Below are 92344 nucleotides of genomic sequence, written 5' to 3' on the forward strand. Positions count from 1 at the left end.
GCTTCATTTAGATGTAGGGAGAGCGAAATCAGTACGAGCTTTAGAGCAAGTGATGGTAGAAGACCAAGAAATTATTCTTGCAAGCCAAGTGGACTTATCTGTAGATGAACCGGCGAAAGAAGACCTTTATGAAGTCGGAACGCTCGCATATGTTAAACAAATGGTAAAGATGCCGAACGGGACGACGAGAATTCTCGTCGAAGGCTTAAAGCGAGCGACAATTGAACAATTTAATGAAAACGATGAGTACTATGATGTTTCAATCACAATTCCTGAACAATCTTCAGATGTTGACGATGAGAAAGCAACAGCTTTAATGAGAACGGTACTTAAACAGTTTGAAAACTATACAAAACTGTCGACGAAAGTATCTAAAGACACGTTAAAGTCCGTGCAAGACATTGATGACCCAGGATATTTTGCTGACTTGGTCGCTTCTCATTTGCCACTTCAAATTAAGCGCAAGCAGTCATTGCTTGAAGCGTTTAGTGTTGAAGCACGTCTTGAGAAGTTGCTTGAGATTCTTGAGAACGAGCGAGAAGTACTCGGTCTTGAAAAGAAAATCGGCCAACGTGTAAAAAAAGTCGATGGAGAAAACGCAAAAAGAATACTATTTGCGTGAGCAAATGAAAGCCATCCAAAAGGAGCTCGGCGACAAAGACGGCAAAGGTGGGGAAGTTGAAGAGCTTCGCTCAAAAATCGAATCCCTTAACATGCCAGAAAATGTTGAAGAAAAAGCGTTAAAAGAACTCGCTCGCTATGAACGCGTGCCAGCAAGTTCTGCCGAGAGTTCGGTGATTCGCAATTATATTGATTGGTTAACATCCATTCCTTGGTCTGAGAAAACAGAAGACCGCCTTGATCTTGCTCATGCGGAGAAGTTTTAAATGAAGATCATTTTGGTTTGGAGAAAGTAAAGGAACGTGTTCTTGAACATTTAGCGGTTCAACAACTTACGAATTCTTTACGAGGACCTATTCTTTGTTTATCTGGACCTCCAGGCGTTGGTAAGACATCACTCGCGAAATCCGTTGCGCGCTCCATTGAACGTGAGTTCGTAAGAATATCTCTTGGTGGCGTTCGAGATGAGGCTGAGATTCGCGGTCACCGTAGAACGTATGTCGGTGCGATGCCAGGGAAGATGATTCAAGGAATGAAAAAAGCAGGAGTCATGAACCCGGTATTTTTACTCGATGAAATTGATAAAATGGCGAATGACTTTAGAGGAGACCCATCTTCTGCAATGCTCGAAGTGTTAGACCCCGAGCAAAACAACCAATTTGGTGATCATTACCTCGAAGAAACGTACGATCTCTCAAATGTCATGTTTATTACGACAGCAAATCAAATCGCAAAAATCCCTGCGCCATTACGAGACAGAATGGAAATGATTCACATTGCTGGGTATACAGAGCTTGAGAAACAAGCGATTGCAACGGATCATTTACTTCCTAAGCAAATCGAAGCTCACGGTTTAACGAAGCAAGACATTCAAATTCGTGAAGCTGCACTTTTGAAAGTCATTCGTTACTACACGCGTGAGGCGGGGGTACGTAACTTAGAGCGTCAAATTGCAACACTTTGCCGTAAAGCAGCAAAAATGATCGTTGCGAAAGAAAAGAAGCGTGTCATCGTAACGGAAGGTCTTGTTACGGAGCTATTAGGGAAGCCGAAGTATCGTTATGGGAAAGCGGAAGAAGAGGACCAAGTTGGTACTGCAACTGGACTTGCTTATACAACGGCAGGTGGCGACACGCTTGCGATCGAGGTATCGCTTGCCAATGGCAAAGGTGGTCTAACGCTAACAGGGAAACTAGGCGACGTTATGAAAGAGTCCGCTCGTGCTGCATTTAGCTATATTCGCTCGAAAGCCGAGGAGTTTGGCATTGATGAGCGTTTTCACGAAAAATATGACGTTCATATTCACGTTCCTGAAGGTGCAACCCCGAAGGATGGGCCTTCTGCAGGAATTACGATGGCAACTGCACTATTGTCTGCGCTAAGTAATCGTCCTGTATTAAAAGAAGTCGGTATGACGGGTGAGATGACACTTCGAGGCCGAGTATTACCGATTGGTGGTTTAAAGGAGAAATCAATGAGTGCTCATCGCGCAGGTCTTACGAAAATCATTTTCCCGAAGGATAATGAAAAAGACTTAGATGATGTTCCTGAAAGTATCCGAGAAACGGTAGAATTTGTACCGGTCACTCATTTCGATGAAGTGATTGCTCATGCATTAGGTGGTGTAATAGATGAACGTCAGTAAAGCAGAATTAAAGATAAGTGCAGTTGGTCCCGATCAGTACCCAGAAGAGAATTGGCCAGAACTTGCTTTTGCTGGTCGTTCGAATGTCGGTAAGTCATCGTTTATTAATACGATCACGCAACGCAAAAAACTTGCTTATACGTCGCAACAACCAGGTAAAACGAAAACCTTAAACTTCTTTAATATTAATGACCTCTGTTATTTTGTAGATATTCCTGGATATGGATATGCAAAAGTCTCGAAGAAAGAAAGAGCAGCTTGGGGACGAATGATTGAGGAATATATAACATCAAGAGAACAATTAAAGGGTGTCGTCTTATTGATTGATGCAAGACATGACCCTTCTGAAGACGATTTAAAAATGTATGATTGGCTAAAGCATTTTGAAATACCAATTATGCTCGTTCTAACAAAGATTGATAAAATCAATAAAACGAAGCGTACGAAACATATTAAAAATATCATTGAAATTATAGATATTGATGAAGATGATGTGTATGTGCCGTTCTCGTCAGAAACTGGTGACGGAAAAGACGAGGCGTGGAAACAAATTCGTAAACTTCTTAACGTGTAATAACAAAAAGAAAAACGCAAAGGTTATCTGATGATAATGTTTGCGTTTTTCTTTTGTACATGTTTTCTTTCAGATTCGGTACACTAATAAAAAATGTAACAACCGAGCACGTTATTTGCAGTTCAGTGCGTTGTATGTTGTAATGGAAAAGATAAAATATCAGGTGTTGTGTCAGAGCTTGTTCACATTTTGAGTGAACCGAGCGTTTTTGATGCGTGTTATAATAGATTGTAGATATTCTTAGTACGGAAATGAGCGTAGACTAAGCAGAGCGATTGGAAAAGTGGGGTGGAGACGGATATGCATATAATCGTTGCTAGCATCGACTACAAAAGGGCCCCTGTCGATTTGCGAGAACAATTTGCATTTGATGAAGAAGAATTACCAAAAGCGTTGAGTATGTTACGAGATATGAAGAGCATTTTAGAGTGCACGATTATTTCAACGTGTAACCGTACGGAAATTTATGCTGTCGTCGACCAACTTCATACAGGTAGACATTTTACAAAGAAATTTATCTCACAGTGGTTTGATGTACAGCCCGAACAATTTCAATCCGTATTAGACATTCGTGAAAATGATGAAGCAATTGAGCATTTACTCAAAGTTTCTACAGGTTTAGAATCGATGATTCTAGGCGAAACTCAGATTCTTGGACAAGTGAAAAGTAGCTTCTCGATTGCTCAAGAGAATGATGCTACAGGAACTGTGTTTAATCAGCTATTTAAACAAGCGATTACATTCGCAAAGCGAGCACATCGTGAGACGTCAATTAACGATAATCCGGCTTCAATTAGCTATGCTGCGGTTGAGTTAGCGAAACAAATCTTTGGTGATTTTACGAATAAACACATTTTAATTCTCGGCGCAGGGAAAATGAGTGAACTTACAGCAAAGCACCTAGAAGCAAACGGTGCAGCGAGCATTACCGTGATGAATCGGACATTCGAACGAGCAGAATCACTTGCAGCGACAATGAAAGCAGAAGCCAAGCCGATTGAAGAACTTCATACGTACCTTGAAGAAGTGGATATTCTCATTTCTTCGACGAGTGCAGATCAATATGTTCTCACACAAGAGATGGTAGCACCAATCATGGAACGACGTTCTACGAAGCCTCTCTTTATGGTTGATATTGCCGTTCCAAGAGACTTAGATCCTGAACTTGGCAAGCTTGAACCAATTTATCTTTATGATATTGATGATTTAGAAGGCATCGTTGCGGCTAATATGGAAGATCGTAAAGAAGCTGCCATCCAAATTGAGGCGATGATGACGCTTGAGATTGAAACGTTCAAGAATTGGATTGATCAGCTCGGAGTAGTTCCTGTCATCTCAGCTCTACGTGATAAAGCCTTAATGATTCAAGCAGAAACAATGGAAAGCATCGAACGCAAAATGCCGAATTTAACAGATCGTGAACGTAAAGTTCTTTCAAAGCATACGAAGAGCATCGTCAATCAGCTTCTGAAGGAGCCGATTACGAGAGCGAAGGAAATGGCTGGAGAAGACGATCGAGAGCAATCATTGTCACTATTTATTGAGATTTTTGGTCTTTCCGATGAAGTCGCAGAAGCAAAGGTTGAGCGATTACAAAGCAACCAATCTTCATCTTTTGCGAATGGAAATGCGTTTATGTCTGACGGTGAAACGAGAGTGTTGCAAGAACTCTTGCAGTATCGTTATGCCAAAGACATGTCTGTATAGATCTTTTTTTTGATACAACCGGAAGGCTCTTTGCTTTCTGGTTGCTTTCATGTTGAACCACGGGCTATGGTCCGTACTTAGGAGGATTCAAACGATGAGAAAGATTGTAATCGGTACAAGAAAGAGTAATTTAGCAGTGAATCAAGCGGAGTGGGTACTAAGTAAGCTGGAATCGCTAGGTTTACCCTATGAGTTTGAACTTAAGAAAATCGTGACAAAAGGCGATCGCATCTTAGACGTAACACTTTCTAAAGTAGGCGGTAAAGCGTTGTTTGTGAAAGAGATTGAGCAAGCGTTACGTGACGGTGAAGTCGATTTAGCCGTGCATAGTATGAAAGATGTCCCTTCTGTATTGCCAGAAGATTTCACGCTAGCTGCCATTAGTGATCGTGAAGACCCTCGTGATGCACTCATCTCAACGAGTGGTAAAACGCTTAACGAACTTCCTGAGGGTTCAATTATTGGAACGAGTAGCTTGCGTCGTCAATCACAAATCCTCGCATTACGACCAGATTTACACGTAAAATGGATTCGTGGGAACATTGAAACGAGACTACGAAAATTAAAAGAAGAGAACTTCGACGCCATCATTTTAGCAGCTGCTGGATTATCACGGATGGGATGGAGCGAAGAGATCGTTACGGAATTTCTTGATCCAACCCTTAGCATACCAGCCGTAGGGCAAGGGGCTCTTGGTCTTGAGTGCCGGGTTGATGATGATGAAGTAAAAGAAGTTCTTCGTCATTTACACAACGAAGAAGTGGCAAAAACGGTATCAGCAGAGCGTTCATTCCTACGAAACGTTGAAGGAAGCTGTACGGTCCCAGTGGCAGCTCATGCAACCTTACTTGATAACGATCAAGTGTCACTAACGGCATTGATTGCTTCAACGGACGGCAAAACGTTACTAAAAGATGAAGTCACAGGTAGTGATCCAGATCAAATCGGTAAAATCGCTGCGGCTAACCTTTTTGAACGTGGTGGGAAAGAAATTCTAGCTCAAGTTAGAGCGGAGCAAGAAGATTCTTGAAGTCGACGGTGATCGTCACAAGGTCACAAGGAGACGTAGAACCTGATCCATTAATGCGTGTACTGCATCAGAAGGGAATTGACGCAGTACACATTCCCCTCGTTCAGCAACGAGCGATTCACGTCGATGTGACATCCATAGAATTGGAACGCTATGACTGGATTATTTTTACGAGTGCGAATGCCGTAAAGTATTTTCATGACCATTACAAAGCTACACATTTCCCGTCTTCAGTGAAGGTTGCAACAGTCGGTAAGAAGACGGCAGATGTAGCAAAGCACTATGACTATCCCGTTTTGATTAACCCTGAGCAAAGGTTCACTGCAGAAAGCTTGTACGAGGAGTTAGAGCCACGTGTTAAGAAGGGCGACCGGGTTCTAATTCCAAACAGCAAACAATCTCGCGATCTTCTAGAAACCAAGCTGACTGGATTAGGTGCACGTGTAGACGTACACGCGTTTTATGAAACCATACCAAGTACGAATTTAACTCGAGATCAGCTTAGTATGCTGAATAACCCAATCTACCCATGGTGTTTACGAGTCCGAGTGCGGTGAAGGCTTATCATAGCTTTGCAAGGGAAAAAAACGAACAGTAAGCGCCAAGCTTTTGTCATCGGACCGATTACAAAACGAGAAGCCAGGCATTGTGAGTTTAAACAACTCATTGCTCCGAGTGAATATACATTTCAACATTTAGCAGAAGCCATTGATCAATACTTATAACGAGGTGAAGCGCAATGTCTCAACAAGCATTTAACCGCCACCGAAGACTTCGTGGCAGTCACAGTATGCGTAACTTAGTACGAGAAACAAAGCTTTCGAAAGAAGACTTGATCTATCCACTTTTTGTCGTGGAAGGTCAGAATTATAAAAAAGAAGTACCTTCAATGCCAGGTGTGTTTCACTATTCATTAGACTTATTAGATGATGAGATTGACCAGATCGTCAGTCTTGGCATTGAGTCGATCATTTTGTTCGGTGTGCCAAAGCATAAAGACGACGTTGGTACACAAGCTTATGCAGAAGAAGGGATTGTGCAGCAAGCGATTCGCCAAGTGAAAGCCAATCACCCGCAACTCGTCGTTATTGCCGACACATGTTTATGTCAGTACACAGATCACGGTCATTGTGGTGTGATCCAAGACGGAACGATCGAGAACGATCAATCCCTTTCTCTTCTCGTTAAAACGGCGGTTTCTCAGGCGCGAGCAGGCGCAGATGTGATTGCTCCTTCGAACATGATGGACGCTTTGTTGCTTCAATTCGACACGGCTTAGATGAAGCTGGATTTAGCAACACGCCGATTATGTCTTACGCTGTAAAATATGCGTCAGCATTTTACGGTCCGTTCCGTGATGCAGCTCATAGTACACCTCAATTTGGTGATCGTAAAACGTATCAAATGGATCCTGCAAACCGAATGGAGGCGCTTCGTGAAGCCCGTTCAGACATTCAAGAAGGTGCAGACTTTTTAATTGTTAAACCAGCGCTCTCTTACCTAGATATTATGCGAGACGTTAAAAACGAAAGTTTACTTCCAGTGGTTGCCTACAACGTATCTGGTGAATATTCGATGATTAAAGCAGCCTCCGCAAATGGATGGGTTGACGAAAAAGAAACGGTTCAAGAGAAGTTAACGAGCATGAAGCGTGCAGGAGCAGATTTAATCATTACGTACTTTGCCAAAGATGTAGCAAACTGGATCAATGAAGATGCAGAAAGGGGACGTCACTAATGCGTACGTTTGACCAATCACAATCATTATTTCAACAAGCAAAGCCACTCATGCCAGGAGGTGTAAGTAGCCCTGTTCGTGCGTATAGCTCTGTAGGGATGGATCACGGTCTATACATGAAGAAAGGCTCAGGTGCTTACATTACAGACCAAGATGATAACACGTACATTGATTACGTATTGTCATGGGGACCGCTCATTTTAGGTCATGCAGATGAACAAGTCGTAGAACGTTTAAAAGAAACAACTGAACTTGGGACAAGCTTTGGTGCGTCCCACGAAATGGAAATCAAACTAGCGAACCTCGTCATTGACCGCGTGCCGTCTGTTGAATGGTACGTTTCGTAAACTCTGGTACAGAAGCAACGATGAGTGCATTGCGTCTTGCTAGAGGTTTTACTGGACGTAGTAAGATCGTCAAAATGGAAGGCAATTACCACGGTCACGGCGATTCATTGTTAATTAAAGCTGGTTCAGGTGTGGCTACACTCGGTTTACCAGATAGTCCTGGTGTTCCAGAAGGAACGGCATCAAACACATTAACGGTTCCTTATAATGATCTAGATAGCTTAAAGCTTGTTTTTGAAAAATACGGTGATGATATTGCAGCCGTTATTTTGGAGCCAGTTGCTGGGAATATGGGTGTTGTTCTTCCAGAAGACGGCTTTTTACAAGGTGTTCGTGACATAACAACTGAGTATAGTAGTCTGTTGATCTTTGATGAAGTTATGTCAGGTTTTCGTACCGGTTACAACTGTGCACAAGGAAAGTTCGGTGTGACACCTGACCTTACAACGCTCGGAAAAGTCATCGGTGGTGGCTTACCAGTAGGTGCCTTTGGTGGACGTAAAGATGTGATGGAGCAAATCGCACCGAGCGGTCCGATTTACCAAGCAGGAACATTATCAGGCAATCCGCTTGCAATGACTGCAGGGTATGAAACACTATCACAAGTAACAGAAGCTGATTATGAGACGTTTGAACGCCAAGGAAAGCGTCTTGAAGAAGGAATCTCAGAAGCAGCCAAAATGTATGACATCCCACATACATTCAACCGTGCAGGCTCGATGGTCGGCTTGTTCTTTACAAACGAACACGTAAGAGATTTCCCATCTGCTAAAACAGCAGACCTTGATCTGTTCGCCGCATACTTTAGAGAAATGATGCAAGAAGGAATTTCAATTGCACCTTCACAATTTGAAGGGATGTTCCTAAGTACGAAACACACAGATGAGATGATTGAAGAAACGATCGAAGCCGCAAAACGCGTCTTTGCGCGTATTAAAGGATAATAAACGTAACCCGCCATGAGTCTACTCAGATGGCGGGTTTTTTTGATGAATGAGGGGTGTAAACGGTGTGGTTGAATAAGAGTAGATCTATTGATGAAAATCACATTTGATTTATAGCAAGTGAGTTTAGAAAATGGTTGGTTCGTATGAAAGAAGCCATTGAAAAACTTCTGTTTTGCTTCTAAGAAAACAAAAGTAAATAAAAAAAACGGATGTGAGATTACTGAAAAGAATGAATTTCGCTTCCGTTTTATAAGGTTGCCGTGTGATTTTGTATGCGGCATCGCCCCCTTATAACGAATATCCCAGATTGGAACGGAAGGCGGTGACGCCTGCGGAAGAAGGGGCGAGTCGAGACCCCGCAAGGCGAAGCCTGAGGAGGCTCGAACGCTCCTCCGCGGCATAGAAAACACAGTGACTGTGTAACAGTCACTGATGTTGCACTTGTGCCAAGGGTGCAAGCGTCCGCCTGCAGTGGAATCATGGCACTAGTATAGATTATTAAAAAAGAAACGGACTCCTGATTTAATTCGACCTTTCGTTCGTTATTCTTGAATGGGATCGTATGAAGTGAGAGTCTTTTGCATAGACATTATTGTAGAGTAACTCGAATACTTTGCTGTTTGGATTCATACGTTGATAGCGTACGCAAAAAAATCTGCACGTAAGCATCGTGGATAGTCTTCTATGGTTGTAGGTTTTTCAAACAACTCTATGATAAAGGGGGAACGGTCTGTGACCCAAGAACAGCCTTCTGCGCTAACATTTAATCTAGAGGAATCAGTCTGGCTTGATCAAGGAGAGAGGATTCAGACGATTTTGGGTCTGGAACTGGAGCCAGAGCTTCTCATCGAGGAAGATGAGCATCAGGTGAGCATTAAAGGTGGTTTGCATTTATTTGGGCAATATGTTCCGTTTGAGCAAGAAGAAGTGTTTCAAGATTATGATGGTGGCGGAAAGCCTCATCGAATTGATAGCGTCCGAACGACAGAAAATGGCGAACGGGAGTTAAAACATTTCTTCCCGATTGAAGTGTCAATTCCACTTAATCGTATTCAAAGTGTGGATGAGATTTATGTTCAAGTGGATAGCTTTGATTATGATTTGCCTGAGCCTAGTTGTATCCAACTGGCGGCAGACGTGACGATTAGTGGCATGAAAGATTTGCAAGAAACGCATCAAGCGGAGAAAACGATTGCCGATCCACCTGAACCATTTCCAACCTTTAGTCACGAAGTTAAAATTCCGGATACCGAAACTGAAGCAACACGTGAAGCGGATGAAGAGGTAGAGGAAGAAGAGTATGAATTTGAAGAAGAGACTGAGGCCGAAGAAACGTATCGAGCTTATGAAGAGGAGTCGTATGATGATGACTCTGAATTAGAAACAGCGGCCGACGTTGATGAAGAGCTTGAAGATGATCATATCGTTTCTGAAGAGGAACATGAAGATACGTATGTTCATCAAGTCGAGCAAGAAGTAGACTCAGACACGTCGTTTCCAGTGCGCTTGCATCAACGAGAGGAAGAAACGGATGATGCAACTTATGCGTTAAGTGAAGCGTATGAAGAAGCATTGGAAGATGAAAATGTTCATCTGACAGACGATGAAGACAGAGATGAAGTTGAAGAAGAGCACGAAGCTCCCAAAGCTGAAAAGCCAGTAAAAGAAAAGAAGCGAGAAAACGCACTGTATTTGACAGAGATGTTAGACAAAGGTGATCGGGAAACGTTCACGAAAATGAAAATGTGCATCATTCAAGAAAATGAGTCGCTTGACACGATTGCTGAACGCTACGGGTTGTCAGTACAACAACTTCTCCGTTGGAATAACATGGATTTAAATCATGTAGAAGCAGGAGAAATCATATACATCCCGGTGCAAGTGAAACATGATTGAGCCGAATTGGTCTGAAGCGGTTCGTGCGATTGCCAATGATAAGAGTGATTGGTCTTGGGTGAGTGAACGTGTAATTAAAGTCGACCATCCTGAAGGACCGATGGCAATGAAACGTTGGCAACGCACCGTTTCAGAACGTGATACGTTTTTGCATCATTTACGGTACGGAGAACGTGCTGGTATTCAAGGAATTATCCCCCTCATGACGGGCACGAGAGGGGATTTTCCGATTTTTGAACATGAAGGTGCCGACTATTATCTTGAACCGTGGGTTGAGGAGCAAGTGCTAACATCTCCCCCGTCTAAAGAGTTGCGATTGCTCGCGATTTTAGCGGCAAATCACAAGCTCTCCGAAAATGAGCAAGCTATTGAAGAAGAAGCGATGACTGAATACGCACAAGAAGTCGATCTGCTTTGGAATCAACAGCGCTTAACGATGGAACAGATGGCAGATCAAATGGAACAAGTACGCTTTCTCTCCCCGTTTACGATGACTTTTCTCCATGCAGGTCCTTTTTTAGAGCGAATGTTTCAAGCGGGTAGAACTGGATTTCAGCAATGGGTACGTCACGTGAAAGACCAAGGCAGTTATCGCTTCGTATTCTGTCACGGTCAGCCTTCACTCGACCATGGTATTATTGCAGCAGATGGAAATGCGTGGTGGACAAATTGGGAAGAAAGCGGTCCGAATCATATGGCTTATGACTTGGCTTACTTTTACCAAGACATTGCAAGGAACCAACCATTTCATGCGTTAGACCAGCAAGCTATTTTCGGAACGTATGAAGCGTATGGTCCTGTTTGGCGAGAGGCAGATACGTCTTTGTTGAAAGCGTTAATGTTAACGCCAACCCCGGTCATTGAGTTTGTTGAGTTGTATCGAACGAATCCAAATCGCTATGCAGAACACCAGTGGACAGCGATGTTGGAAGTGAAGTTAAATACACTTCGCTATTTATCTGAGATGGTACGTTTTAAAGAAGACCAAGAAGCAGCCATGAGGCAAAGTTCAACCTAAGCCTCGTGGCTGCTTTTTTGTCGTGTATGAACGATGTTACTTTTGGAAATACCAGAACATACAGATCAAGATAATGAGAATGAATACATCGAAGAATGTAGGAAAAAACAACAAACGTAACAGTTGAAAGCAGATGATCGGTAATAAGATTTGTAAAGCGGCCGCTCGCCATTTGTATACCCAATGGGGACGCTTCTTTTTCCCATATGGATAGTGGGGCGGAGGATCGTAATAACGTGGCAAAATAAACACCCCTTTTCGTTCTTACGGTCAGTATTGACGGATGTTAGAGCAGTCGGTACAATAACAGAAGATATTCTATTACATGCAAAGATTGGGAGTAGTATGCAGGAATCCTCATCCAGAGAGAGAACCCTTGGCTGAAAGGTTCTTTGACTAGGAGACGTGCAGAAGTCGCCCATGAGCATTCTTCTCTGAACAAGAGTAGGAGAAGACGTTAACTTACGTTATAGTTCTTAATGAGTGTATGAGTGATTTATCGTTCATAAACAAAGGTGGTACCGCGAACACTTCGTCCTTTGCCTAAGGAGAAGTGTTTTTTTATTGAATTTAATAAGGAGGAAATACAATGGCGAACAATTTAGACACGAAATATGATCCGAAACAAACCGAATCGAAATGGTATCCGTATTGGATTAACAACGGCTACTTTGAAGCATCAAAAGAAGGAGAACATAAGGGTGAGCCTCACTCAATCGTGATTCCGCCGCCAAACGTAACGGGGCGGTTGCACCTTGGACATGCTTGGGACGTTACGCTTCAAGACATTATCGCTAGACAAAAGCGAATGGAAGGTCGCGACATGTTATGGTTGCCAGGCATGGACCATGCAGGGATCGCAACGCAAGCAAAAGTCGAAGCGAAATTAAAAGAAGAAGGGCGTTCTAGACGAGAATTAGGGCGTGAGAAGTTCCTAGATGTGTCTTGGCAATGGAAAGATGAGTATGCGGAGTTTATTCGTGAACAGTGGGCGACGCTCGGTCTGTCTCTTGATTACACGAAAGAGCGCTTCACACTTGATGATGGCTTGTCTGACGCGGTCAAAGAAGTATTTGTTCGTCTTTACGAAAAAGGCTTGATCTATCGCGGGAAATACATTATTAACTGGGACCCAGCTGCACAAACGGCTTTGTCTGACATTGAAGTAGAATACAAAGAAGTCGAAGGCGCGTTTTATCATATGCGTTACCCGTTAAAAGACGAAGACGGGCATATTGAAGTAGCCACTACACGTCCTGAGACGATGCTCGGTGATACAGCGGTTGCGGTTCACCCGAAAGATGAGCGTTATCAACATCTTATCGGAAAGACGGTCATTCTCCCGATTGTTGGACGTGAGATTCCAATTGTGGCTGATGAGTATGTTGATCGTGAATTTGGTTCAGGTGCTGTTAAGATTACACCAGCGCATGATCCGAATGACTTTGAAATCGGTAACCGTCATGAACTTCCACGAGTACTCGTCATGGATGAGGCAGGAAAGATGAACGAAAACGCTGGCGAATATCAAGGACTTGATCGCTTTGAGTGTCGTAAGAAAATCGTTGCTGATTTACAAGAATCTGGGGTGCTTTTTGACATTGAACGCACGTTCACTCAGTTGGACATTCTGAGCGTAGTGGTGCAGTTGTGGAGCCGTATTTATCGACGCAATGGTTTGTTGATATGAAACCACTTGCGAAAGAAGCCATTGCGCTTCAATCAAAAGAAGATAAAGTAACATTCGTTCCTGAACGTTTTGAGCGTACGTATTTGCAGTGGCTCGATAACATTCGTGACTGGTGTATCTCTCGTCAATTGTGGTGGGGGCACCAAATTCCTGCTTGGTATCACAATGAAACAGGAGAATTGTACGTAGGGAAGGAAGCGCCGAAAGACCTTGAAAACTGGACACAAGATGAAGACGTATTAGACACGTGTTCAGTTCAGCATTGTGGCCATTTTCAACAATGGGTTGGCCTAATGCAGAAGCAGATGACTTTAAGCGTTTTTACCCGACAAACGTTCTTGTTACAGGGTATGACATCATCTTCTTCTGGGTATCTCGAATGATTTTCCAAGGCATTGAATTTACAGGTGAGCGTCCATTTAAAGACGTGTTAATTCACGGACTTGTGCGTGATTCAGAAGGTCGTAAGATGAGTAAATCACTAGGCAATGGTGTCGATCCGATGGATGTTGTTGAGAAGTACGGTGCTGATGCGCTTCGCTTCACACTTGCAACGGGAACAACGCCTGGTAACGACTTGAAATTCCAATGGGACAAAGTTACAGCAAACTGGAACTTCGGAAATAAGATTTGGAATGCATCTCGTTTTGCCCTTATGAATATGGAAGGGTTCAAAAAAGAAGATATTGATTTGAGCACTGTTACAGCGGCTCATGATCGTTGGATTTTAGCGAAACTCCAAAAAACAATTTCGTCAGTTACGAGATTAATGGATCGCTATGAATTTGGTGAAGCTGGTAAACTTCTTTACAACTTTATTTGGGATGATGTGTGCGATTGGTATATTGAGATGGCGAAATTACCTCTTTACGGTGAAGATGAACAAGAGCAAAACACGACAAAGTCTGTTCTTGCACACGTTCTAGACCAAACGTTGCGCCTCTTACACCCATTTATGCCGTTCATTACAGAAGAGATTTGGCAACACTTACCGCATGAAGGCGAGTCAATTACGATCGCAGCGTGGCCACAAGTGGAAGAGAAGTGGCAAGATGAGCAGGCGTTTTCAGATATGGAAATGTACCAAGCTGTCATCCGTACCATCCGTAACACTCGTCAAGAAATGGATGTTGCACCGAGAAAGCCAATTCCACTTCACATGAAGCCTACGACAACAGAAGCGAGTGAGCAACTTCTTCGTGGGAAACATTATCTTGAGCATTTCTGTAGTCCGGAAACGCTTGTAATCGATGAACATTTAAGTGAACCAGACCAAGCTGTATCACACGTGTTAACAGGGGTTGAGATCTACATTCCTCTTGCAGGCTTGATTGATGTAGAAGCAGAACTTGATCGATTAAAAGGCGAAAAGAAGAAGTTAGACGGAGAAGTTAAACGCTTAGAAGGCAAGTTATCGAATGAGAAATTCGTAAGCAACGCTCCTGATTCGATTGTTGAAGCAGAAAAAGAGAAGCTCACTGACTATCAAATGAAACGTGAAAAAGTAGACGAGCGACTAGAAGAAATCGCGAAACTCAAGTAATTAAAGGAGTCAACGTGTTCATGAACAATTTTTCAGAGGCCATGGCATGGCTCTTGAGTCATCGCAATTACGGAATAAAACCAGGTCTTGAACGAATTGAAGCAGTGCTTGAACATCTCGGGCATCCCGAACGTGCCATCAATAGCATTCATATTGGAGGAACGAACGGGAAAGGTTCGACTGTTACGTATGTGCGCCAAATCATGCAACAAGCTGGATACAACGTGGGGACATTTACGTCCCCTTACGTTGTCCAATTTGAAGAGCGGATTAGCATAAACGGAACCCCAATTTCTGAAGAAGAGTTTAAAGTTGCTGCGACTTCAGTAAGAGAAGCACTTGAGCGAGTGAATCATCCTTACGGTCCGGCAACGGAATTTGAGATTTTGACGCTCATTGCGATGGTTCATTTTGCGAATGGTAAGGAGCTTGATCTTGTGATCTTTGAAGTTGGACTTGGGGGGCGACTTGATTCAACGAACGTCATTCATCCGCTCGTCTCAGCCATCACAAATGTCGGACAAGATCATATGCACATTTTAGGCAATACGATTGAGGATATTGCGTTTGAGAAGGCTGGCATTATTAAACAAAACGTTCCAATCGTAACGACCGTTGCCAACGATGAAGCACTTCGTGTTATTCGAAGAATTGCTCAAGAAAAAAAAGGCACCGATCACTATTGTTCACGATGAGTTGAATGTACACATTGTAAAGCTAGATGAAGAAGGATCAACATTTAGCGTCATCACGAAGCAGTCGACGTATTCGGATCTTACCATTCGTATGCGCGGGGCTCATCAAGTCGATAATGCACTTCTTGCAATTCGAATTGTAGAAGAGCTCTCATCATTCAAGTATCTCGTAAATGAAGATGAGGTTCGTAAAGGATTAGAACTTGCGTTTTGGCCAGGTCGCTTAGAATTAGTCCGTTCAAATCCTAGAGTATTGCTAGACGGTGCGCACAATCCAGAAGGGATTGAACGCTTGTCGTCGTATTTACAAACGATCGTTCAAGGTCGTAAGCTCCATTTGATCGTAGCTATGACCATAGAGAAAGACATTCAACAAATGCTGGAGCCACTAATTGCGTTACAGCCTGCATCGGTGACGTTTACGTCTTTTGATCATGTGAGGGCAATGGATCCCAAAGTGATCATTGAACAAGTGTCGTTTGATGCCTGTGCGGAAATGAATAACCATAAAGCTGTTCAAGAAATGTTACGAGAAGCAGATGATCAAGATGTGATCGTTGTTGTCGGTTCGTTGTTTTTAATTTCTGAAGTTCGAGCTTTTTTTCTGAAATTCGCCGTCGAATGAGAAGGGATTTTTTTTCTTCGACGGCGAATTTTTATTTATAAGTGGTGTATGCTTAGGTTGTTTACAGAAAGAAAGGTTAGAAGCTTTGGTCGTTGTCTTCGTTTTATTCGTAGTTGGATTAGTATTTGGTTCATTCTTTACAGTTGTTGCAACAAGGGTTCCAAACGACGAATCGATCATCACCCCAAGATCACATTGTCGCCATTGTTTACACACACTTCGGTGGAATGAGTTAATTCCGCTAGGTTCCTATGTATGGCAACGTGGGAAATGTACACAATGCAAAGCGATCATTTCAATCCGCTATCCCCTCATTGAATGCACGACCGCGATTTTGTTTGTCCTTGCGTTTGTTCTCCAACAATCACTTCCTCACTTTATGTTTCTCTTACTTCTCTTCTCACTTTGTATTCTTGTTACCGTAACAGATCTTTACAAAATGATGATACCTAATCAGATTTTATTCCTATTCTTCTGTTATTTTCTTTTACATCGAAGCTTCTTGGACCCATTTCCGTTTTTCGGAGATCCATTCATATTAGCCTTCTTCGTATTTGTTGGTTTGTGGGTAATCATGGTTCTTTCTAATGGAGGAATCGGTGGTGGGGATGTGAAGTTGTTTACGGTGCTTGCAATTGCGCTCGGTAGTACCCATTTTCTATTCATGTTCATGCTGGCAACGTTGTTCGGTTCGGTATACGGGTTGCTCGTCATTAAAAAGCGGAAAACACCCTTTCCTTTTGCACCTTGGATTGCACTAGCAACTTTATTTACAGTTTCAATTCAAGGGTTGTTTTTAGGTTATTAACGCTAATCATGTCGACAAAACAATCAAAGTGACTGACAGGAATCATCAACGTTTGATTTTCACCTATGATACGGTAAGCCTATTCTATTACCGACATGGGGGAATGTCACTTGGAACGAGAAAACAATCGCATGACATTCAAATTTCCACAAAATAATGACGATCAACGAACTTCAAAAGAGCAAGAACACAGTCAAGAAGAAACAAATGAAGTAGAAAAAGAACAACAAAAAGACGTGCAGGAACATCAAGAAGGCTATGAAGAAGCAACAGAAGCAGACAATGAAGGAACATTAGAAACAGACAGTAAAGAAGCAAATAAAACGGACGATCTAAACAAAGAAGCAGATGTAGTAGAAGATCAAAGTGCCTTGCACAACGAGACGATTAACGTTCAAGAGAAGAGAAAAGAATGGGAACAACTCGAAGGGAATCATTACGACACGGTGTCGATGAAAAAGGCACCAGGATTACCGTTTCATAAAAAAAAGGAAGTTCAATTTCCCGAAGAAAAGGAACAAAATGACGATTCCTTTTCAACATATTAAGATGACAGGGTTGATCGTATTAGCGCTCGCCATCGGTTCTCTGTTTGGGTTGCCGCTGTTGCAAGTTGTGACAACTTCTTCGCCAACAGATTCTGCAGAGCAATGGATGTTAAGTAACGAAGAAGAGTCAGCTCCTGTACAAGCAACGGAGCAATCAGTCAGTGATCAAGACGTTCAACTATCGGTTGATGTCGTACAAGCTGGTGCGTTTTCAACAGCTGAAGCGGGACAAAGTTCACAACAACAACTTGAAAGTGAAGGCTATTCAAGTGTGCTACATGCCCCAGCATCAAGTGAACATGTGTTTTTATATGTAGCGGTCGCGGCTTCTGGACAAGCGGCAGATGAATATTTACCAGCGTTTGAAGCTGACGGACTTGATGTTTTTGTAAAGTCGCTCGATCTTCAAAGCACAAATGCGGAAGAAGAACAACAACAAGCGGCAGAAGAAGTAAAGCAAATTATTGAACAAGCATTAACAAGTTCAGAGATTAATTCTTCAATGACAGAACAATCACAATCCGTACTCCAATCCAGTGAAGAAGGCACCGCGCTTTACGAATCGTTATCAGGCGCACTTGAGAATGCGGAGCAAGAAGATGCTTGGATGCAAACGGTCGTGAATTTCGATGGATGGCTTTCAAGTCTTTAAGCTGAGATAATAGAAAGAAAAAGGAGTACAAGATGAAGTTAATTCTTGCCTCGAAGTCACCAAGAAGAATTCAATTGCTTGAAGAAATGGGCTACGAATTTGAGATCCGTACGCGTAGTGTAAAAGAATGTTTTGATGATACATCTTCTTCAAACGAAAAAGCGGTTCGGTTAGCGAAAGAAAAAGCGGTTGCCCAGCGAGATGCGTTAAAAGAAAACGAAGTGATTCTGACTGCTGATACGATTGTTGACGGTGGCAAAATGCTCGGGAAACCAAAAACGAAAGAAGAAGCAAAACAAATGTTACGCACATTGTCAGGCAGTACACACCGTGTTGTGACAGGTGTATACATTGGAAGCTTCTTAACACATGTGCAATTTAGTGTGGAGACGATTGTGCATTTCAAACTATTAACAGAAGTAGAAGTAAACCATTACACGAATACGAAAGAACCTTACGATAAAGCTGGGGCCTATGGAATCAATGGATATGCCGCGTTGTTCATTGATCGAATTGAAGGCGATTATTATAACGTAGTAGGACTCCCGCTTTCACGTGTATACAAGGAACTACAAACGTTTGGCGTTGTACCAACGTGGGCACAAGACGAGTAAAAAAAGAGGTGTTGTGTTGCATCTTCCAATCATGAACATGCCGAATGACGAGCGCCCTCGTGAGCGCTTACTACTAGAAGGTGCTGATAAGCTTTCGAATGTAGAGTTGTTAGCAATCCTCCTTAGAACAGGTAGTCGACAAGAGTCAGTAATAGAACTTAGTCAACGAATTTTAACGGCATTTGGTGGATTGTTACCATTGAAGGAAGCGACTTTGGAAGAGTTACAAGCGATCAAAGGGATCGGTCGGGTAAAAGCGATTGAAATCCGTGCAGTATTGGAACTTGGTAAACGAATTCATACGACAAGTGACAAAAGTCGTGTGATTATTAGTAGTCCAAATGACGCTGTAGATCTTGTGATGGAAGATTTGCGGTTCTTAAAGCAAGAGCATTTCGTGGCAATCTACTTAAATACGAAAAATCAAGTCATTCACAAACAGACGTTGTTCATTGGCTCTCTCAACAGTTCCATCGTTCACCCTAGAGAAGTGTTTAAAGAGGCGATTCGTCGCTCTGCTGCATCGGTCATTGCCCTACACAATCATCCTTCAGGCGACCCTGAGCCGAGTGAAGAAGATAAAGCTGTCACAAGGCGACTGTTTGAATGTGGCCAATTATTAGGAATTGAATTGCTTGATCACATCGTCATTGGTGATCATAAATACGTAAGTTTACGTGAATTGGAAGTTATCTAATATAACCCGCCCTTTTTGCTATCGAAAAGGGCGGGTTATTTGTTACGATAGATAAAGTATTCGCAAACAAAGTTGCAAAAGTCCTGTAAATGACCTTGCATAATGACAATGTTTGTGACGAATTGAGGAAATTTGCGAAAGCAATTTTTTTCAACTATGTTTTTAGAGTAAAGTTGCGTATAATAAGTAAGGGAAATTTAGATAGTTTAATTGCTTTGCTTCGCGTTGAAGTGCTTTTTTTTAGTGAAAATGTAACGAACTGAAAATAAAAAACGATTAAGTATAGTGAAGGTAATGAAGGGAGATACATAGATGTTTGGTGGTTTTTCAAAGGATTTAGGCATTGACTTAGGAACTGCAAATACACTCGTATACGTAAAAGGAAAAGGGGTTGTCGTCCGAGAACCTTCGGTTGTGGCAACAAGATCGGACAATCAACAAATTGAAGCGGTAGGAAACGACGCAAAGAATATGATCGGTCGTACGCCTGGGAATATTGTCGCAATTCGCCCGATGAAAGACGGTGTAATTGCTGATTTTGATACAACAGCAACGATGATGAAATACTTCATTCGACAAGCACAAAAGAATCGTTCAATCTTCACTCGTAAACCAAATGTCATGGTATGTGTGCCATCTGGAATTACAGCGGTTGAAAAGCGTGCCGTTGAGGATGCGACAAAACAAGCAGGTGCTCGTGAAGCTTATACAATTGAAGAGCCGTTTGCAGCAGCAATTGGTGCGGACTTACCTGTTTGGGAACCAACAGGTAGTATGGTTGTAGACATCGGTGGAGGTACGACTGAAGTTGCCATTATTTCTTTAGGCGGTATTGTTACGAGCCAATCAATCCGTGTTGCAGGTGATGAGATGGATGAGTCGATCATCCAATACATTAAGAAGTCATACAACCTGATGATTGGAGAGCGTACGTCTGAAGCACTTAAGATGGAAATCGGTTCTGCTGAGAAGCAAGAAGAGATGGAATCAATGGATATTCGCGGTCGTGACCTTGTTACTGGACTTCCAAAAACGATCTCAATCGATGCAGATGAAGTAGCACAAGCATTAGAAGATACAATTACAACCATTATTGAGACGGTTAAATCAACACTAGAACGTACGCCACCTGAACTTGCGGCAGACATTATGGACCGTGGAATTGTACTCACAGGAGGCGGGGCGCTTTTAGAAGGCCTAGATAAGCGTCTTGGTGAAGAGACGAACATGCCAGTCCTAGTGGCAGAAGAACCGTTGGATTGCGTAGCACTTGGAACAGGTCGAGCACTTGAGAATTTGCACTTGTTCAGATCAAGAGCAGGAATCACAGCTCGTTCTAACCGTAAATAAAACGAGTAACGCAATTGGTAATGCATTTCTAAGACTGAGACATTCGTCACATCGACGGATGTCTACGTCTATTCAGGATTGATTGAAACAGTTACTATAGTGAACGGAGCATGGGTTTGCTCTAGTTGCGAGAGTAGAAGGTGTCTTGCATGCCCCATTTTTTTTCTAACAAACGATTAATTTTACTTATGGTCGGCATCATTATTCTCGTTATTTTAGTTGGTCTTACGATGAGAGAACGTGAGCAGGCGACCATTCCTGAACAAATCATGCGTGATTCTGTTGGTGTTGTACAATCTGTGTTTCAACGTCCGGCTTATTTTGTTCGGGATATTTATGATGATTTTGTTAATATCTTAAACGTTCATGAAGAAAACGAACGACTAAAAGGTCAATTGAATGACTATGCGATGTTACGTTCTGAAGTAGATGGATTACGCGAAGAGAACGATAGTTTAACAAGCCTTTATGAAGGCATGGAAAGTTTGAGTTCATTTGATACGATTCCAGCACTTGTCATTGATCGTCAGCCAGATCGATGGACAGAAACGATTGGTATTAACCGAGGAACGCAACACGGTGTCGAAACGGACATGGCGGTCATCACCGAAGAAGGTTTAATTGGTAGGGTTCAATATACGAGTGCGTTCACATCACAAGTTCAACTATTGAGTGATGGAGAACGAACAAATCGGGTGTCTGCTAAAGTGAGCTCGGAAGAAGGCGACCCGGCTGTCGGTTTTATTGAAGGTTGGGACGTGGACCAAGATCTTCTTGTTTTACAAAAAGTAGACTCAGAAAATGAATTAGAGCCAGGACAGTTTGTTAGTACTTCTGGACTTGGGGGTCTCTTTCCTGCTGACTTACCGATTGGTGAGATTGTAGACGTACAAGTCGATGAATACGGGTTAACACAAAATGCGTACATCGAGCCGTCTGCGGACTTTTTCCACTTGAATCATGTCCTAGTGATTGAACGTAATGTTGATAATATTGAAGGGATTCAAGAAGAGTTTCTACAACAAGAAGAGGAAGAAGATGAAAGCGAAGGGAGTGACGATTAATGCGTTACTTGCTTCCTGCTTTTGTCGCATTCTTCTTCATCATTGAAGGAACTTGGTTTCAAGTCTTCTTCCCGCCGTCTACGGAACAAGATTTACATTGGGTGCCACGATTTGCGTTCGTCACGGTCATTTTAATCTCGATCTATCGTGGCTCACGTTCGGGGATCTTTTATGGAATGGGTCTTGGACTGTTTCAAGATGTCGTTTATTCAACGGTCATTGGTATTTACACGTTTTCGTATGCACTCGTTGGGTACATGGCAGGGTTTAATTTTCGTGCAGTCCAATCAAGGCCATTTGTCGTATTGCTCATTGTTGTTGTGGCTGTGGCGTCGTTAGAATCATTAATCTATCTAATGTACACGTGGACTGGAATTGCTCAAGTGACATTCGAAGAGTTTGCTGCAACCCGTTTACTGCCCTCGGTTGTTTTAAATGGGGCGTTTGGGATATTACTCATACTCCCACTTCGTAAATTCTTCTTAATGCTCGAAGATCGCGATCGTCAGCAGGAGAACGTATAATAAATGTTGAATTAGTTACGGATGAACTCTGTAGTCTAATGGAAACTAGGTCGGGGTGAGACGGTGAAAACAAGCGTTCAAAAGCAAAACGTAACGATAAAAGGAACGAAGGACGGAATCATCATACACCTGAATGATCAATGCGGTTATGATGCGATGATTACTGAACTCAAATCGAAATTGACGGAGAACCATTCCGCTTTCGATCCGAATAAAGATGTATCGGTGCGTGTTCATTTAGGTAAGCGATACTTAGAACAAGAGCAGCAGCGTGAAATTCAACAAATCATTGAAGAGTCCGGAGCGATTGTTGTTGATGAGCTAATTAGCGAAGTGATGACGAAAAAAAGAAGCTAAAAAGCAACAAGAACAACAAGAATTAACGACATTTACTCGACTCGTACGCTCTGGACAAGTACTTAGGGTGAAAGGTGACTTGCTAATTCTTGGAGATGTGAATCCTGGTGGAGCTGTAGAAGCTGCAGGAGACGTTTACGTTTTAGGTGCATTAAAAGGAATTGCAAGAGCGGGTATTGATGGCAATGAAAACGCGATCGTAGCGGCATCTGTGATGGTGCCGTCTCAAATTACGATTGCCGATCGGTTGTATCTTACCGAAGCCACACGTGCAGAGCGTTCAATAGAAATGAAGAAAACTGAACCGAAGTACGCGTGTATCGAACATCAAGAAGAAGACATTGTTTTTCACGCAATGAGCGGACTTGCTGCTTTTAGACGTGATCGCAAAAATGAAATGGATTAGGAGGATATGCTGTGGGAGAAGCAATTGTTATAACATCCGGGAAAGGCGGCGTTGGCAAAACAACAACGTCAGCAAATATTGGAACAGCATTGGCACTACAAGGAAAACAAGTGTGCCTCCTCGACACAGATATTGGACTACGTAATTTAGATGTTGTGATGGGGCTTGAGAATCGTATTATTTATGACCTTGTGGATGTGCTTGAAGGGAAATGTGAAGTACGACAAGCGTTAATTCGTGATAAGCGGTTTAATTGCTTGCATTTGTTGCCAGCTGCACAAACGAAGGACAAATCATCGGTCACACCAGAGCAAATGAAACAAGTCGTAGATGAATTAAAGCCAGATTACGATTATTTAATTATTGATTGCCCTGCAGGGATCGAACAAGGGTTTCGCAATGCCATTGCCGGTGCAGATCGAGCGATCGTTGTCACAACACCAGATATTCCTTCTGTTCGAGATGCAGACCGAGTCACTGGCCTAGTTGAACAAGAATTAGATAAGCCAATGCTTATCGTCAACCGGGTTCGTAAAGCTTCTAAAACAAGTGAAAGTGAAGATCTACTCGATGTTGATGATGTTGTAGATACACTCTCATTGGATTTATTAGGTGTTGTTTTTGAGGATGAGAATGTTTTAAAGGCTTCTCATCGTGGTGAACCTGTAGCTACCACTCCAAATACCTCTGCTTCACTTGCGTACCGAAACATCGCAAGAAGAATTCTTGGAGAGTCTGTGCCTTTGTTGTCACAACAACAAAAGTTAGGCTTCTTTGCAAAATTAAAATCACTGTTTGGCTTACGAGCGAACTCATAAATTTTGTCTGCTGGGAACTATTCTCAGCAGATTTTTTTATGGTTGTTTTCAACTAGAGTCATTAAATCTAAGGATTTGCTCCATCAGTTAACATATCTAGCTTCCATCCTTCATACGTTTAATTAAATGTACAAGCGTTAGGAATGGAGGTAAGACATGGGTGATCAATTAGATCGAATTCGAAAAGAGGCAGAAAAGAAAAGAAAAAGAGAAACAACGGTTCAAAAAGCACAAGAACCTAAAAAAAATAATGAAAAAGAGTTACCGCTTTATTCGTATTATCCGAGTCGTGAGGAGATGAATGAGCACGAGCCTGAGTTTTATATGTGGCGCAATGAAGAAATTTCAGAAGCGAAACAGAAGAAAAAAGAGAAGGTAAAGCAACGTTTTTTTATTCAATGGGTAGCAGCACTCGGGTTGTTTTTAATTACTGCGATTGTTGTTCAAGCCGACCACCCTTCACTTAACGAAACGAAACAAACGGCTTTATCACTCTATCAAGATGAGTTTCAATTTGCAGCAGTATCTTCATGGTATGAAGAACAATTTGGTCACCCGCTCGCACTACTTCCTGCAAACCCGAACGTAACAAACGAAGACCCTTCATTCGATGGATATGCGATGCCAGCGGCAGGTGAAATTCAAGTGACGGAAAGCTTTTCTGAAAATGGGCAAGCCATTGTTGTTGAAACGATGGAAAATGCAGCGGTCACAGCGGTGAGACCTGGTGTTGTTATACGGGCAGGTGAGAATGAAGGGTTCGGCCAAACGATTGTCATCCAACATGAAGACGGTACAGAAGCGATGTACGGGTCTTTACAGACGATTGATGTCCACGTTTATGATCACGTTGCGGTTGGAGACTCCATCGGAACCGTATCAAGCGATAACGGTGGTGGCCAGTTTATGTTCGGGTTACGTAGTGATGATGAGTTTATTGACCCGAGTGAAGTGATGACATTTGATTGATGTTTTCAAACGGATTCGCATACACCCACTGTTTTGGGTCGTCATTGGTCTTGGGGTGGCTACGGGTTATTTTCGTGAGTTAATCATGCTCTTTAGCATTATTTTCTGTCATGAACTCGGTCATGCGCTTGCAGCAAAGTATTTTGGATGGCGGATTGTTAAAGTGGAATTGCTACCGTTTGGGGGCGTATTAGAAACTGAAGAATATGGCAATCGGCCTTTCCGTGAAGAGTTTATTGTCACGCTTTCTGGACCAGTGCAGCATTTACATCTAATGCTGCTTTCTTACTTTGCCTACTCTTATTTACCGTTTTGGTCCTATGCGGATCATTCGCTTTTTATTTTGCACAACCTTACGATTTTGTTGTTCAATTTATTGCCGATTTTACCTCTGGATGGTGGACGCATGATGCAATTAGCGCTTGCGAAATTTTCACCGTATCGACTCGCTTTGAAACAGTCGCTTTACTTGTCTTTAAGTTTTTTTAGTCGTATGTGCTAGCGTCACAGTGATTTATTTTCCGATGCATTTACAGTTGTGGTTCGTACTTAGCTTCTTGCTACTTGCAAACGTGTTAGAGTGGAAGCAACAACCGTTTGGTTATCAACGTTTTCTGTTGGAACGAGTACGGAAACAACGTTCACCAAAAGGTCAAATCGTTCGTTACGTCTCTCAAAGCATGCCGATTCAAGAAGCGTTAAAACGGCTCTATAAAGAAAAGCAAACGATTTACATGATCAAAGAAAAAGGGATACAAATTGAAGAGCACGATCTGTTGCGCTATTGGTACAATGATTATCGGAGTGAAATGTCGATTGGAGAAGGGATTATTACCCTTATGATGATTGACAGTAGCGCATCGGTATGGTAACATTTTTATGTTGTTTGGAACCCCCAAACTACAACCGCACAGAAGGGGTACGAAGTTCACATTTGTTGAACACCTTGGATGGCGAGTCTTAGAAATCGGGAGGTGCAGTACATGTACGCAATTATTGAAACAGGCGGAAAGCAAATCAAGGTAGAAGAAGGTCAAACGATCTTCATCGAGAAGCTTATTGAAGACGCTGGTGAAACAGTATCGTTTGACCGTGTTATTTTGTAGGTGGAGACGATACGAAAGTAGGAGCTCCTTACGTTGAAGGCGCGAAAGTAACTGGAACTGTTGAGAAGCAAGGTAAAAACAAGAAGGTTATGATCTACAAGTTTAAGCGTCGTAAAGGATATCGTCGTAAGCAAGGACACCGTCAACCTTACACGAAAGTTAAGATTGACAGCATCACTGTCTAAGTAGAACGATGATTGAATTAACGATTCATCGAAATCATAAAGATCGTACAGTAGTCTCGTTTGAATTAAGTGGTCATGCGAACGCAGCCGAATACGGTGAAGATATCGTTTGTGCTGGTGTCTCTGCTGTAGCAATTGGAGCCGTTAATTCCATTGCAACGCTATGTGACACCCCATTGGACGTTAAGACGGCAGGTGATGAAGGTGGCTACATTTATGCAGCTATTCCATCGACTTGGTCAGGACGAACGTTTGAAGATGGACAACTTCTTCTTGAAGGCATGGTCATTGCGCTTAAAGATATCGAAGCTGCGTACGGGGACTTTATAAATGTTACGGAAATCGTGGGAGGTGCAGACAAATGCTAAACATGAACCTACAATTTTTCGCTCAGAAAAAGGGGTAGGGAGCACGAAGAACGGTCGTGATTCCATTTCAAAACGCCTTGGTACAAAGCGTGGCGATGGCCAACACGTATCAGGCGGCTCAATCCTTGTCCGTCAACGCGGAACAAAGATCTACCCAGGAACGAACGTTGGTAAAGGTGGAGACGATACTCTCTTCGCTAAAATCGACGGCGTTGTTAGATTCGAGCGTCTTGGTAAAAAGAAAAAGCAAGTAAGTGTTTATCCTAAAGAAGCATAAGCACTTAAAAAGAACTCCTTAATGGGGTTCTTTTTTTTGTTTAATAGAGAAGTTTAATATGACGGTTTGCTATATTTCTAAATTCTTGACCTTGCTTTGATCTAGAATTTTGTTATTGATTAACAATTAAAGTGTTGCTACATAGAGGAAAGAACGATAAATCGCCTGAAACCCCGGAATAACCTTTACAAAGCTTTAATGTTTTTTTACATATCATCCATTTCTCCTCAACATCCAATCGCTATAGTAAGGCTGTAAAGATCAATAAGCCTTGTAGGGGGAAGAGAAACGATGAAAAAGAAAGCTCTATTTGCATTCTCAGGACTTATGCTAACATTTGCACTTGTCGCATGTAACGGTGACGAAGAAAGTAATGAAACGGTTGATGAAGCAGCAAGCGGAGGTAGCGACACTGATGCAGAGACAGATACAGAAGCAAGTGCAGCTACTAGCGGTACAGTAACACTTGCAGGATCAAGCGCAATGCAACCACTTATTGGAGCAGCTGCAGAGATTTACATGGAAGAAGTAAATACAGAAGCTGATATCCAAGTACAAGCGGGTGGCTCTGGAGCAGGGCTAAGTCAAGTTTCTCAAGGACAAGTTGATATTGGAAATTCGGATTTATTTGCTGAAGAAGAAGACAACATCCCACATGAAGACCTTGTTGATCACCGAGTAGCAGTCGTTGGTATGGGAGCTGTTGCGAACCCAGGAGTGGGTGTTGACGATTTAACGCAAGATGAACTGATTGATGTATGGACTGGCGAAGTAACAAACTGGTCTGAAGTTGGTGGAGAAGACGTTGATATTACACTCGTAAACCGCCCAGATTCATCAGGTACGAGAGCTACGTTCGTTGATTATGCATTAGAAGGTGCTGAACCTGCTGAAGGAATCACGGAAGACTCTTCAAACACCGTTCGTCAAATCGTAGCAGATACTGAAGGTGCAATTGGTTATCTTGCCTTCTCTCACATTGACGACAGTGTCGCAGCATTAAGTATTGATGGTGTAGAGCCAAATGCAGAAAATGTTCAAGCTGGGGAGTTCCCAATTTGGGCGTACCAACACTCGTATACAAATGGTGAGCCAGACGGTCTCGTTAAGGAATTTTTAGATTACCTTCTTTCAGAAGAGATTCAAAGCACGTTAATCCCTGAGCAAGGTTACATTTCTGTAACTGAAATGCAAGTTGAACGGGATGCTGAAGGCAACGAAACGCCTGTAGAGTAAAGATCAAGCAATGGGGTTAAGGTAGAAATTCTGATTAGAACAGGTGGTATATCGTATGGATCAGGGGCGAGCAAGTGAGCGATTACTCACCCAGCGAAAAGGGCAAAAGCGTCAATCAGAACGTAAAGGTAAAATTATCGTTTATACAGCAGCAACGATAACGATTGTTGCAACCCTCGCGGTTACATTCTTTCTAACTCAGCGCGGGTTGCAATCGTTCTTTGTAAGTGGCATCAATCCTTTAGAATTTTTCACATCAGCAAACTGGAATCCTTCAGGCGCTGACCCGAGTTATGGAGCATTAGCATTTATCTTCGGTTCCCTTGCGGTAACCTTATTGTCTGCCATTATCGTTGCACCTCTTGGAATTGGTACGGCAATATTTATGACAGAAATTGCTCCACGTTGGGGTAAGCGTATTTTACAACCGGTGATTGAAATACTCGTAGGAATTCCATCGGTCGTGTACGGCTATATTGGTTTGACCGTACTCGTTCCGTGGATTCGTGATACGTTTGGCGGCTCAGGCTATAGTTTAATCGCAGGGGTTGTTGTTGTATCGGTCATGATTCTTCCGACGGTTACAACGTTATCTGCAGATAGCCTTAAAAGCTTACCAGATGGTCTTAGAGATTCCTCTTACGCTCTTGGAGCTACGAGATGGCAAACAATTCGTCGTGTCCTACTACCAGCGGCGATCCCAGGATTACTCACCGCGGTCATTCTAGGAATGGCTCGTGCCATCGGTGAAGCACTGGCGATTCAGATGGTAATCGGAAACACACGAATTATACCTGACTCACTATTAGATCCAGCAGCTACGATGACGACGATTATCACGCTGAACATGGGCCATACAACGTTTGGAAGTGCAGAGAACAATGTGCTTTGGACGCTCGGACTATTGCTCATGGTGATGTCTTATATCCTCGTCTTAACTGTTCGGTATCTGGCTTCAAGGAGGAAAGTGTAATGCAGCGTAGAAAGCTAGCAGACAAAACTGCGACCGTTGTACTGACAATGTTTGCTGCCATCATCGTCATTATTTTAACCGCGTTACTTGGTTACGTTTTATCACTTGGAATTCAACAAGTAAACTGGGACTTTTTAACGTCAAAATCAAGTTCATTTAGAGCAGGCGGGGGAATCCAAGATCAACTGTTCAATTCCTTCTACATCTTGCTTTGGACGATGATTTTCACAATTCCACTCGGTTTAGCTGGTGGGATTTATATGGCCGAATATGCAAAAGACAATCGCATTACGGCATTTATTCGTATCTGTATTGAAACATTAGCATCGTTACCGTCGATCGTACTTGGAATGTTTGGTTTACTCATCTTCGTTAATGCGACGGGAATGGGGTATAGCATTCTAGCAGGTGCGTTAACATTAACCATTTTCAACTTACCAATTATGATTCGTACGTGTGAAAATGCTTTGAGAGCCGTTCCCCTTGAATTAAAAGAAGGTGGGTTAGCGCTAGGCTATACTCATTGGCGTACGATTACTACAGTACTTTTACCGAGTGCATTTCCGTCAATTTTAACAGGTATTATCCTATCATGCGGTCTTGTATTCGGAGAAGCTGCAGCACTCTTATACAGTGCGGGGATGACAACACCGAAGCTCGATTTTGGAAACTGGAACCCATTTGCTTCAGATTCACCACTTAACATTATGCGACCAGCTGAAACGTTATCGGTTCACATTTGGAAAGTAAACTCAGAAGGAATTATTCCAGACTTAAGAGATGTTGCTGATGGTGGTGCGGCAGTTCTAGTAACCGTCATTCTCATCTTTAACATTAGTGCTCGGGTATTTGGAAGCTGGCTTCATAAGAAGTTAACGGCAAAATAAGCCTTTAAAGGAGGAAAAGTCATGCAAGCGGTATTAGAACGCGAGTTAGTTGAACAGCAGTGGCCAAAAGAGCAACAAGAGGTGGATCTCTGTCTAGATGTTACGGACCTTTCGATTTTCTACGGCCCGAAACAAGCGGTTATGAATGTATCCATGCCGATTAAACGCCATAGCATTACCGCATTAATCGGTCCTTCTGGTTGTGGGAAGTCAACGTTTCTTCGTTCAATCAACCGAATGAATGACGGCATTAAAGGCTTTAAAGCTGAAGGAAATATTCTTTATGATGATGTAAATTTATTAGATGCCAATGTTGATCCGGTCGCCCTGCGTAAAGAAATTGGAATGGTGTTTCAGCGTCCGAATCCTTTTCCAAATTCAATCTTAAAGAACCTTACGCTTCCGTTAAAAGAACATGGGCTTAAGTCGAAGGCGAAACGAGAAGAATACGCAGAAACATATTTAAAGCAAGTCGGTTTATGGGATGAAGTGAAAGACCGTCTACATGAATCTGCTCTAAGTTTGTCTGGTGGTCAGCAGCAACGACTTTGTATTGCTCGTACACTAGCGATTCAACCATCCGTTCTTCTGCTTGATGAGCCAGCGTCAGCATTGGACCCCATTGCAACGGCAAAGATTGAAGAACTTCTCTTAAAGCTAAAAGAAAAGTACACGATTGTGCTAGTGACACACAACTTGCAACAAGCGGCACGAGTCGCTGACGATACGGCATTCTTTTATCAAGGAGAAATTGTCGAGTTTACTGATACGAAGACATTTTTCCAAAGCCCGAAAGAAAAGCGTAGTGAAGATTATATTTCTGGTCGTTTTGGCTAAAATCCAGGGGGAATCGCAATGACAACAGGAACGTTACAAGGCTTCGCTTATCGAATTGAAGATTTACGTATTTCATATGGAGATCATCAAGTCATTCACGGGATTGATTTAACGATTGAGAAGAACGAAGTAACTGCGTTAATTGGTCCTTCTGGTTGCGGGAAGTCGACATTTTTGAAAGCCTTGAACGGGATGGTACGCACAACATCAAATGCTACGTGGAGCGGCACGATTGAATGGAACGGGAAGAATATGATTCAAGAAAATGTCGATCCACTAGAGTTGCGTCAAAAGGTTGGCATGGTGTTCCAAAAGCCAAAGCCATTCCCGAAGTCGATTTATGAAAACGTCGCTTTTGGACCAAAGATTCATGGTGTAAAGAAAAAAAGACATCCCAGAAATCGTTGAGCAAACGCTACGAGATGCGTATTTGTTTGATGAAGTAAAGGATCGCTTACATGAATCTGCACTTGGACTCTCAGGTGGACAACAACAGAGGCTGTGTATCGCTCGGGCACTTGCGACATCACCTGATATTTTGCTTATGGACGAACCGACATCTGCACTAGATCCTCTTTCTACAATTGCAGTAGAGGAACTCATTCTCAAATTAAAGGAGAAATACACGGTCGTACTCGTCACACATCAAATGGAACAAGCAGCTAGAATATCGGATTCCACCGCTTTTTTTCCTTATGGGTGAGCTCATTGAATTTAATCGTACAGACGCGTTATTTCAAAATCCAAAGTCCCAGCAAACGGAAGATTACATTACTGGTCGTTTCGGGTAAAAGGAGAGAATGATATGCAAAGATCAATGTTAGCTGAGAAAGTTGCACATTTGCACCGTGAGTTGCATCAGATGGGTATGGAATCGCTTCAATCTTTAAAGTCAACGTTAATTGCGATTGATGATGAAGACATGGAGCGATCCAAGCAAGTGATTGAACGAGATGCGACAATTAATCAATATGAACTTTCAATAAATGATGCGATTGTAGAAGTACTCGTCACGCAACAACCGGTCGCTACTGATTTACGCACATTAACCGCAATGATGAAAGTGACCGCTGACTATGAACGACTTGGTGATTTATCTGTAGAAATCGCCAAGTCTAATTTACATCGCGCACCGTTTCATTTTAGTGACTATGAAAAAGGCATTTTACTTGAAATGGGTGAATATTGTATTGCGATGGCAGAAGAAGCGATGGAAGCCTTTCATGACCTCGATCTTGAACGAGTTGTGCGAATCGAGCAGAGCGACGTCGTAGTAGATGATTTGTACGGTAGAGCGATTCGTGAGTTCATCTTAAATGGTCATGATGAACGTGCAGTGATCCAACTCGCTTACATTGCTCGATCATTGGAACGCATTGGAGACCATTGCACGAATATTGCCGAGCAAGTGATGTACGTGAAAAAAAGGTGTACACTTTGATCTAAATCGTCCGACAATTGTGTAAAAATATGGTGTAAAGCAAAAAGGCTTTACAACTAGAACGTTCTGGAATATAATAAATTCAGAAAATAATGAAAGGGTGAGCACACATGACAACGCTAATGAAGAACAGTCAACAATTGAATAAGCAAGTTGTATGTGTGTGGAATCCGTTCAATCGTAGTATGTGCTAATTGCTTAGTACGTTTAATACCATTGATTACGTATGCTGTGACCTCACGCAGAAATGTTGTGGGGTCTTTTTGTGTTCATTTTGCTTCTAAAAATGTAAGTCGAAGCGTACACTCACTTTCGTGTGAAACGTTCATTTGAACGTTTTCATATACAACAACTTATGACTTGAAAGGAGGCACCACCCGATGACAAAGAGCTTTATCAAACTGACAATGGGCAAAACAAATGAGGACAGATCGCCGTAGAAAATGAACGTTGAGAGGAGGCGGAGTTGACGATGCGCTTTCATTTATTACTCATTACTGTAACAATTAAGCGACGCTTCTACTCAGAAGACGAAACGAAACGTGCTTACAGAGAACAGAAAATTGAAGAGCAGTTCCAACAACATAGAGATCAGATTTATCGCCGATACTTTATGTAAGAAAGAGCTCCAGGTGAACACCGTTGTTCATCTGGGGCTCTTTTCGTGAGAAAAGAATGCGAATAACGTTTATCTATCAACTATCGTTTAGGTAAACCGATATAAGAACTAAGTAGTAATTACCGCAATGAGGTGAACGGATGGCTCAACATGAGTATTTACATTTATTTATAGAAGAAAGCTTTGAACATTTGCAAAATGTGCAACAGCATTTATTGGCACTTGAGCAAGAAGAAGAGGTTCTGCTACATATTGAAGAGATCTTCCGCTCTGCCCATACGTTAAAAGGTATGGCAGCGACGATGGAATATAAAACGATTACTGAGCTCACCCACACGATGGAGAACGTTCTTGACGGTTTACGCAAAGAAGAGCTATCGTTGCAGCCAGCAATGATCGATGTGTTATTCCAAGCAGCGGATGCTTTAGAAGAAATGGTTCGCGATATTGAACGAGGAGAAGAAAATGATCGCGACGTCTCAACAATCGTCTTGCAGTTAGAACAGATGACAAAGCATCCAACATCTTCAATGGAATCCGCGGCTGTGGCTTCTATGGAGATTGATTACTTTCCATTTGAGAGAACGGTTATTGAACAGGCAGTCACGACGGGGCTGAACGTCTATGAAATTACGGTAACGTTTGAAGCGAGCGCAGTACTTAAAGCTGTTCGTGCTTTCATGGTCGTCCAAAAGCTTGATGAATATGGGGAAATGGTAAAATCGATCCCGAGTGCTGAAGACATTGAAAACGATCAATTCGATCAGTCAATTACGCTCGTCTATGTGACGGATACTGCGGCAGGAACGTTGCAAAACGAAGTGGAGCGAATTTCTGAAATTGAGCACGTTCTCATTCAACCTGTACAATTGACAAAGACACAACAAAAAGAAGCGCGTAGTAGTCAAAAAGAAAAGAAGCAAGAAGAAAAGGTAGAACTCACAAAGACTGTTCGAATCAATACGGATCGTATGGAGCTATTAATGAATTTATTTGAGGAATTTGTAATTGAGCGTGGACAGCTCGAACAAGTGGCACATACAATCAACCATCCAGATTTAACGAGTAGCGTAGATCGGATTAAACGTACGTCTTCACAACTACAAGAAGTGATTTTATCGATGCGTATGATGACCGTGGAGCGCGTGTTTAATCGTTTTCCGAGCATGATTCGAAAGTTATCGAAGGAATTAGGGAAAGACGTCGTTATTGACATTTCCGGTCAAGATACTGAGCTAGATCGTTCGATTATTGATGAAATTGGAGATCCGCTCGTTCATTTATTAAGAAATGCGATTGATCACGGCATTGAGACACCGAGCGTGAGAAAGCAAGTCGGTAAACCTGAGAAGGGCCGCGTCACACTTGAGGCGTATCATCGAGGAAATCATGTCTATATTGATATTGGTGATGACGGTGCTGGAATTAATCGAGAACGTGTCATGAAAAAAGCGATTGAAAACAACTTAATTAGTGAAAGTGATGCAGCATCTCGTTCTGATTTTGATTTATTTCAATTGTTATTTGCACCTGGATTTAGTACTGCTAAAGAAGTAACAGATGTCTCAGGACGTGGTGTAGGTTTAGATGTTGTAAAACAGACCTTTGAACAACTAGGCGGTAAAATTATCATTCAAAGTGAAGAAGGCAAAGGTTCTACGTTTTCTATTCAATTGCCATTAACGTTATCGATTATGGACGTATTACTCATTCAGTGTGAAGAGGAGATCTATGGAATACCGACTTCTCAGCTCATTGAGACCGCTATTGCACCACATGAAGACAAGATCGTCATGCAAGGACAAGTAATGTTGCAATATCGCGGACAAATTATACCCGTCATTGAGCTAAAAGAAGCGTTCCAAGTTCCTATTCAACCGAAGGCTGCTGAAGAAGCCCATTTCGAAGATACATTTACGTCTTATCTGATCGTTAAGCATGGTAAAAAAAGCAGCTGCAATCGCCGTTGATCATTTTATCGGTCAACAAGATGTTGTCATTAAGCCACTCGGAAAACGATTATCCACTGTACGAGGCATTAGTGGAGCGACAATCTTAGGTAACGGTACGATTGCTTTCATTATTGATGCTACGCAATTGCTTGAAGAAAGAGGTCGATAAGGTGAAGTTGCTGCAATTTATAATGGGTGGAGAACAATACGTCGTCGATGTGTTAGCGATCCACTCCGTTGAAAAGATTCAAGACATAACGAGAGTACCAAATGCGCCAGAAGGCGTTATTGGAGTGATCAACGTCCGAGGATTGATGACAACAATCGTTGATGTGAGAGGGAATCAGTCAGAGGAAACGAATGCATATACGAAAGATACTCGGATCGTTTTAATTGAAGATCAAAACGATCCGTTAGGCTTTATCGTCGATCAAACGAGTAATGTGTTTACGATTGAAGATCAGTTGTATCATCAAGCGCTTGAAGCTAATGAACAACAAGAGAATCGTCAATATAGCTGTGGCGTCATGTACATCCATGAACAATGGTATACGATTTTTGATTATCAATCGTTATTTCGTTCATAGAGTGGCTTTCGGAAAAGAATATCGATGCCAAACGTTGTTAACCAGATGATGAAGAGGACTAAAATAATAAGATAATACTCATCAACGATAATGAGTGTAAGGATGATTACAAGTCCATTTGCTGCCCAGCTGTTATAAAACCAAAAGTTTGAGACTTTCTTAAACCATAACACGTAGATGACGAGCGAAAGTGTGATAAGGTGTGCAGAGATGAGTATGAGTGAGATCGACGCTAAAGGAACGTAATAAAGCGTGATAGTAATTGCTGCTAGTATGTATACGACTAAAAATACAATTCGGTCTCTCGTTTCCATTAAAAGTCCTCCTTTTTTTTCTTTTTTTTACCAAATCGTACATATTATTGGTATGAAATCACAAGACTATAAAAAAGTATCTTGTGAAAGGAAGAAGAGATGTGCGGACGATCCATTGGTTATTAGCGATATGTTTAGTATTCGTTCCTTCCGTTGCGTTAGCGGAAACAGACGATGTTCCTCCATTACAAGGAGGAAGCGAAGAAGATGAAAGAGATCCAGATCCGTTAACGTTCACCCAATTAAAACAATCGTTTCCTGATTCATTCTACTACATGGGCGACCCGAGTTCACAGCAAATCGCCCTTACGTTCGATGACGGTCCTGATCCTAGACATACAACGCAAGTATTAGAAGTACTTGAAAAGTACGACGTCCCTGCGACGTTTTTCGTGCTAGGATCAAGGGCAGAAGCATACCCAGAACTGCTAACGACGATCGATGAACAAGGACATGACATTGGATCGCATACGTTTTGGCACCCGAATTTAACGGATGATGAAGAGTCCGACGATTTGATCGGTCAACTTGATTGGGAAGTAACTCAGACCGAGGAAGTTATTGATGAGATTGTTGGTTATCGCCCGCGCCTCTTCCGTGCACCATATGGAGGTTTGAACATCGAGTTGATGGAACGCCTCGTTGCATTGGACAACGTTGCCATCGGTTGGGATGCTGATTCTAATGATTGGCGACAAATCCCAGCGGAAGAGATTGTGAAGATCTTAAGAGAAGAGATTTCACCTGGCAGCATTGTGCTCATGCATGACGGTGGCAACTGGGATCAGACGATTACATCAGCACAGGCGTTAGACATATTGATTCCTGAACTACAATCAGAAGGCTATGAGTTCGTAACCATTTCTGATATGCTTGATATTGACCGAGCAAAATAATCGTTTAAACCGAATGCGTGTGACGCATTCGGTTTTCCATGTGATTATAGGGAAAATCGGTCGTATACGGACGCTTTTAAATCGTGTATGATGTAGAAATGAAAGTTGTTTTCAGGGGATGAAGATATGAAACCATATCAAAGTTACGAAAAGCAATACGACATCAATATGATGTTCGTTCTGTTTATTTTTGCTGTATTAAGTTGCTTGTACATTTATTTGGCTTCAGGTAATACAACGACAGTAGTAATGCAAGCAATCTTTTTTGTAGTTGCTTTTGCAATAGCGGTTGTTGTGATGCATTTTGACTTTGAATATTATTTGAACTTGCACTGGGTTTTTTTTATGGATTTGGTTTGTTTCTGTTAATTGTTCTCGCACTCTCGCCAGAATGGCTAGCACCTGAGCGACAAGGGGCGACGCGTTGGTTTAACTTACGAGTCATTAACTTGCAACCCTCAGAATTTATGAAAGTCTTCATCATCGTAACGTTAAGTGCGATCGTGTACAAACATAACAATGAATGGACACCGAAGGAATTAAAGTCAGATCTATGGCTCCTAGCTAAAATGGGACTCGTTATTCTTCCGCCAATTCTGTTGTTGCAACAGCAACCAGATATGGGAATGGTCATGATGATGCTCGCCATTACTGTCGGTTTGACGCTCGTATCAGGAATGAGTTACAAACTCCTCGGCCTACTATACGGAATTCCAGCTGCTATTGGTGCGTCGTTCGTTATTGCTTATTTCCGCTTTCCGGATTTCGTGCAGACGTATTTCTTCAACCATATTGCACCGTATCAAGTGAATCGTTTTCACGGTTGGTTAAGGCCATTAGAGAACCCAGATCAAGCTATCAAGTTGCTCAAGCAATGACGGCCATCGGTTCAGGTGGGCTAACGGGAGACAATGAACATAACGTTTACGTACCTGAGGCACATACGGACTTTATTTTCTCGATTGTCGGACGAGAAACAGGCTTTTTAGGGTCTGCACTCGTCATTACGATGTTTTTTTATTCTTTTCTACCAGATTATGATGACAGCCATTCGTACCCATCATAGTTTTGGAACGTATTTATGCTCAGGAGTCATTGCATTGTTTACGTTTCAAGTGTTTCAAAACATCGGGATGAATGTTGGTATTTTGCCAGTTACTGGATTTACATTACCGTTTATGAGTTATGGTGGTAGTTCATTACTTAGCTCAATGCTTGCGATTGGGATTGTGCTCGGTGTTCGCTATCATTCAAAAAGCTATGTATTCGAAGAAAAATAAATCCCTTGACCAGATGGTCAAGGGATTTTCTTTAGGTTTTAAGGTTGTGGATCTGGATTTGGTTCGTCATTGACAGTAACTTGCGGTTTACGTGCTAAACACATAATTCCTGCAATGATTAACAAAACTGATTGAATTAATGTCGTACCGACTGTGAGTAGTAACATACCACCACCTGCAACAAGTAAAAGAATGCCGGCAGTTTTAGCGTTTTTCGTAATCTTAATAGCGCCAATAATACCGAGGACAGTTCCGATGACCATAACAATGACAGCGAACCACGTTAGACCAACAAACGTACTGCCCATCATACCAAACATGTCAGCAGCCATTTGTGCGTCTTCGCCAGTGAATGCTGGATCGTTTTCGAGTTCATTCATCATTTGTTGCTCGAAGTCGCCACCTAAGGAAGAAAGTCCAATTGCCAAAAACCCTACTACGACTACCATTAAAATATTGATACCATTACCGATCCAACTGAGTATTTTTTTCCCCTGTTCGTTTCAACTTGCATCACCTTTCTTATGTTCGAGGTAAAGATTCTATCTTCTATACCCGTAATCCATACATGAAAAAACATATGTATCCAAATAGTATACTATGATTATAAATCGAAAAGCAGAAACTAAACAAATTTGTAATATGAGGTTTAAGGATGTGCGTAAACGTAAACATATAAAGTAGAACAACTTTTAACAATACAGCAATCGGAGGCGAACGAACGATGGCAGATAAAGTATTCACAACGAGCGCAACAGCAGTAGGCGGACGTGAAGGACAAGTTAAATCAGACAACGGTGTGATTGAAGTTCAATTGTCGATGCCTAAAGGTGACGATATCCCAAGTGATGCATCAAATCCTGAGCAATTGTTCGCATCAGGCTATGCGTCTTGCTTTGATGGTGCTTTAAATTTAATGGCTAGTAAAAGCAAAGAAGAAATCGAATCTGAAACGAAAGCTGAAGTGAGCTTACTAAAGGATCCGAATGATGGTGGATTTCAATTGGGCGTTGCTTTGCACGTGTCAATTAAGGGTGTCGATCAGTCGAAAGCCGAAGAACTCGTAGAAAAGGCTCATGAATTTTGCCCGTACTCGAAAGCGACGAGAGGCAATATTGATGTTTCATTGAACGTTACAGCCCAATAAGACAACGAAAAAGTACAAGTGGACAACGTCTACTTGTACTTTTTTCGTTGTTCTTACCTGAATCCTACTTTAGTATCGATGACTTATGAAGGGATTTCAGTTATTATAAGTTTAAGTATAAACAGGTTCGAAAGTAGACATTCTAAATATGTACAAACCCACTGCATTTCATTGAAGTGCTCTGTAAGGGAGGGGTTCTTATTTCTATGAGTACGATTGCAAAAGAGTCCGTCTGGTTGTTAGAGTCGTTAAGGTTAAACACCGTACGTAAACCTGATATAGAATGCAACATCTGCGGCAAACCAATCGAGCGTCATTATTTGAAGCTAGGGACGAGGCGCGGCTGTTACTACTGCTTGTTGAAATTTCTCAACCATACGAAGTTTGATAACTACCGTATGAAAGTAAAGAATGACCCAGCGAATCCAGGTATTGATACGGTTTTACTCATGGCGGATTTACGCTTTATCATTCAGAAACGTTCCATTGCGAGTCTTGTTAGGGATGATAGAAAAAAAGAAGATGATCATGTATTGCATGATCTCGTAGAGACATATAAATCTCAGTAACTGTTTGAAGAGCACAGGCTTATGAAGTTGTCATAAGCGTGTGTTTTTGTTCGTTATTGTTGGAAAGGAAGTTCACGATGATTCAGAGCATTGAACAATTTGTTCATACATTTGCAAGGCCCGAGACAATTCAACGTGCGAAAACGTATCATCGCCAAGGAAATGTACGTAAATTATTAAGTGATCGAAAAGGCGAGTGGAAAGCGGTCGTACTCGGGCATGAGATTTATGACGTTCATTTTACGATTGAAAATGACTTACCAAAAACGTATTCATGCACATGTCCTGCATATGAAGCATACCCAGGCTTGTGCAAACATTTGATTGCTTGTTTGTATGAATATGAAAACAGGCAAGCGCCAGCGAAAGAAGCACCTCCAAAAGAACAAAAAGGAGAACGAGACGTTAATCGTTTGATTGATTCTTTTGCTGATTTGTTTGAAGTAGAAGCAACGGCTGAAAAGGAAGAGTTGTTGATCGAGTACGTCGTACACGTGCATCCTGCAAAAATGTTTGTCGGATCTGGTTTTGTCGAAATTGAATTAAAGGTCGGCATTGATCGCACATACGTCGTATTTGATTTACTCAAATGGCTAGAAGCGCTCGAAGAGCAGCGAACGTATTTCTTTACGAAAAACTTTTCATATAATCCTGATGAACATAAGCTCTCAGACGAAGATCAAGAAAAAAATGGACCTGTTATTAACGATTGTCCGAATGAGAGAAGACGATGTGAGCTTTCGTGGTGAAAGACGCTTGTTCGTTCCTGGTCCCGCTTTTTCCTCGTTACTATCGAATATCAATACAACACAACTTTCACTCGTCATCCACCAAAATACGAAACCAATTAAATACATTCATTTCCCTGACGAACGGAATACGCCTCTACAAATTTCTGTCATGAAGACGGACTCTGGAGGAATGTTGCTTCATTGGACAAATATGGAGACGAGTTACTTTCTCGGAAGCGATTATCGAGCCATTCTTACTGAAGATACGTTGTATATCTTGTCTGAGGAACAAAACCTCGTCTTTGTGAAGTTCTTTCACCGAATGCAAAGAGAAGAAGGGAAGCTGCACATTCCACACCGTTTGTTTGAGCAGTTTTATTCGTACGTGTTGTTACAGCTAAAGAAAGTTGCAAAGGTTGTTATTGAGCCTGAAGTCGAACAAAAAAATTCAGCAACACGACTTGAAAGCGACATTGTATGTGGATGAAGTGAACGAGCAACTAAATGCCAAGCTGCATTTCAGCTACGGAGAGCACACCTTTAATCCACATGAAGAGCAAGTCACAAACGATGATTATTATCAAATTCGCGATATAAAACAAGAAAATCAAGTGATGGCAGCAATTGAACAAGTTCCTTTCACGTACAATGAGCGAGGGTTAACGATTCGTGGAGAAGATGAGATGGCGCATTTTCTGCTATTCGATTTAAATGAGCTTGCTAAATCGATGGACATCAATGTGAGTGAAAATGTGCAGGAGCGTATTTACACGCCAGCTGAGATGCCGACGGTTGAAGTGAATTACAATCAACAACATGATTGGTTAGATATTAACTTCCAGTTCTCTGGCTTAAATGAGGAGGAAAGTATCGGCCTCCTCAAAGCGATGCGTGAAAAGCGCTCTTTTGTACAATTGAACAACGGACAATATGTCAACTTAACGCGCGATGAATTGAAAAACATGAGTGATGTTCTCGATCAACTCGGTCGCGAACATTTGGAGTCCACATCCGTTCAGGCGCCACTATACCATGCATTTCAATTAAATGAAGAAGCAGCTGTTACGATCTCAGATAAAGTGAGCCGTTGCATTCAAGATATCGAATCACCGAAAGATTTGAACGTGACGGTACCCACTAATTTAGAGACGATTATGCGCGACTACCAAAAACCGGTTTTCAATGGATGACAGCTTTATCAAAGTATGGATTTGGTGGCATACTCGCAGATGATATGGGGTTAGGGAAGACGATTCAGACAATCGCTTATTTGGCAAAGCAGTATGAAGGGCGACAAGAAGGGAAATCATTAATTATTTCTCCTGCTTCGCTCGTTTACAATTGGCAAAGAGAGATTGAGCGTTTTGCCCCCCAACTTGATGTTGTCATTATTGATGGAAACAAAGAAGAGCGAAAGAAAAAACTCACACAAGATGCGCAGTTGTTCATTACATCGTATCCTTTAATGCAGCGTGATGAAGAATTGTATGCTCCAGTCGTTTTTGATCATTTAGTACTTGATGAAGCACAGCACTTAAAGAATGAACAAGCGAAAACGACGAAAGTCGTACGGTCATTGCGGAAACGACAAGCGTTTGCGTTAAGTGGAACGCCAGTAGAGAACAAAAAAAGAAGAGCTCTATTCGATCTTCTCGATCGTGATGCCAGAGTTATTCGGTTCGAAGCGGAAGTTCTCAGATTTAGATAACCGTGCTGTTCATCGACGAATCAAGCCGTTTTTATTACGAAGATTAAAGACAGAAGTATTAAAAGAGCTACCAGAAAAACAAGAGATTATTCAATACACCGAACTGAGTGAGCTTCAAAAGCAGCTGTACGTCACTCAAGTTGAGCAGATTTCATCACACTTATCGAGGGCAGTGAAAGAAAATGCTTTCCAGGAGGAACGTTTTCACATTCTTGCTGGTTTAACGAAGCTCCGGCAAATTTGCTGTCACCCGGGACTTGTCATGCAAGAAGAAGGTGGCAGGTCAGGGAAGCTTGACTTTTTACTCGATTATGTAGAACAAGGAATCGCTTCAGGCAAACGTATGGTCATCTTTTCGCAGTTTACGTCAATGCTTGCAATTATTAGAAAGCAGTTTGACGAGCGCAAGTATGGTTATCATTATTTAGATGGCAGTACACCTGTTGCGGATCGTTTATCGTTGACACAACAATTTAATGAAGGAGAGCACTCGTTGTTTCTCATTTCCTTAAAAGCTGGCGGGACGGGATTAAACTTAACGGGTGGCGATACAGTAATTTTATACGATTTATGGTGGAATCCAGCGGTTGAAGAACAAGCTGCGGATCGTGTTCATCGCTTTGGTCAGACAAAGCAAGTAGATATCGTTCGACTCGTCACTACTGGAACCATTGAAGAGAAAATCGCGGCACTTCAACAAGATAAGAAATCATTGATTGATGATTTGATTCAACCAGGTGAAACATTAATTCAATCGATGAATCCTGAGGAGTTGCACCAATTAATATCGTTCAACTAGATGGTGGCTTCAAAGCCAAACGGAGTTAGTGTGCATAGAAGCTATGTGTGACATTCCGCAGGTCATAAGACTGATGGAAGTAAGAAAGTTTCTCGTTTGTGAGCAGTTGTAGTGAGAATGAATGACTTTAGACGAGTAATTGATCGTAGGAATCCCTTTTAATGAGCCTAAAGAACGTGAGATGTCAGTCATCTCACGTTCTTTTTAAAGGTTAATTGAAAGTTTTTCTCAATTACTCATTGACCTCATTTCAAAACATAGTATAATCAAAAGTGGCACTGTTGATAATGAATCTCATTTGCAACAGCACTCAACCTTAGTGAAGAGCGAGGAGGGGCGATTAAAGTGCTGTAGCCATTTTGATCAGACATCTTGATGAAGATTAAGTACTTAGTACCTGCACTCATTTTACTATCGATTATATCTTTGTTTGTCGGTGTGCAAGATTTATCGATCTGGAACATACACAATTTCACCGAAGAACAATGGGAAACACTATTAATTAGCCGATTACCAAGGCTGTTAGCAATTATTATCGTTGGTGTGAGTTTAAGTGTTGCTGGACTGATTATGCAACAACTAACACAGAATAAGTTCGTATCACCAACCACTGCTGGTACGCTTGACTGGGCAAGGCTTGGAATTCTCGTTGCCATTATTGTGTTCGCTGGTGCGAGTACGATGGAGAGATTGTTCGTTGCATTTCTCTTTGCGCTAGGCGGTACATTCTTGTTCATGAGAATACTTGAACGAATTCGCTACAAAAACGTCATTTTCGTACCACTCGTTGGTTTAATGCTCGGAAGTGTTGTAAATGCTGTAACGACGTTCTTTGCTTACCAGTATGACCTTATTCAAAGTTTAAATTCTTGGATGCAAGGAAGTTTCTCACTCGTATTACGTGGAAACTACGAAATCCTTTATATCGGAATTCCACTCGTAATCATTGCGTTTATCTTTGCAAACCGGTTTACGGTTGCAGGTATGGGTAGGGATTTCTCACAAAGTTTAGGACTAAATTATAAGCAGATTATGAACATAGGCTTACTTATTGTCGCAGTCATTACGGCGGCAGTTGTCGTTACAATTGGTTCAATACCATTTCTTGGACTTATTATTCCGAACATCGTTTCGATTATGAGAGGCGATAATCTACGAAACAGTTTGCCACATACGGCACTGTTTGGGGCGATCTTCTTACTTATATGCGACATTCTTGGCCGTGTGCTCATCTATCCTTATGAGATTCCGATCGGTTTGATGGTCGGAGTGATTGGAAGCGCACTCTTCCTATTCTTGCTGTTAAGGAGAAAGTCGTATGCAACGTAAGACGAAATGGATTTTTATCTCACTCATTGTATTGTCAATTAGCCTAATCGCAACGTTTTTATTTATCGGTTTAACACCGACTGGATGGGATTATGCGTTACCGAGACGTGGGCGAAGTGTTGCGGCAATTATCATCGTCGGTTCAGCCATTGCGTTTTCAACGTTAATCTTCCAGACGATCACGAATAATCGAATCTTAACACCGAGTATCATCGGTTTAGATTCTTTATATATGCTTATCCAAACAGCACTTGTGTTTTTCTTCGGTACACTTGGACTTGTCTTTTTCTCTCCAGAAGCGAACTTTTTAATGTCCATCGTATTCATGGTGTTGTTCGCATTACTATTGTACGCGTTGCTCTTTAGAGGAGAACAACAAAACATTTACTTCTTATTACTTGTAGGAATTGTATTTGGTACGTTATTTGGAAGTCTTTCAACGTTTATGCAAGTGCTCATTGATCCAAATGAGTTCCAATCGATTCAAAATCGGATGTTTGCAAGCTTTAGTAACATAAACGTTGATCTGTTATGGTTATCAATTATCATATTGCTTCTAACGTTACTGTACGTATTTCCTTACTTGAAATATTTAGATACACTCGCACTCGGTCGAGACCAAGCAGTGAACTTAGGAATTCCGTATGACAAAGTCATCCGACGCTTTTTAATTGTCATTGCGATTATGGTTTCTGTTTCAACGGCACTCGTTGGACCGATTATGTTCTTAGGGTTACTCGTTGTGAACGTGGCAAGAGAAATGCTGCCAACGTTTAGACACTCAACACTTGCAATCGGATCAATTCTCGTAAGTGTTGTTGCACTTGTAGGTGGAACGTTACTCGTAGAGCGTGTCTTTGCTTTTTCCGCTCCGTTAAGTGTGTTTATTAACTTCATCGGCGGCGCATACTTTATTTACTTACTTCTAAGGGGGACGAAAAACTAATGGCTCTTAACATGCTAGAACGTCAAAAGTCACAATTCGAAACGGGCGACATTGCCCTTGAAGTGAAAAACGTCTCAAAGTCATTTGATGGAAAGAAAGTAGTAAAAGATGTATCCATTGGCGTTAGAAAAGGTTCAATTACGTCTTTTATCGGACCAAACGGTGCCGGGAAAAGTACGCTTATTTCAATGATGAGTCGTTTAATGGGCCATGACTCAGGCGAAGTTCTCGTCGAGGGAAAGCCGATTAAAAGCTATAAAAGTGATGAGCTTGCAAAAAAGGTCTCAATCTTAAAGCAAGCGAATAACATTAATATCCGTCTAACAGTACGTGAGCTCGTTAGTTTCGGGCGCTTTCCACACTCTCGCAATCGCTTGTCGAAAGCCGATTGGGGATATGTTGAGAACGCCATTGACTATATGGAGCTTCGCGATATGCAAGACAAATACTTAGACCAACTAAGTGGTGGTCAAAAGCAGCGAGCGTTTATAGCCATGGTTTTAGCTCAAGACACGGACTATATCATTTTAGATGAGCCATTGAATAACCTTGATATGAAACATTCTGTCTCAATTATGAAGACGTTACGTAAGCTTTGTGATGATTTAGGGAAAACGATTCTAATCGTTGTGCACGACATTAACTTTGCGTCTTGCTATTCTGATGACATTATTGCGATGAAAGATGGCGAGTTAGCGGCACAAGGGCATTGCCATGAAATTATTAATCCAACAACGTTAAAGAAAATTTACGATATGGACATTGGGATCGAAGAAGTAAATTGCAACAAGATTTGTGTGTACTTTACGTAAATGAAGTGACCAACTTGTAGGGGGTGGGGCCTGGGGCGCTCTTAGAAACACAATGCCACAATAGGTCTTACGATAAATGGGGAAATATCGTACGTAGAAAAAGGGAGATAATTAACGATGAAAAAGTTTTATGTATCTGTAGTATCGGTTGCAATGCTAACAGCACTAGCTGCTTGTGGAGCTGACGAAGAACAAAACGAAGGCGCAGACACAGGGGCAGAAGACACGGAAGAGACAGTAGAAGATGAAGCTGATGCTGAAGAAGACGCTGAAGGCGATGACGCTGCTGCAGGCGGAGAAGTAACAATTGAGCACGATCTTGGTGAAACAACAGTACCGGTAAATCCTGAAGTTGTCGTATCGTTTGATAATGGTATTACAGATTCAATCCGTGCGATTAACGGAAATGTATCGGGAATTCCACAAGCAAACAACGTTCCAGGTTACTTATCAGATTTAGAAGGTACAGCTGAAGACGTGGGAAGTCTTTTTGAACCGAACTTTGAATTAATCAACGAAATGCAACCAGATGTTATTTTCATCTCAGGTCGCGCTTCGGATAACTACGATGAACTAAGTGAAATTGCTCCAACAGTTTTCCTTGCTGTAGACAACGAAAACTACATGGAGTCATTTGAATCAAACATGAACGTGCTTGGAGAAATCTTTGATGCACAAGAAGAAGTTGACACGCAACTCTCTGAAATCAACGACATGATTGCAGGCATTAACGAGCGTGCTGAAGAAAGTGAACAAAATGCGCTCATCCTTTCAGCAGATGAAGGCGCGGCTAGTGCATACGGTATTGGTTCACGCTTTGGTTTCATTCATGATGTATTAGGAATTCCAGCTGCTGACACTGAAATTAGCGCTGAAAGCCACGGTGAGAACGTATCATTTGAGTACATTGCTGATGTTGAACCGGACTACATCTTTATTTTAGACCGTGGTGCAACGGTTGGAAGTGACGCTGAAGCAAGTGCGACAGAAGTGATTAACAATGAGCTTGTTGAACGTACACCAGCTCACCAAAACGATAACATCGTTGAACTTGACGGTGACTTCTGGTACCTAAGCGGTGGTGGACTTGAGTCTGTTAGAGGCATGATCGAGAACATCGAAGCAGGATACGAAGCAGAATAATGAAAAACGACCGGATCTCCGGTCGTTTTTTTATGATGACATAAAGTCACCGCCGTTTACGTGAATCGTTTGACCAGTCACGTAAGAAGCGTCATCTGATGCCAAGTACACGTATGCTCCTGCCAGTTCTTCTGGTTGTCCTGCTCGCTTCATCGGTGTATTCGCGCCGAATTGTGAAACCTTTTTAGCGTCAAAAGAAGAAGGAATGAGGGGTGTCCAAATCGGTCCAGGGGCCACCGTGTTAACACGAATACCGTCTGTAACGAGTGACTTTGCCATACTTCTCGCAAATGCAGTGATTGCACCTTTTGTACTTGAATAGTCAATCAACGTTTCATTGCCAACATGACCCGTGATTGAAGACGTACATATAATTGAATCTCCTTGGTTTAGGTGAGGTAAAACAGCTTTCGTCATGTAAACATATGAAAATACATTCGTTTCAAATGTTAATTGAAGCTGTTCATCGGTAATTTCTAATAGTGATTGTTTCGGGTATTGTACCGCGCAGTTGTTGACAAGAATGTTGATGTTGCCTAACGCTTCAATCGTTGATTGCACAGCTTTTTGACATTCTGCGGATTGTTTTAAGTCACCATGATGCAAATAACAACGTTTCCCAGTTTTTTCGACAAGCAACTGTGTTTCTTTTGCATCGTCATGTTCATCGTAATAAATAATCGCAACATCCGCACCTTCATTCGCAAACGCAATCGCAACGCTCCGGCCAATGCCACTATCCCCGCCAGTTATGAGCGCAACTTTTCCATGTAGTCTCCCTTCTTTATGTGTAATCGGTTGTGTGTGGAACGGTAGTGGGTCCATCGCGCTTTCGATTCCGGGTTGTTTCGGTTGGGTTTGTGGTTTAAATCCACCTGTTGGGTAAGTTTTCAAAAGTTCAACCTCCTCATAATCGAGTTTCTTCACGTAGTATCACCATTCAATCAAATTCTATTTTTGTGGTAGAATGAAGAGTGAAAGGGAGTCGGAAATGAGCGTATTAATAGCAGATGAACTGACGAAGACGTTTGGTGAGAAAAGCTTACTGAACAAAGTTTCTTTTACGATAGAAAATACGAGTAGAATTGGCATTATTGGTGCCAACGGTACAGGTAAATCGACATTATTAAAAACAATTACAAAACAAGAAGATTTAGAGCATGGATCGTTTACGCATGCGAAAAACTTTCGGATTCAATACGTAGAGCAAGAACCGCAATTTGATGAACATCTGACGGTTTTAGAGACGGTCTTTCAAGGACCTTCTGAAGTGATGACCGTATTGCACGATTATGACCGGGCGTTAAAGCAATTTGAGAACGACCCTTCTTCATCAACAAATGAAAATCGATTGTTTCAAATGCAAGCAGAGATGGATCGATTGAACGCATGGGAAGCGGATACGAAAGCGAAAACCATTCTTTCTAAGCTCGGGATAACAGATACAAACCAAGAAATTCGTAAGCTATCCGGAGGTCAAAAGAAAAGGGTGGCGCTCGCACGCGCGCTTATTGATCGTGCCGACCTCTTGATACTTGATGAGCCAACGAACCATCTTGACTCCACATCAATTGCGTGGTTGGAATCATTTATTAGCCAATATAGTGGTGCACTAATGATGGTGACGCACGATCGCTATTTCCTAAATCGCGTGACGAACACGATTTTTGAGTTAGACCGAGGTAACCTTTATCAATATGATGGTAACTATGAAACGTATTTAGCAGAAAAAGCGAGACGTGAAGAAGAAGCGCTTAAAGCCGAAGATCGTCGTCAAAACATCTTAAGACGAGAATTAGAATGGTTACATCGTGGTGCGAAAGCGAGAACGACGAAGCAGAAAGCACGAATCGATCGCGTTCACGACTTGAAAGAACAAAAACAAGAGCAATCATCGGACACGTTATCGTTCGTTTCAGATCAAGCAAGACTAGGAAAGAAAGTAATTGAAGCCTTTTCTGTGTCAAAGCGTTATGCAAATGAAGAGTGGTTATTTCAACACGTTGACGAGCGTGTCGATCGTGGAGAAAGGATTGGGATTACTGGTGAGAACGGTACTGGCAAGACAACCTTTCTAAATTTATTAGCTAAACGCATTCAACCGGATGAAGGCGCGGTTGAGCACGGAGAAACGGTGCGAATCGGATATTTCACCCAAGGTGAAACGGAAATCGATGGTGATTTACGTGTGCTTGAGTATATCCGCGAAGGGGCATCGGTCATCAAAACGAAAGATGGCACAACGATTACTGCTGAACAAATGCTTGAGCGTTTTCTATTTCCTAGAAGTGTACAGTGGTCATACGTTCAGCGCCTTTCTGGCGGGGAACGTCGTCGACTCTACTTGCTTAGAATCTTAATGGAAGAGCCGAACGTGCTGTTTTTGGATGAGCCAACGAACAACTTGGATATCCCAACCCTTCGATTGTTAGAAGAATATCTCGTTGATTTCCCTGGCTCGGTCGTGACGGTTTCCCATGATCGTTACTTCCTTGACCGTATTGCGGATCGTTTGTTGATTTTCCAACAAGAGGAGCCGATTCTACGTTTTGTCGGTTACTTTGAAACCTATTGGCAAACGAAAGAGGAAAAGCCTGCGAAAGTAAAAGTGAAGAATGAGCCTCAACCAAAGCAGGCAAAATCACGAAAGAAGCTGTCATACAAAGATCAACAAGATTGGAACACAATTGAAGAGCGCATTGACATTCTAGAGCAAAAAAAGGCAGAATTAGAAGAGACCATGGCACATGCAGGTAGCGACTCCGGTCAGTTGCAAGATTTGATGCAAGAAGTGAAAGCAATTGAAGACGAAGTGGACCAACTCATGGAACGTTGGTCGTACCTAGCAGAACTCATGGAAGAATCATAATTAATGGAGGCACAAACAATGGCGAAAAAAGGATACATTGAAATGGAGAATGGCAACAAAATTGAAATGGAGTTTTACCCAGACGCAGCACCAAACACGGTTGCTAACTTTGAAAACTTAGCGAACACTGAGTTTTACAATGGCGTCACGTTCCACCGTGTTATTCCTGGATTTGTCGCACAAGGCGGAGATCCTACAGGAACAGGCGCAGGTGGTAGTGGCAAGAACATTAAGTGTGAAACAGAAGGTAACCCGCATAAGCATGTTGCAGGTGCCCTCTCAATGGCGCACGCTGGAAAAGACACTGGTTCATCACAATTTTTCCTCGTACATGAAGCGCAACCGCACCTTGATGGTGTTCATACGGTCTTCGGACAAGTGACGAGCGGAATGGACGAAGTGTTAGCAATTAAGCCAGGAGACAAGATGAAAGAAGTAAAAGTATTTAACGACTAATTCAAAAGCCCTTCGGGGCTTTTTTTTACTTGAAATTAATACGTGTAACGTGTTATGTTTGAATGAAAAAAACTAGGAGGAGATTCCATGCGTAACGTAACGTTATTGGATATTTATACTCACCCAGTTGCAAGGAAATTTATAACACGTTCAGGGTTAAGACACGCGATTGACACAGCGAATACGGCTTATCATCTCGCTGTTGAAATGGACGTAGATCCTGATTTGGCAACAAAGGCTGCGTTCATGCATGATATTGGCCACTACACGTGGTATCGTGAGGATGGAAAGTGGGACTTTGATCGTTATAAGGAAAATGATATTCATGCGATAAAGGGCGCTGAGCGAGCGCATAAGTTACTCATTCGTCTCGGAGAGGATCGCTCAAAAGCCAAAGAAATTGCCCTTGCAATTTTACTTCATACAGATTCGTATTTACCAGAAGGTACACTTGCACTAAACCCGTTACAACAAATTGTTGCTAAAGCGATGAATTAAATGAACAACCGAATGGGAATCATCATTATTTAACGATTAATGAAAACGAAGCTAACGACTTGCTCACGCAACTTGATCAAAAAGTAGAAGAATATGCAGCTGTCGGGCAGAAAAAGACGAGTTAAACCTGAAAGGACTAGGGATGTTCCTTTCAGGTTTTTTCGTATTAACGTATAATTGTTGGGAGACTATGAGGAGGGTTACGATGGATACGTACAAACAAGTTTATGAACAGCTAAAACAAATGAAAGCGGTTGAAGAAGCAATCACTTTTTTTGGCAAATGATGATACAAGAACGCTAGAGGAGCAAATTGTACTTGCAGAAATTCCAGCACCTCCTTTCAAAGAAGAAAAGCGAACTGACTACATTTATGAGCAGCTTGAACAACTCGGTTTAGTAGATGTTCAAAAGGATGAGGAAGGCAACGTGTTTGGAACGTATGAGGTACTGAAGACGGACCAACATTGTTCGTAAGCGCGCATGCAGACAGTGTTTTTGCAGAAGATGTTGATACCACAGTAACGCATAAAGAAGGTACATACTACGGAGCAGGCATTACAGATGACGCTAGAGGATTAGCGGCGATGTTATCGATTGTACGGGCGTTCACGACGAACAAGCTTTCAATAAAAGGGAAAATTATATTTGGGGCGACTGTAGGCGAAGAAGGTGTTGGTGATTTACGAGGTGTGAAAGCATTTTTTGATCACCATACTGAAGTTGATGGATTTATTTCAATTGATGCTGTATCCCCAACAGAGATTATTTACCTTGGTACCGGTAGTTATCGGTATGAAGTAACCATTTCAGGGCCTGGTGGACATAGCTTTGGGGCATTTGGGACGCCGAGTGCATTACATGTGGCTGCAAAAGTGGCAGCAAAATTAACCGAATATGATGTAACCGACGTACCTAAAACGACGTTTAATATTGGGAGTATCCAAGGAGGTACATCTCCAACTGCCATTGCAGAATTCGCGAGAATGACAATTGATTTACGGTCAAATGGCAACCTTCAATTGCAAGCCATTGACGATTATTTGCATCAAGCATTAGCAACTGCAATCAATGAAGAATCAACGCGTGCTCCACTAGGAAAGCTACATATACCGTAACGAAGATTGGAGATCGACCTGTGGGAACGCAGTCGACGGATGCTCCAATCGTTCGCGTGGCTGAAATGGCAACAAAATCTCTTGATTTAATGCCAAAGCTTGCAGGGCCTGCTAGTACAGATGCAAATCACCCGATTCATTTAGGAGTTCCTGCCCTAACACTTGGAGCAGGTGGTGAAGCAGGGGCAGCGCACACCTTAAATGAATGGTACCGACCGACGAACAGTTATCTGGGACCACAGCGTGTGCTCTATACGATTTTAGGATTAGTAGGGACACATGAAACAGAATCATTGTTACCTCGTAGATTGGCAAAGTAGAAAGTAGGAATAACGTTTTGAAAATGAACCGACTCACAAAAACATTGCTTTATATTACCTTAACCGTCATCATCTCATTTTTGTTTCGACCACTCGCTTTACGTGTGGACGAGCTCATTTATGAGGCGCTCCAACCAGTGCATCGTTCAGAAGAGGGTGCATTGTATACATTTGCGGAATTGATTACGGTTCTTGGTGGCTCGACGGCATTTATGCTCATCATTGCAACTCTCTCTGTTGCGTTTTACTGGAGAAAACAATGGCAATGGTTTATATTTATGGTTGTCTTTTTTTTGTCGGTGGTGTACTCATTAATACCGTGCTTAAGCAAATTATTGCACGAGACCGGCCTTATGGAATTGAAAAGAGCATTGACTATATCGGTGAGGTGTTTAACCTCTTATCGTACAGTTTTCCGAGTGGACACTCGTTTCGGGCAATGATGCTCGCACTATTTCTTTCTTTTCTCGTTTATCAAAGTTACAAATTGAGTCGTTTCAAACGTATCATCAGTGTAGGGTTAATGATTTTAGCAATCGTAATTGCATTAAGCCGTGTCGTACTCGCTGTCCATTTCCCAAGCGATATTATTGCGGCTGTTCTGTATGCGTCGGTATGGTTTGTCATTTTGAAAATGTGGCTAAACCCCGGTGTTAAGGAGGATGAAAGTGAAAATCTTAATCGCTGAAGACGATTTGAAGATCAGTCGATTGCTCGTTCTTGAGCTTGAATATGAAGGCTATGAAACGACGGTTTGTCATGACGGAGTGGAGGCAGTTCAAGCGGTTGAACAGAACCGCTTTGACTTGCTTTTACTTGATGTGATGTTACCAAAATTAAGTGGTTTAGAGATTTTACGGCGCTTTAGAAAAAAAACGACCGTACGACTCCAGTCATTATGCTAACCGCAAAAGCTGATGTAACAGATAAAGTAAGTGGATTAGACTCGGGTGCCAATGATTATATAACTAAGCCATTTGAAAATGAGGAATTGCTTGCACGGATTCGAGTACAACTTCGAAAGTCAAAACAAGAAGACACTGAACGTGAGAGCATGCTTACGCTAGCCGATGTTGTCGTCTATCCAGAACGACATGAAGTATATCGTAACGATCAGTTGATTGAGTTGACAGCGAAGGAATTTTGTTTACTCGTCTATTTACTGGAAAACCAAGGTCATGTACTTACGAGGGATCAGTTGCTGCAACACGTTTGGGGCTATGACTATATTGGAGATACGAATGTAACAGATGTGTACATTCGTTATCTTCGAAAAAAAATTGATCACAACGCAAGCGTATCGTTAATTCATACAGTTCGTGCGTCGGTTATGTGATGAAAGTCGTTAAACCGTGAAGTTACGAACGAAAATTCAACTTCTTGCTTCCGTCGTTGTCGTTGTGTTTGTAAGCTTAACGAATGTGTCTGTCTATTTGTTTTACGAAAACCAAAGCTTTCAAAGTGAAGCAGAACGGGTACTCAATCAGACAGATGCGATGAGTCAAGCGGTGAGTACCGTTCCATACGATGAACTTATCCTCGTAAACGTTATTCAGTCGTACATTCCGTCAGAAGGAATGATTCGGCTCATTAATCAGGACGAAGAAAGCTTTCACACCTTTACGACGGACGAGTCATTTTCTTCTATTTCTACTTCGTTTACAGATTCTCAAACAGCCCAAACATTGACAACAGATGATCAAGAGCGATATGTCATTGCCTCAAAACCATTAATTTGGGAAGACGGTGAAATTGTTACGCTTCAAGTCGTTGAACGATTGTATGGATTAGAAGAAAATATGGCGTTGTTGCGATACATTTTAATCGTAGCATCCATCATTGCCATCTTGCCTGCTATTGTTGGAGGATTTTTGCTTGCAGCAGTGATCGTTAAACCCGTACAACGGTTAAGTGAAACGATGGTGCACGTTGAAGCAGAAGGGAACTTTCAGAAGTTAAACGAACAAAACGTAACGAAAGATGAACTTGGACAATTGACGGTGGCCTTTAATAAAATGATGGAGCGATTGCATCGGCAATTTAAGCAACAAGAGCAGTTTGTATCAGATGCTTCCCACGAGTTGCGAACGCCGTTAACCGTCATTGATGGCTACGCAAAATTATTACTTAGAAGAGACATTGAACGGAGTTCTCCACTATTTAAAGAGTCATTACTGGCAATTTCTGATGAGACAAAACAGATGCAACACTTAACAGAGCAGTTATTGATCCTTGCTAAAGATGATGAGCAATTGCACGTTGAGAAGACGTCGTTTTTCGTTGAGCAACTTTTAGAAGAAGTTCGTGATCGTTTTCAAGTCGCAACCAACCGTACGATTAAACAGATTAGTCAGCGGTCGTCTCAAACGGTGTATGCAGATCGTGAGAAAGTAAAGCAAGTTTTGTATATCTTAGTGGACAATGCTTTAAAGTATAGTGAAGGAGAAGTTGAGTTTGTTGTAGATCGCAAAAAAGACACAGTATACGTTCGGGTTCGTGATTATGGTGTTGGAATTGATGAGCAAGAGGTCGCCTACATATTTGATCGCTTTTACCAGATCGATGCAGGTCGAAATCGTCAAACGACAGGTGTTGGGCTCGGGTTGTCTATTGCGAAAAAGTTGATAGAAGCACAACAAGCGACCATTTTTGTCGAAAGTAAACAAGGAATATCTACGACGTTCACAATTGGCTTACAAGCTGGAGAGGATTGTGAAAGCGATGAGTAAGAAAATGATTGCCCTTATTGTAGTTTTACTCATCGTGATGATCGTGATTGCGTTATTTCCGAATGACTCAGAAGTATTATCGATTGATGAGATGACATCTAAAGTGATTGATGAGTATCCAGGAGAAGTTGTTTATGAAGGACAATCGCAGATGGATAGTTCATCGTCAATGCATGAGTTTTCTGTGAGGTTCCAAGGAACGGAGTATCAATTATTTGTCGATGAACATGTTGGAACGATTCACGGGCTCTCTAAAGTTGGAGACGCTGATCGTGACAACGATGAAGAAAAACGTTCACAAGATGTCATCATTACGAGTGAAGACGCATTAACGATTGCAAAAGGTCACTTTGATGGAGAACTTGATAGCATTGAGTTAGAAGAGGAAGATGGTCGGATCATCTGGGTCGTTGAACTTGAACGAAATGACTTGGAAGCTGAGATTGAAATTGACGCGTTTACGGGAGAGGTTTTAATTATCGCTTACGAAGATTAAAGTTGAAAGAGTAGTGAATAACTTTACGCAAAAAGTAAAAACTACGTTCAACCGCTGACATTTTTTTACAGGATTTTTAATTAAATGGTTTTATTTTAGTAATAATCAACGAAATTGTAACAGCATTGAAACCGTATGCTAGAAATATTTCAGTATAATAAACGTATACTCATGGGCAGTACGTGTATTTGAAACGAGTACTTGTCGTAAGAAAGTTGGGCAGGCTGTGATTACCCTTTTTGCAACCATAATATTAGTAGGGCTATTAGGTTTAGGTATTTATGAGAAACGAAAACATCAAGTAGAAGTGAACAAAGTTCCTCTGCGTATTAACGTGAACGGCAGCCGGGGGAAGTCTACGGTAACGAGGTTAATTGCTGGGGTTTTAATGGAGGATGGTATTAAAACGGTCGGTAAGATGACAGGGACGGCAGCCCGGATGTTCTATTGGGATACCGACGAAGAGCGGCCAATCAAACGGCGACCAGAAGGCGCTAACATTCGTGAACAAAAAGGCGCAATGAAAGAAGCGGCTGATCGTGGAGCGGAAGCATTTGTCAGCGAATGTATGGCCGTTGCACCAGATTATCAGCGCGTTCTCCAAGAGAATTGGATGCAAGCAAACATTACAGTGATCGTTAACGTAGTAGAAGATCATATGGAAGTAATGGGTCCGACTCTTGATCATATGGTCGATGCATACAAAGAGACGATTCCTTACAACGGGAAGCTAATTATTTCACCATCTCCGTATGTGGAGTATTTCAAGATTGAGGCACGTAAGCGAAATACCGAAGTGTTTGTTGCCGACACTGATGCGGTTCCTAAATCATACTTAACGAAATTCGAGTACATGATTTTCCCTGAAAACGTCGCTCTTGCTCTCGCGGTAGCAAAAGCGTTAGACATTGATGAGAACACGGCAGGACGAGGGATGCTTAAAGCAAAGGCAGCTCCTGGGGTTACGAGAGTGTTTCCATTCGATACAAAGACAAAAGGGAAAGCTTCATTCTTTGTTAATGGTTTCTCTGCAAACGAACCTGCTTCAACATTAAAGATTTGGGAAAATGTCGTAGAACTTGGGTACCCTTCTGAACAGCCAATTATCGTTATGAATTGTCGTTCAGATCGACCTGAACGAACCGAACAGTTCGCTAAAGATTTATTACCAGAGATTGAGATGGATAAATTAATCGTTATTGGAGAAGGCATTGGACCGATTCAAAGTGCTTATGATGACGGCCGTCTACAAGTAAATGAACTTGTGAATTTCGAAGGATACGATGCAAACGATGTGTTTGATTACTTAGAGCAAGTCGTTGACGGACAAGTTGTCTATGGCATTGGAAATTATCACGGTGCAGTACCATTAATAGAACGATTAGAAACGATAAAAAAGGAAGCATGACGTAAGGAGTTGCTGTCAGTTGTTTGGTACAGAGTTATATATCGCACTCGTGATCGGCGTAGTGCTCAGTTTGATTTATACAGAACGAACGGGGATTATGCCAGCGGGTTTAATTGTTCCGGGTTATTTAGCACTCGTCTTTGATCAAGTGATATTTTTAGTAATGATTTTCTTTTTAAGCTTTATTACGTACTTAATCGTAACTCAGGTCGTCGGTCGAGTTACGATTCTCTACGGTCGACGTAAATTTGCAGCGATGATGACAGTCGGGATCCTCGTTAAGATGATCTTTGACTATTTCTATCCCATCTTTCCATTTGAGACCGTAGAGTTTAGAGGACTCGGCGTTATTGTCCCAGGACTGATTGCAAACGCATTTCAACGTCAAGGGGTATTACCGACAACGTTAAGTACACTCGTTCTTAGCGGTATAACGTTTCTAATCGTGTCCTTACTTTATTTCTTATAAATTAAGGGCTTAAGAAATGGGATTTAAATGAGACGAGGGATTGCTCGATGGAAAACGAGAAATTTACATTTAAAGAGAAGATGCTCGCATTTACGAAAAAGCACAAAAAAAGAGCATTGCCTCATAGCATTATCGGTGTTGTTGTCACGCTCGCTATCTTACTAGCAGCCAATTGGTGGCCTTTACCGGAACGAGAATCATTAGCTGAGACAGGAAGCCAAGAAGAAGAATCAATCTTCACAGCTTCGATGGTGGGAGACATGATGTTAGGAAGATACGTGTCGAACGTCATTGACCATCGTGGAGGGGACTTTTTGTTGCATTATGCACAGCCGTATTTCGATGAAGCAGATTATGTGACGGGGAACCTTGAGAACCCGTTATTAATTGACGGTCATGACTACGTGCCTGCAGACAAGGAAATTCACCTCGAGGCACCCGCAGAAACGGTCCAGATTTTAGAAAACGCTGGTTTCTCTACGGTGAACATCGCGAATAACCATATTCTTGATTATGGTCAACAAGGCTTATATGATACGTTAGATGTGTTAGACCGATCATCTGTAAATGCAGTTGGACAAGTCCAAAATCCTGCGATTGATTACCAGCAGATCAACAACATTACGGTCGCAACCATTGGTTTTAACGATGTGTATTACGGTGGCGGTCAAGAAGGAGTGCTGTCTGCGACACCTTCAGAATCACTAGAATACATTAAAGCAGCCAAAAGTGGTGAAGATGCAGCGGACCTTGTCATCGCCCACGTTCATGCAGGTGTGGAATATACGAGTACCCCAACTGAGAGGCAAGAGCAGTTAATGAAAGCCTATGTTGATGCTGGAGCAGACATTGTAATTGGGCACCATCCTCACGTGTTGCAATCCGTTGAGACATATAACGACGGCATTATTTTCTACTCATTAGGGAACTTTATATTTGATCAAGGGTGGACTCGTACACGAGACACTGCTCTTGCTCAATACCATTTGTATGAGGATGGACGAGCAGAAATAGAATTAGTTCCGTTTCGCGTTCATGAAGCTCAACCTCGAGCAATTACTGGTCCAAGAGAAGAGTACTTCAAGCAACGGATCTTCCAACAATTAACAAAGGATACGACAGATGATCAAGCATACGAGATTCGAGATGGAAGGCTAATATTCGAAGTAGATCATCGTCATGTGGTAAACTAACACGAGCGAAATACGAGGTGTTTCGTCGTTCGCAGTGTGGGAGGAAATTAAATGTCCAAAAAAAATGACGATAATCATGTCGATTGCAGCCGTCTTGTTGCTTGCGATTGCAGTCGTATTCAGTAACGTCACTGAAGAAGCACAACATGAAGAAGGACCTGTAACAGAAGGGGAGGGCAACGGATCGTCGTCAGCCCCTACAGGAGAGCAAACTGAACTTGGCGACTACGGGGTTACAGCTTCACACCCAATTGCAGAAGAGGTAGGAGAGCAAATTCTCTCTCAAGGCGGTAATGCGGTTGATGCAGCCATTGCCATTTCATTTACACTCGGTGTTGTAGAACCTTACGGTTCTGGCATTGGTGGAGGTGGAGCAATGCTCGTACTAGAAGACTTAGCTGCTGCACCTTCTGTATACGATTACCGTGAGATGTCACCTGCTGAGGGGAATGAGAACAATGCGGGTGTACCTGGGTTCGTTAAAGGAATGCAACACGTTCATGAGGCGCACGGAACGTTGCCAATTGAAGATCTCGTTACACCTGCTATTGAATTAGCGGAGAACGGATTTACCGTTGACGAGATGTTAGAAGATCGATTATACCGTGCGAACGTTCGAATCGATGAGAGTTCAGCACAAGAGTTCTACCCGAGTGGCGTGCGTATTAAGGCCGGAATGGAGCTCGTACAACCGAGACTCGCTGACACGATGCGACGTCTTTTAGAAAATGGGTTTGAAGACTTTTATACTGGGGAATTAGCTAATGAACTTGCTGGAGATCGTAACAGTATAACGCTTGCCGACTTACAAGCTTACGAGGTGCTTGAGACTGAAGCAGTATCTGGTCAATTTACGGACTACACGGTCTACTCAGCGCCTGCTCCGATGTCTGGAATTACGATGATCCAGCAGTTACAAATGGCTGAACTCGCTGGACTTACTGAGGCGGAACCTGGTTCTGCAGAGTTCGCTCATACGTTTGTTGAGATTACGAAAGAAGCCTATCGCGATCGTTCACGAAACATCGGTGATCCTACGTTTACTCCGGTAGATGCAGAACAACTAACGAGTATCGACTATAGCGAAGAACTGCTTTCGAATGTCGATTCCCTTGCGAACACATCGATTCATGAAGGAGCTGTAGCGAGTACAGATGATCAAGGCAATACGACTGCATTTTCAATTGCAGACGCAGATGGCATGGTCGTATCTGCAACGAATACGCTCAGTAACTTCTTCGGTGAAGGTGTCATGGTGAATCAAGGATATTTCCTTAACAACCATATGAACAACTTTGCACAAAGTGAAACGTCACCGAACCTTTATCAAGGTCACAAACGTTCACGTAGTTTTATTGCTCCAACACTACTCGTTAATCAAGAGAACCAAGAAGTAATTGGTGTTGGTAGTCCAGGTGGAAATCGTATTCCACAAATTATGAGTCAAGTGCTCGTGTATGGTTCGCAGTTGGGGAACTTCGAAGATGCCATGCAAGCACCGAGGTGACGCACGGAACGCACCCAGAAACAAATGAGCAACAAATGATCATTGAACCAGCTTGGCCAGAAGAGAGTGAAGAAGCTCTATTAGAAAGAGGCCATGATGTTGATCGATATTCCACGTCTGTTTTCTTTGGTGGTCTTCAAGTTCTAATTGCCGATTATGACGATGGAACGTAAGCCGTATACAAGATCCAAGACGATAGTGAATTGCAATGGAGAGAGGAACGAATCAAACGATGAAAGTATTTAAAGCGATACTGCCTGTAGGAATTGTCGCAGTCATTGTGTTTAGTTTGTATGAACTTCAATATGAAGACACATTATCAGGAAAAGAGAAAGAAGCGATTGAATACCACACGAACGATGAAATGGAACCACTCGTTGATTCTCATCACTAATGGTAAGACTGCCCAATCATGTAATGGTTGGGCAGTCTTTTCGGTATTTGACGCGAATCATTATCCACCGTTTCTTGAAAAATTTGTTACAATCTAAAAAGACATGCGTAAAAAAAGCATGTTCTGATATACAATAATAGAAGAAAGCTATTTGAAAAAGGGGGAAAAAGGATGGATGAAGTATCGCTCGGCGCAGCCTTTTTAGCCGGGATGGTAACTTTTTTTCTCTCCATGTGTCTTCCCACTTGTACCAGCATACCTTGCTCAATTGACAGGTAGTAATGTACAAGGTGGTGCGATCAATGCGAACAGAGGCATCATTCTATCGCGTAGTCTAGGGTTCATTTCAGGTTTTACGATTATTTTCGTTTTACTTGGAGTTTCAGCTACTGCGATCGGAACTTGGTTTGCGATGTATGGAACGTTGATTGAACGCATAGGTGGTATTGTTATCATTCTTTTTGGATTACAAATGTCAGGTCTTATTTCGTTACGATCTTTACTTACAGAGAGAAAAGTCATTAAGCGTAAGCCGAAGAAAGTATCAAGTTTCTCTGGTTCTGTCGGTTACGGTCTTGTATTTGCTGCAGGTTGGACACCTTGTATTGGATTGATTCTTGGTTCAATTCTTTATATGGCGAGTCGTGAAGAAACGATGTTCAGTGGCGTTGGTCTCTTGTTAATCTATTCTATTGGACTAGGAATTCCGTTTCTACTCGTTGCACTGCTATTCTCTCAGTCGTTGAATAAATTGAGTGTGATTAACCGTTACTTACCGCTCATTCAAAAAAAACGAGTGGCGTCATTATGATTCTTCTTGGTATTGCATTGTTTACTGGATTATTCTCAACTATTTCGGCATACTTCGGGAACTTTGTACCAAGCTGGTTATAACGAAAACAAATCCGCAAGAAGAGAGCATATGCTTTCTTCTTGCGGATTTTTTTATTGTATTTCTTTAAAGCGTTCGAGGGTTTTTTTGGCGCATTTCTTGGTGAGAGACGATTGGTTCTGGATAATCACTTCCGATGACACAATGTGCGTCTTCTTGTTCAGAATCAGACATTTTACTAGGTTCGTGAATATATGCTAGAGGAACTTCTTTTAGTTCAGGTAAATACGAAGTAATAAACGTACCGTCTGGGTCGAATCTTTCTGATTGTCTTGTCGGATTGAAGATCCGAAAGTATGGGACAGCGTCAGTGCCTGTAGAAGCTGCCCATTGCCATCCGCCAATGTTTGAGGCAGGATCATAGTCAATTAAATGATCTTGAAAATAACGCTCACCGAGCCGCCAATCCAGTTGGAGGTCTTTCGTCAGAATGAAGCGACAATCATACGAAGTCGATTGTGCATCCAGCCGATTTCATTGAGTTGTCGCATTGCAGCATCGACAATTGGAAATCCAGTAGTACCATTCTTCCAATGATGATAGCGCTCTTCATCGTACGACCATTGTAGTTGTTGATACTTTGAAATAATTTCTTCGTCTTTGCTCGTTGGATAATGGTAATAAATCATATTGTAAAAATCTCGCCAAGCGAGTTCTTGAATAAATATGTTCGCACCTTCATCGTTGCCAGATTCATCAACGTATTCTTGTACAGCTGCATAAACGGTCCGAGGGGAAATTGCTCCTGTACGTAAATACGCTGAAAGCCGGCTAGTGCCATCAAAATCTGGTCGGTCTCGATCACTGTTATAACTCGTTAGTAGACCGTTTGTGATGAAAGCTTGAAGTTGCTCGAATGCTCGATCGCTACCAGCCATTTGCTTCCATTTGCCCGTTTTCTTTTGCATTAGCGTTCCGTACCGCTTTTGACCTTCGGTAAAGTCATCGGTTCGTTTTTGAATAACATCACGTAGTTGACTCAGATCAATGTGATACGGTCGTTCTTTTGTACGATTGATCCATTGTTTATAATAAGGCGTAAACACTTGGTAATGACTGTGATCTTTTTTTTACAATTTCTTGAGCGCCGTGTAGATGGGCATCTGTATAATCGTGGTAGTGAATGTTCTGCTTGTCAGCGAGTTGTTGCACAAACTGATCCCTTTCTCTAGCAAAAGGAGTATCATCAACGTTTACATGAATCGCTGTACAATCATCAACGATGGAAAATAAAGATTGAAAAGCATCTTCAACTGAACCTGTTATAAAATGAAGTGATCCACCTTGTTGCTCAATCTTCTGAACGTGATCATATAAAGCTTCATAATAGTAGTCGTGTCTCTTCGTTAACGCATCAGTCAGGTCTGGGTGAATATGGTAAAGTAAAAGGAGCTTGTCATCTTCTTTGAGGTGTTCTAAAGCATAATATAACGCTTTGTTATCATGTATTCTTAAATCTCTACGAAACCAAACGATTTGCGTGCCCAATAACAACCATCCTTTCATATGGATTATTTACCCGAATTCGATCACGAACAATCGTAGAAAGTAGGCGTAATGTGAAAGATCAGATAGAAGTAACAAAACAGTACGTTCAATCGCTATTGTTAAATGAACGTACTGGTCATGACTGGTATCACATAGAACGAGTAACCAAACTTGCTCACTATATTGCTGAACGTGAAGGGGCGAATTTGTTTATCGTTAAGATGGCAGCGCTTCTTCATGATTTGGCTGACGATAAAGTCGCTGCTGATGAAGAATCAGGATTAAAGCAGGTGGTCGATTGGCTCAAATCACAGGAGATCCCATTTGAAGATCAACAAAAGATTCTTTCGATTATTACAACGATATCGTTTAAAGGTGGAAATGGATCACCTGTTGAGTCATTAGAAGCAAAAGTCGTCCAAGACGCTGATCGTCTCGACGCCCTTGGTGCCATCGGTATTGCTAGAACATTTGTGTATGCTGGTGCAAAAGGAGATCCGATGTATGACCCAACTATTGATGTGCGAGATAAGATGACAAAAGAAGAGTACCGTCACGGAAAGTCATCAGCGATTCATCATTTTTATGAGAAACTTTTAAAACTTCGAGGACTAATGAACACAAAAACGGGTAAACAATTAGCAAATGAACGTCACGAACAGCTTAAACAATTTTTAAAAACATTCTTTCAAGAATGGGATGTGAAATTTTAGTAGGAAAATCAACGATTGACCTGACTTTATTGTGGGATTGTTTTACAATAGAACTATACTTATATACAAAGGAGATAATACTTTTGACACAGTTACAAGCTTTGTCCAAAGAAGAGTTACAGTCACGTCTTGAAGAGCTGACGAAACAATATGAACGATATCAGAGCGAGAATTTAAACTTAAATATGTCAAGAGGTAAGCCAGCTCCAGAGCAATTGGATCTATCAATGGAAATGCTTGATTTATTTGATCAACATTCTACTTTACATGCAGAAAATGGAATCGATCTTCGCAATTACGGTGGATTGGACGGAATTCCAGAAGCAAAACAGTTTTTTGCGCAAATGTTAGCCGTTGATTCAAAGGAAGTTATAATTGGTGGAAATTCTAGTTTAACGTTAATGCATGATACGATTTCTCGTGCGATGTTCCACGGTGTTGCTGGGGGTGCTCGCCCTTGGAAAGACGAAGCGAAGATTAAATTTCTCGCACCTAGCCCTGGGTATGATCGTCACTTTGCCATTTGTGAACACTTTGGCATTGAACTGATTGTCGTCGATATGCTAGAAGACGGACCGAACATGGATGAAGTGGAAGCACTCGTACGTGAAGACGAATTAATTAAAGGTATTTGGTGTGTGCCTAAATATAGCAACCCAACTGGTGCAATTTATTCTGATGAAGTTGTCGAGCGTTTAACGAACATGGAGACAAAGGCAGACGATTTCCGTATTTTTTTTGGGATGATGCATATACGGTACACCATTTAAGTGATGAAAAGATCGAAGTAAAGAACGTATTAGAAACGGCTAAAGGATTCGGAAACAGCAATCGTCCTTACATCTTTGCTTCAACATCGAAAGTAACGTTCCCAGGATCTGGCGTTGCAGCATTTGCGGCTAGTGAAGAGAACATTGCAGATGCGAAGAAGCATATGAGTGTACAAACGATTGGTTATGATAAGATCAATCAACTTAGACACGTACGTTTCTTCACAGATGTTATTTCTTTAGAAGCACATATGGAAAAGCATGCAGCAATTATTAAACCCAAGTTTGACCTTGTGTACAACACGTTCCGTGAACAACTAGGAAACAAAGGCATTGCTTCTTGGTCGGAACCTAAAGGCGGTTACTTTATTAGTCTTGATACGCCAGCAGGGACTGCGACAGACATCGTTCAGATGGCAAAAGAAGCAGGTGTAACGTTAACAGGTGCTGGTGCAACATTCCCTTATGGAAAAGACCCTGAAGATAAGAACATTCGTATTGCGCCGACGTTCCCAACGCTCAAAGAACTAGAGAAGGCGCTTGATGTTCTTTGTACGTGTATTGAATTAAAGAGTGTAGAAAAATTACTATCATAATTACGGATCGCTTAGGAGGAAAGTCTCCTAGCGATCTTTTTTGTCGTTGCAGACGAAAATCGTCTCGGTTAGTCGGTTGGAATATAACATTTTTAAAACGAGATTTTCATAATATGTGATAAAAAGAGAAAGTAAATTCATATAAAGCCTGAGACAATAAGGTTTTTCCGATCAGAAATTGCAAAAATGAATGTTAAAAGATCTAACAAGTATTACAACAAAATTCAGAATCAAGTAAAGATTTCTTTATTTTTTCTCACTTTATGGTACACTAAAGTGGATTTTCGTATTACTATATTCGGTATATTCTGTTAAGGGGGAGAAAAGATGAAGAAGAATCTATTGTTAACAGGTGTGCTAGGAGCTTCAATGCTAGCACTCGCAGCATGTGGAGATGACGAAGCAGGTACAGATGAAGAGCCTGCAGAAGAGCCAGCGGCAGATGTAGAAGACGAAGATGATGAAGCTGACGCTGACGCTGAGGCGGATGACACAGATGCAGATGATGACGATGCAGAAGCTGCAGCTGGAGACGGGGACGATGTTTATTCAGATGTAGCGGGAGAAACGTATACCATTGCTACAGACAACGCATTCGTTCCATTTGCTTTCATGGATTTAGAATCAGATGAAATGAGTGGCTTTGACATTGAACTTATGACCGCACTCGCTGAGGAAATTGGATTTACGCCTAATTTCCAAGCAATGGAATTCTCTGGAGCACTTGCAGGTATTCAGTCAGGTTCATATGACGCAGCGATCAACGCGATGTCTATTACAGAGGAACGTAAAGAAACAATCGACTTCTCAGATCCATACTACTTAGATGCAGGGATTATTTTCGCAGTCCATGAATCTAATACAGATGAGTGGAGCTCATTTGAAGACTTAGATGTTGATGGGGTAACGATTTCAACAGTGCAAGGAACAACTTCTCATGAATTTTTAGATGAGAACCTTGAAAACGCAACGGTTCAAACGTATCCAGAGATTGCTGATGCGTATATGAACGTAATTCAAGGTCATAACGATGCGGTACTTTATGACGAGCCAAACGTGGCTTACACGATTGAGCAAGCTCAAGACCAACTCGTTATGATTGGAGATACACTTCTTGCTGATGACTATGGCATTGGACTACCACAAGGTCACGATTTACTCGAGCCATTGAATCATGCACTAGAAGTGCTACAAGAGAATGGCACGTATGATGATTTATACGAAGAGTATTTCGGTGAGCGTCCTTTTGGAACATAATAACTAAAAAGTTTAGGCACTGCTCACGCGGTTTTCTATGGCGTGAGCAGTTTTATTACATAGTGCCTGAGAGGAGATTGTCATGGTTATTAATCCACAAGCATTTATAGACGTAATCCCTTTTCTAATTGACGGTTTATGGATTACGTTGTACATTACCATCTTTGGTGTTGCCATTGGTTGTGTAATTGGTACACTATTTGGTTTAATGAGCATCAGCCGCTTTAGAATTGTAAGGTTTATCGCAGTGACATATGTAGAGATCGTCCGTGGTACACCGTTGCTTGCGCAAATCTTTTTTTATTCATCTCGGTATTCCGGCTCTTATTGGACATACATTCGATCCGTACATTACCGGTGTAGCAATTATCGGGATTAACTCGGGTGCATACATTGCAGAGATCGTGCGTGGCGGAGTGAACTCGATTGATAAAGGTCAGATGGAAGCAGGTCGTTCACTTGGGCTAAATTCACGACAGACGATGCGCTACATCATTTGGCCACAAGCGTTGAAAGTGATGATCCCGCCGTTTGGGAATCAATTTGTTATTAGTTTAAAAGATACATCGCTATTATCTTCCATTGCGGTAGCAGAGCTTATGTATTCAGGTCGACAATATATGACCATTACGTTTTCAGCGTTTGAGACGATGTTCATGGTCTGTATTTTCTATCTAATTATTACTATTCCAGCATCACTCTTGCTACGGTATCTTGAACGGAGGATTGATAAATCATGATTAAAGTCAATGAGCTACATAAGAGCTTCGGCGATAATCAAGTGTTAAAAGGAATTACGACGGAAATTAAGGCGAAGGAAGTTGTTTGTGTTATTGGTCCGTCAGGTTCGGGGAAGAGTACATTTTTACGGTGCCTTAATCGATTAGAAGACATTACTTCAGGTGAGGTCATTATTGATGGCACCAACATTGCGGACAAAAGCGTGAATATTAATCGATATCGTCAAGACGTAGGGATGGTGTTCCAGCACTTTAATTTGTTTCCTCATAAGTCCGTTTTAGAGAACATTACGCTTGCTCCGAAGAAGCTCGGAAAAGGACAAAAGGCAGAATTAAATGAGAAAGCGATGCAATTGCTTGATAAAGTAGGGCTAAGAGAAAAAGCACAGGCATACCCATCAAGCCTTTCAGGTGGACAAAAGCAGCGTGTTGCAATTGCAAGAGCGCTTGCGATGAACCCGAAGATCATGTTGTTTGATGAACCTACGTCTGCACTAGACCCTGAACTTGTTGGTGACGTACTAGCAGTTATGAAAGATCTCGCTAATGAAGGGATGACGATGGTCGTCGTTACCCATGAGATGGGATTTGCAAAAGAAGTGGGCGATCGTGTTTTCTTCATGGATGAAGGACTTGTATTAGAAGAAGGTACACCAGAAGATGTATTTACTAATACGAAGCATGAACGAACACAAGCATTCCTAAGTAAAATATTATAGAGATACTAAAACTCCCCTAGAAGTTACAACTTCTAGGGGAGTTTTATTAATGAAGTCAGTTTGTTGCAATATCTCGAAACAACGCGATCGTCTCCATTTCGTGTTTCTCAAAATCTGGATCAACACTCGTTTTGACGATAATTGTTTTTGATTTTGGATGAATATAAAGAAACTGTCCCCATACACCGAGTGCTAGATAGTCTTCGTTTTCTTTGTACGGAACCCACCATTGATATTGATAGCCAAGGTTCTTTTGTTTTCGAAGTGAACGAGTGGCATCAATCGTTGTAGATTCTTTGACCCAAGCGCTCGGAACAATCGATTCACCTTCCCAGTTGCCTTCATGTAAAAACAATCGTCCAAACTTTGCATAATCCTTTAACGTACCATTAAAGCCACAGAACGTATAATCGTTTCCTTGTCGATCTCCATTCCAGAATGCATCCCCCGTCGTTCCGATCTTTTTCCATATCTTTTCTTCAAAGTACATGGACGGTTGCATTCCAGTGACGCTTTTAATAAGCATCCCAAGTGCTTGCGTATCCATGCTTACATACTTGTACAGTTTCCCTGAAGTTCGTTCAGATGTTAATTTTGACATGTACTGATCAATGCTTTGATTTAGAGCAAGGGTTTGTTGGAATACTCGTTTAATATCAGAAGTTGGGCTACTATAGTCTTCATTAAATCGAACGCCAGAACCCATAAATAAAATATGTTCAATTGGAACACTGTCATAACCACTATGTCTTAGTTGTGGCACATAATCTGTAATTGGATCTTTTATGCTTCTTATGAGGCCTTCTTCTAACAGAATACCAATAAGGGAAGAAATCATTGATTTTGCGACGGACCATGACGTAAAAGTTGAAGAAGATGTGCTTCCGAGACGATACGTCTCATAACGAATCTTATCATCTTGAATTACGATTAAACCTGTTGTAGTCGTCTGTTCTAAAAACGAACCCAGATCTTTTGTTTTGCCTTTATACGTGTAAGAGATTGGTTTCGTAATCTCATCACGGTCGAAATAGAACGGCTTGGTAGGAGGTGTTAGTGCTCGACTAGGCATAACTTCATTCATATGTTGAAAGCGGTGGATACGCTTTTTAGGATGAAAGAGGGTAAGTGCCTCGTAGTTTTGAATAAGTTTATATCCAACCACACTTGTCGCGAGTAACGACCCAAAAAGTGCGAGTTTATTTATTCGTTTCATAATGAACTCCTTTTAGTTATTCAAGCGAAAAAGCATGCAAATGTACAAATGTATAGCCGTTAGCTTGTAGGGTAGGTATTGCCCGTTTAACCCCTTCTGAAACATCACTTTCAGGTTGATTTAAATGGAGCAGTACGATTGAACCTGGTGAAACACTTTCAATCGCATGTTGGACTTGATCCGCTGAATACGTTGCTCCAGCATCCCCAACAACATCAAAATTCACGACCTCTAATCCTAACGCTTGGACAATTTCCACGCTCACTTCATCATAGTAAGCAGTTCCTGAACGGAAGAACGAAGGAGAAGATCCTGTACGTTCTGTAATTGTCCGTTGGTTGCTCAATACTTCTTCGGTAACTTCAAGCGCATGAGTCGTTCCTTGAATGCCATAAGCTTCTTGGCCTGTGACAGAGAGCGGGACGTGCTCACTACCGTGGTTTTCGATTTCGAACAAGTCATCATTCGCTAAGTCTAAAAATGCTGCCTCATTGTCTAAAATCCAACGTTCATTCACGAACAAGGTTGCGGGAATTTGCTCATTACGTAGATAGTCGACAATATCTTCATCCAGCTGATTCCCAAAAGGTCCACCACACAAATCAAATGTAAGCGCGACTTTCAATTCGTCGGTGTGCATTCGAGTTTTCACCCCAGTAACGTGTTCGCCCCATTCCTTAGGTTCATCATTAAGGGAAGAGAAGGGGTGTGAAGGAGGTAACAATTCGTGTGAATGAATAGTTTTAGTATGTAAGTCGTTATGATCTTCTATAGTAGACGCTGCACAACCGGCTAGTAAAAGAACAAAAAGAACGGTAAAGCTCTGAGTAACAAGTTTCATTCACGTCCTACTTTCCTAGGTTCTTCCTTTCAGTGTACCAAATGGAAACAAAAGAAAGAAGCTTAGGAACCATTCCTAAGCTTCATCATTGGAATACGTCGTAAATCGATTACGGATTTTCTTAACGACTACTCCGTGTGTTGGTGAAAATAAGAACGCGAGTAAGAAGAAGAGCCCAGTCATTGTAGCCATCATACCAGCAATATTTGTGTCTAGCATGGCAGCGCAATAATAGCCGGATATTGCAGATAACACAGCAATTATTGCGCTATAGATAAACATTTTTCCTAATTGTTCGGTTAACAAGTAGGCGGTAGCAGGCGGGGCGATAATCATAGCAACAACGAGAATGGCTCCGACCGCATCAAATGAAGCAACAGCTGTGATCGACGTCATCCCCATGAGTAAATAATGCAAAAAGACGACCGGGATGCCGAGTGCAGCGGCAAGATGAGGGTCAAATGAACTTAACTTAAATTCTTTATAAAAGACAATCAGTAAAATAATATTAATGACGAGAACAATGCTAATTATCCAGACAGCTTGAGGTACACCTTCGATGCCCAGCCAATCGACTGTCGTCCACGGAATAAAGGCAAGCTCACCCATGATGGAATGTTCTACATCGAGGTGAACGTCCCGTGCAAACATAGAGACGAGAATGACACCGATGGCAAACAAGAAGGTAAACACAATTCCAATCGCAGCATCTGCTTGAACGCCCGCAGAATTAAGCAATTGGATAAAGACTGCGGTTAATATACCGGCAATCGCTGCACCGATGAACATTGCTAACCCATCTAGCTTTGCGTAATTAAAAAAAGCAGACACGAGCCCGAGCAAGACAGTATGACTAATCGCATCAGAGATCATTGCCATTTTACGTAACACGAGAAGAACACCAACAATGCTACATGCAACACTAACTAATGATGCAGTTAGTATGATCCACATCGTATAAGTCATCGATCTTCAGTCCTTTCTTGCAACACGCTCGGGAACAATTCGTGCTTTGATAGCAATTCGAAAAGAGGTTGTTGTTCTGAATTTGGAAGTGATAGAAAGTCCCAGTTGTTTTTCTCCATCGGTAAATGGGCGAACTGCATTTCATGCATGGAGTACATTTGTAACATGCGCTGATTTAACGTAATTTGATGTGCTTCTTTTATGCCTTTATCTGTGAATTGATACGTTTCGGTTGAGGGTTGTAAACAGTTTCTTTTTTTTGTAGTCGCTTGATCGTTTGTTGAAGGCGTAAACCGCTGAGCGGTTGTACACGGGTTAAATCGTCTAACGTAAGGGTGTTACGACCGGTTTCTTCTATGAATTCATACATCCCTTGCATGACTTGATTTTGACTCGTTGATTTTCGTAATCTCATCAAGCGAATGGCTTTCGTCAACAATCCCTTTTTAGGAGCGAAGATGAGTGATAAGAAGAACAAAGAACATGACGAAACGATAATGAGTGGCCCGGTTGGCATCCCAGAAATCGGTGCACTAATGAGCGTTCCGAGTAATCCAGAAAGCCCCCTACAACCCCGGATAAAATCACCATGACGTCAAGTCTGTCGGTCCAATACTTTGCAGTAATTGCAGGTGCGATGAGCATAGCCGCCATTAAAACGACACCGACTGCCTGTAAGCCAATCACAACAGAAGCAACAATCATCGTCATAAGCAACCCGTTAATGAACACGGTAGGAAGCCCTAGCCCTTGGGCAAATTCACGGTCAAAAGTGATAATCTTAAGCTCTTTAAATAATAAGAAGGTAATCGTTAATAATGCAATTGCAGCAATGACAAATAAATTGACGTCACTTCGAACCATTGCAGCGGCCTGCCCGAAGATAAATTCATTTAGACCACTTTGATTACCAGTTGCGTTTCGATTGATGTAAGTGAGTAAAACAATTCCGATTCCGAAAAATACGGATAGTACAAGACCAATTGCTGTATCGGTTTTAATACGAGAATGCTTAACGAACGCTTGGATGAGGTACGTCCCGATATAAGCGGTTATACCTGCACCGATAATGAGCGGTAACATTTCTTTGGAACCGACAATAATGAAGGCAATGCAAATCCCTGGAAGCGCTGCATGACTCATCGCATCACCGAGTAGACTTTGCCTTCTTAGTAATGCAAAGCTTCCAAGGACTCCACTTGTAATTCCGAGCAACATGGTGCCAACAAGTACCACTGTGTATTCGGATTTGCTAATAGATCAAGCAAGGGGATTCACCCCGTTTGATTCTTGATCTAAAAACGCTAGACGTCCACCGTACGTTTTCTGAAGATGTTCTTGTGTAAATACTTCTTCAGTTGGACCGAACGCGATTTTGCGGATATTTAACAACATAACCCAATCAAAGTAATCTTTAACGGTTTGCAAATCATGGTGGACGACAAGAACGGTTTTTCCTTTTGATTTTAAGTCTGTTAACAATTGAATGATGGCTTTCTCCGTTGCAGCATCTACACCGACAAACGGTTCATCCATAAAGTAAACGGAAGCGTTTTGTGCAAGAGCACGTGCAAGGAATACGCGTTGTTGTTGGCCGCCAGACAGTTGACTAATTTGACGGTTTGCAAAAGCTTCCATCCAACTTGGGCAAGGCATTCAAGGGCTTCTTGTTTGTCTATTTTATTGGGCCTACGAAATAAGCCGATTTGACCGTATTTCCCCATTAAAACGACATCAAGTGCATTCGTCGGAAAATCCCAATCAACCGAACCGCGCTGAGGTACGTAACCAACGATTTGTCGTTGTTTTTTATATGGTTTTCCATAGATCGAGATATTTCCTGAAGCTTTAGGAACAAGCCCAAGAATTGATTTAATAAGCGTAGATTTCCCGGCACCGTTAGGACCGACAATTCCAATTAGCTTCCCTTCCGGAGCTTCGAAGCTAACGTTTTGAATGACTGGTTTTCGGTGATAAGCGACCGTAATGTTGTTTGTTGAAACAGGATTCATGTTGTCGAACTCCTTCATTCCAAGTGTTAAACGACTTTGTTATTGTAGTGCGTCGACGATCTGAGAAATGTTAGAGCGGTACATACCGATGTACGTTTCCTCATCACTTCCAGATTCACCCATAGCATCGGAGTAAAGTTCTCCGCCATGTTCAACTTCATGACCTTGTTCATTCGCGCCTTGAATAACAGCTTCAATAGAACTGTCAGAAACACTCGTTTCTCCAAAGACAGCGTGAATGTCTCGATCGATCATTTCTGAGATCACGCGCTGAACATCACTTAAGCCATATTCTGCATCTGTTGAAATGCCTTGAAGTCCAAGAACGTCAAAATCAAAAGCTGCACCGAAATATTGGAACGCATCATGTGCAGTGACGAGTACTCTTTGATCTTCAGGGATCGTATCAACTTCTTCATACGCCCATTCTTGCAGTTCTCTTAGTTCAACTACATAAGCTTCTGCATTGGCTGTATAGTCCGCTTCATTTTCTGGGTCTACCTCAATTAATCCTTCTTTTACAGCGTCAACAGCGTATACCCATAAATCAATATCAAACCAAATGTGCGGATCAGGCATGTTTGTTTCTTCTTCATCTTGCTTAATTAACTCTTCTGGAACGTGTTCGCCAACTGCATATACAGGCTTATCGTTGCCCATTTGTCTTAGAATATCTTCCATGTTCGCTTCTAAATTTAGTGCATTAAAAAAGACAAGATCCGCATCATCAAGACGTGAAATGTCACCTTGAGAGGCATTATAGCTATGTGGATCTACACCAGGACCCATTAATCCTTCAGCAGAAACGTGTTCGCCACCGACATTTTCTACAATATCGTTAAGCTGACCAATCGTAGAGACGACAGAGACCGTTTCGTTTTGATCAACGTCAGTTGACGACCCTGATTCGTCACTTGAACATGCACTTATTATACCTAGACTTGCGATGGATGCGAAAAGAATTCCGAACTTTTTCATGTAATTTCTCTCCCTTATTATGATAAATCATTTATATATTTTGATTAGGACAAACAAGTTTACTTCAGCTATGAAAGTTTCCTTGGGGCAAAACTTATAGCGCAATCTTACACTTTCTTAAAGGTTCTGTCAATTGTAAAAGTCTAACGCCCGCCAAATCGGTATTTCAGCATGTATGCCTCATCGTATGATGGGCATTTGTCGCATGTGACTAGTATAAAACGATGGACCTTCATTCATACGAATCAATGCTAAGGCAATTATATTGTAGAAGAATGCATGTCAAACTATGGAAATGGCAACAATGTAGTCGTAGTGGAGGGATGAACGTGCAAGTTTCACAACGATTATTTTCTTATTATTGCTCGTCGTAATCGGGACGGTGTTGCATCGAAAGTTTAGTCGCATACCAGCTGCACTGTTTCAAGTGTTGTTAGGTGGGGTGTTTGGGGTTTTGATGCCGAGCTTACAATTTGATTTTGAACCGGAGCTGTTTCTTTTGGCTGTGATTGCGCCGATTCTTTTCTTTGATGGTTATCACGCTTCTAGAACAGCTTTTTGGACGTATCGATGGCCAATTCTTTTAATGGCTTTTGGTTTAGTCTTTATAACGGTTGTCGGTTTAGGGTTTACAATTCATGTGTTAATTCCTGAAATGCCGATGGCAGTCGCCTTTGCGTTAGCAGCTGTGTTATCCCCAACAGATGCAGTCGCCGTAAAGTCGATTACGAAAGGAATGTCGTTACCAAAAGGGTTAATGACGATTTTAGAAGGGGAGTCATTAATTAATGATGCAGCAGGGATCGTTTCGTTTAAAATTGCACTAGCTGCGGCAATGACCGGTGTGTTCTCAATTTGGGAAGGATCGTCGAACTTTCTAGTCGTTGCACTAGGCGGTGCGCTGGTCGGTTTTATCGGGGCACTTTTGATCGTTCAGATCAGACTTTTATTACGTTCGTTTGGTTTTGAAGACGTCTATTCGCTCGTTTCAATTCAAATTATTACACCATTTGTGATCTACTTAATCGCAGAGGCTTTTCATGTTTCTGGAATACTTGCAGTCGTTACAGCGAGCATCGTATACGGAATTGAACGAGATAAATTACAGCAGACTTCTTTACAAATGCAAGTCGTTGCAAACAATACATGGTCGATCGTCGGCTATCTATTAAACGGATTCGTCTTCGTTCTTTTAGGGTTTTTGTTACCAGAAGTATGGGCAGGGTTATGGCAAACTCACGAGTATCCGTTCTTCTTTATTGTGATACTCACATTCGTCATTGCGATGGCGTTATTTATGATCCGCTTTTTGTGGGTGTACGTGCTATATCCAATTTTTCAAGGGAAAAAGGAAGTCTCACTTTGGTTTATGGAAGAGTTTAATCAAGAAGCTGCAAGCGGGGGTGTTCAATACCGCCGAGGCTACTATTCCTTATTCGCGGCAGTTTGTGGAATTCATGGGACCATTACGCTCGCAACAGCACTGCTTATTCCTGACACGATGAATGATGGCAGTACGTTTCCATTAAGGGATACGTTTTTATTTATCGCCGCAGGTGTTGTGCTCATTTCCATGATTGCAGCAACGATTTTCTTGCCGATTCTTGGGAAGTCGGAGGTGAAGCCTGAAACTCATCAACGTTCAATGACTGCTGTGCATGCGGATATGATTCAGTACATGATTGAACAAATGGAGAAAAAAAAGCAGAATCGGATCGTTGGCTTCTCACACAAACCGTCATCGCGAAGCTCAAGCGTCAATTAATTTATGTAGAACAAGGACTTGCATTTAATTATTCAAAAAAAAGCGTTAGATGAATTACGGGATTTTGTTCACGTTCAAGAACGGGTTCTCGTGAAGAGCTATGTGAACAAAGGCAAGATCTCAAAGCGCTTGTCAAGGATTTATCTCGCCTATAGGCAAAAGGTCGATGCTTATATACGAATGAACGTGATTCGTCGTTATTGGCACAACATCAAATTGAGCATTTTACAAACAAAAATCCAGTCAGGCTTCAATGAAAAAGAAAAGCATGTGATGAACGTTGTGCATGAGTTAAGGTCGCTAGAAAAAGAAATCCAACCGCAAATTATGGACATGTTATCTGATCATGAGCGTGCGTCCAATCGAAGGGAGATGTTGCTCGTAAAAGAAGAGCAACAAGATCGTTTGAGATTGTTCGAACAAGTAAAGTATGTCGATGAGGAAATAAGAGATCAGTTGAAAGCCATTCACCTTGAAGGCATTGAATATGGACGATCATTCATTACCCGCGAGCGAGGAGTAGGGGCAATTTCTGTCATGGAAGCTCATGAACTTCGTGAGCGTTTACTATATAGTGAGATGATTGTTATTAAAGAAGGTGAGGAGCTTGATGAAGAGTAAAGACCACGTCAATGGCGTGGTCTTTACAAGATGGTAGCACCGAGGCTGTTTTTAAAGTGATTCAGTGCAAAAGTATGTCCTTCGCTACTAAAGCTTTGTACAGCTTGTTCATGTACGACGATTTGATAACCTAAATTGTATGCATCTACTGCAGTGTGAAGAACACAAATATCAGTGCATACGCCTGTAAGGTGAACGGTCGTTATGTTTCTTGCACGTAATTGCATGTCTAGGTTTGTTCCAGCAAAAGCACTATACCTCGTCTTGTCCAGGTAGAGGACAGGTGAATGTGCTTTGATCTGTTCAAATTGTTGTTGAAGCGAGCCGTATAGTTGTCGTCCGTCTGTTCCTTTAATATTGTGAGGAGGAAACAGTTTCGTTTCGGGATGATACTGATCATTTTCTTCATGCAAATCGACAGCATATATGACGAGTTGTTTCTTAGTAGAGAATTGCTCAATCAGTGAGTGAATCGCAGGTTCAATTTGTTGCCCTGGCTTCCCGCACGTCAACTTGCCGTGATCAGCAACAAAGTCAATCGTATAATCGATGACGAGTAATGCTTCTGACATAATGATTTTCACCCTTTTCTTTGTAGTATACTAAACATTTAAGAGGGCGGATAGCTCTTCAGCACACGAATAAGTATGCAGAGTGGTTACCAAATTGTAGGCGAAATTGTTACAGTAAGTGTGAAGGCTTGATTACAAACCATGAAATATGAGATGCTAAACGATGAATAAGACTTTGAAAGATTGAGGTGGATTATGGAGAAACAAGATCGTATAAAGCGAAAACGTCGCAGATTGTTTATGCGCGCGGCCATTTTGTTTTCCATTGTCGCTGCAGTCGGCTATGTGTTTGTTACGAACTTCTTTATGGCCGAAGCAAGCATTGTAAATGAAGGAGACGACGCTCCGAACTTCTCACTCGTTAATATGGAAGGAGAAGTGGTCGAACTGGCTGATTATGAAGGTCAGGGTGTTTTCTTAAATTTCTGGGGAACATATTGCCCGCCATGTGAAGACGAGATGCCTTACATGGAAGCTGAGTGGCAAAATTATAAAGACAAAGACGTTGAAATTTTAGCGGTAAACGTCGGTGAGAGTGAACTTCAAATCGACCGTTTTGCCAATCGACATAGCTTAAACTTTCCATCTTAAAGGATAGTAATCGTGACGTACTTAACGCTTATGGTGTAGGGGTATTGCCTGCAACATTTCTCATTGATGAGCATGGAGAAGTGATTCTTAAGCGTGAAGGCGGAATGAGTCAAGAGCACGTCGAGAATTTTATGGGAATGATTGACCCAGCTGCCTCTTAGTGAAGGGGCAGCTTTTCTTAATTTATACGCGTGTAAAAGGAACCTACAAAAAGAGGGATCACAATGAATGAGTCGATCGACAGGAAGTTATTATTCGCAGTCTGGCAAGGCTTCGGTCTCATGGTTCTGGTTGGTTTTATTCTTATTATTGTTTTTCGTTTTGGAGAAGTCTTACCGTTTGTGCTTGGCTTGTTCGACACATCAGACTTCGGAATTATACTTGCATTAGCGATTGGGTTAGTCAGTGGGCTTTTGATGGCGTTACTTGTAACAGGGGTGATGGTGTTAACGGGTACAGAGTTACCGAAAAATGAGATGACCGAATTACTCGAACGGATCGTCCGAATGCCAGGGGGACTTTTGACGATCAGTTTAGGAGCGGGGTTTGCTGAAGAGTTCTTGTTTCGAGGTGTGCTCGTTGGATTAGTGATTGATGTGTGGCCAGTGTGGCTCGTGTTAACGTTAAACGCGCTGTTATTCATGGCTGTACATGTTCCTCAATATCGAGGGAAACCGTTGATGCATCTGACGATCTTTATTATGGGTCTGTGGCTTGCATTTCTGTTTTATTGGACGTCTTCATTACTCGCACCGATTATCGCACATGCGATTTACAACGGTGTGTTAGGGTATCACCTGAAAAAGCAAGGAAAAGCAGAAGACAACTAGTGCACAGCTATGTGCACTAGGGTTATACGAGCATTCGAGTAACAATTCCACAGACCATCCCAATGATTAAGGCGAAAGGTAAGGATTTAGAGAAGAACATCGTAACTCCACTTGAGATTGCTGCGACTGTAATTGGAATGGAGACATACGTTAAGCCTCCTTCAGGAGTCATAATCTGTATAACAACAAGAGCTGTAATGATGCTAATTGGGACGAATTGTAAATACGTTTTAATAGCAGGAGTAACATGAATCTTAGTCATGACTTCCAGTCCGATGAGCTAGATAAGTAAGTAATGATTGCGAGTGTGATTATGAGTAGAATCGTGTCATTCATCGTTAAGTCACCGTCCTTTCTTAGAAAGGAATAGTCCAAGGAAAGGTGCGACAATTCCTACAATTATGATTGTGAATTGATTCGTTGGAGATAGTGCTTCGAGACAAATGGTGAGTAAAGCCGCAAGCCCCATTGTTGCAAAAGCCGGATAATTGGTTATCGATTGAACGAGCAAGGCGGCAAATGTTACAGGGAAAGCTAAATCTAATCCATAAGCTACGGGATCAATGACATTTCCTAGACTTGCACCAACGATCGATGATAAAAGCCAGCTCACATAAAACGTAATTGCTGCTCCGAGGAAAAAGCGTGGAGCAGGACCAATCTCTTTAAATTTACTCGTGCTAAGTACGAACGACTCATCATTAATCCCAAATGCATAAAGAAAGCGAGTCGAACGTTTGAGTTGGTGAAATCCATCAGAAAGGGCTGCGCCATATAGAAGATTCCGTAAATTCAAAAGCGATGTCGCAATCACTAGGTTTATAAACGATGCGCCAGAAGCGATCATAGCAACAGCAACGAGCTGTACGGAGCCTGAAAATACGAGGATCGACATGAGAATTGCTTCAAAGTAACTCATCCCAGCTCCAATCGCAAGCACACCGTAAGACACCCCATAGGTTGCAATAGCGAGCGCTAAAGGTAAAGCGATAATGATGCCATATCGAAAGTAAGACGTCAAAAAACACCCTCCTTATATATTTTGATATACTTTTAGTTAATTATAATATAATTAAAAGCATTATGGTATACTGAAAATTGAACATAAAACTATAAATCTTAGGTTGGAGTAGACAATGGACGATCAGCGAGCAGAACATTTATCAAGAAAACTCGGCGAATCGATTCGAAAAGTTAGAATCTCACGTAAACTAAGTATGGAAATGATGGCGAAAGAAATAGGCATTAGTAAATTAACGCTATTAAAAATAGAAAAAGGCGAAGGCAATCCAACGCTTGCAGTCGTTTGGAAGATTGCAAATGCCTTACAGTTACCGATTGCTAGCTTATTGCAAGAACAAGAAGAAGGAGAAGTTGTAAAACGAGGTGGATCGTTTACACTATCAAGTGTGCACGAAGATTTTACAGCAGAGCTTTTGTTCCAAACGAAAAACACCGAAGTTTACCAAGGCTATATCAAAGCAAATAGCGTGTACCAATCAGAACCTCACCGCGAAGGCGTCGTTGAATGCGTAACGGTACTAGCTGGGCGGATTACAATTCAAGTAGAAGATCGAACGTATCAACTGGAAACGTATGATAGCATTCGTTTTGATGGTGATCGTAGTCATTCTTATTGCAATGAAGAAATTGAGGGAGCAAAGTTGCACTTTGTCATCACACATTCATAATTTCAGCATGTGGAAGCAATGATTAGCGTTTAAAATGAGAAGAGATTCCACGAACAGGAGTGCCATACGTTGAAACAAGTATTCTTTTTAGTAAGTAGTGTAGCTATATTGTTTCTACTACTTCCTTCGTTTGACGCTTATGCAAACGAACTGACCGAATTTACAGCGCAAGGAAATAATGAAGAAGATGGTACGATTCCTTATATTGTTGCAAATATCTCATCGATGGTTGGGGCAATGATCCTTGCTGCGATTACGTTATATTTCATTATAAGACGAGAACGTAAAAATAAAAAGATTGAGCAGGTAATATGTGCCTAGCTCAATCTTTTTTATTTTATAGGTAATCACGGATGCTTAGCAATGCGCCATTTTCATGGGAGTCTTTTAGAACACCATGGATGATGCGGTCACTCACAACTTCAGGTTTTACAAGATTACCATCTTCTTTATAAGCCTTAAATTTATCAACGTGTTTAAAACGACTTTGATCTGCACTGCGAATCGTTGATTGCATATTCGTATCGATAATTCCCGGTGCTAAGGAATAAAAACGAATCGGGTTTGTGGCTTCTTCTTGCTCAACCGCAGCTGTTTTCGTGAACATATCCAGACCAGACTTCCCGCTACAATAAACATTCCAGCCGTCCATAGGGCTTCTTCCAGCACCAGAGCTGATATTGAGGACAGTTTTTGGTGCGGAATAGGATTCACTAAGTTTCACGAACAGGTTCGCCAAAATAACAGGTGCCGTTAAATTCACGGTGAAATGGCTCGCGATCTCTTCATTTTGTAGAGAACCGACGCGACCGACAGGTTCAACGACCCCTGCATTGTTAATGAGTAAAAGCTCTGTAACGTTGCCTTGGAGTTGATCAAAGATCGTCGTCATAACGTGCTCTAATTGATCTAACTGACCGATGTCAACTTGGTGAGCATTCACGTCTTTAAGTGAGACTTCAGAGCGAGAGAGCGTATGGACGACAGCACCTTCTTCAACGTATTGTTTTGCAAGTGCAAAACCGAGTCCTTTTGATGCGCCAGTAATGATCACGTGTTTCATTGTAAATTCCCCCTACGTGCGATTAGATTGTTGGTTCGTTAAGTTGCGAACAACAAAGATGGCTAAGATTCCTGCAATAAACAAGGTAAACTCAGACAAGCTTGTTGTGAGTGCATCATTTTGAATCATGCTAATCGTTGCATTCTCGACGGTGAAGAACCCACTTGACATCGTCATCAACATAGAGAAGAGGAAAAATACCCACCAAAAGATAATGAGAGAATTCTGCTTCTTATCTTTTTCTCCGAGTTGCTTGATTGCCATTTTCTTTGAAACATCGAGAAACGCAAGCAGTGGCAAGAAGAAGTTCATGAACGGGATAATGAAAAAAGTAACGATCCAACCGGCGTTGTTCACTTCACCGTCTTCAAGGTTCTTCTTCGCTGCACTAAATACTAAGTATGTCCAGCGTAAAAAAAACGACCGCTGTTATAAGAAATAATACGAGTCGAGGAAAAATGACAAATAAAGTCATTTGTCCGAGTGTTTCTCTCAAATCGTGAGGGATTGAATCCGCACTATTTTCTGAAGGAAGAGATTGAAGTGATGTGTACTCATAGATGCCAACAATCGCTGTGAGTAAAGCGAAAAGCGATGTAATCAACAAGAGGACAATGGTGAAGCGCTTTGTGCTGTGTAGCTTTTGTAGTTCATTCATGGTTACATGCATCCTCATTTCTAACGTGCTAGGTTAACTATAGCATTTCCACATTTGATGTGTAAAAGTTTCTTCTATCGGGAAAAAGAACGGCATGAAGGGAAGTGGCAAATCATGAATAAACTATATATAAATGGCGATTGGGTAGAAAGTACATCAAATGAAATAATCACGGTTTTAAACCCGGCAACAGAAGAAGTCATTGGTGAAGTGCCGAAAGGAACGAAAGAGGATGTTGACCGAGCGGTCGATGGTGCCTTTACCGCGCAAAAAAAATGGGCGAAAGAGTCAGGTGCTACGCGTGCGGAAGTTGCAAGGAAGATCGGCGAGGCTATTGAACGAGATAAAGAAGAATGGATTCGTTTGCTCGTGCAAGAACAAGGAAAAACGATGGATTATGCACGAGGAGAGATTGACAAGTCCATTCAGTATTGTCACTATATGGCAGGCTTTGGATTACGTATGGAAGGTGACACGCTACCTAGTGAACGAGAAAACGAGATGCTTCTCGTTTTGAAGAAGCCAATCGGTGTTGTGGGTGGCATCGTTCCTTGGAATTTCCCAGTATTTGTAATGCTAAGAAAGGTTATTCCACCTCTTGTAGCAGGCTGTTCAGTTGTCATCAAACCGAGTACAGAAACGCCACTAACGGCGTATAAATTTGCAGAACTCGTACATGAATTAGGTTTGGCGCCAGGATTGTTTCAACTCGTGCCAGGCTCAGGTTCAGAAGTCGGCAATGCAATTGCAGCTCATGAGAAAGTGAGTCTCGTTACGATGACCGGGAGTTTCCCAGCAGGTTCAAAAGTGATGGAAGCCGCAGCTACCAACGTAAAGAAAGTGAACCTTGAACTAGGTGGTAAAGCTCCTGTCATCGTTACGCAAAATGCGGATATAGATGAAGCGGTTGAGCATATTGTGCAATCTAGAATCGTGAATACGGGTCAAGTATGTACGAACGCTGAGCGTGTGTACGTTCAAGAGAGTGTTATTGACACGTTTAACGAGAAAATGGCTGAGCGGATGAAAGCTGTGAAGTATGGTGATCCGTTAAAAGACTCGTCCGTTGAAATGGGGCCACTCATTAGTCAAGATCAATTGGATGATGTCGTATCTGCGGTTCAAGAAGCGAAAGAAGAAGGCGCAACGATTGTTGTTGGTGGACATGCAGTCACAGATCGCAAAGGATTCTTCTTTGAACCGACAGTCATTACAAATGCGAAGCATGAGATGAAGATTATGACAGAAGAGATCTTTGGACCAGTTCTTCCGATTACGTCGTATGAAACCCTAGATCAAGTGATTGACTGGGCGAATGACTCGGAGTACGGGTTATCTTCTTCAATATTTACGAATGACTACAATGAAATGATGCGAGCGATCAATGAACTAAACTTTGGAGAAGTTTATGTGAATCGTGAGCATGATGAAGCGATTCATGGTTATCATGCTGGCTGGAGAAAGTCTGGTGTTGGCGGTGCCGACGGTAAGTATGGATTTGAAGATTATTTAGCGACGACGGTTGCTTATTTGCAATATGATCGAACGAAACAATAGATAAACGAACAAAACGAGCTGATCATACAGCTCGTTTTGTTTAGGATTGTCGTTTTTTTATCCATCGGGTTCACAATGGATGGTCGATTGTTTTTGTATGGCTGTGGAATTCGGAATAAGAAGTCAGCAGCAGCACGTGCATTGAATGGGAGAAAAGGCCACATGTAAGGTGTGTTTAGCGTTTTCGTTTTGACAAGTGTGATCAAGAAGAACATGCAAGTTACCATAAATCCAATCGGTCCAAAGAACCCGACACTCAGTACTAAGACGAGGCGAATGATTCGGTTGCATAGTCCCATCTCATAACTTGGCGTTGCATAACCAGCCATCGCTACGACGGCTGTATAAAGAACAACTTCTCCTGTAAAAACTCCGACTTCAATGGCAATTTCACTAATGAGAATCGCTGCAACGAGACCGAGTGCTGTTGCTAACGCATTTGGCGTATGAATGGCTGCCATACGTAATACTTCTAAGCCGAATTCAGCGATTAAGACTTGGACAAAAATCGGAATCGTATAATCATCACTTACCCCGATGAAATCCCACGTTGTCGGTCCAAGAGCTGCATATTCTTCAAGCAGGAACCAACCTGGCAATAAAAAGATCGAAAAAAATACTGCAATAATTCGTACCCAGCGTAAAAACGCACCGACGATCGGTTCTTGGCGGTATTCTTCAGCATGTTGCATATGATGCCAATAGGTTGTTGGGAAGATCATGACGCTTGGAGAGCCATCCGTAATGATAATGACATGACCTTCTAACATGTGAGTGGCTGCCGTATCAGGTCGCTCTGTGTAGCGAACGCGCGGATAAGGGGAAAGTGATTCTTTGAACAGAAATTCTTCAAGGGTTTTTTTTCACCCATTGTGAGTCCATCAATATTGACGGATTTTAGTTTCTTTTTTTAAGCGCTTGGCGATCTCTGGATCTGCAACGGAACTAATATAACCGATCACAATGTCAGTTTTTGAACGGGTTCCAACTTGCACATGTTCCATAATTAACGAAGGGTCTCGCAATCTCCTTCGGATGAGGGCACTGTTAAAAACGAGGGTTTCCACAAATCCGTCACGTGGTCCTCGTACAACACGCTCGAGGTCAGGCTCTTCTGGAGAACGAACGGGATATTCCCTTGCGTCAATCATAAGCGCTTCGTCGTAACCTTCTACGAGCAATGCGCTCTGACCTGCAAGGACATTCGTTAAGATTTCATCAAGATCATTTGAACGTTCAATTTCTGATTGAGGAATAAATCGATGCTCAAGGTGAGCCATCACATTATCTTTAATGCCATCGAGTCGTGATAGATTTTCTAATGTGTGTATGATTGCTAAATCGTTTCCGAAGCCGTCAACGAGAAACATACAGAGTTTGATGTCGCCAATTTGAAAGTTGTGTTGAACGAGGTCGAAGTTTTTATCAACACGTAATTCTTTGCTTAACGTCTCGACATTTTGTTCGAAATCATTGCTTAACGTGCGTTTTCGTTTCATCGCTCGCCTCCTTATCAGGTTTATTATGAGCGGAGAACGGGTAAGCAATTCATGTTGAGGAGATTTATTACATTTATGGTTGACAGTTTTCTTAGACAAAGGTATAGTCGGAAACGGTATGAATTTCATAAACAACCTCGTTAGGTGAGGCTCCTGTACGGAGATATGCTGCTGCCCAAAAATGTCCAAAGACGCCAATGGGTGAACAGGAATTATCGAGCTAAGGTAATTTTTAATGTAGCTGGCAATGGTCCTATGCCGTACAGTGCTAAAGCTCTACGACGGAGACGTATATAAGAAAAAGCTGCACGTTGTGCATGCTTAACTTTGGTGAGCCGTCTTCTCGTAGAAGATGGCTTTTTTGTATGAGTAGAATAGAGTTTTGGTAACTTATAAAGGAGGTGAGGGAACGTTGCGTCCCAGGATGAAGAGTGTTGATGATGAAGATAGGTATTGGATAACAACTAAGAAGATCGCTGTCCCTCACCTTATACGTGAAGGTACGGCTGATTAGGAGGTTTAGCGATGGTTAAATTAAATGAAGAAACTCGCGCTGCCTACAGCCGCTATTTACTGGAATTACTTGAAGCAGAACAAACGACGGTATTTCGCTTAAAGTTCTTAGATCTACACCCGGTTGACCAGGTTGAAGTGTTTCAACAAATGGATCAAGCACAAAAAGAAAAGTTCTACAAATTGATGACGCCATCAGAACTTGCCGACATCTTCGAAGAGCTTGAACTTGAAGAACAAAAAGATGTCGTGAATGACTGGGAAGACCAAGAGATGGGCGACGTTTTTAATCATATGAACGCCGATGATGTCGCTGATTTTCTAGGGGAGCTTCAAGAAGACCAACGTCAAGGCATTTTGACATCGATGGACGATGAAGATGCAAAAGACGTACAAGAATTATTAACGTACGAAGAAGAAACCGCTGGTGCAATTATGACGAAGGAAATTGTCAACTTGCATGAGTTGGAAACTGTACATTCGGTATTAGATCGACTCCGCAATGAAGCGCCTGATGCGGAAATGATCTATTATTTATATGTTGTGGATGAAGAAGAGAAATTAACTGGGGTTGTTTCCCTTCGTGACTTAATGGTTGCGCAGCTCGATGCCAAAATTGGTGACGTGATGAGTCGTCGCGTCGTCTCTGTGCATGTTAATGAAGACCAAGAAGATGTAGCGCAACTCATTAAGAAGTACGACTTTCTTGCAGTACCAGTCGTGTCAACGAGTGAGGAACTGTTAGGGATTGTAACCGTTGATGATGTCATGGATGTATTAGAAGAAGAAGCGACCGAAGATTTGGCCGAGTTCTCAGCTACTCGTGGTGCGACGGATGTCAACATTACTGCGTTTCAGGCAGCTAAAAAGCGTTCGCCTTGGATTATTCTTCTCATGTTGTTTGGAATGATCACAGCAGGAATCATTGGTTCGTTTGAAGAAACGCTCGAGCAAGTCGTCTTACTGTCTGCGTTTATTCCGATGCTCATGGGTTCAGCGGGTAACGTCGGAACACAATCGCTTGCGATTGTTGTACGTGGTCTAGCACTTGGCAACTTCGAGAAAAAAAGGATTGATGCGTGCGCTCGTTCGTGAATTTGGTACGGGTCTATTGATCGGGCTAAGTTGTGCAATCGTACTTTTATTAATCATTCCGATCTTTTTTGATGATAGTCTTTATTTAGCTGGAATTGTTGGCGTGTCATTACTCGTATCCTTAGCGATGGCAGCGGTTGTTGGATCAATCGTTCCGCTTGTAATTAACAAGTTCAAATTAGACCCTGCAATTGCATCTGGGCCATTTATTACGACATTTAATGATATCGTTTCAATTACAATTTACTTTTCGATTGCAACGACGCTATTGCAATTTCTATAAAAAGAAGGTCTGGTGAGCTGCCAGGCCTTTTTGTATGCGTAAAAGCAGGAGAGATTGTTGCTTGAATTCATTGACTTTTTTTGTCAAATGAGCTAAAATAAAAGGACTTTTACAAACTACTGTGAAAAAAAGACAACTAAGGAGACGGGTCTTAACATGAAATATGCCTTTGCAAAACGAGTACGTCATTTGCAGTCATCTGCGGTGCGAGATATTTTGAAAGTAGTCAATCAAGGAAACGTTCTTTCGTTTGCTGGGGGGCTTCCTGATGATGAATTGTTTCCTGTAGAGGCGATTGAAGATTCGTTTCGTCGCGCATTATCTAAAGGAAAGAAAGCGATGCAATATGGGGAAACGGAAGGGTATTATCCGTTACGAGAAGTCATTATTGAACGAATGAAAAAGAAGCAAATTAGCGGATTTACACCAAATCATGTGTTACTCACGACAGGCTCACAACAAGCGATTGACTTGTTTTCTCGTGTGATGATTGGACCGGGTGACGTCATCTTTACAGAAGAACCGACGTATTTAGCTGCGTTGCAAGTGTTTCAATCGTATGAGGCAAAGATCGTACCAATTCGTTGTGATGAGTTCGGAATGGATTTTGAAGATTTGCAAGAAAAAGTGAAAGCATACCGACCGAAAGTTGTGTACGTCGTTCCTACGTTTTCAAATCCGACTGGCCGTGTATGGAGTTTTGAGCGAAGAGAAGCGCTCGTTCGACTTGCTCACAGACAGAATTTCGTCATTTTTGAAGATGATCCGTATGGTGATATTCAGTACACACCAGGTGGCTATACGCCAATGGCGGCACTTGATGATGGAACACATGTCGTCTATACGAGTACGTTCTCTAAGACGGCCGTTCCTGCACTTCGAACAGGGTGGATAGTTGGTCCTTATCAGATCATTCGTATGATGTCTCAAGCGAAGCAGGCGAACGATCTTCATTCGAATTCACTTGCTCACCAAGCGTTGTATGAGCTTTGTATGAATTTCGACTTAGATGAGCATATCAAAACGATTAGTAAATTGTATGGTCATCGCAAAGACGTTATGGTTGATTCACTACGTTCATCTGGACTTGAAACGATGTCGTTTGTTGAGCCAGAAGGTGGGATGTTCTTATGGCTGGAAGTAGATCCGCAAATTAACACAGAGGAATTGCTTCAAGAAGCGGTTTCAAGAGGGATTGCGTATGTTCCAGGTGCACCGTTTTATGCAGGGACACCTCAATACAATACGTTGCGATTGAATTATACCCATGCGACCGATGATGACATTCGTTTCGGAATGAAAACGATGACGGAGTTGTTTAAAGAAGTGGAACAAAAGCAAACTGATAAAGTTTCGCTGAGTTAAAGGTAGGCGATTTGGTGTCTTGGTTTCAATATTCTGGGCAAACCCCTGATTTCGTGTGGTTTGGACCAGCGCATGTTGCAATACTGGTTGGTCTTTTGATCATTTGTAGTTGCATTACAAAGGCGCGTCGTTCAATTCGAACGAACAAAGGCGTCGATCGTTCCTTGCGTCTAGGCATGGTTGCAACATTGATCATTTTAGAAGTGATGTATCAGACATGGTATGTCGTAAATGGTGAGTGGGGAGCTCATTTTGCATTGCCTTTGCATTTGAGCAGTATTACGTGGATTACGGCTGTGATGATGTTGCTCACTCTTCATAGACGCTGGTTTGAAGTGACGTTCTTTGCTGGAGTGAGCAGTGCGCTGTTAACGATGATTACACCGGACATTGGGAATTTTGGCTTTCCGCACTTTCGTTTTTTTCATTTCTTTTTGACGCACGGTCTCGTTATCGTAGCCGCATATTACGTACTCGTCGTTCATCGAACCGAGTTCACGCTTCGGTCGGTGGTAATCGTTTGGGGATATTTAAATGCGTATGCCGCAGTCGTTTTTGTTATAAACCTTATTATTCCTAATGCGAATTACATGTATTTAATGACGAAACCGCCAAGCCCTACTCCGTTCGATTGGTTCGGTCCTTGGCCGTATTACATTTTCGTACTACAACTCGTTTCGTTGCTCTTGTTCTTGCTCATGTACGCTAGTTACCGGTGCATTCAGTGGCTCGTCATTAAATCTTCGACTCGTTTGCCATGAAGATACAAGCTCATGCATTCACTCGTCTGTCGCTTCAAGTTTGCGTTTACGTATCGGTTTTGACCTTCATATCGACCGCAAACGTATCCGTAACTTGAGAACGTTTCATCAGAATCGATTCGGTAAATGCGTAAGTTACGAGAATGCTGTTCTTTTTTTTAGCTGGCGTAAGTCAAGGTGTAAAAGGGAAAGAGCTTCATCAATCAATTCGATGTAAGGTTCATGTACTCGGAACATCTCGGGCACTTGCTGCAGATTTTCTTCGAAAGACCGTTTAACGAGCGGTAAGATAATCGCATAATGGATGAGCGTGAGGTCGTCATTTTGTAGTGGCATAGGATCGTCTCCTTTTCCAACTCGTATGATTAGTATACGAATACACGTTCGCATTTACAACCGGGAATCAAAGGAAATAAAAAAATTGATCAAAAAAAGCAGGAATGAAAGCTACAAAAGTCAAATAAAATAACAGCACACCTTTCTTGATCAATGTTTGAAATTGTCGGAATAAGGGTATTGACTGGCAAGGATGAACGTTTCATACTCCGTTTAAAAAAAATGATGAAGAGAATAGGGAGGGAGCATCAATGGCAGGTTCAACTTACGAGAACGAACTCTTTGAGAAATTGAAAATGATCCGTCAAGGATATCGAGCACCGAGACAAGTGCTACAATCACTCTACGCACGCATGATGTTGGAGTACTCTGTATACGAGTTTACGAAGGCTCGATTTGAACGGCTCATTGACAAGGCTCTCGATGACAAAGACGAGGATGCTTTTCATACATTAACGAGTCAATACAATGACTGGATTGTGAAGTATCAATCGGGTAATACGATCTCTGAACATGGGTATGAACTAGAATGTAATTTCGAAGCTGTGAAACCTCCAATCAGTAGCTAACGATTAGCTACTGATTTTTGTTTTTTTTCACGAGCAGATCAGGTATAATTGGGATAGTAATTTCAGGAGGTAAGACGCGTTGATATTATCTGACACAACTATTAAGAAGATGATGGCCGCAGATGAACTACGAATTGATCCGGTTGATGAGGCTCAAATCCAGCCGGCATCGGTCGATATTCGACTCGGCACTCACTATTTAAAGATCGATGAAAACGCCATCGAGTCTATTGCATTAGACGCACCTGCGCAGTATGTAGAGTTTGAAGCAGATGAAGTGATCGTTCCACCGAACTCATTTTTACTTGCGACGACGAAAGAATACATTAAGCTTCCAAACGATCTAACGGCTTTTGTTGAAGGACGAAGTTCAATTGGTCGCATGGGCTTATTTATTCAAAATGCAGGATGGGTCGATCCAGGCTTTGAAGGTGAGATTACATTGGAACTATACAATGCCAATCGCTTGCCCATCCGTTTGAAATCGGGAAGAAGAATTGCTCAACTCGTTTTCGCTCGTATGGACCAACATGCATCTGCTCCATATGATGGAAAGTATCAGAAGCAAAGAAAAGCGGTCGGAAGTCGTGTTTATAAGGACGTAAACTAACGAGAAGCCGCTACCTTTATGAGAAGGTCGCGGCTTTTATTATGGAGGACGGGGAAACGTGATGTATGATACGAAAATTGTAAATGGAACAATTGTGAATGGACAAGCGTCTTTTCTTGGAAATATCTACATAACAGATGGTAAAATTAGTGCCGTAACTGAGCCTGAAGATGATCGTGAAGCAGTGGAAGTGATTGACGCAAAAGGTCAATACGTCTTGCCTGGCCTCATTGATACGCATGTTCACTCTAGGGATCCTGGTCCAACACATAAAGAAGATTTTTATACGTCAACTCAAGCTGCAGCAGCTGGAGGGATTACGACGATTTTTGAAATGCCAAATACGACACCACCAGTGAAAGACCAAGGCACATTTGATGCACAAGTTGAGAACTTAAATGAAAAAGCGGTCGTAAATTACGGACTATGGGGCATTTGTTTAGGGCCATTAAATCGTCATGCTTTTGCAGAACTTTCTGAGCGTGGTGTTATTGGATTTAAATACTTTTGGGGGTACGGCATTCATCAAGAAACATTCCAACTCCTTTATAATGTCGATGCCAAAGATGAGCAAATTATTGAACCTTACGATGACGGTGAAGTGTTCGCAATGATGCGAGAAGTGGCAAAAACAGACCAAGTATTTGCTGTTCACGCTGAAAACCATGAGTTAATCCGGCAATTAAGTGAAGAAAAGGATCCAACGGATGAGTCATACGATGCCCTTCTCCGCTCGAGACCTGCACTGGCTGAGACGTTAACGGTCAATACGGGATTGTCGCTCGCAAAAGAAGCTGGTGTCCATTTTCATGTGTTGCACGTGAGTGCAAAAGAAAGCGTAGAGTCCATTCGTGCAGCAAAAGCAAACGGTCAGAAGGTCACGGTTGAGACGTGTCCACATTATTTATTTTTAACGAATGAAGATTATGAAACGGTCGGTCGTGACATGAAGATCTTCCCGCTCGTAAAAGAACAAAAAGACCAAGATGAGATTTGGAAAGGTATTCAAGACGGGACGATCACTGTCGTTTGTTCAGACCATGCACCTCATACCGCGGAAGAGAAATATTCTGGATCTTTAAGTGAAATACCAGCTGGAATGTGTGGAGTCGAAACGCTTGCACCTCTACTATTAAATGAAGTTCATACCGGACGTTTGACGATCAATCAAGTCGTGCAACTGTTATCTGAAAATCCAGCGAAGTTATATGGGATTGACAATCAAAAAGGAACGTTAATGCCAGGGACGGATGCAGATATTACAATTGTTGATTTAAAGAAAGAAGGTACGATTCAAAAGGCAAACCTTCACAGCAAAAGTAAAATCTCTGCCTATGATGGTCGGAGTATTATCGGCTGGCCTGTACGCACGATCGTTCACGGTCATACGGTGATGGAAGATGGCAACATTGTTAATGATCAACCAAAAGGACAGCTAGTGAAGCCTGGGAGGTAATGATGATGAAGGAAACAAGAGATCTAATCCAAACACACCAATCAATTCGTAAATATAAGCAAGAAGAAGTTTCAGAGGAAATTGTTCAAGATTTGATTGAATCTGCACGTTGGGCACCGAGTTCCCATCACGTCCAAGCTTATACGGTAATTCGTGTAACAGATGTAGAAAAGCGCAAAGCACTTAAAGAAATTACCGGTGGTCAAAAATGGGTAGTAGAAGCACCCCTATTCCTCGTGTTCGTAGCGGATTGGCACAAACATAAAGTAAATAACGAGAAATGGGACGCTTCATTTGAAATGGAAGAAACAGAAAACGTCATCGTTGGTGCGGTAGATGTTGCATTAGCTGCTCAAAATGCATTGCTTACTGCCCGTTCTTACGGTCTCGGTGGCGTAATGATCGGAGGAATCCGAAACGATTTGCACGAAGTTGCAAACATTTTAGATTTGCCAAAGCATACATTCCCAGTGATGGGGATTTGTCTTGGGTATCCAGATCAAGACCCTGGTCAAAAACCACGTTTTCCTAAAGAAGTCGTACTGCATGAAGATCGCTATGATGGAGAGCGAATTACTGAAGGGCTTGAGCCGTACGAACAAGAGACGAGCGCATACTATGAGCGTCGTACAAAAGGGAAGCGTACAGCCGGCTGGGGAGAGAATATGGCTGAGTATTTGAACAAACCTCGCCGTCAACAAGTAACGACGTTTTTGAAAGACCAAGGATTTACGCTTAAATAAACGTACATGTACTGACTGAAAGCATGCGGAATATAACTAGGCTCGGATCAAAGTAGAGAAACTTTGATCGGAGCTTTTTTTCTTGAGTCTAGCACCGC

At 41.9% G+C, this 92344-nt stretch carries 97 protein-coding genes, 17 pseudogenes, 1 riboswitch and 2 other annotated features (1 of these 117 running past the window's edge); of the genes and pseudogenes, 92 read left to right on the forward strand and 22 right to left on the reverse strand.

Annotation, left to right across the window (positions count from 1 at the left end; all coding sequences use genetic code 11):
* From lon to JCM19055_RS09375, 10 genes and pseudogenes are all read left to right on the forward strand, one after another.
* Positions 1–2266 (forward strand): annotated as a pseudogene (gene lon / locus JCM19055_RS09335) (endopeptidase La); it begins 83 nt to the left of the window's first position.
* The gene (yihA, locus tag JCM19055_RS09340; protein WP_042359540.1) at positions 2253–2840 is read left to right on the forward strand and encodes a ribosome biogenesis GTP-binding protein YihA/YsxC; all 588 of its coding nucleotides are present in this window, start codon (positions 2253–2255) and stop codon (positions 2838–2840) included. Before lon ends, yihA begins: the two are co-directional and overlap by 14 nt.
* Before the next feature lie 300 nt (positions 2841–3140).
* Positions 3141–4547 (forward strand): glutamyl-tRNA reductase, encoded by a 1407-nt coding sequence (gene hemA, locus JCM19055_RS09345; protein WP_081833578.1) that lies wholly within the window; start codon positions 3141–3143, stop codon positions 4545–4547.
* Between the two features lie 94 nt (positions 4548–4641).
* Positions 4642–5577, forward strand: coding sequence for a hydroxymethylbilane synthase (gene hemC / locus JCM19055_RS09350; RefSeq protein ID WP_042359541.1), 936 nt, complete (start codon positions 4642–4644; stop codon positions 5575–5577).
* The gene (locus JCM19055_RS23430) at positions 5574–6134 is read left to right on the forward strand and encodes a uroporphyrinogen-III synthase (protein ID WP_052366145.1); all 561 of its coding nucleotides are present in this window, start codon (positions 5574–5576) and stop codon (positions 6132–6134) included. The genes hemC and JCM19055_RS23430 overlap by 4 nt, the downstream gene beginning before the upstream one ends.
* Positions 6135–6149: 15 nt before the next feature.
* Positions 6150–6302 (forward strand): hypothetical protein, encoded by a 153-nt coding sequence (locus JCM19055_RS27305; protein ID WP_193745377.1) that lies wholly within the window; start codon positions 6150–6152, stop codon positions 6300–6302.
* A gap of 14 nt (positions 6303–6316) precedes the next feature.
* Positions 6317–7314 (forward strand): annotated as a pseudogene (gene hemB / locus JCM19055_RS09360) (porphobilinogen synthase).
* Positions 7314–8605 (forward strand): annotated as a pseudogene (gene hemL / locus JCM19055_RS09365) (glutamate-1-semialdehyde 2,1-aminomutase). The pseudogenes hemB and hemL overlap by 1 nt, the downstream one beginning before the upstream one ends.
* 735 nt (positions 8606–9340) lie before the next feature.
* Positions 9341–10504, forward strand: coding sequence for a stage VI sporulation protein D (gene spoVID / locus JCM19055_RS09370; RefSeq protein ID WP_042359542.1), 1164 nt, complete (start codon positions 9341–9343; stop codon positions 10502–10504).
* Positions 10497–11522, forward strand: a complete 1026-nt coding sequence (locus tag JCM19055_RS09375; protein WP_042359543.1) for a hypothetical protein — start codon at positions 10497–10499, stop codon at positions 11520–11522. Before spoVID ends, JCM19055_RS09375 begins: the two co-directional genes overlap by 8 nt.
* 36 nt (positions 11523–11558) lie before the next feature.
* Here JCM19055_RS09375 and JCM19055_RS25370 read toward each other — a convergent pair whose 3' ends face one another.
* Entirely contained in the window at positions 11559–11765 is a 207-nt protein-coding gene (locus JCM19055_RS25370; protein WP_081831820.1) for a hypothetical protein, read from the reverse strand.
* Positions 11766–11843: 78 nt separating this feature from the next.
* Positions 11844–12065 (forward strand) — a binding site (T-box leader).
* 46 nt (positions 12066–12111) lie between these two features.
* Here JCM19055_RS25370 and JCM19055_RS09380 point away from each other — a divergent pair.
* The 30 genes and pseudogenes from JCM19055_RS09380 (at position 12112) to JCM19055_RS23460 (ending at position 35350) form a co-directional block, all read left to right on the forward strand.
* Positions 12112–14755, forward strand: a pseudogene (locus JCM19055_RS09380) (valine--tRNA ligase).
* Between the two features lie 20 nt (positions 14756–14775).
* Positions 14776–15450, forward strand: coding sequence for a folylpolyglutamate synthase/dihydrofolate synthase family protein (locus JCM19055_RS09385; RefSeq protein ID WP_052366146.1), 675 nt, complete (start codon positions 14776–14778; stop codon positions 15448–15450).
* Positions 15380–16075, forward strand: coding sequence for a glutamate ligase domain-containing protein (locus JCM19055_RS09390; protein ID WP_081833580.1), 696 nt, complete (start codon positions 15380–15382; stop codon positions 16073–16075). The genes JCM19055_RS09385 and JCM19055_RS09390 overlap by 71 nt, the downstream gene beginning before the upstream one ends.
* 85 nt (positions 16076–16160) lie before the next feature.
* Positions 16161–16883: an A24 family peptidase gene (locus tag JCM19055_RS09395; RefSeq protein ID WP_042359545.1), complete on the forward strand. Its 723-nt coding sequence runs from the start codon at positions 16161–16163 to the stop codon at positions 16881–16883.
* A 110-nt stretch (positions 16884–16993) separates the two neighbouring features.
* Positions 16994–17431 carry a hypothetical protein gene (locus tag JCM19055_RS09400; protein ID WP_042359546.1) on the forward strand — a complete coding sequence of 146 codons (438 nt, stop codon included), beginning with the start codon at positions 16994–16996 and terminating at the stop codon, positions 17429–17431.
* Positions 17406–18083 carry an SPOR domain-containing protein gene (locus JCM19055_RS09405; RefSeq protein WP_042359547.1) on the forward strand — a complete coding sequence of 226 codons (678 nt, stop codon included), beginning with the start codon at positions 17406–17408 and terminating at the stop codon, positions 18081–18083. The genes JCM19055_RS09400 and JCM19055_RS09405 overlap by 26 nt, the downstream gene beginning before the upstream one ends.
* Before the next feature lie 32 nt (positions 18084–18115).
* On the forward strand, positions 18116–18697 hold the full coding sequence (locus JCM19055_RS09410) for a nucleoside triphosphate pyrophosphatase (RefSeq protein WP_042359548.1): 582 nt from the start codon (positions 18116–18118) through the stop codon (positions 18695–18697).
* 31 nt (positions 18698–18728) lie between these two features.
* Positions 18729–19394 carry a DNA repair protein RadC gene (radC, locus tag JCM19055_RS09415; RefSeq protein WP_042359604.1) on the forward strand — a complete coding sequence of 222 codons (666 nt, stop codon included), beginning with the start codon at positions 18729–18731 and terminating at the stop codon, positions 19392–19394.
* A gap of 312 nt (positions 19395–19706) precedes the next feature.
* Complete coding sequence (locus JCM19055_RS09420; protein WP_042359549.1) at positions 19707–20744, forward strand: rod shape-determining protein; 1038 nt, start codon at positions 19707–19709, stop codon at positions 20742–20744.
* Between the two features lie 149 nt (positions 20745–20893).
* Positions 20894–21808, forward strand: coding sequence for a rod shape-determining protein MreC (gene mreC, locus JCM19055_RS09425; RefSeq protein ID WP_042359550.1), 915 nt, complete (start codon positions 20894–20896; stop codon positions 21806–21808).
* Positions 21808–22332 (forward strand): rod shape-determining protein MreD, encoded by a 525-nt coding sequence (mreD, locus tag JCM19055_RS09430; protein ID WP_042359551.1) that lies wholly within the window; start codon positions 21808–21810, stop codon positions 22330–22332. The genes mreC and mreD overlap by 1 nt, the downstream gene beginning before the upstream one ends.
* A 63-nt stretch (positions 22333–22395) precedes the next feature.
* Entirely contained in the window at positions 22396–22689 is a 294-nt protein-coding gene (locus JCM19055_RS23435) for a hypothetical protein (protein WP_052366147.1), read from the forward strand.
* Positions 22690–22735: 46 nt separating this feature from the next.
* A pseudogene (locus tag JCM19055_RS23440) lies at positions 22736–23095 on the forward strand (septum site-determining protein MinC); the annotation flags it as partial.
* A gap of 11 nt (positions 23096–23106) precedes the next feature.
* A complete protein-coding gene (gene minD, locus JCM19055_RS09440) occupies positions 23107–23913 on the forward strand; it encodes a septum site-determining protein MinD (protein ID WP_042359552.1) in 807 nt (268 codons plus the stop codon).
* A 156-nt stretch (positions 23914–24069) separates the two neighbouring features.
* On the forward strand, positions 24070–24882 hold the full coding sequence (locus JCM19055_RS09445; protein ID WP_052366149.1) for a M23 family metallopeptidase: 813 nt from the start codon (positions 24070–24072) through the stop codon (positions 24880–24882).
* Entirely contained in the window at positions 24875–25384 is a 510-nt protein-coding gene (locus tag JCM19055_RS23445) for a M50 family metallopeptidase (RefSeq protein ID WP_052366150.1), read from the forward strand. Before JCM19055_RS09445 ends, JCM19055_RS23445 begins: the two co-directional genes overlap by 8 nt.
* Positions 25385–25406: 22 nt before the next feature.
* Positions 25407–25754, forward strand: coding sequence for a hypothetical protein (locus JCM19055_RS23450; protein WP_265181989.1), 348 nt, complete (start codon positions 25407–25409; stop codon positions 25752–25754).
* A 22-nt stretch (positions 25755–25776) separates the two neighbouring features.
* Positions 25777–25853 (forward strand) — a sequence feature (ribosomal protein L21 leader region).
* 12 nt (positions 25854–25865) lie between these two features.
* A pseudogene (gene rplU, locus JCM19055_RS09455) lies at positions 25866–26173 on the forward strand (50S ribosomal protein L21).
* 8 nt (positions 26174–26181) lie between these two features.
* Entirely contained in the window at positions 26182–26541 is a 360-nt protein-coding gene (locus JCM19055_RS09460; RefSeq protein ID WP_042359553.1) for a ribosomal-processing cysteine protease Prp, read from the forward strand.
* A pseudogene (rpmA, locus tag JCM19055_RS09465) lies at positions 26535–26818 on the forward strand (50S ribosomal protein L27). Before JCM19055_RS09460 ends, rpmA begins: the two are co-directional and overlap by 7 nt.
* Positions 26819–27109: 291 nt before the next feature.
* Positions 27110–28054, forward strand: a complete 945-nt coding sequence (locus tag JCM19055_RS09470; RefSeq protein WP_042359555.1) for a phosphate ABC transporter substrate-binding protein — start codon at positions 27110–27112, stop codon at positions 28052–28054.
* A 43-nt stretch (positions 28055–28097) separates the two neighbouring features.
* Complete coding sequence (gene pstC / locus JCM19055_RS09475; RefSeq protein WP_042359556.1) at positions 28098–29027, forward strand: phosphate ABC transporter permease subunit PstC; 930 nt, start codon at positions 28098–28100, stop codon at positions 29025–29027.
* The gene (gene pstA, locus JCM19055_RS09480; RefSeq protein WP_042359557.1) at positions 29027–29914 is read left to right on the forward strand and encodes a phosphate ABC transporter permease PstA; all 888 of its coding nucleotides are present in this window, start codon (positions 29027–29029) and stop codon (positions 29912–29914) included. Before pstC ends, pstA begins: the two co-directional genes overlap by 1 nt.
* A gap of 21 nt (positions 29915–29935) precedes the next feature.
* Entirely contained in the window at positions 29936–30751 is an 816-nt protein-coding gene (gene pstB, locus JCM19055_RS09485) for a phosphate ABC transporter ATP-binding protein PstB (protein WP_052366152.1), read from the forward strand.
* A 12-nt stretch (positions 30752–30763) separates the two neighbouring features.
* Positions 30764–31542: pseudogene (gene pstB, locus JCM19055_RS09490) on the forward strand (phosphate ABC transporter ATP-binding protein PstB).
* Positions 31543–31556: 14 nt separating this feature from the next.
* Positions 31557–32192: a phosphate signaling complex protein PhoU gene (phoU, locus tag JCM19055_RS09495; RefSeq protein ID WP_042359558.1), complete on the forward strand. Its 636-nt coding sequence runs from the start codon at positions 31557–31559 to the stop codon at positions 32190–32192.
* A 472-nt stretch (positions 32193–32664) separates the two neighbouring features.
* Positions 32665–32811, forward strand: coding sequence for a YrzI family small protein (locus tag JCM19055_RS25375; RefSeq protein WP_152549467.1), 147 nt, complete (start codon positions 32665–32667; stop codon positions 32809–32811).
* Positions 32812–32951: 140 nt separating this feature from the next.
* Positions 32952–34781 carry a chemotaxis protein CheA gene (locus JCM19055_RS09500; protein ID WP_052366153.1) on the forward strand — a complete coding sequence of 610 codons (1830 nt, stop codon included), beginning with the start codon at positions 32952–32954 and terminating at the stop codon, positions 34779–34781.
* The gene (locus tag JCM19055_RS31575; protein ID WP_052366154.1) at positions 34750–34932 is read left to right on the forward strand and encodes a chemotaxis protein CheW; all 183 of its coding nucleotides are present in this window, start codon (positions 34750–34752) and stop codon (positions 34930–34932) included. Before JCM19055_RS09500 ends, JCM19055_RS31575 begins: the two co-directional genes overlap by 32 nt.
* Before the next feature lies 1 nt (position 34933).
* Complete coding sequence (locus JCM19055_RS23460; RefSeq protein WP_193745378.1) at positions 34934–35350, forward strand: chemotaxis protein CheW; 417 nt, start codon at positions 34934–34936, stop codon at positions 35348–35350.
* Here the strand turns inward: JCM19055_RS23460 and JCM19055_RS09510 are convergent.
* Complete coding sequence (locus JCM19055_RS09510) at positions 35329–35664, reverse strand: hypothetical protein (RefSeq protein ID WP_042359559.1); 336 nt, start codon at positions 35662–35664, stop codon at positions 35329–35331. The two genes, JCM19055_RS23460 and JCM19055_RS09510, sit on opposite strands and share 22 nt — an antisense overlap.
* A gap of 101 nt (positions 35665–35765) precedes the next feature.
* Here JCM19055_RS09510 and JCM19055_RS09515 point away from each other — a divergent pair, with 101 nt between their 5' ends.
* The 3 genes and pseudogenes from JCM19055_RS09515 (at position 35766) to JCM19055_RS23480 (ending at position 37840) form a co-directional block, all read left to right on the forward strand.
* Positions 35766–36560, forward strand: coding sequence for a polysaccharide deacetylase family protein (locus JCM19055_RS09515; protein WP_042359560.1), 795 nt, complete (start codon positions 35766–35768; stop codon positions 36558–36560).
* Positions 36561–36916: 356 nt separating this feature from the next.
* Positions 36917–37626, forward strand: a pseudogene (locus JCM19055_RS23470) (FtsW/RodA/SpoVE family cell cycle protein).
* Positions 37601–37840, forward strand: a complete 240-nt coding sequence (locus tag JCM19055_RS23480) for an FtsW/RodA/SpoVE family cell cycle protein (RefSeq protein ID WP_265181990.1) — start codon at positions 37601–37603, stop codon at positions 37838–37840. Before JCM19055_RS23470 ends, JCM19055_RS23480 begins: the two are co-directional and overlap by 26 nt.
* A gap of 38 nt (positions 37841–37878) precedes the next feature.
* On the opposite strand, the pseudogene JCM19055_RS09525 reads toward JCM19055_RS23480, so the two are convergent.
* Positions 37879–38328, reverse strand: a pseudogene (locus tag JCM19055_RS09525) (DUF4064 domain-containing protein); the annotation flags it as partial.
* 236 nt (positions 38329–38564) lie between these two features.
* On the opposite strand from JCM19055_RS09525, the gene JCM19055_RS09530 reads away from it, so the two are divergent.
* From JCM19055_RS09530 to JCM19055_RS09570, 11 genes and pseudogenes are all read left to right on the forward strand, one after another.
* A complete protein-coding gene (locus tag JCM19055_RS09530; protein ID WP_042359561.1) occupies positions 38565–38987 on the forward strand; it encodes an organic hydroperoxide resistance protein in 423 nt (140 codons plus the stop codon).
* A 206-nt stretch (positions 38988–39193) separates the two neighbouring features.
* Complete coding sequence (locus tag JCM19055_RS09535; protein WP_042359562.1) at positions 39194–39556, forward strand: hypothetical protein; 363 nt, start codon at positions 39194–39196, stop codon at positions 39554–39556.
* 77 nt (positions 39557–39633) lie between these two features.
* Positions 39634–40305 (forward strand): SWIM zinc finger domain-containing protein, encoded by a 672-nt coding sequence (locus JCM19055_RS09540; protein WP_042359563.1) that lies wholly within the window; start codon positions 39634–39636, stop codon positions 40303–40305.
* Positions 40274–40774: an SNF2 helicase associated domain-containing protein gene (locus JCM19055_RS09545; RefSeq protein ID WP_265181991.1), complete on the forward strand. Its 501-nt coding sequence runs from the start codon at positions 40274–40276 to the stop codon at positions 40772–40774. The genes JCM19055_RS09540 and JCM19055_RS09545 overlap by 32 nt, the downstream gene beginning before the upstream one ends.
* Positions 40749–41477, forward strand: a complete 729-nt coding sequence (locus JCM19055_RS23485) for an SNF2 helicase associated domain-containing protein (RefSeq protein WP_193745379.1) — start codon at positions 40749–40751, stop codon at positions 41475–41477. The genes JCM19055_RS09545 and JCM19055_RS23485 overlap by 26 nt, the downstream gene beginning before the upstream one ends.
* Positions 41474–42194, forward strand: a pseudogene (locus JCM19055_RS23490) (DEAD/DEAH box helicase); the annotation flags it as partial. The gene JCM19055_RS23485 and the pseudogene JCM19055_RS23490, both read left to right, overlap by 4 nt.
* Positions 42195–42257: 63 nt before the next feature.
* Positions 42258–42794, forward strand: a complete 537-nt coding sequence (locus tag JCM19055_RS29185) for a C-terminal helicase domain-containing protein (protein WP_265182003.1) — start codon at positions 42258–42260, stop codon at positions 42792–42794.
* A 375-nt stretch (positions 42795–43169) separates the two neighbouring features.
* Complete coding sequence (locus JCM19055_RS09555; RefSeq protein ID WP_042359565.1) at positions 43170–44123, forward strand: ABC transporter permease; 954 nt, start codon at positions 43170–43172, stop codon at positions 44121–44123.
* Positions 44113–45069, forward strand: a complete 957-nt coding sequence (locus JCM19055_RS09560; RefSeq protein WP_042359566.1) for an iron chelate uptake ABC transporter family permease subunit — start codon at positions 44113–44115, stop codon at positions 45067–45069. Before JCM19055_RS09555 ends, JCM19055_RS09560 begins: the two co-directional genes overlap by 11 nt.
* Positions 45069–45881 carry an ABC transporter ATP-binding protein gene (locus tag JCM19055_RS09565; protein WP_081831825.1) on the forward strand — a complete coding sequence of 271 codons (813 nt, stop codon included), beginning with the start codon at positions 45069–45071 and terminating at the stop codon, positions 45879–45881. The genes JCM19055_RS09560 and JCM19055_RS09565 overlap by 1 nt, the downstream gene beginning before the upstream one ends.
* Positions 45882–45998: 117 nt before the next feature.
* On the forward strand, positions 45999–47024 hold the full coding sequence (locus JCM19055_RS09570) for a siderophore ABC transporter substrate-binding protein (RefSeq protein WP_042359567.1): 1026 nt from the start codon (positions 45999–46001) through the stop codon (positions 47022–47024).
* 30 nt (positions 47025–47054) lie between these two features.
* Here JCM19055_RS09570 and JCM19055_RS09575 read toward each other — a convergent pair whose 3' ends face one another.
* Complete coding sequence (locus tag JCM19055_RS09575) at positions 47055–47918, reverse strand: SDR family oxidoreductase (RefSeq protein ID WP_042359610.1); 864 nt, start codon at positions 47916–47918, stop codon at positions 47055–47057.
* A gap of 97 nt (positions 47919–48015) precedes the next feature.
* Between JCM19055_RS09575 and JCM19055_RS09580 the strand changes: the two genes are divergently transcribed.
* The 17 genes and pseudogenes from JCM19055_RS09580 (at position 48016) to JCM19055_RS09645 (ending at position 61291) form a co-directional block, all read left to right on the forward strand.
* A complete protein-coding gene (locus JCM19055_RS09580) occupies positions 48016–49893 on the forward strand; it encodes an ABC-F family ATP-binding cassette domain-containing protein (RefSeq protein WP_042359568.1) in 1878 nt (625 codons plus the stop codon).
* Between the two features lie 18 nt (positions 49894–49911).
* Positions 49912–50349 (forward strand): peptidylprolyl isomerase, encoded by a 438-nt coding sequence (locus tag JCM19055_RS09585; RefSeq protein ID WP_042359569.1) that lies wholly within the window; start codon positions 49912–49914, stop codon positions 50347–50349.
* A gap of 87 nt (positions 50350–50436) precedes the next feature.
* Positions 50437–50972, forward strand: a pseudogene (locus tag JCM19055_RS09590) (HD domain-containing protein).
* Between the two features lie 150 nt (positions 50973–51122).
* Positions 51123–51323 carry a hypothetical protein gene (locus tag JCM19055_RS29190; RefSeq protein ID WP_052366165.1) on the forward strand — a complete coding sequence of 67 codons (201 nt, stop codon included), beginning with the start codon at positions 51123–51125 and terminating at the stop codon, positions 51321–51323.
* Positions 51314–51964: a M20/M25/M40 family metallo-hydrolase gene (locus JCM19055_RS29195; RefSeq protein WP_052366166.1), complete on the forward strand. Its 651-nt coding sequence runs from the start codon at positions 51314–51316 to the stop codon at positions 51962–51964. The genes JCM19055_RS29190 and JCM19055_RS29195 overlap by 10 nt, the downstream gene beginning before the upstream one ends.
* A 20-nt stretch (positions 51965–51984) precedes the next feature.
* Complete coding sequence (locus JCM19055_RS29200; RefSeq protein ID WP_052366167.1) at positions 51985–52284, forward strand: hypothetical protein; 300 nt, start codon at positions 51985–51987, stop codon at positions 52282–52284.
* A gap of 259 nt (positions 52285–52543) precedes the next feature.
* Positions 52544–52972, forward strand: coding sequence for a phosphatase PAP2 family protein (locus JCM19055_RS09600; protein ID WP_042359570.1), 429 nt, complete (start codon positions 52544–52546; stop codon positions 52970–52972).
* Positions 52947–53640: pseudogene (locus JCM19055_RS09605) on the forward strand (response regulator transcription factor). The gene JCM19055_RS09600 and the pseudogene JCM19055_RS09605 overlap by 26 nt, the downstream one beginning before the upstream one ends.
* Positions 53637–55013, forward strand: coding sequence for an ATP-binding protein (locus JCM19055_RS09610; protein WP_042359571.1), 1377 nt, complete (start codon positions 53637–53639; stop codon positions 55011–55013). Before JCM19055_RS09605 ends, JCM19055_RS09610 begins: the two are co-directional and overlap by 4 nt.
* Complete coding sequence (locus tag JCM19055_RS09615) at positions 55006–55509, forward strand: PepSY domain-containing protein (protein ID WP_042359572.1); 504 nt, start codon at positions 55006–55008, stop codon at positions 55507–55509. Before JCM19055_RS09610 ends, JCM19055_RS09615 begins: the two co-directional genes overlap by 8 nt.
* 229 nt (positions 55510–55738) lie before the next feature.
* Positions 55739–56917, forward strand: coding sequence for a poly-gamma-glutamate synthase PgsB (gene pgsB, locus JCM19055_RS09620; protein ID WP_042359611.1), 1179 nt, complete (start codon positions 55739–55741; stop codon positions 56915–56917).
* A gap of 19 nt (positions 56918–56936) precedes the next feature.
* A complete protein-coding gene (pgsC, locus tag JCM19055_RS09625; RefSeq protein ID WP_042359573.1) occupies positions 56937–57386 on the forward strand; it encodes a poly-gamma-glutamate biosynthesis protein PgsC in 450 nt (149 codons plus the stop codon).
* A 47-nt stretch (positions 57387–57433) separates the two neighbouring features.
* Positions 57434–58579: a CapA family protein gene (locus tag JCM19055_RS09630; protein WP_042359574.1), complete on the forward strand. Its 1146-nt coding sequence runs from the start codon at positions 57434–57436 to the stop codon at positions 58577–58579.
* A 64-nt stretch (positions 58580–58643) separates the two neighbouring features.
* Entirely contained in the window at positions 58644–60086 is a 1443-nt protein-coding gene (locus tag JCM19055_RS09635; protein WP_152549830.1) for a gamma-glutamyltransferase family protein, read from the forward strand.
* Positions 60083–60259, forward strand: coding sequence for a hypothetical protein (locus tag JCM19055_RS27310; protein ID WP_193745381.1), 177 nt, complete (start codon positions 60083–60085; stop codon positions 60257–60259). The genes JCM19055_RS09635 and JCM19055_RS27310 overlap by 4 nt, the downstream gene beginning before the upstream one ends.
* A 35-nt stretch (positions 60260–60294) precedes the next feature.
* Positions 60295–60480: a hypothetical protein gene (locus JCM19055_RS09640; RefSeq protein WP_042359575.1), complete on the forward strand. Its 186-nt coding sequence runs from the start codon at positions 60295–60297 to the stop codon at positions 60478–60480.
* Positions 60481–60748: 268 nt separating this feature from the next.
* Positions 60749–61291: a cytochrome c biogenesis CcdA family protein gene (locus JCM19055_RS09645; protein WP_370543066.1), complete on the forward strand. Its 543-nt coding sequence runs from the start codon at positions 60749–60751 to the stop codon at positions 61289–61291.
* A gap of 147 nt (positions 61292–61438) precedes the next feature.
* Here JCM19055_RS09645 and JCM19055_RS31580 read toward each other — a convergent pair.
* Both JCM19055_RS31580 and JCM19055_RS29215 read right to left on the reverse strand, forming a co-directional pair.
* Positions 61439–62280, reverse strand: a pseudogene (locus tag JCM19055_RS31580) (deoxyribodipyrimidine photo-lyase).
* Positions 62281–62398: 118 nt separating this feature from the next.
* Positions 62399–62860: a deoxyribodipyrimidine photo-lyase gene (locus tag JCM19055_RS29215; RefSeq protein ID WP_265181993.1), complete on the reverse strand. Its 462-nt coding sequence runs from the start codon at positions 62858–62860 to the stop codon at positions 62399–62401.
* Positions 62861–62931: 71 nt separating this feature from the next.
* On the opposite strand from JCM19055_RS29215, the gene JCM19055_RS09655 reads away from it, so the two are divergent.
* The 6 genes and pseudogenes from JCM19055_RS09655 (at position 62932) to JCM19055_RS09675 (ending at position 67655) form a co-directional block, all read left to right on the forward strand.
* Positions 62932–63573, forward strand: a complete 642-nt coding sequence (locus JCM19055_RS09655) for an HD domain-containing protein (protein ID WP_042359576.1) — start codon at positions 62932–62934, stop codon at positions 63571–63573.
* Positions 63574–63656: 83 nt separating this feature from the next.
* Positions 63657–64939, forward strand: a pseudogene (locus tag JCM19055_RS09660) (aminotransferase class I/II-fold pyridoxal phosphate-dependent enzyme).
* Positions 64940–65266: 327 nt separating this feature from the next.
* Positions 65267–66196: a transporter substrate-binding domain-containing protein gene (locus JCM19055_RS09665; protein ID WP_052366169.1), complete on the forward strand. Its 930-nt coding sequence runs from the start codon at positions 65267–65269 to the stop codon at positions 66194–66196.
* 82 nt (positions 66197–66278) lie between these two features.
* Positions 66279–66575, forward strand: a complete 297-nt coding sequence (locus JCM19055_RS31585) for an ABC transporter permease subunit (RefSeq protein WP_370543067.1) — start codon at positions 66279–66281, stop codon at positions 66573–66575.
* A complete protein-coding gene (locus tag JCM19055_RS09670; RefSeq protein ID WP_370543068.1) occupies positions 66481–66936 on the forward strand; it encodes an amino acid ABC transporter permease in 456 nt (151 codons plus the stop codon). Before JCM19055_RS31585 ends, JCM19055_RS09670 begins: the two co-directional genes overlap by 95 nt.
* On the forward strand, positions 66933–67655 hold the full coding sequence (locus JCM19055_RS09675) for an amino acid ABC transporter ATP-binding protein (protein ID WP_042359577.1): 723 nt from the start codon (positions 66933–66935) through the stop codon (positions 67653–67655). The genes JCM19055_RS09670 and JCM19055_RS09675 overlap by 4 nt, the downstream gene beginning before the upstream one ends.
* Positions 67656–67710: 55 nt before the next feature.
* Here JCM19055_RS09675 and JCM19055_RS09680 read toward each other — a convergent pair whose 3' ends face one another.
* The 8 genes and pseudogenes from JCM19055_RS09680 to JCM19055_RS09705 form a co-directional block, all read right to left on the reverse strand.
* Positions 67711–68871: a serine hydrolase gene (locus JCM19055_RS09680; protein ID WP_042359578.1), complete on the reverse strand. Its 1161-nt coding sequence runs from the start codon at positions 68869–68871 to the stop codon at positions 67711–67713.
* 16 nt (positions 68872–68887) lie between these two features.
* A complete protein-coding gene (locus JCM19055_RS09685) occupies positions 68888–69712 on the reverse strand; it encodes a polysaccharide deacetylase family protein (RefSeq protein ID WP_042359579.1) in 825 nt (274 codons plus the stop codon).
* Positions 69713–69787: 75 nt separating this feature from the next.
* Entirely contained in the window at positions 69788–70678 is an 891-nt protein-coding gene (locus JCM19055_RS09690; RefSeq protein ID WP_042359580.1) for a metal ABC transporter permease, read from the reverse strand.
* A complete protein-coding gene (locus tag JCM19055_RS29220; protein ID WP_265181994.1) occupies positions 70675–70845 on the reverse strand; it encodes a hypothetical protein in 171 nt (56 codons plus the stop codon). The genes JCM19055_RS09690 and JCM19055_RS29220 overlap by 4 nt, the downstream gene beginning before the upstream one ends.
* A 32-nt stretch (positions 70846–70877) precedes the next feature.
* Entirely contained in the window at positions 70878–71093 is a 216-nt protein-coding gene (locus JCM19055_RS29225) for a hypothetical protein (RefSeq protein ID WP_265181995.1), read from the reverse strand.
* 17 nt (positions 71094–71110) lie between these two features.
* Positions 71111–71893: a metal ABC transporter permease gene (locus JCM19055_RS29230; RefSeq protein ID WP_265181996.1), complete on the reverse strand. Its 783-nt coding sequence runs from the start codon at positions 71891–71893 to the stop codon at positions 71111–71113.
* A gap of 45 nt (positions 71894–71938) precedes the next feature.
* Positions 71939–72690: pseudogene (locus tag JCM19055_RS09700) on the reverse strand (metal ABC transporter ATP-binding protein).
* Between the two features lie 39 nt (positions 72691–72729).
* Complete coding sequence (locus JCM19055_RS09705) at positions 72730–73668, reverse strand: metal ABC transporter solute-binding protein, Zn/Mn family (protein WP_042359581.1); 939 nt, start codon at positions 73666–73668, stop codon at positions 72730–72732.
* 361 nt (positions 73669–74029) lie between these two features.
* Here JCM19055_RS09705 and JCM19055_RS09710 point away from each other — a divergent pair, with 361 nt between their 5' ends.
* Positions 74030–75433, forward strand: coding sequence for a sodium:proton antiporter (locus JCM19055_RS09710; protein ID WP_042359582.1), 1404 nt, complete (start codon positions 74030–74032; stop codon positions 75431–75433).
* Positions 75434–75451: 18 nt separating this feature from the next.
* Positions 75452–76054, forward strand: a complete 603-nt coding sequence (locus tag JCM19055_RS09715; protein ID WP_042359583.1) for a hypothetical protein — start codon at positions 75452–75454, stop codon at positions 76052–76054.
* 23 nt (positions 76055–76077) lie between these two features.
* On the opposite strand, the gene JCM19055_RS09720 is transcribed toward JCM19055_RS09715, so the two are convergent.
* A complete protein-coding gene (locus JCM19055_RS09720) occupies positions 76078–76626 on the reverse strand; it encodes a cysteine hydrolase family protein (protein ID WP_042359584.1) in 549 nt (182 codons plus the stop codon).
* Between the two features lie 195 nt (positions 76627–76821).
* On the opposite strand from JCM19055_RS09720, the gene JCM19055_RS31590 reads away from it, so the two are divergent.
* Together JCM19055_RS31590 and JCM19055_RS09730 are read left to right on the forward strand one after the other, a co-directional pair.
* Entirely contained in the window at positions 76822–77217 is a 396-nt protein-coding gene (locus JCM19055_RS31590) for a redoxin domain-containing protein (protein WP_265181997.1), read from the forward strand.
* Positions 77218–77441: 224 nt separating this feature from the next.
* On the forward strand, positions 77442–78047 hold the full coding sequence (locus tag JCM19055_RS09730) for a CPBP family intramembrane glutamic endopeptidase (protein ID WP_042359585.1): 606 nt from the start codon (positions 77442–77444) through the stop codon (positions 78045–78047).
* Positions 78048–78069: 22 nt separating this feature from the next.
* Here JCM19055_RS09730 and JCM19055_RS09735 read toward each other — a convergent pair whose 3' ends face one another.
* Entirely contained in the window at positions 78070–78324 is a 255-nt protein-coding gene (locus JCM19055_RS09735) for an AzlD domain-containing protein (protein WP_370543070.1), read from the reverse strand.
* 66 nt (positions 78325–78390) lie between these two features.
* Positions 78391–79068: an AzlC family ABC transporter permease gene (locus JCM19055_RS09740; RefSeq protein WP_042359587.1), complete on the reverse strand. Its 678-nt coding sequence runs from the start codon at positions 79066–79068 to the stop codon at positions 78391–78393.
* Between the two features lie 115 nt (positions 79069–79183).
* Here JCM19055_RS09740 and JCM19055_RS09745 point away from each other — a divergent pair, with 115 nt between their 5' ends.
* Positions 79184–79738 (forward strand): helix-turn-helix domain-containing protein, encoded by a 555-nt coding sequence (locus tag JCM19055_RS09745; protein WP_042359588.1) that lies wholly within the window; start codon positions 79184–79186, stop codon positions 79736–79738.
* Positions 79739–79807: 69 nt separating this feature from the next.
* Complete coding sequence (locus JCM19055_RS09750; RefSeq protein WP_042359589.1) at positions 79808–80059, forward strand: hypothetical protein; 252 nt, start codon at positions 79808–79810, stop codon at positions 80057–80059.
* Between the two features lie 16 nt (positions 80060–80075).
* Here the strand turns inward: JCM19055_RS09750 and JCM19055_RS09755 are convergent, their stop codons facing one another.
* From JCM19055_RS09755 to JCM19055_RS09765, 3 genes are read right to left on the reverse strand one after another with little or no spacing between them, the layout of a single operon-like run.
* On the reverse strand, positions 80076–80801 hold the full coding sequence (locus JCM19055_RS09755) for a (S)-benzoin forming benzil reductase (protein WP_042359590.1): 726 nt from the start codon (positions 80799–80801) through the stop codon (positions 80076–80078).
* Between the two features lie 12 nt (positions 80802–80813).
* Positions 80814–81158, reverse strand: coding sequence for a DUF4328 domain-containing protein (locus JCM19055_RS09760; RefSeq protein ID WP_042359591.1), 345 nt, complete (start codon positions 81156–81158; stop codon positions 80814–80816).
* 31 nt (positions 81159–81189) lie between these two features.
* Positions 81190–81459, reverse strand: a complete 270-nt coding sequence (locus JCM19055_RS09765) for a hypothetical protein (protein ID WP_042359592.1) — start codon at positions 81457–81459, stop codon at positions 81190–81192.
* A gap of 114 nt (positions 81460–81573) precedes the next feature.
* On the opposite strand from JCM19055_RS09765, the gene aldA reads away from it, so the two are divergent.
* The gene (gene aldA / locus JCM19055_RS09770; RefSeq protein ID WP_042359614.1) at positions 81574–83016 is read left to right on the forward strand and encodes an aldehyde dehydrogenase; all 1443 of its coding nucleotides are present in this window, start codon (positions 81574–81576) and stop codon (positions 83014–83016) included.
* Here the strand turns inward: aldA and JCM19055_RS09775 are convergent.
* Positions 82986–84644 (reverse strand): annotated as a pseudogene (locus JCM19055_RS09775) (spore germination protein). The gene aldA and the pseudogene JCM19055_RS09775 sit on opposite strands and share 31 nt — an antisense overlap.
* A riboswitch (M-box (ykoK) riboswitch) is annotated at positions 84645–84809 on the forward strand.
* A 231-nt stretch (positions 84810–85040) separates the two neighbouring features.
* Between JCM19055_RS09775 and mgtE the strand changes: the two are divergent.
* From mgtE to JCM19055_RS09790, 4 genes are all read left to right on the forward strand, one after another.
* Positions 85041–86123, forward strand: coding sequence for a magnesium transporter (mgtE, locus tag JCM19055_RS09780; RefSeq protein ID WP_265181998.1), 1083 nt, complete (start codon positions 85041–85043; stop codon positions 86121–86123).
* On the forward strand, positions 86077–86406 hold the full coding sequence (locus tag JCM19055_RS29235) for a magnesium transporter (protein ID WP_265181999.1): 330 nt from the start codon (positions 86077–86079) through the stop codon (positions 86404–86406). Before mgtE ends, JCM19055_RS29235 begins: the two co-directional genes overlap by 47 nt.
* A 156-nt stretch (positions 86407–86562) precedes the next feature.
* Positions 86563–87771: a PLP-dependent aminotransferase family protein gene (locus tag JCM19055_RS09785; RefSeq protein WP_042359593.1), complete on the forward strand. Its 1209-nt coding sequence runs from the start codon at positions 86563–86565 to the stop codon at positions 87769–87771.
* Positions 87772–87785: 14 nt separating this feature from the next.
* Entirely contained in the window at positions 87786–88532 is a 747-nt protein-coding gene (locus tag JCM19055_RS09790) for a TIGR02206 family membrane protein (protein ID WP_052366170.1), read from the forward strand.
* A gap of 135 nt (positions 88533–88667) precedes the next feature.
* Here the strand turns inward: JCM19055_RS09790 and JCM19055_RS09795 are convergent, their stop codons facing one another.
* Positions 88668–88868, reverse strand: coding sequence for a hypothetical protein (locus JCM19055_RS09795; RefSeq protein WP_042359595.1), 201 nt, complete (start codon positions 88866–88868; stop codon positions 88668–88670).
* 251 nt (positions 88869–89119) lie between these two features.
* Here JCM19055_RS09795 and JCM19055_RS09800 point away from each other — a divergent pair, with 251 nt between their 5' ends.
* From JCM19055_RS09800 to nfsA, 4 genes are all read left to right on the forward strand, one after another.
* A complete protein-coding gene (locus tag JCM19055_RS09800; protein ID WP_052366171.1) occupies positions 89120–89437 on the forward strand; it encodes an IDEAL domain-containing protein in 318 nt (105 codons plus the stop codon).
* Between the two features lie 79 nt (positions 89438–89516).
* Positions 89517–90047 (forward strand): dCTP deaminase, encoded by a 531-nt coding sequence (gene dcd, locus JCM19055_RS09805; protein WP_042359596.1) that lies wholly within the window; start codon positions 89517–89519, stop codon positions 90045–90047.
* 61 nt (positions 90048–90108) lie between these two features.
* On the forward strand, positions 90109–91503 hold the full coding sequence (allB, locus tag JCM19055_RS09810; protein ID WP_042359616.1) for an allantoinase AllB: 1395 nt from the start codon (positions 90109–90111) through the stop codon (positions 91501–91503).
* Between the two features lie 5 nt (positions 91504–91508).
* Complete coding sequence (nfsA, locus tag JCM19055_RS09815; RefSeq protein ID WP_265182000.1) at positions 91509–92246, forward strand: oxygen-insensitive NADPH nitroreductase; 738 nt, start codon at positions 91509–91511, stop codon at positions 92244–92246.
* The last annotated feature ends 98 nt before the right edge of the window (positions 92247–92344 follow it).

This window comes from Geomicrobium sp. JCM 19055 (assembly GCF_000698185.1).
In the GTDB taxonomy this organism is placed as follows: domain Bacteria; phylum Bacillota; class Bacilli; order Bacillales; family Marinococcaceae; genus Geomicrobium_A; species Geomicrobium_A sediminis.

Excerpts from the sequence above, each read along its gene's own strand:
- yihA (WP_042359540.1), top strand. The coding sequence starts at position 2,253 with ATGAACGTCAGTAAAGCAGAATTAAAGATAAGTGCAGTTGGTCCCGAT.
- hemA (WP_081833578.1), top strand. The coding sequence starts at position 3,141 with ATGCATATAATCGTTGCTAGCATCGACTACAAAAGGGCCCCTGTCGAT.
- hemC (WP_042359541.1), top strand. The coding sequence starts at position 4,642 with ATGAGAAAGATTGTAATCGGTACAAGAAAGAGTAATTTAGCAGTGAAT.
- JCM19055_RS09375 (WP_042359543.1), top strand. The coding sequence starts at position 10,497 with ATGATTGAGCCGAATTGGTCTGAAGCGGTTCGTGCGATTGCCAATGAT.
- JCM19055_RS09385 (WP_052366146.1), top strand. The coding sequence starts at position 14,776 with ATGAACAATTTTTCAGAGGCCATGGCATGGCTCTTGAGTCATCGCAAT.
- JCM19055_RS09390 (WP_081833580.1), top strand. The coding sequence starts at position 15,380 with ATGAAGCACTTCGTGTTATTCGAAGAATTGCTCAAGAAAAAAAAGGCA.
- JCM19055_RS09405 (WP_042359547.1), top strand. The coding sequence starts at position 17,406 with ATGACGATTCCTTTTCAACATATTAAGATGACAGGGTTGATCGTATTA.
- JCM19055_RS09410 (WP_042359548.1), top strand. The coding sequence starts at position 18,116 with ATGAAGTTAATTCTTGCCTCGAAGTCACCAAGAAGAATTCAATTGCTT.
- radC (WP_042359604.1), top strand. The coding sequence starts at position 18,729 with ATGAACATGCCGAATGACGAGCGCCCTCGTGAGCGCTTACTACTAGAA.
- JCM19055_RS09420 (WP_042359549.1), top strand. The coding sequence starts at position 19,707 with ATGTTTGGTGGTTTTTCAAAGGATTTAGGCATTGACTTAGGAACTGCA.
- mreC (WP_042359550.1), top strand. The coding sequence starts at position 20,894 with ATGCCCCATTTTTTTTCTAACAAACGATTAATTTTACTTATGGTCGGC.
- mreD (WP_042359551.1), top strand. The coding sequence starts at position 21,808 with ATGCGTTACTTGCTTCCTGCTTTTGTCGCATTCTTCTTCATCATTGAA.
- JCM19055_RS09445 (WP_052366149.1), top strand. The coding sequence starts at position 24,070 with ATGGGTGATCAATTAGATCGAATTCGAAAAGAGGCAGAAAAGAAAAGA.
- JCM19055_RS23450 (WP_265181989.1), top strand. The coding sequence starts at position 25,407 with ATGCATTTACAGTTGTGGTTCGTACTTAGCTTCTTGCTACTTGCAAAC.
- JCM19055_RS09460 (WP_042359553.1), top strand. The coding sequence starts at position 26,182 with ATGATTGAATTAACGATTCATCGAAATCATAAAGATCGTACAGTAGTC.
- JCM19055_RS09470 (WP_042359555.1), top strand. The coding sequence starts at position 27,110 with ATGAAAAAGAAAGCTCTATTTGCATTCTCAGGACTTATGCTAACATTT.
- pstA (WP_042359557.1), top strand. The coding sequence starts at position 29,027 with ATGCAGCGTAGAAAGCTAGCAGACAAAACTGCGACCGTTGTACTGACA.
- pstB (WP_052366152.1), top strand. The coding sequence starts at position 29,936 with ATGCAAGCGGTATTAGAACGCGAGTTAGTTGAACAGCAGTGGCCAAAA.
- phoU (WP_042359558.1), top strand. The coding sequence starts at position 31,557 with ATGCAAAGATCAATGTTAGCTGAGAAAGTTGCACATTTGCACCGTGAG.
- JCM19055_RS25375 (WP_152549467.1), top strand. The coding sequence starts at position 32,665 with ATGCGCTTTCATTTATTACTCATTACTGTAACAATTAAGCGACGCTTC.
- JCM19055_RS09500 (WP_052366153.1), top strand. The coding sequence starts at position 32,952 with ATGGCTCAACATGAGTATTTACATTTATTTATAGAAGAAAGCTTTGAA.
- JCM19055_RS31575 (WP_052366154.1), top strand. The coding sequence starts at position 34,750 with ATGGTAAAAAAAGCAGCTGCAATCGCCGTTGATCATTTTATCGGTCAA.
- JCM19055_RS09510 (WP_042359559.1), bottom strand. The coding sequence starts at position 35,664 with ATGGAAACGAGAGACCGAATTGTATTTTTAGTCGTATACATACTAGCA.
- JCM19055_RS23480 (WP_265181990.1), top strand. The coding sequence starts at position 37,601 with ATGACAGCCATTCGTACCCATCATAGTTTTGGAACGTATTTATGCTCA.
- JCM19055_RS09530 (WP_042359561.1), top strand. The coding sequence starts at position 38,565 with ATGGCAGATAAAGTATTCACAACGAGCGCAACAGCAGTAGGCGGACGT.
- JCM19055_RS09535 (WP_042359562.1), top strand. The coding sequence starts at position 39,194 with ATGAGTACGATTGCAAAAGAGTCCGTCTGGTTGTTAGAGTCGTTAAGG.
- JCM19055_RS09540 (WP_042359563.1), top strand. The coding sequence starts at position 39,634 with ATGATTCAGAGCATTGAACAATTTGTTCATACATTTGCAAGGCCCGAG.
- JCM19055_RS09545 (WP_265181991.1), top strand. The coding sequence starts at position 40,274 with ATGAGAGAAGACGATGTGAGCTTTCGTGGTGAAAGACGCTTGTTCGTT.
- JCM19055_RS29185 (WP_265182003.1), top strand. The coding sequence starts at position 42,258 with ATGCAAGAAGAAGGTGGCAGGTCAGGGAAGCTTGACTTTTTACTCGAT.
- JCM19055_RS09555 (WP_042359565.1), top strand. The coding sequence starts at position 43,170 with ATGAAGATTAAGTACTTAGTACCTGCACTCATTTTACTATCGATTATA.
- JCM19055_RS09560 (WP_042359566.1), top strand. The coding sequence starts at position 44,113 with ATGCAACGTAAGACGAAATGGATTTTTATCTCACTCATTGTATTGTCA.
- JCM19055_RS09565 (WP_081831825.1), top strand. The coding sequence starts at position 45,069 with ATGGCTCTTAACATGCTAGAACGTCAAAAGTCACAATTCGAAACGGGC.
- JCM19055_RS09570 (WP_042359567.1), top strand. The coding sequence starts at position 45,999 with ATGAAAAAGTTTTATGTATCTGTAGTATCGGTTGCAATGCTAACAGCA.
- JCM19055_RS09580 (WP_042359568.1), top strand. The coding sequence starts at position 48,016 with ATGAGCGTATTAATAGCAGATGAACTGACGAAGACGTTTGGTGAGAAA.
- JCM19055_RS09585 (WP_042359569.1), top strand. The coding sequence starts at position 49,912 with ATGGCGAAAAAAGGATACATTGAAATGGAGAATGGCAACAAAATTGAA.
- JCM19055_RS09600 (WP_042359570.1), top strand. The coding sequence starts at position 52,544 with ATGGCAATGGTTTATATTTATGGTTGTCTTTTTTTTGTCGGTGGTGTA.
- JCM19055_RS09615 (WP_042359572.1), top strand. The coding sequence starts at position 55,006 with ATGAGTAAGAAAATGATTGCCCTTATTGTAGTTTTACTCATCGTGATG.
- JCM19055_RS09630 (WP_042359574.1), top strand. The coding sequence starts at position 57,434 with ATGGAAAACGAGAAATTTACATTTAAAGAGAAGATGCTCGCATTTACG.
- JCM19055_RS09635 (WP_152549830.1), top strand. The coding sequence starts at position 58,644 with ATGACGATAATCATGTCGATTGCAGCCGTCTTGTTGCTTGCGATTGCA.
- JCM19055_RS09640 (WP_042359575.1), top strand. The coding sequence starts at position 60,295 with ATGGAGAGAGGAACGAATCAAACGATGAAAGTATTTAAAGCGATACTG.
- JCM19055_RS09665 (WP_052366169.1), top strand. The coding sequence starts at position 65,267 with ATGAAGAAGAATCTATTGTTAACAGGTGTGCTAGGAGCTTCAATGCTA.
- JCM19055_RS31585 (WP_370543067.1), top strand. The coding sequence starts at position 66,279 with ATGGTTATTAATCCACAAGCATTTATAGACGTAATCCCTTTTCTAATT.
- JCM19055_RS09675 (WP_042359577.1), top strand. The coding sequence starts at position 66,933 with ATGATTAAAGTCAATGAGCTACATAAGAGCTTCGGCGATAATCAAGTG.
- JCM19055_RS09680 (WP_042359578.1), bottom strand. The coding sequence starts at position 68,871 with ATGAAACGAATAAATAAACTCGCACTTTTTGGGTCGTTACTCGCGACA.
- JCM19055_RS09685 (WP_042359579.1), bottom strand. The coding sequence starts at position 69,712 with ATGAAACTTGTTACTCAGAGCTTTACCGTTCTTTTTGTTCTTTTACTA.
- JCM19055_RS09690 (WP_042359580.1), bottom strand. The coding sequence starts at position 70,678 with ATGACTTATACGATGTGGATCATACTAACTGCATCATTAGTTAGTGTT.
- JCM19055_RS29220 (WP_265181994.1), bottom strand. The coding sequence starts at position 70,845 with ATGTTACAAATGTACTCCATGCATGAAATGCAGTTCGCCCATTTACCG.
- JCM19055_RS29225 (WP_265181995.1), bottom strand. The coding sequence starts at position 71,093 with ATGAGATTACGAAAATCAACGAGTCAAAATCAAGTCATGCAAGGGATG.
- JCM19055_RS09705 (WP_042359581.1), bottom strand. The coding sequence starts at position 73,668 with ATGAAAAAGTTCGGAATTCTTTTCGCATCCATCGCAAGTCTAGGTATA.
- JCM19055_RS09720 (WP_042359584.1), bottom strand. The coding sequence starts at position 76,626 with ATGTCAGAAGCATTACTCGTCATCGATTATACGATTGACTTTGTTGCT.
- JCM19055_RS31590 (WP_265181997.1), top strand. The coding sequence starts at position 76,822 with ATGGAGAAACAAGATCGTATAAAGCGAAAACGTCGCAGATTGTTTATG.
- JCM19055_RS09730 (WP_042359585.1), top strand. The coding sequence starts at position 77,442 with ATGAATGAGTCGATCGACAGGAAGTTATTATTCGCAGTCTGGCAAGGC.
- JCM19055_RS09745 (WP_042359588.1), top strand. The coding sequence starts at position 79,184 with ATGGACGATCAGCGAGCAGAACATTTATCAAGAAAACTCGGCGAATCG.
- JCM19055_RS09755 (WP_042359590.1), bottom strand. The coding sequence starts at position 80,801 with ATGAAACACGTGATCATTACTGGCGCATCAAAAGGACTCGGTTTTGCA.
- JCM19055_RS09765 (WP_042359592.1), bottom strand. The coding sequence starts at position 81,459 with ATGAATGAACTACAAAAGCTACACAGCACAAAGCGCTTCACCATTGTC.
- aldA (WP_042359614.1), top strand. The coding sequence starts at position 81,574 with ATGAATAAACTATATATAAATGGCGATTGGGTAGAAAGTACATCAAAT.
- mgtE (WP_265181998.1), top strand. The coding sequence starts at position 85,041 with ATGGTTAAATTAAATGAAGAAACTCGCGCTGCCTACAGCCGCTATTTA.
- JCM19055_RS09785 (WP_042359593.1), top strand. The coding sequence starts at position 86,563 with ATGAAATATGCCTTTGCAAAACGAGTACGTCATTTGCAGTCATCTGCG.
- JCM19055_RS09795 (WP_042359595.1), bottom strand. The coding sequence starts at position 88,868 with ATGCCACTACAAAATGACGACCTCACGCTCATCCATTATGCGATTATC.
- JCM19055_RS09800 (WP_052366171.1), top strand. The coding sequence starts at position 89,120 with ATGGCAGGTTCAACTTACGAGAACGAACTCTTTGAGAAATTGAAAATG.
- allB (WP_042359616.1), top strand. The coding sequence starts at position 90,109 with ATGTATGATACGAAAATTGTAAATGGAACAATTGTGAATGGACAAGCG.
- nfsA (WP_265182000.1), top strand. The coding sequence starts at position 91,509 with ATGAAGGAAACAAGAGATCTAATCCAAACACACCAATCAATTCGTAAA.